The 111,106-nt window shown below is 63.6% G+C and carries 108 protein-coding genes, 3 tRNA genes and 2 pseudogenes; 70 read left to right on the top strand and 43 right to left on the bottom strand.

Going from position 1 to position 111,106, the window contains the following annotated elements; all coding sequences use genetic code 11:
- Positions 1-303: 303 nt before the first annotated feature.
- From B4M43_RS03210 to B4M43_RS03200, 3 genes are all read left to right on the top strand, one after another.
- Positions 304-966, top strand: coding sequence for a response regulator (locus tag B4M43_RS03210; protein ID WP_296264127.1), 663 nt, complete (start codon positions 304-306; stop codon positions 964-966).
- On the top strand, positions 963-2,285 hold the full coding sequence (locus B4M43_RS03205) for an ATP-binding protein (protein ID WP_296264125.1): 1,323 nt from the start codon (positions 963-965) through the stop codon (positions 2,283-2,285). The genes B4M43_RS03210 and B4M43_RS03205 overlap by 4 nt, the downstream gene beginning before the upstream one ends.
- Before the next feature lie 134 nt (positions 2,286-2,419).
- Positions 2,420-3,817, top strand: a complete 1,398-nt coding sequence (locus tag B4M43_RS03200; RefSeq protein WP_296264122.1) for an aspartate aminotransferase family protein — start codon at positions 2,420-2,422, stop codon at positions 3,815-3,817.
- An 81-nt stretch (positions 3,818-3,898) separates the two neighbouring features.
- On the opposite strand, the gene B4M43_RS03195 is transcribed toward B4M43_RS03200, so the two are convergent.
- The 5 genes from B4M43_RS03195 to pvdM form a co-directional block, all read right to left on the bottom strand.
- Entirely contained in the window at positions 3,899-4,816 is a 918-nt protein-coding gene (locus tag B4M43_RS03195) for a siderophore-interacting protein (protein WP_296264120.1), read from the bottom strand.
- A 134-nt stretch (positions 4,817-4,950) separates the two neighbouring features.
- Positions 4,951-5,904, bottom strand: a complete 954-nt coding sequence (locus B4M43_RS03190) for an alpha/beta hydrolase (RefSeq protein WP_296264118.1) — start codon at positions 5,902-5,904, stop codon at positions 4,951-4,953.
- Between the two features lie 68 nt (positions 5,905-5,972).
- Positions 5,973-7,622 carry a cyclic peptide export ABC transporter gene (locus tag B4M43_RS03185; protein ID WP_296264116.1) on the bottom strand — a complete coding sequence of 550 codons (1,650 nt, stop codon included), beginning with the start codon at positions 7,620-7,622 and terminating at the stop codon, positions 5,973-5,975.
- A 198-nt stretch (positions 7,623-7,820) separates the two neighbouring features.
- Entirely contained in the window at positions 7,821-9,122 is a 1,302-nt protein-coding gene (locus B4M43_RS03180) for an aminotransferase class V-fold PLP-dependent enzyme (RefSeq protein ID WP_296264113.1), read from the bottom strand.
- 8 nt (positions 9,123-9,130) lie between these two features.
- Complete coding sequence (gene pvdM, locus B4M43_RS03175) at positions 9,131-10,480, bottom strand: pyoverdine-tailoring dipeptidase-like protein PvdM (RefSeq protein ID WP_296264111.1); 1,350 nt, start codon at positions 10,478-10,480, stop codon at positions 9,131-9,133.
- A gap of 170 nt (positions 10,481-10,650) precedes the next feature.
- Here pvdM and B4M43_RS03170 point away from each other — a divergent pair, with 170 nt between their 5' ends.
- The gene (locus B4M43_RS03170) at positions 10,651-12,276 is read left to right on the top strand and encodes a PvdJ/PvdD/PvdP-like protein (protein WP_296264109.1); all 1,626 of its coding nucleotides are present in this window, start codon (positions 10,651-10,653) and stop codon (positions 12,274-12,276) included.
- Positions 12,277-12,399: 123 nt separating this feature from the next.
- Here B4M43_RS03170 and B4M43_RS03165 read toward each other — a convergent pair whose 3' ends face one another.
- From B4M43_RS03165 to B4M43_RS03155, 3 genes are all read right to left on the bottom strand, one after another.
- The gene (locus B4M43_RS03165; RefSeq protein ID WP_296264107.1) at positions 12,400-13,854 is read right to left on the bottom strand and encodes an efflux transporter outer membrane subunit; all 1,455 of its coding nucleotides are present in this window, start codon (positions 13,852-13,854) and stop codon (positions 12,400-12,402) included.
- 141 nt (positions 13,855-13,995) lie between these two features.
- Positions 13,996-15,972, bottom strand: a complete 1,977-nt coding sequence (locus B4M43_RS03160; protein ID WP_296264105.1) for a MacB family efflux pump subunit — start codon at positions 15,970-15,972, stop codon at positions 13,996-13,998.
- Positions 15,973-17,145 carry an efflux RND transporter periplasmic adaptor subunit gene (locus B4M43_RS03155; RefSeq protein WP_296264104.1) on the bottom strand — a complete coding sequence of 391 codons (1,173 nt, stop codon included), beginning with the start codon at positions 17,143-17,145 and terminating at the stop codon, positions 15,973-15,975. It abuts the gene before it with no gap.
- Positions 17,146-17,510: 365 nt separating this feature from the next.
- Here B4M43_RS03155 and B4M43_RS03150 point away from each other — a divergent pair, with 365 nt between their 5' ends.
- Complete coding sequence (locus tag B4M43_RS03150) at positions 17,511-18,821, top strand: MFS transporter (RefSeq protein ID WP_296264102.1); 1,311 nt, start codon at positions 17,511-17,513, stop codon at positions 18,819-18,821.
- A 67-nt stretch (positions 18,822-18,888) separates the two neighbouring features.
- Here B4M43_RS03150 and B4M43_RS03145 read toward each other — a convergent pair whose 3' ends face one another.
- Positions 18,889-20,553 (bottom strand): electron transfer flavoprotein-ubiquinone oxidoreductase, encoded by a 1,665-nt coding sequence (locus tag B4M43_RS03145; protein WP_296264100.1) that lies wholly within the window; start codon positions 20,551-20,553, stop codon positions 18,889-18,891.
- Positions 20,554-21,093: 540 nt separating this feature from the next.
- Here B4M43_RS03145 and B4M43_RS03140 point away from each other — a divergent pair.
- The 5 genes from B4M43_RS03140 (at position 21,094) to B4M43_RS03120 (ending at position 24,846) form a co-directional block, all read left to right on the top strand.
- Positions 21,094-21,843, top strand: a complete 750-nt coding sequence (locus B4M43_RS03140; RefSeq protein WP_296264098.1) for an electron transfer flavoprotein subunit beta/FixA family protein — start codon at positions 21,094-21,096, stop codon at positions 21,841-21,843.
- Positions 21,843-22,772, top strand: coding sequence for an electron transfer flavoprotein subunit alpha/FixB family protein (locus B4M43_RS03135; protein WP_296264096.1), 930 nt, complete (start codon positions 21,843-21,845; stop codon positions 22,770-22,772). The genes B4M43_RS03140 and B4M43_RS03135 overlap by 1 nt, the downstream gene beginning before the upstream one ends.
- A gap of 85 nt (positions 22,773-22,857) precedes the next feature.
- Positions 22,858-23,679 (top strand): substrate-binding periplasmic protein, encoded by an 822-nt coding sequence (locus tag B4M43_RS03130; protein WP_296264094.1) that lies wholly within the window; start codon positions 22,858-22,860, stop codon positions 23,677-23,679.
- A gap of 10 nt (positions 23,680-23,689) precedes the next feature.
- Complete coding sequence (locus B4M43_RS03125) at positions 23,690-24,043, top strand: DUF4398 domain-containing protein (protein ID WP_296264092.1); 354 nt, start codon at positions 23,690-23,692, stop codon at positions 24,041-24,043.
- On the top strand, positions 24,040-24,846 hold the full coding sequence (locus B4M43_RS03120; RefSeq protein WP_296264090.1) for an OmpA family protein: 807 nt from the start codon (positions 24,040-24,042) through the stop codon (positions 24,844-24,846). Before B4M43_RS03125 ends, B4M43_RS03120 begins: the two co-directional genes overlap by 4 nt.
- 63 nt (positions 24,847-24,909) lie before the next feature.
- Here B4M43_RS03120 and B4M43_RS03115 read toward each other — a convergent pair whose 3' ends face one another.
- The 4 genes from B4M43_RS03115 to folD all read right to left on the bottom strand — a co-directional run bounded on the left by B4M43_RS03115 (position 24,910) and on the right by folD (position 28,824).
- Positions 24,910-25,599: a GntR family transcriptional regulator gene (locus B4M43_RS03115; RefSeq protein ID WP_296264088.1), complete on the bottom strand. Its 690-nt coding sequence runs from the start codon at positions 25,597-25,599 to the stop codon at positions 24,910-24,912.
- 15 nt (positions 25,600-25,614) lie between these two features.
- Positions 25,615-26,319, bottom strand: a complete 705-nt coding sequence (locus tag B4M43_RS03110; RefSeq protein ID WP_296264086.1) for a FadR/GntR family transcriptional regulator — start codon at positions 26,317-26,319, stop codon at positions 25,615-25,617.
- A 76-nt stretch (positions 26,320-26,395) separates the two neighbouring features.
- Positions 26,396-27,697, bottom strand: coding sequence for a C4-dicarboxylate transporter DctA (locus tag B4M43_RS03105; protein WP_296264084.1), 1,302 nt, complete (start codon positions 27,695-27,697; stop codon positions 26,396-26,398).
- Positions 27,698-27,969: 272 nt separating this feature from the next.
- On the bottom strand, positions 27,970-28,824 hold the full coding sequence (gene folD, locus B4M43_RS03100; RefSeq protein WP_296264082.1) for a bifunctional methylenetetrahydrofolate dehydrogenase/methenyltetrahydrofolate cyclohydrolase FolD: 855 nt from the start codon (positions 28,822-28,824) through the stop codon (positions 27,970-27,972).
- Positions 28,825-29,111: 287 nt separating this feature from the next.
- On the opposite strand from folD, the gene B4M43_RS03095 reads away from it, so the two are divergent.
- The 11 genes from B4M43_RS03095 (at position 29,112) to B4M43_RS03045 (ending at position 39,618) form a co-directional block, all read left to right on the top strand.
- Positions 29,112-29,188 (top strand) — tRNA-Arg (locus B4M43_RS03095).
- A 67-nt stretch (positions 29,189-29,255) separates the two neighbouring features.
- Positions 29,256-29,331: transfer RNA gene (locus B4M43_RS03090), tRNA-His, on the top strand.
- A 57-nt stretch (positions 29,332-29,388) separates the two neighbouring features.
- Positions 29,389-29,473: transfer RNA gene (locus B4M43_RS03085), tRNA-Leu, on the top strand.
- 397 nt (positions 29,474-29,870) lie between these two features.
- Complete coding sequence (locus B4M43_RS03080) at positions 29,871-30,365, top strand: hypothetical protein (protein WP_296264080.1); 495 nt, start codon at positions 29,871-29,873, stop codon at positions 30,363-30,365.
- A gap of 234 nt (positions 30,366-30,599) precedes the next feature.
- Positions 30,600-30,905 (top strand): DUF6388 family protein, encoded by a 306-nt coding sequence (locus tag B4M43_RS03075; RefSeq protein ID WP_296264079.1) that lies wholly within the window; start codon positions 30,600-30,602, stop codon positions 30,903-30,905.
- A 241-nt stretch (positions 30,906-31,146) separates the two neighbouring features.
- Positions 31,147-32,457, top strand: a complete 1,311-nt coding sequence (gene tig, locus B4M43_RS03070) for a trigger factor (protein WP_296264077.1) — start codon at positions 31,147-31,149, stop codon at positions 32,455-32,457.
- 91 nt (positions 32,458-32,548) lie between these two features.
- Positions 32,549-33,190 carry an ATP-dependent Clp endopeptidase proteolytic subunit ClpP gene (gene clpP / locus B4M43_RS03065; protein WP_296264076.1) on the top strand — a complete coding sequence of 214 codons (642 nt, stop codon included), beginning with the start codon at positions 32,549-32,551 and terminating at the stop codon, positions 33,188-33,190.
- 108 nt (positions 33,191-33,298) lie between these two features.
- The gene (clpX, locus tag B4M43_RS03060; RefSeq protein WP_296264074.1) at positions 33,299-34,582 is read left to right on the top strand and encodes an ATP-dependent Clp protease ATP-binding subunit ClpX; all 1,284 of its coding nucleotides are present in this window, start codon (positions 33,299-33,301) and stop codon (positions 34,580-34,582) included.
- Positions 34,583-34,739: 157 nt separating this feature from the next.
- Entirely contained in the window at positions 34,740-37,136 is a 2,397-nt protein-coding gene (gene lon / locus B4M43_RS03055; protein WP_296264072.1) for an endopeptidase La, read from the top strand.
- Between the two features lie 154 nt (positions 37,137-37,290).
- Positions 37,291-37,563 carry a nucleoid-associated protein HU-beta gene (gene hupB, locus B4M43_RS03050; protein ID WP_296264070.1) on the top strand — a complete coding sequence of 91 codons (273 nt, stop codon included), beginning with the start codon at positions 37,291-37,293 and terminating at the stop codon, positions 37,561-37,563.
- 183 nt (positions 37,564-37,746) lie between these two features.
- Positions 37,747-39,618: a SurA N-terminal domain-containing protein gene (locus tag B4M43_RS03045; RefSeq protein ID WP_296264069.1), complete on the top strand. Its 1,872-nt coding sequence runs from the start codon at positions 37,747-37,749 to the stop codon at positions 39,616-39,618.
- Between the two features lie 61 nt (positions 39,619-39,679).
- Here the strand turns inward: B4M43_RS03045 and B4M43_RS03040 are convergent, their stop codons facing one another.
- Entirely contained in the window at positions 39,680-40,717 is a 1,038-nt protein-coding gene (locus B4M43_RS03040; protein ID WP_296264478.1) for a patatin-like phospholipase family protein, read from the bottom strand.
- 151 nt (positions 40,718-40,868) lie between these two features.
- Here B4M43_RS03040 and B4M43_RS03035 point away from each other — a divergent pair, with 151 nt between their 5' ends.
- Both B4M43_RS03035 and B4M43_RS03030 read left to right on the top strand, forming a co-directional pair.
- Positions 40,869-41,147: a hypothetical protein gene (locus B4M43_RS03035; RefSeq protein WP_296264067.1), complete on the top strand. Its 279-nt coding sequence runs from the start codon at positions 40,869-40,871 to the stop codon at positions 41,145-41,147.
- Positions 41,148-41,162: 15 nt separating this feature from the next.
- A complete protein-coding gene (locus B4M43_RS03030) occupies positions 41,163-41,936 on the top strand; it encodes a CHAD domain-containing protein (RefSeq protein WP_296264066.1) in 774 nt (257 codons plus the stop codon).
- A 2-nt stretch (positions 41,937-41,938) separates the two neighbouring features.
- Here the strand turns inward: B4M43_RS03030 and B4M43_RS03025 are convergent, their stop codons facing one another.
- The 4 genes and pseudogenes from B4M43_RS03025 to B4M43_RS03015 all read right to left on the bottom strand — a co-directional run bounded on the left by B4M43_RS03025 (position 41,939) and on the right by B4M43_RS03015 (position 44,620).
- On the bottom strand, positions 41,939-42,172 hold the full coding sequence (locus B4M43_RS03025; protein ID WP_296264065.1) for a hypothetical protein: 234 nt from the start codon (positions 42,170-42,172) through the stop codon (positions 41,939-41,941).
- Between the two features lie 75 nt (positions 42,173-42,247).
- Positions 42,248-43,003 (bottom strand): methyl-accepting chemotaxis protein, encoded by a 756-nt coding sequence (locus B4M43_RS21080; protein ID WP_414707810.1) that lies wholly within the window; start codon positions 43,001-43,003, stop codon positions 42,248-42,250.
- Between the two features lie 111 nt (positions 43,004-43,114).
- A pseudogene (locus tag B4M43_RS21075) lies at positions 43,115-43,270 on the bottom strand (HAMP domain-containing protein); the annotation flags it as partial.
- Between the two features lie 543 nt (positions 43,271-43,813).
- Positions 43,814-44,620 carry a TatD family hydrolase gene (locus B4M43_RS03015; RefSeq protein ID WP_296264061.1) on the bottom strand — a complete coding sequence of 269 codons (807 nt, stop codon included), beginning with the start codon at positions 44,618-44,620 and terminating at the stop codon, positions 43,814-43,816.
- 149 nt (positions 44,621-44,769) lie between these two features.
- Between B4M43_RS03015 and B4M43_RS03010 the strand changes: the two genes are divergently transcribed.
- The 3 genes from B4M43_RS03010 to greB all read left to right on the top strand — a co-directional run bounded on the left by B4M43_RS03010 (position 44,770) and on the right by greB (position 47,254).
- Entirely contained in the window at positions 44,770-46,179 is a 1,410-nt protein-coding gene (locus B4M43_RS03010; protein WP_296264059.1) for a transglycosylase SLT domain-containing protein, read from the top strand.
- A 201-nt stretch (positions 46,180-46,380) separates the two neighbouring features.
- Positions 46,381-46,695, top strand: coding sequence for a hypothetical protein (locus B4M43_RS03005; protein WP_296264058.1), 315 nt, complete (start codon positions 46,381-46,383; stop codon positions 46,693-46,695).
- A 76-nt stretch (positions 46,696-46,771) separates the two neighbouring features.
- Positions 46,772-47,254, top strand: coding sequence for a transcription elongation factor GreB (greB, locus tag B4M43_RS03000; RefSeq protein WP_296264056.1), 483 nt, complete (start codon positions 46,772-46,774; stop codon positions 47,252-47,254).
- A gap of 3 nt (positions 47,255-47,257) precedes the next feature.
- Here the strand turns inward: greB and B4M43_RS02995 are convergent, their stop codons facing one another.
- Positions 47,258-49,795 carry an ABC transporter permease gene (locus tag B4M43_RS02995; RefSeq protein ID WP_296264054.1) on the bottom strand — a complete coding sequence of 846 codons (2,538 nt, stop codon included), beginning with the start codon at positions 49,793-49,795 and terminating at the stop codon, positions 47,258-47,260.
- The gene (locus tag B4M43_RS02990) at positions 49,795-50,478 is read right to left on the bottom strand and encodes an ABC transporter ATP-binding protein (protein WP_296264052.1); all 684 of its coding nucleotides are present in this window, start codon (positions 50,476-50,478) and stop codon (positions 49,795-49,797) included. Before B4M43_RS02990 ends, B4M43_RS02995 begins: the two co-directional genes overlap by 1 nt.
- Before the next feature lie 10 nt (positions 50,479-50,488).
- Here B4M43_RS02990 and B4M43_RS02985 point away from each other — a divergent pair, with 10 nt between their 5' ends.
- From B4M43_RS02985 to B4M43_RS02975, 3 genes are all read left to right on the top strand, one after another.
- On the top strand, positions 50,489-51,094 hold the full coding sequence (locus B4M43_RS02985; RefSeq protein WP_296264050.1) for an arylesterase: 606 nt from the start codon (positions 50,489-50,491) through the stop codon (positions 51,092-51,094).
- 58 nt (positions 51,095-51,152) lie between these two features.
- Positions 51,153-51,434 (top strand): hypothetical protein, encoded by a 282-nt coding sequence (locus tag B4M43_RS02980; protein ID WP_296264049.1) that lies wholly within the window; start codon positions 51,153-51,155, stop codon positions 51,432-51,434.
- A gap of 106 nt (positions 51,435-51,540) precedes the next feature.
- Complete coding sequence (locus tag B4M43_RS02975; protein ID WP_296264048.1) at positions 51,541-52,518, top strand: L,D-transpeptidase family protein; 978 nt, start codon at positions 51,541-51,543, stop codon at positions 52,516-52,518.
- Positions 52,519-52,637: 119 nt separating this feature from the next.
- On the opposite strand, the gene B4M43_RS02970 is transcribed toward B4M43_RS02975, so the two are convergent.
- Complete coding sequence (locus B4M43_RS02970; protein WP_296264046.1) at positions 52,638-52,892, bottom strand: Lpp/OprI family alanine-zipper lipoprotein; 255 nt, start codon at positions 52,890-52,892, stop codon at positions 52,638-52,640.
- Between the two features lie 492 nt (positions 52,893-53,384).
- Here B4M43_RS02970 and B4M43_RS02965 point away from each other — a divergent pair, with 492 nt between their 5' ends.
- Positions 53,385-53,666 (top strand): GNAT family N-acetyltransferase, encoded by a 282-nt coding sequence (locus tag B4M43_RS02965; RefSeq protein WP_296264044.1) that lies wholly within the window; start codon positions 53,385-53,387, stop codon positions 53,664-53,666.
- A gap of 73 nt (positions 53,667-53,739) precedes the next feature.
- Here B4M43_RS02965 and B4M43_RS02960 read toward each other — a convergent pair whose 3' ends face one another.
- Entirely contained in the window at positions 53,740-54,816 is a 1,077-nt protein-coding gene (locus B4M43_RS02960; protein ID WP_296264042.1) for a 3-deoxy-7-phosphoheptulonate synthase, read from the bottom strand.
- 252 nt (positions 54,817-55,068) lie between these two features.
- Between B4M43_RS02960 and B4M43_RS02955 the strand changes: the two genes are divergently transcribed.
- The 3 genes from B4M43_RS02955 (at position 55,069) to cysB (ending at position 57,724) form a co-directional block, all read left to right on the top strand.
- Positions 55,069-56,019 carry a putative 2-dehydropantoate 2-reductase gene (locus tag B4M43_RS02955; protein ID WP_296264041.1) on the top strand — a complete coding sequence of 317 codons (951 nt, stop codon included), beginning with the start codon at positions 55,069-55,071 and terminating at the stop codon, positions 56,017-56,019.
- Between the two features lie 108 nt (positions 56,020-56,127).
- Positions 56,128-56,625 (top strand): universal stress protein, encoded by a 498-nt coding sequence (locus B4M43_RS02950; RefSeq protein ID WP_296264039.1) that lies wholly within the window; start codon positions 56,128-56,130, stop codon positions 56,623-56,625.
- 124 nt (positions 56,626-56,749) lie between these two features.
- Complete coding sequence (gene cysB, locus B4M43_RS02945; protein ID WP_296264036.1) at positions 56,750-57,724, top strand: HTH-type transcriptional regulator CysB; 975 nt, start codon at positions 56,750-56,752, stop codon at positions 57,722-57,724.
- A gap of 51 nt (positions 57,725-57,775) precedes the next feature.
- Here cysB and B4M43_RS02940 read toward each other — a convergent pair whose 3' ends face one another.
- The 5 genes from B4M43_RS02940 to B4M43_RS02920 all read right to left on the bottom strand — a co-directional run bounded on the left by B4M43_RS02940 (position 57,776) and on the right by B4M43_RS02920 (position 63,382).
- On the bottom strand, positions 57,776-58,510 hold the full coding sequence (locus B4M43_RS02940; RefSeq protein ID WP_296264034.1) for a phosphoadenylyl-sulfate reductase: 735 nt from the start codon (positions 58,508-58,510) through the stop codon (positions 57,776-57,778).
- Between the two features lie 154 nt (positions 58,511-58,664).
- Positions 58,665-60,008: an aminodeoxychorismate synthase component I gene (gene pabB, locus B4M43_RS02935; RefSeq protein WP_296264033.1), complete on the bottom strand. Its 1,344-nt coding sequence runs from the start codon at positions 60,006-60,008 to the stop codon at positions 58,665-58,667.
- 316 nt (positions 60,009-60,324) lie between these two features.
- A complete protein-coding gene (locus B4M43_RS02930; protein ID WP_296264031.1) occupies positions 60,325-61,305 on the bottom strand; it encodes an alpha-L-glutamate ligase-like protein in 981 nt (326 codons plus the stop codon).
- A complete protein-coding gene (locus tag B4M43_RS02925; protein ID WP_296264029.1) occupies positions 61,305-62,840 on the bottom strand; it encodes an inactive transglutaminase family protein in 1,536 nt (511 codons plus the stop codon). Before B4M43_RS02925 ends, B4M43_RS02930 begins: the two co-directional genes overlap by 1 nt.
- A 5-nt stretch (positions 62,841-62,845) precedes the next feature.
- Positions 62,846-63,382, bottom strand: a complete 537-nt coding sequence (locus B4M43_RS02920; protein WP_296264027.1) for an ATP-dependent zinc protease — start codon at positions 63,380-63,382, stop codon at positions 62,846-62,848.
- A gap of 294 nt (positions 63,383-63,676) precedes the next feature.
- On the opposite strand from B4M43_RS02920, the gene B4M43_RS02915 reads away from it, so the two are divergent.
- The 5 genes from B4M43_RS02915 (at position 63,677) to prpF (ending at position 70,469) form a co-directional block, all read left to right on the top strand.
- Positions 63,677-64,393 carry a GntR family transcriptional regulator gene (locus B4M43_RS02915; RefSeq protein WP_296264025.1) on the top strand — a complete coding sequence of 239 codons (717 nt, stop codon included), beginning with the start codon at positions 63,677-63,679 and terminating at the stop codon, positions 64,391-64,393.
- Positions 64,390-65,280, top strand: a complete 891-nt coding sequence (gene prpB / locus B4M43_RS02910; RefSeq protein WP_296264023.1) for a methylisocitrate lyase — start codon at positions 64,390-64,392, stop codon at positions 65,278-65,280. Before B4M43_RS02915 ends, prpB begins: the two co-directional genes overlap by 4 nt.
- A 60-nt stretch (positions 65,281-65,340) precedes the next feature.
- The gene (gene prpC / locus B4M43_RS02905; protein ID WP_296264022.1) at positions 65,341-66,468 is read left to right on the top strand and encodes a bifunctional 2-methylcitrate synthase/citrate synthase; all 1,128 of its coding nucleotides are present in this window, start codon (positions 65,341-65,343) and stop codon (positions 66,466-66,468) included.
- 75 nt (positions 66,469-66,543) lie between these two features.
- Positions 66,544-69,132, top strand: a complete 2,589-nt coding sequence (gene acnD, locus B4M43_RS02900; protein ID WP_296264020.1) for a Fe/S-dependent 2-methylisocitrate dehydratase AcnD — start codon at positions 66,544-66,546, stop codon at positions 69,130-69,132.
- 152 nt (positions 69,133-69,284) lie between these two features.
- On the top strand, positions 69,285-70,469 hold the full coding sequence (gene prpF / locus B4M43_RS02895) for a 2-methylaconitate cis-trans isomerase PrpF (protein WP_296264018.1): 1,185 nt from the start codon (positions 69,285-69,287) through the stop codon (positions 70,467-70,469).
- Here prpF and B4M43_RS02890 read toward each other — a convergent pair.
- Both B4M43_RS02890 and B4M43_RS02885 read right to left on the bottom strand, forming a co-directional pair.
- Positions 70,435-71,817 carry a heavy metal sensor histidine kinase gene (locus B4M43_RS02890; RefSeq protein ID WP_296264016.1) on the bottom strand — a complete coding sequence of 461 codons (1,383 nt, stop codon included), beginning with the start codon at positions 71,815-71,817 and terminating at the stop codon, positions 70,435-70,437. The genes prpF and B4M43_RS02890 overlap by 35 nt on opposite strands.
- Positions 71,814-72,494, bottom strand: a complete 681-nt coding sequence (locus B4M43_RS02885; RefSeq protein ID WP_296264014.1) for a heavy metal response regulator transcription factor — start codon at positions 72,492-72,494, stop codon at positions 71,814-71,816. Before B4M43_RS02885 ends, B4M43_RS02890 begins: the two co-directional genes overlap by 4 nt.
- Positions 72,495-72,650: 156 nt before the next feature.
- Between B4M43_RS02885 and B4M43_RS02880 the strand changes: the two genes are divergently transcribed.
- Positions 72,651-73,148 (top strand): cupredoxin domain-containing protein, encoded by a 498-nt coding sequence (locus B4M43_RS02880; protein ID WP_296264012.1) that lies wholly within the window; start codon positions 72,651-72,653, stop codon positions 73,146-73,148.
- Between the two features lie 241 nt (positions 73,149-73,389).
- Positions 73,390-74,220, top strand: a complete 831-nt coding sequence (gene queF, locus B4M43_RS02875; RefSeq protein WP_296264011.1) for an NADPH-dependent 7-cyano-7-deazaguanine reductase QueF — start codon at positions 73,390-73,392, stop codon at positions 74,218-74,220.
- A gap of 103 nt (positions 74,221-74,323) precedes the next feature.
- Here queF and B4M43_RS02870 read toward each other — a convergent pair whose 3' ends face one another.
- Positions 74,324-74,587 carry a DUF4404 family protein gene (locus B4M43_RS02870; protein WP_296264009.1) on the bottom strand — a complete coding sequence of 88 codons (264 nt, stop codon included), beginning with the start codon at positions 74,585-74,587 and terminating at the stop codon, positions 74,324-74,326.
- Positions 74,588-74,811: 224 nt separating this feature from the next.
- Between B4M43_RS02870 and B4M43_RS02865 the strand changes: the two genes are divergently transcribed.
- Positions 74,812-75,513: an MlaA family lipoprotein gene (locus B4M43_RS02865; RefSeq protein ID WP_296264007.1), complete on the top strand. Its 702-nt coding sequence runs from the start codon at positions 74,812-74,814 to the stop codon at positions 75,511-75,513.
- Positions 75,514-75,550: 37 nt separating this feature from the next.
- Here the strand turns inward: B4M43_RS02865 and B4M43_RS02860 are convergent, their stop codons facing one another.
- The gene (locus B4M43_RS02860) at positions 75,551-75,850 is read right to left on the bottom strand and encodes a PilZ domain-containing protein (RefSeq protein WP_296264005.1); all 300 of its coding nucleotides are present in this window, start codon (positions 75,848-75,850) and stop codon (positions 75,551-75,553) included.
- A gap of 268 nt (positions 75,851-76,118) precedes the next feature.
- On the opposite strand from B4M43_RS02860, the gene rssB reads away from it, so the two are divergent.
- From rssB to B4M43_RS02845, 3 genes are all read left to right on the top strand, one after another.
- Entirely contained in the window at positions 76,119-77,303 is a 1,185-nt protein-coding gene (rssB, locus tag B4M43_RS02855) for a two-component system response regulator RssB (protein WP_296264003.1), read from the top strand.
- Complete coding sequence (gene rssC / locus B4M43_RS02850) at positions 77,300-77,782, top strand: anti-sigma factor antagonist RssC (protein WP_296264001.1); 483 nt, start codon at positions 77,300-77,302, stop codon at positions 77,780-77,782. The genes rssB and rssC overlap by 4 nt, the downstream gene beginning before the upstream one ends.
- Before the next feature lie 403 nt (positions 77,783-78,185).
- On the top strand, positions 78,186-79,823 hold the full coding sequence (locus B4M43_RS02845) for an AMP-binding protein (protein WP_296264000.1): 1,638 nt from the start codon (positions 78,186-78,188) through the stop codon (positions 79,821-79,823).
- A 96-nt stretch (positions 79,824-79,919) separates the two neighbouring features.
- Here B4M43_RS02845 and B4M43_RS02840 read toward each other — a convergent pair whose 3' ends face one another.
- The 3 genes from B4M43_RS02840 to dusA all read right to left on the bottom strand — a co-directional run bounded on the left by B4M43_RS02840 (position 79,920) and on the right by dusA (position 83,943).
- On the bottom strand, positions 79,920-81,794 hold the full coding sequence (locus tag B4M43_RS02840; protein ID WP_296263998.1) for an alkaline phosphatase D family protein: 1,875 nt from the start codon (positions 81,792-81,794) through the stop codon (positions 79,920-79,922).
- 97 nt (positions 81,795-81,891) lie between these two features.
- Positions 81,892-82,812: a transaldolase gene (gene tal / locus B4M43_RS02835; protein ID WP_296263997.1), complete on the bottom strand. Its 921-nt coding sequence runs from the start codon at positions 82,810-82,812 to the stop codon at positions 81,892-81,894.
- 120 nt (positions 82,813-82,932) lie between these two features.
- Complete coding sequence (gene dusA, locus B4M43_RS02830) at positions 82,933-83,943, bottom strand: tRNA dihydrouridine(20/20a) synthase DusA (protein ID WP_296263995.1); 1,011 nt, start codon at positions 83,941-83,943, stop codon at positions 82,933-82,935.
- Between the two features lie 104 nt (positions 83,944-84,047).
- Between dusA and B4M43_RS02825 the strand changes: the two genes are divergently transcribed.
- Positions 84,048-85,169 carry a site-specific integrase gene (locus B4M43_RS02825; protein WP_296263993.1) on the top strand — a complete coding sequence of 374 codons (1,122 nt, stop codon included), beginning with the start codon at positions 84,048-84,050 and terminating at the stop codon, positions 85,167-85,169.
- Between the two features lie 318 nt (positions 85,170-85,487).
- Here B4M43_RS02825 and B4M43_RS02820 read toward each other — a convergent pair whose 3' ends face one another.
- On the bottom strand, positions 85,488-86,678 hold the full coding sequence (locus B4M43_RS02820) for a serine hydrolase domain-containing protein (protein WP_296263991.1): 1,191 nt from the start codon (positions 86,676-86,678) through the stop codon (positions 85,488-85,490).
- Between the two features lie 165 nt (positions 86,679-86,843).
- On the opposite strand from B4M43_RS02820, the gene B4M43_RS02815 reads away from it, so the two are divergent.
- Positions 86,844-87,389, top strand: a complete 546-nt coding sequence (locus tag B4M43_RS02815) for a TetR/AcrR family transcriptional regulator (protein ID WP_296263989.1) — start codon at positions 86,844-86,846, stop codon at positions 87,387-87,389.
- 438 nt (positions 87,390-87,827) lie between these two features.
- On the opposite strand, the gene B4M43_RS02810 is transcribed toward B4M43_RS02815, so the two are convergent.
- From B4M43_RS02810 to B4M43_RS02780, 7 genes are all read right to left on the bottom strand, one after another.
- A complete protein-coding gene (locus B4M43_RS02810) occupies positions 87,828-88,103 on the bottom strand; it encodes a pyocin activator PrtN family protein (RefSeq protein WP_296263988.1) in 276 nt (91 codons plus the stop codon).
- Positions 88,100-88,387: a hypothetical protein gene (locus B4M43_RS02805; protein ID WP_296263986.1), complete on the bottom strand. Its 288-nt coding sequence runs from the start codon at positions 88,385-88,387 to the stop codon at positions 88,100-88,102. Before B4M43_RS02805 ends, B4M43_RS02810 begins: the two co-directional genes overlap by 4 nt.
- Positions 88,384-89,307: a hypothetical protein gene (locus B4M43_RS02800; RefSeq protein WP_296263984.1), complete on the bottom strand. Its 924-nt coding sequence runs from the start codon at positions 89,305-89,307 to the stop codon at positions 88,384-88,386. Before B4M43_RS02800 ends, B4M43_RS02805 begins: the two co-directional genes overlap by 4 nt.
- A 57-nt stretch (positions 89,308-89,364) precedes the next feature.
- On the bottom strand, positions 89,365-89,679 hold the full coding sequence (locus B4M43_RS02795) for a pyocin activator PrtN family protein (RefSeq protein WP_296263982.1): 315 nt from the start codon (positions 89,677-89,679) through the stop codon (positions 89,365-89,367).
- Between the two features lie 158 nt (positions 89,680-89,837).
- Complete coding sequence (locus tag B4M43_RS02790) at positions 89,838-90,122, bottom strand: phage antirepressor KilAC domain-containing protein (RefSeq protein WP_296263980.1); 285 nt, start codon at positions 90,120-90,122, stop codon at positions 89,838-89,840.
- A gap of 8 nt (positions 90,123-90,130) precedes the next feature.
- Complete coding sequence (locus B4M43_RS02785) at positions 90,131-90,442, bottom strand: hypothetical protein (protein ID WP_296263978.1); 312 nt, start codon at positions 90,440-90,442, stop codon at positions 90,131-90,133.
- A 270-nt stretch (positions 90,443-90,712) separates the two neighbouring features.
- Positions 90,713-91,450 (bottom strand): LexA family protein, encoded by a 738-nt coding sequence (locus B4M43_RS02780; protein ID WP_296263975.1) that lies wholly within the window; start codon positions 91,448-91,450, stop codon positions 90,713-90,715.
- Positions 91,451-91,530: 80 nt separating this feature from the next.
- Here B4M43_RS02780 and B4M43_RS02775 point away from each other — a divergent pair, with 80 nt between their 5' ends.
- The 6 genes from B4M43_RS02775 (at position 91,531) to B4M43_RS02750 (ending at position 96,532) form a co-directional block, all read left to right on the top strand.
- On the top strand, positions 91,531-91,794 hold the full coding sequence (locus tag B4M43_RS02775; protein ID WP_296263974.1) for a hypothetical protein: 264 nt from the start codon (positions 91,531-91,533) through the stop codon (positions 91,792-91,794).
- A gap of 583 nt (positions 91,795-92,377) precedes the next feature.
- Complete coding sequence (locus tag B4M43_RS02770; RefSeq protein ID WP_296263971.1) at positions 92,378-92,896, top strand: phage regulatory CII family protein; 519 nt, start codon at positions 92,378-92,380, stop codon at positions 92,894-92,896.
- A complete protein-coding gene (locus B4M43_RS02765) occupies positions 92,889-93,107 on the top strand; it encodes a TraR/DksA C4-type zinc finger protein (protein WP_296263969.1) in 219 nt (72 codons plus the stop codon). Before B4M43_RS02770 ends, B4M43_RS02765 begins: the two co-directional genes overlap by 8 nt.
- Positions 93,097-95,313 carry a VapE domain-containing protein gene (locus B4M43_RS02760; protein WP_296263967.1) on the top strand — a complete coding sequence of 739 codons (2,217 nt, stop codon included), beginning with the start codon at positions 93,097-93,099 and terminating at the stop codon, positions 95,311-95,313. The genes B4M43_RS02765 and B4M43_RS02760 overlap by 11 nt, the downstream gene beginning before the upstream one ends.
- Positions 95,310-95,675 carry a hypothetical protein gene (locus B4M43_RS02755; RefSeq protein ID WP_296263964.1) on the top strand — a complete coding sequence of 122 codons (366 nt, stop codon included), beginning with the start codon at positions 95,310-95,312 and terminating at the stop codon, positions 95,673-95,675. The genes B4M43_RS02760 and B4M43_RS02755 overlap by 4 nt, the downstream gene beginning before the upstream one ends.
- A 509-nt stretch (positions 95,676-96,184) precedes the next feature.
- Positions 96,185-96,532 carry a phage holin family protein gene (locus tag B4M43_RS02750; RefSeq protein WP_296263963.1) on the top strand — a complete coding sequence of 116 codons (348 nt, stop codon included), beginning with the start codon at positions 96,185-96,187 and terminating at the stop codon, positions 96,530-96,532.
- A gap of 142 nt (positions 96,533-96,674) precedes the next feature.
- Here B4M43_RS02750 and B4M43_RS02745 read toward each other — a convergent pair whose 3' ends face one another.
- Positions 96,675-97,118 (bottom strand): hypothetical protein, encoded by a 444-nt coding sequence (locus B4M43_RS02745; protein WP_296263961.1) that lies wholly within the window; start codon positions 97,116-97,118, stop codon positions 96,675-96,677.
- Between B4M43_RS02745 and B4M43_RS02740 the strand changes: the two genes are divergently transcribed.
- The 18 genes and pseudogenes from B4M43_RS02740 to B4M43_RS02655 all read left to right on the top strand — a co-directional run.
- Positions 97,117-97,347: a hypothetical protein gene (locus B4M43_RS02740; protein WP_296263960.1), complete on the top strand. Its 231-nt coding sequence runs from the start codon at positions 97,117-97,119 to the stop codon at positions 97,345-97,347. The genes B4M43_RS02745 and B4M43_RS02740 overlap by 2 nt on opposite strands.
- Positions 97,348-97,553: 206 nt before the next feature.
- Positions 97,554-98,075, top strand: coding sequence for a terminase small subunit (locus B4M43_RS02735; RefSeq protein WP_028694351.1), 522 nt, complete (start codon positions 97,554-97,556; stop codon positions 98,073-98,075).
- Between the two features lie 43 nt (positions 98,076-98,118).
- Positions 98,119-100,005, top strand: a complete 1,887-nt coding sequence (locus B4M43_RS02730; protein WP_296263957.1) for a phage terminase large subunit family protein — start codon at positions 98,119-98,121, stop codon at positions 100,003-100,005.
- Positions 100,006-100,017: 12 nt separating this feature from the next.
- Positions 100,018-100,233: a hypothetical protein gene (locus tag B4M43_RS02725; RefSeq protein WP_296263956.1), complete on the top strand. Its 216-nt coding sequence runs from the start codon at positions 100,018-100,020 to the stop codon at positions 100,231-100,233.
- 2 nt (positions 100,234-100,235) lie between these two features.
- Positions 100,236-101,843 carry a phage portal protein gene (locus tag B4M43_RS02720; protein ID WP_296263954.1) on the top strand — a complete coding sequence of 536 codons (1,608 nt, stop codon included), beginning with the start codon at positions 100,236-100,238 and terminating at the stop codon, positions 101,841-101,843.
- A 2-nt stretch (positions 101,844-101,845) separates the two neighbouring features.
- A complete protein-coding gene (locus B4M43_RS02715; RefSeq protein ID WP_296263952.1) occupies positions 101,846-103,066 on the top strand; it encodes a S49 family peptidase in 1,221 nt (406 codons plus the stop codon).
- A 12-nt stretch (positions 103,067-103,078) separates the two neighbouring features.
- A complete protein-coding gene (locus B4M43_RS02710; protein WP_296263950.1) occupies positions 103,079-103,429 on the top strand; it encodes a head decoration protein in 351 nt (116 codons plus the stop codon).
- 10 nt (positions 103,430-103,439) lie between these two features.
- Positions 103,440-104,471: a major capsid protein gene (locus tag B4M43_RS02705; RefSeq protein ID WP_296263948.1), complete on the top strand. Its 1,032-nt coding sequence runs from the start codon at positions 103,440-103,442 to the stop codon at positions 104,469-104,471.
- Between the two features lies 1 nt (position 104,472).
- Positions 104,473-104,658, top strand: coding sequence for a hypothetical protein (locus tag B4M43_RS02700; protein ID WP_060482043.1), 186 nt, complete (start codon positions 104,473-104,475; stop codon positions 104,656-104,658).
- A gap of 2 nt (positions 104,659-104,660) precedes the next feature.
- Complete coding sequence (locus B4M43_RS02695) at positions 104,661-104,981, top strand: head-tail joining protein (protein ID WP_296263944.1); 321 nt, start codon at positions 104,661-104,663, stop codon at positions 104,979-104,981.
- Complete coding sequence (locus tag B4M43_RS02690; protein ID WP_296263943.1) at positions 104,978-105,637, top strand: hypothetical protein; 660 nt, start codon at positions 104,978-104,980, stop codon at positions 105,635-105,637. Before B4M43_RS02695 ends, B4M43_RS02690 begins: the two co-directional genes overlap by 4 nt.
- Positions 105,630-106,160, top strand: a complete 531-nt coding sequence (locus B4M43_RS02685) for a hypothetical protein (protein ID WP_296263941.1) — start codon at positions 105,630-105,632, stop codon at positions 106,158-106,160. The genes B4M43_RS02690 and B4M43_RS02685 overlap by 8 nt, the downstream gene beginning before the upstream one ends.
- Positions 106,157-106,717 carry a phage baseplate assembly protein V gene (locus tag B4M43_RS02680; RefSeq protein WP_296263939.1) on the top strand — a complete coding sequence of 187 codons (561 nt, stop codon included), beginning with the start codon at positions 106,157-106,159 and terminating at the stop codon, positions 106,715-106,717. The genes B4M43_RS02685 and B4M43_RS02680 overlap by 4 nt, the downstream gene beginning before the upstream one ends.
- Positions 106,718-106,757: 40 nt before the next feature.
- Complete coding sequence (locus B4M43_RS02675; protein WP_296263937.1) at positions 106,758-106,967, top strand: hypothetical protein; 210 nt, start codon at positions 106,758-106,760, stop codon at positions 106,965-106,967.
- Between the two features lie 3 nt (positions 106,968-106,970).
- Positions 106,971-107,297, top strand: a complete 327-nt coding sequence (locus B4M43_RS02670) for a GPW/gp25 family protein (RefSeq protein WP_296263936.1) — start codon at positions 106,971-106,973, stop codon at positions 107,295-107,297.
- Entirely contained in the window at positions 107,294-108,181 is an 888-nt protein-coding gene (locus B4M43_RS02665) for a baseplate assembly protein (protein WP_296263934.1), read from the top strand. The genes B4M43_RS02670 and B4M43_RS02665 overlap by 4 nt, the downstream gene beginning before the upstream one ends.
- Positions 108,181-108,789, top strand: a complete 609-nt coding sequence (locus B4M43_RS02660; RefSeq protein WP_296263933.1) for a phage tail protein I — start codon at positions 108,181-108,183, stop codon at positions 108,787-108,789. Before B4M43_RS02665 ends, B4M43_RS02660 begins: the two co-directional genes overlap by 1 nt.
- Positions 108,782-109,606: pseudogene (locus B4M43_RS02655) on the top strand (phage tail protein); the annotation flags it as partial. The gene B4M43_RS02660 and the pseudogene B4M43_RS02655, both read left to right, overlap by 8 nt.
- Positions 109,607-111,106 lie beyond the last annotated feature (1,500 nt).

Below are 111,106 nucleotides of genomic sequence, written 5' to 3'. Positions count from 1 at the left end.
GATACTTGGTCATGCTGCGTTGAAAACAGACTCAGAATGCTCACGTACTACAGTACGCTCCGCTTCCTCGCCTGTTTTCGCCTTGCCTGCCCGGCGTCTCAAGACTTTTCATACAGACCCTAGCACCGGCGCCGTCGTTCTTCGTAGGTACTTGCCCGCGCACACTGCGGGCTTTTTTATGCCTGCCGTACGGGCCGCCGACCAGGCGCTTCCGAGGAGGCACACAAGCGCCACGGCACAGGCCATAATTCCCCCTTAATCCAGCCCCTGTGCAATGCCACCCCTTTTACCGGAATACCCACCATGCACGTACTGCTCTGCGAGGACGACGACCTGATCGCCAGCGGCATCTGCGCCGGCCTCACCGCGCAGGGTCTGACCGTCGACCGTGTCGCCACCGCCGCCGCTGCGCAGCACATGCTGCACACCGCCCGGTTCGACGTGATGATCCTCGACCTGGGCCTGCCCGACGAAGACGGCCTCGCCCTGCTACGGCGCCTGCGCCAGCAGGGCGAGGCCCTGCCGGTGCTGGTGCTGACCGCCCGCGACGCCGTCACCGACCGCGTCGATGGCCTGCACGCCGGCGCCGACGACTACCTGCTCAAACCCTTCGACCTGCGCGAGCTGGCTGCGCGCCTGCACACCTTGCTGCGCCGCGCCGCCGGCCGTGCGGTGAACGTCATCGAACACGGCGCGCTGCGCTACGACCCGAGCAGTTGCGAGGCCTTCCTGCACGGCGCGCCGGTCGATCTGTCGCGCCGCGAGCAGGCCCTGCTGCAAGCACTGCTGCACAACCCCGGGCGGGTATTGTCGAGCGAACACCTCAAGGATTGCGTCTACGGTTTCAACGACGAGGTCGAGAGCAACGCCCTGAACGTGCACATCCACCACCTGCGGCGCAAGCTCGGCAGCGGCATCGTCGAAACCGTGCGCGGGCTGGGTTACCGTCTGGGGCCGGCCGCATGAGCCTGCGTTTAAGGCTGTCCCTGGGGCTGGGCAGCGTCTTCGTGCTGATCTGGGCGCTGGCTGCGGCCTGGATGCTGTGCGACCTGCGCCAGCAGATGATGTTCTCCCTCGACCAGCGCCTGGTGGCCTCGGCGCGCATGGTCGCCGGGCTGATCGACCAGTTGCCGCAGCCGCTCGGCGTCAAGGGCGAGGCGGCGCACATCGCCGCCGACCAGCTCAGCGTGCCCGACGGCATGGCCTGCCAGGTCACCTCGCTGCGCGGCGAGATCCTGGCCAGCAACCACCAGCACGACACCAGCCTCGACGAGCGCGGCACCGGCTTCCACGACCAGACCATCGACGGCGCCGCCTGGCGCAGCTTCACCTACAGCCATGGCGACGTGCGCATCACCACCGCCGACCGTCACCAGGAGCGCGAGGCGCTGAACCGCTCGGTGCTGCTGGTCGCTTCGGCGCCCGTGCTGATGGCGCTGCTGGGCAGCCTGGGGCTGTTGTGGATCGGCCTGGGCAAGGGGCTGGCGCCGCTCAACCGCATGCGCGACGCCTTGCGCCAGCGCCGCGCCGACAGCGTCGAGCCGTTGCAGGTCGAGGGCTTGCCCAGCGAGCTGCAACCGCTGCTCGACACGCAGAACCAGCTGTTCCGCCGCATCGCCCAGACCCTGGAGCGCGAGCGGCGCCTGACCGACGATGCCGCCCATGAACTGCGCAGCCCGCTGACCGTGGTCAAGACCCACCTGCAAGTGGCGCGCATGACCGACGGCGCGGTGCGCGAACAGGCCCTGGAGCACGCCGAGCAAGGCGCCGACCGCCTGCACCGGACGCTGGAGCAACTGCTGATGTTGGCGCGCGTGGAGGGCAGCCTGTCGTTCGACGACGGCGTGCAGTGCAGCGCCGAGCAGGTGGCCCGTCAGGCCATGCATGACGTTGGCCCGGACCATCAGCAACGCATCCACCTGCGCCTGCCCGACGAGGCGGCGCGCACCTACCTGGGCCTGCCCGCGCCCCTGGCCGTTACCGCGCTGCGCAACCTGCTCGACAACGCGTTGCGCCATGGTGGCGCGCAGGCGCCGATCGAGCTGGACGTGCGCATGATCGACGACCAGGTCGGCTTCGTGGTCCGCGACCATGGCCCGGGCATCGCCGCCGCCGACCTGCAGCGCCTGACCGAACGCTTCTGGCGGCACAGCCACAGCAGCGGCTGCGGTCTGGGCCTGGCCATCGTCGAGGCGATCGTCCAGCGCTGCGCCGGGCGTTTGCGCTTCGACAGCCGCGAAGACGGTTTGCGCGTCTCGTTGCAGTTGCCCGCGCGCAGCCTCTGAGCGGGTGGCGGCTGCGAAAACCCCTCACAGGCGCTAAATCCACCCGGCGCCTAAGCGTTCTCCAAGCATTGCCCCGCACAGATCCGGTTACTGGGCTGGGCGGGAATCAAACGCACGCTTGTGAGGGCCTTGCCATGTCCACCGCTTCGAGCCTTGCCCACGTCCTGCCGGCCAGTGCGCCCCAGGCGTTGTACGAATTCACCGACTCGCCGCTGCTGCTGCGCCAGCAACAGCAGGAGTCCAACGCCCGCAGTTATCCGCGGCGCATTCCGCTGGCGCTCAAGCGTGCCCGGGGCATCCATGTCGAGGACGTCGAAGGCCGCCAGTTCATCGACTGCCTGGCCGGCGCCGGCACCTTGGCCTTGGGCCACAACCACCCGGTGGTGATCGAAGCGATCCAGCGGGTGCTGAGCGACGAGCTGCCGCTGCACACCCTCGACCTCACCACGCCGGTCAAGGACCGCTTCGTCCAGGACCTGTTCGCCCTGTTGCCCGAAGGCCTGCGCCGCGAAGCGAAGATCCAGTTCTGCGGCCCAACCGGCACCGACGCGGTCGAGGCCGCGCTGAAACTGGTGCGCATCGCCACCGGCCGTAGCACCGTGCTGGCCTTCCAGGGCGCCTACCACGGCATGTCGCAAGGCGCTTTGAGCCTGATGGGCAGCCTGGGTCCGAAAAAAGCGCTGGGCGCGCTGCTCAACAACAACGTGCAGTTCCTGCCATACCCCTACGACTACCGCTGCCCGTTCGGCTTGGGCGGCGAGGCCGGCGTGCGCGCCAACCTGCATTATCTGGAAACCCTGTTCAGCGACCCCGAGGCCGGCGTGCAACTGCCGGCGGCGGTGATCGTCGAGGTGGTGCAGGGCGAAGGCGGCATGATCCCGGCCGACGTCGAGTGGCTGCGGGGCCTGCGCCGCATCACCGCGCAGCATGGCGTGGCGCTGATCGTCGACGAGATCCAGAGCGGCTTCGCGCGCACCGGCAAGATGTTCGCCTTCGAACACGCCGGCATTGTGCCCGACGTGGTGACTCTGTCCAAAGCCATCGGCGGCAGCCTGCCGCTGGCGGTGGTGGTGTACCGCGACTGGCTCGACCAGTGGGGGCCGGGTGCCCATGCCGGTACCTTCCGTGGCAATCAGATGGCCATGGCGGCAGGGTCCGCGGTGATGAACTACCTGGTCGAGCACGATCTGGCCGCCCATGCCGAGGCCATGGGCCAGCGCCTCTGTGGCCACCTGCGCCAGTTGCAGCGTGACTGCCCGCAGTTGGGCGACATTCGCGGTCGCGGTCTGATGCTCGGTGTGGAACTGGTCGACCCGCGGGGCACGCCCGACGCCCAGGGCCATCCGCCGGTGTGCCGTCTGCTGGCGCCGAAGGTACAGCGCGAATGCTTGCGCCGCGGCCTGATCGTCGAGCTGGGTGGGCGCCATGGTGCGGTGGTGCGTTTCCTGCCGCCGCTGATCATCACCGCTGAGCAGGTCGACGAGGTGGCCGAGCGCTTCGCCCAGGCCGTGCACGCCGCGCTGGCGGGCTGAGGCCCTTGATGAGGTCGGCCGCCAGGTCGGCCTCATCGCGCTACAGGCTGGGTCCGCAGCCGATTGTGCTGGTGCGGCCCGTCAATCCAGTACTCGTCCTGCACGCCAATAGCCCATCAAACTCAGGCATCCACGGTCCAAACCCCGTTCCTTGATCAGAAAACGGCGAATGTCCATCACCGTCGCCGACTCCCCGGCCACCCAGGCATGGAAGGCGCCGTCGTTGGCGCTGGCCTGTTCCCAAAGCATCTCGCGATCGACATCGACGTCGTCCAGCTCGCCCTCGGCACTCCACTGCATTGCTGGCAGCCAGGCCCGCTCGCGTACCGCCTGGCGCATGGCCTGGCCCTGTGCGCAGCGCAGCGTATCGCGCGCTAGCCAATGCAAGCGTGCCCCGCTCGGCAGCCGCAGTGGCAGGCAATCTTCGGCCAACGGCACTTCGACGAACGCCTCGATCTGAGCCGTGCTGGTCTGGTCGGCCAGTTGTTCGAGAATGCCCGCGATGGCCGGCAGCGCGGTTTCGTCGCCTACCAGCAGGAGACGTCGCAGACCCTGGGGCGGCTTCCACTCATAACCGCCCGGATCGCCGACGAAAGCCAGGTTCGGCGCGATCATCTGCAGGCGGTTCCCCGGTCGTGCCTGGGTCGCCCAAGCCGAGGCCGGACCGTTGACGCCGTGCAGGACGAAATCCACCGACACTTCCAGGACTCTGCGATCCAACGAGCGGATGGTGTAGGTGCGCATCGGCGGTCGCTGCGCAGGGGGCAAGCGGCGCCGGGCTTCGCTCCAGTGCAGGCTCGGGTCCAGGGCCGGCAGCGAACCGTCGGCAGCCGGAAACAGCAGCTTGACCCGCTGATCGGGGGCGAGGGTGCTCATCTGCGCGACGTCGGCGCCGGTGAACACCAGGCGCAACAGGGAAGGGCTGAGGGCGATGCGGCGCTTGAGGGTCAGGTCGAAGGTGCGGTAGCCGCTGGGCGGCTGTACGGGTGTCGTGGACATGACAGAGCTCCTGTGTGGCGAGTAGGCGTGGGCATGGCCGGCCGGCATTGCGTTTCAGCCAAACGCACCACAGCCGCTCAGCCAGGCGACGCGAGACGCAGCGCGGCGTATGACCATCGCGCCGCGCACCGCATCTACAGCGTGTCCAGCCAATCGGCGAGGTGGCTGTAGACGCCGTCGATCTGCCCGGTGATGCCGGACATGCGCAGGAAATCGTGGGTCAGGCCGTGTTGGGTGAGAAGCGTCACCGGCGTGCCGCTGGCCCGAAGATGCTCGGCATAGGCCAAGCCTTCGTCGTACAGCGGGTCGTACTCGGCCAGGCTCAGGTAGGCCGGTGCCAGCGCGGGCAGGGCGTGGGCCAGCAGCGGCGAGGCGCGCCAGTCGCGGCGCTGCTCGGGGTGGGGGAAATAGTGCTGGTAGAACCATTCCAGGGTGTCGCTTTCCAGCAGGTAACCTTCACCGAAGCGCGCATGTGAAGGACGGGTTCGTGAGGCATCCGTCACCGGGTAGAACAGCAGTTGCGCCCGTGGCGCGAAGCCTGCCGCGAGCGCGCCTCGCGCCGCGCCGATGGCCAGCACCGTGGCCAGAGTGGCGCCGGCACTGTCGCCGGCCACGATCACGCGGTCGCCGTCCAGGCCCAACGTCGGCGCATGCCGGACCAGCCACGCGGCGCTGTCTTCGGCGTCCTGCGCGGCTATCGGGAACACATGCTCCGGCGCCAGACGGTAGGCGGGCGCCAGCACGGCGTGCCCGCACACGGCGGCCAGGCGTCGACAGATCGAGTCGTGCGAATCGAGGCTGCCCACCACATACCCGCCACCATGGAAATACAGCACGCACGGCAGCGCGTGCGGGCTGCCGGCAGGCCGATACAGGCGGGCTTCGAGGCGCGCGCCGTCGCGGGTGTCGATCCAGTGCTGACTGACCGCCACAGCGGCCGGTGGCGCAGGGTCGAGCACTTGCGAACTCGACTCGAAGGTCGCACGGGCCTCTGTCACGCCCAGCGCGTGCAGCGGCTTGTGCTTGCCGCTCAGGCGGCCCAGCTCGGCGAGTTCGAGAAAACCTTCCAGGTCGGGGTCCAGCGGCATTGCGGTGTCCTCTTTGTAATCGGATGGCCAATAGGGGGCCCGTGTGGCCCCGGCAGAAAAAACGTCGATCAGGCCAAGGCCGGCTCACGCAGCACTTGCCCGGCCTGCAGGCGCACCACATGGTCGGCGACGTCGAAGTAGCGGTCGTCGTGGGAAATCACGATCAGGGTCTTGCCCAGGCGTTTGAGCTCGGGCAACAGCTCGGTGTAGAAGATGCGGCGGAAAGCCGGGTCCTGGTCGGCGGCCCATTCGTCGAACACCAGCACCGGGCGCTGGTCCAGCCAGGCGTTGACCAGGGCCAGGCGCTTGCGCTGGCCGGTCGACAGGTCGGTGGTGGTGAAGGCGCCGTCGCGCACGCTGACCTTGTGCGCGATCTCCAGGCGCTCCAGGTAGCGCGTGGCATCCTGCGGCACGCGCTGGTCGGGCTGCATCAGGTCGTCGAACAGGAAGTAGTCGGCGAAGATGGTGGTGAACAACTGCCGGTAGTCGTCCAGCCCGGCCGCCTCGACCGGCACGCCGTTGACCAGCACCTGGCCCTTGCTTGGCACGTACAGGCCCAGCAGCAGCTTGATCAGCGAGGTCTTGCCCGAACCGTTGTCGCCGACGATGAAGACGATCTCGCCGGCCGCGATGTCCAGGTTCACCGGCCCCACGCGGAAGGCGGCGCTGCCTTCGACCGTCGGGTAGGCGTATTCCACGCCGCGCAGTTCCAGGCGTTCCAGGGTTACGGCCGGCGGGCGTACGTCATCGAGCAGCAGGTGCGGCTCGGGCGAGGAAAAGCGCTCCGACAGGTCGGCGATGCGGCGGAAGGCGATCTGCGCACGGCTGACGATGGGCAGGTTGCCGATCAGGTTTTCCAGCGGGCCCTTCATGTACAGCAGCACCAGCACGAAGCCGCTGATCACCGCTGGGTCGCTGCTCGGCCACAGCGACTGCATCGCCAGGGCCAGGCCGATGACCACGAAGAACAGCATCGAACCCAGGCTCTTGGCGATCACGAAGATGTTGATCGAGCGGATGTGCGTGTCACAGATGTGGTCGGCGGTGCCCTGGATGTTGCGGGTGAACATCGCATGGCGGCGCGGGCGGTGGATGCGCAGTTCCTTGGCGCCTTCGGCGATGGCCGAATAGTGTTTCTGCAAGTGGTCTTCGGCGTCGCGCGCTTCGTTGAAGCCGCGTTCGCCCTTGTTGCGGGCCATGAACTGGATGGCCGAGCCGATGCCGATGGCCACTACGGTCATGGCGAAGATCGGTAGCGACAACGTGGCCAGGTAGCCCAGGCAGCCCAGTACTACGGTGCACGACACCGCAAGTGGCGCGAAGGAAAAGGCGAAGTCGCTGATGGTGTCGACGTCGTGGGTCAGCACCGGGATCAGGCGGTGGGTGCGGTAGCGCTCGATCTGCTCGATGGGCGCGGCCAGGACCTTGGCCCCCAGGTCCTTGCGCAGGCGCGCGATGACCTTCTGCCCCACCAGGTTGGTGCCGATGTCGGCGGCGATGCCGCTGAGCAACGCCACCAGGCACAAACCGGCGAACGCCAGGATCACGCCGCCGCTCAGGCCGTCGGCGTTGTGCAGGCCGCGGTTGACCGTGGCCAGCAGCGCCGTGATGCTCACGCCGCCGAGGACGCCCAGCACGATGGAACCGGTCACGATCCAGCGGTAGGGCCGCAGCAGGGTCATCAGTTCTTGAAGGGCGCTGCGCGGTGGTGCGGACATGGAACTACCTCGGTCGCAAGCTGGCGATTGCCAGGGGCGGGTGGGGGCCGGGCGGCCTGGTAGTAGATGAACGTTTGATCCGCAGGTGGATTTAACGCACCGCGAGTGCAGCGCTGGCGGCCCCGCCCGGTGTTGCCTGCCGGTGCCGCCCGGCCCGAGCGACGACGCAATGGGCCCGCCGCCATGCCGGGGCAAGTCTCAGGCCAGCGCCCGCTCCAGCTCGACCATCAACCGGTCGATCTGCGCTTCGTCGTTGAGCAGCCCCGGCGAGGTGCGGATCACCGGCCCCACGTCGCGGCTCACCGCATCGATGTTGACCTTGCGTGCGATCAGCGCCGCTGCCACCTGGTCGCACCCGCGACCCTTGACCGTGAAGAAAGTGAAGCCCGACGACAGCGCCGGGCTGCGCGGCGTCACCAGGTGCACCCGCGCATCCGCCGCCAGACGCTCGCGCAGGTAGCCGTTGAGCTGGTGGATGCGCGCCTGCACGTCGGCCTTGCCCAGTTGCAGGTGCAGTTTGAAGGCTTCGTCCAGCGCCCAGCGGTGCTCGAACGCATGGTAGCCGCCAGGGGTCATGCGCGTGGCGAAGTTAGTGTCCTCGGAAAAGGTCGGGATCGAGGGCGTGAGGTGTTCCAGCACTTCGCTGCGGGCGCAGATGATGCCGGTGCCGCGCGGGCCGAACATCCATTTGTGGGTGCCGGCGATGAAGAAGTCGCAGTTCATCCGCGCGAAGCTCAGGTCTTCGACGCCGAAGCCATGTACGCCGTCGATCACATAGAGGATGCGCTGGTCCTCGGCGCGGCCACGGTTATGCCGCGCCACCAGCTCGCCAATCTCCACCACCGGCAGCTTCACGCCGCTGCTCGAATGCACCCAGGTCATGCCCAGCACGCGGGTGTTGGGGCGGATGGCGCGGTCGATGTTGGCGAGGATTTCTTCCTGGGTGACCTGCGCCGGGTCTTCGAACAGGCGGATCTTGCGTACCTGGGTGCCCTCGCGCTCGCTGCGGAAGGCCAGGCTGTAGTAGGTCGAATAGTGCTCGTGCGCGGTGGTGAGGATTTCCTGGTCAGGGCGCACGTGGATGCCGCCGTAGACCATCGCCAGGCCTTCGGTGGTGCTGCCGGTCAGAGCGATCTGCCCGGGCTTGGCGCCCAGGTAGCGTCCGGCCCACTCGCGCACCTGGGCTTCATGGCGCCAGGTTTCCTCGCGGTCCCAGTCCATGGCCAGGCTGGGGTTGCGGTCCAGCCAGGCGCGATGGCGCTCGATGGCTTCGCGTACAGGCTTGGGGTGGGCGGTGAGCAGGAAGTTGGCGAAGTGCAGGTAGTCCGGGTCGAGGCTGAACAGGCTTTGCAAGTGGCGCCACTTGTCAGGGTCGGGCGCCTGCTCCCCCGGCGTCTGCGGCGTCTGCGGCTGTGCGGCACAGGCCGCCAGGCCGCTGCCCAGAGGTAACGCCATGGCCAGCACGCTGGCGTGTTTGAGGAAAGTACGGCGGTCGGTCATGGCATCGGTCACGGCTGTGAGGGCGGAGTAGGTTGGGCGGCGCGCTGCACCTGCGCCCAGACGCGCAGGAAGTTGCCGCCCCAGAGCTTGGCGATGTCCGCTTCGGAGTAGCCGCGTTGGATCAGCTCGGCGGTGACGTTGCGCGATTCGCCGACATCGTTCCAACCTTCGATGCCGCCACCTTCATTGAAGTCCGAAGCGATGCCGACGTGGTCGATGCCGATCTTGCGCACGGCATAGTCGATGGCGTCGCCGAATTCCTTGAGCGTGGCCTTGGGTTCTTCGTCGAGAATGGCGTACAGCTGGCTGGCGTAGCTGCCGAACTGCTGCTCGCTCCAGGCGGCGATCACCGGGTCGCCCGGCATCAGCGCCATGGCCTGGTTGGGCAGCGGCGGCAGGCCGAACGTGTGCCGCAGGGCGTTGAGCTTGTCCTGGGTCTTGGCCGTCAAGGGTTTGAGGTAGGCGGAGAACGCCACGATCTGCACCACGCCGCCGCTGTCGCGGATCAGGCGCATTTCCTTGTCGCTGAGGTTGCGCGGAATGTCGACGAAGGCCCGCGGTACCGAGTGCGAGGCCACGATCGGCGCACGGCTGAGCGCCGCCACCTGCTCCAGGGCCGGGGTGGACATGTGCGACACGTCGATGATCACGCCCAGGTCGTTGAGCCGTCGCACGGCCTGCCTGCCCAGGTCCGACAGGCCGCCCAGCGCGTCGGGCGAGTCGTTGAGAAACGGCAGCGGGCGCGACGAATCCGACCAGTCGTTGTTGCCGATGTAGTTGAAGCCGAACATGCGCATGCCGCGTGCGGCCCAGGTGTCGAGCGAACCGAGGTCGTGGCCCAGCGGGTAGGCGTTGAGCATGCTGATGAAAATGGCGAACTTGCCCTCGCCGTGCAGGCGCCGCAGATCGTCGGGGGTGTAGGCGATGCCGACCTGGTTGGGGAAGTCGCGGATCATGCCGGTGATGGCCTTGTAACGTACTTCCTGCTGGTTGCGCGCTTCCTCCACGAAACCGGCGGTAGGGCGGTGCGGGGCGTTGGGGCCGTTCCAGATTTCCGGCCAGCCGAAGACCGTCAGCGCCGCGCCCGACAGTCGGCCCTTGGCCGCCTTGGCCAGGTCGAACTGGCCGAAACCGTCCCGGTCGGCCTCGTTGCCCTGCACGCCGAAACTCATCGGTAAGGTGATGTGGCTGTCGAACGAGACGATGCGCGCTTGCAGTTCGTTGGCTTGCTCGACCACCTGGTGCGGGTAGGCCGCTGCCGGGTCCAACCAACGCCAGGCGAAGTAGCCGCCCGCGCCGATCAGCGCGGCCAGGGGCAGGCCGAGGTAGAGGATCTTCTTCCAGCGTGGTCGTGTCATTGCTGTCTCGCTGCGGGTGGCGAATGCCGGGCTTGGGCTACCAGGGAGGGACGAAGCGTCGGCATGGAAAATTAGCCCGGCGGTGGGGCGCCCAACCGCTAAATTTGCCCGTGCCGCATACGTTCTTGCTGGGATGACGCACGCTCGAAGGCGCGAACGCAGGTGGCTGGATGACGATTTCTCGACGAGGGTTCATGGCTGTGGCCGCACTGGTAGGCGCTGCCGTGCCCGCCGGTTACTACGGCCATCGCGAACTGGCCCGCCCCGACGAGCCGCCGGAAACCCCGGGCGAGGCCACGGTAGACCTCACCGACGTCGCCGGGCAGCAGTTGGCCAACCGTCTGCGCGGCATCTGGCGCCTGCGCCTGTACGGCGCTGAAGCCGGTCTGCCGGGCCTGCCCGAGCAGGACCTGGAGCTGTTTCTCGACATCGCCGCCCGCGGACGTGGCGTGCGCGGTTGCCTGGACGGCGCTGAGCGCCTGCGCAGCGCCGCAAGCCCGCGCTACCAAGTGATCGGCGATCTGCGCCAGGACGACGGCGGCCGCCTGTACTGGCGCCTGGTGCCCGAAGGGCAGTCCGCGCCACGCTATGAGATGACCGTGCTGGTCGACGAGGTCTGGGCCGCCTTCGGCAATGCCGGCAGCGACACCTTCACCGGGCAGTTGATCGACCTGACCCGCCCCTTGGCCCTGCCCGAGCAGGACAACCGCTTCGTCGCCACCAAGCAGCGCCTCCCCGAAGCGCGCCAGCGCATCGCCCTGGCCGCGCCGCTGCTGGACTGGCTAACGGCCCCCGAACACCGTCTGTTCCACCAGCTGTGGCACGCCAGCCGCGACAAATGGCACAAACTGCCCGAGCAGCGCCGCGAAAGCCTGCGCGGCCTGGGCTGGCAGCCCGGCCCGCGCGAACGCGAACGCGACGCTCGCGGGCGGCACAAGGACCGCAACGGCTCGGGCGTAGACTTCTTCTTCATGCACCGCAACATGCTCGCCCACGCACGCGCCTTGCAGCCGCTGCCGTCGTGGACGCATTTTCCGCTGCCGCAACCGGCGCTGGAGCGTGATCGCCAGGGTTTCGCCGCCTACTTCGACAACCTCGACGGTTGTTCGGTACCGCCCACCTGGGTGGCCGAAGACGACGAGGAATTCAGCGAATGGGTCAGCGGCATCAAGCGCGAGGAGACCTTCCAGGCCAACTTCGCGCTGTGGGAGTCGCAGTACCGCGACCCACGCTACCTGGCCAAGCTGACCCTCGGCCAGTTCGGCTCGGAAATGGAGCTGGGCCTGCACGACTGGCTGCACATGCGCTGGGCGGCGGTGCCACGCGATCCGTCCAACGGCGTGCCGGTGCCCTACGGCCGCACCCAGGACGACTTCGCGCCGCGCTGGTTCGCCGCCGAAAACGACTTTCTCGGCGATCCGTTCTCTTCCCACGTCCACCCGGTGTTCTGGCGTTTCCACGGCTGGATCGACGACCGTATCGAAGACTGGTTCGCCGCCCACGAGCGCTTCCACCCAGGCGAGGTGCGCAGGCTCGAGGTCAACGGCGTGCCCTGGTTCGCGCCGGGGCGTTGGGTCGAAGTGGACGATCCCTGGCTCGGCCCCGACACCCACGGTTGCAGCAGCGTGCCCGGCGTACGGCCCGGCAAGTCGGTGGAGATGGACGTCGAGACCATGAAGCTGGCCTTGCGCATCATCTTCGCCGAAGAGGAGCAGCGCATCGACGGGCTGCTCGAACGCGTGCCGAAACGGCCGTGGTATGCGCGGCACCTGTCGGTGGCGGGGATGGATTTCTAGGTTTTTTCTGAAAGGCCCTGAGGCTCGCCCATGCCCAGGCGTACACCGGGGTGATTCGGATCGCCAGCTTGCGCCTGACGCCTGCACCGGTTTTCGCCTTGCCTGACCTCGTCCGCGCGCCTTTCAAAGGGCGCCTGGCACATCGGGCGCGCCGGCCTGGCCCTTCGTGCCTTCGCGTTGACCCACCTGCCAGCCACCGCCCAGCGCCTTGTACAACGCCACGCTACCTTGCAGACGCTCCAGGCGCAGGTGCGCCTGCTGTTCTTGGGCGGCGAACAGCGTGCGCTGGGTTTCCAGGACCACCAGCAGGGTTTCGGCGCCGGCGCGGTAGCGCTGTTGGGCGAGGTCGAAGGCCAATTCCGCCTGTTGCACTTCCTGGTCCTGCCACTGCTGCTGGCGCTCGATTCCGGCCACGGCGTTCAGAGCTTTTTCCACGTCGCCGAAGCCGGCCACGATCCGCGCCCGGTAGTCTTCCAGCAGTTCGGCCTGGCGCGCTTGGGCGACGTCGCGCCCGGCGCGCAGGCGGCCGTTGTCGAAGATTGGCGCCGCCAGCCCCGCCGTCAGGGTATAGAACGGGCTGCGCAAGAGGTCGGCGGCGGTGCGGGCGCCGCTGCCCAGGTCGATGCCCAACTGCAAGGCCGGCAGCATCGCCGCCCGCGCGACGCGCACATCGGCGTTGGCGGCGGCCAGGCGCGCTTCGGCGGCGGCGATGTCCGGGCGGCGCGTGAGCAGTTCGCTGGGCATGCCGCCTGCGAGCGGCGGCCAAGCCAGCGCCGTGATCCGCTCGTCACTAGTGGGCAGTGCCTGCACCGGCTCGCCGAGCAGGAGGGCCAGGGTCACGCGGTTGTCCTGGCGTTGCTGTTCGAGCAACTGCACCTGGCGCCGTTGCGCCGCCAGCAGGCCTGACTGCTGGGCCAGCTCCAACCGGCTGGCTGCGCCGGCCTGCTGGCGGCTCTGCACCACACGCAGCACGTCGCTGGCGTTGTCCAGGTTGAGGCGGGCGATGCGTAGTTGCTCGGCCAGGGTGAGGTCGCGCAGGTAAGCGTCGGCGACCGCGCCGATCAGGGTCAGCTCGACGGTCTGGCGGTCGAAGCGGCTGGCCTCCAAGGCACGCAGGGCGCTGTCGCGCTTGCCGCGCACGCCGCCCCAGAAGTCCACCTCGTAACGGGTGCTGAGCACCGCGTCGAAGCTGCTGCTGGTGCGGTAGTCCTCGCTGACGTCGAGGCCGTCGTAGCCCGCGCCGCGCAGCAGGTGCTGGCGATTGGCGTCCAGTGCCAGTTGCACCTCGGGCAGCAAGGGCGCGCCGGCGACCACGGCATTGGCCTGGGCCTGGCGCACCCGCGCGGTGGCGGCGGCCAGGTCATGGCTGTTGCGCCGGGCGCGTTCGACCAGGCTGTCCAGCGTGGGGCTGGCGAAGGCTTGCCACCATTGCCGGTCGGGCCAGGCCTGGCGCGCATCGGGCGACGCGCTTTGCCAGCGCGCCGGCGCCTCGATGCCAGCCTCGGGCGCAGAGGGCGTGGAGCAGGCGGCGAGGCACAGGCTCAAGGTCAACAGGCAGATACGGCTGGGCAGGGTCATAGGCTCTTCGCTGGACGAGGCTGTTGGCGGGTCGAAAGGGTGTAAGGGGCGAGGCTGAGTCATGGACCAGAACGGTGTGGCGCGTCGAGGCTGGGTCATGGGCCAAAACGGTGTGGCGCACCGGGACGCTGTGGACCACGCTCATTCGCTGGTCAAGGCTTTGACCGGGTCCAGGCGCGCAGCCTGGCGCGCCGGCATGAAGCCGAACACCACGCCGGTGACCACCGCGCAGGCAAAGGCGCCGAGGATGGCGGACAGGGCGAAGGCCACGGCCACATCGGCCAGCACCAGGCCGGCCCCGATGAGCAGCGCCAGCGCGATGCCGCTCAAGCCACCGACCATCGACAGCATCACCGCTTCGCTGAGGAACTGGCGCAGGATGTCGCGCTGGCGCGCGCCGGTGGCCATGCGGATGCCGATCTCGCGGGTGCGCTCGCGCACGGTCATGAGCATGATGTTCATCACGCCGATACCGCCGACCAGCAGCGAGATGGCGGCGATGGCGCCGAGCATCAGCGACAGGCTGTTCTGCGTGCGCGCTTCGGCTTGGATCAGCGCGGCGTTGTTGGTCAGGTCGAAATCGCGCTTGCCCAGATGCCGCTGCACCAGCAAGCGGTCGATGGCCGCCTCGGTGTCCGACACCCGCGTGGAGTCGGCGGCGGCGATGATCACGTATTCGGGATCGTGCTTGGCGAACAGGCGGATGGCTGCGGCGGAGTAGGGCACCACGATGCGCTCGTCGCTGTCCTGGTCGCCGGAAATCGCGCCTTTGCCGGCCAGCACGCCCACCACCTGGAACGGCACGTTGCCCAACAGCAGGTATTGGCCGATGGGATCGCTGCCGGGCGGCAGCAGCTTGTCCCGCACTTTCTGACCGATCACCGCCACAGCGGCGCCGGCACGTTCGTCGGCCTCGGTGAAGAACGTGCCTTGCACCACCGGCCAATTGAGCATCTGTGGGAAGTGCGTGTTGTTTCCGCCCACATAGAACGGTTGGTTGTTATTGCCATAGCGCACGTCCACCTCCCCGCCGATCACGGGCATGGCACGTCGTACCTGGGGCAGTTGGCCGATGGCCTCGACATCGTCCAAGGTGACGATGCCGGCCGCTTCGCGCAGAGTCGCGTGCCTGCCGTTGAGGTAGAGGATGTTCGAGCCGAACGCTGCCATCTGTGCCATCACCTGGCGCTTGCTGCCTTCGCCGATAGCCAGCATCACCACCACCGAGGCCACGCCGATGACGATGCCGAGCAGGGTCAGCGCGGTGCGGAAGCGGTTGATCCACATCGTTCGCCAGGCCGCGCGCAGCGATTCGAGCAGCTCGCCTCTCCACGCGGCGCGCTGGGTCGCGCCGCGGTCCAGGCGTTGGCGCAGGTCGTCGGCCTGCAGGTGTTCGGTCGCCGCAGGGGGCTCGCTGGGCAAGGCGAGCTTGCGGCCCGAATCGCTGACCACTTGGCCATCGCGCACCTCGACGATGCGCTGCGCGCGCGCCGCCACTTCGCGGTCGTGGGTGATGAGGACGATCACGTGGCCTTGGCCGGCCAGCTCGTCGAGCAGGGCCATCACCTCCCCGCCGCTGTGGCTGTCGAGCGCGCCGGTGGGTTCGTCGGCCAGGATGATGTGGCCGCCGTTCATCAGGGCCCGGGCGATCGACACCCGCTGTTGCTGGCCGCCCGACAGTTGGTGCGGGCGGTTGCCGGTGCGGCTGGCCAGGCCCAGGCGTTCCAGTAGCGCGGCGGCGCGGGCGTGCCGCGCGTCGGCGGCCAGGCCGGCATAGATCGCCGGCATCTCGACGTTTTCCTGGGCCGAGCCGGAGGGGATCAGGTGGTAGCCCTGGAACACGAAGCCGAAGGCTTCGCGGCGCAGCCAGGCCAACTCGTCGACGTCCAGCTCGGCCACGTCCTTGCCGGCGAAGTGGTAGCTGCCCGAGGTGGGCCGGTCGAGGCAGCCGAGCACGTTCATCAGGGTCGACTTGCCCGAGCCCGAGCTGCCGACGATGGCGACGAATTCGCCGGGGTGGATGCTCAGGCTGACGCCTCGCAATACTTCGACTTCGGGGGCGTCGACGCCGCCGTAGACCTTGCGGATGTCGCGCAGCTCGATCAGGGGCAGGCTCATTCAACCCCCATTGACGGTGCTGCCGATCACAAGGCGCTCGCCCTCGCGCAGGCCGTCGAGCACCTGGGTACGCAGCCGATCGCTCAGGCCCACACGCACTTCGCGCCGCTCCAGCGTGCCGTCGTCGCGCAGTACCTGGGCCAGGCGCAGGTGCTCGTCGTCGGTGCTGTCCAGTGCGGCGGACGGCGCGGTCAGCACCTGCCGGGCCTGGCCGGCGACGAAGAACACCTGGGTGGTCATCTCGGCCATCAGCGCGCCGTCGGGGTTGTCGACGTCGAGCAGCACTGTGTACTGCACCACCTGGCTGCCGGTGGTACCGGAGCCGATGCTGGCCGGGCTGCCGCCGCCCTGGCTGGTCTGTTCGAGCGGGCGCGGCGGAATCGGCAGGATCTGCCGCACGGTGCTGGTCCAACGGCGCTTGCCGCCGGCCAGGGTGGTGAAGTAGGCGCTCATGCCAGCCTTGACCTGGCCGATGTCGGCTTCGGACACCTGCGCCCACACGGTCATCGGCGACAGCCGGGCGATGCGCAGGATCAGCGGGGTTTGCTGCTGCGCATTGAGGGTCTGGCCCAGGCGCGCATCGAGGGCGACCACGGTGCCGTCCATGGGTGCGTAGATGCGCGTGTAGCCAAGCTCTGCCTGGTCGCTGCGCAGGCTGGCCTCGGCCTGGCGGATCTGCGCCTGGAACTTGTCGATCCGCGCCTGGGTGACCTTGAGCTGGGCCTGGGCCGCCTGCACGTCTTCGGCGCGGGTGGCGCCGGTGCGGGCCAGGTCCTGCTGGCGCCGGTACTGCTGCTGCGCGAGTTCGAACTGGGCGCGCTGTTCGGCCAGCTCGGCCTTGAGGTTGTCGATGGAAAAGCGTCCGGCATCGACCCGCGCCTGTTGCGTGGAGGGGTCGAGTTCGACCAGCAATTGGCCCTTGTGCACCACATCGCCGACTTCCACCGCCAGCGTGCGGATCTGCCCAGAGGCCTGGGCGCCGACGTCCACGTAGCGCCGTGGCTGCAAGGTGCCGAGCGCGGTCACGCTGCTTTCGATGTCGCCTCGGGTCACCGCCACGGTGCTGGGAGCGGGCTGGCCCAGCGGCAGTTTGGCCCAGGCGGCGAGGCAGGCCAGTGCCACCAGGGCGGTGACGACCATAAGTGCGCAGCGTAGGGTGGATGTACGTTTCATGCGGGGGGTTCCGGCCGGAAGGCGAAGACGCGCGCCATGCTATGGCGTGCGTAAGTCCCCATTGGACGAAGCAGCCGGAAGACGATTTAGCGGTCATGGCAAGCCATGGGTAGCGCGGGAGTGAGCGTCGAGAAGCGAGGCGATCATAGGATTTGAAAATAGGCGGTACAAGAGCGTAGTCGTACGGCATTTGTGAGAAGGTATGACCTGGCGATCGAGGGCATGACCTTGCAACGCTATGCATCGGGCCCTGCTGGCCGGTGGCGTGAAGTCTTCGCTACGACGTTCGAGCACATCACCGACGACCCTGTCGGGCGATGCTTTTGCTATCCTGCTGCGCTTTGTCGAACCGCGGAATCCGGCCCATGTCTGCCACTGCTCCCGCCCGTGCGGCGTTTTTGAACCGCGGCGATCACCGCACTTTAGGCCTGGCTGCCCTGGGTGGCGCGCTGGAGATCTACGACTTCATCATCTTCGTGTTCTTCGCCCTGACCCTCAGCCAGCTGTTCTTCCCGCCGGACATGCCCGAATGGCTGCGCCTGCTGCAAAGCTTCGGCATCTTCGTCACCGGCTACCTGGCACGGCCCCTGGGCGGCATCCTGATGGCGCATTTCGCCGATCATCTCGGGCGCAAGCGCATGTTCAACCTGAGCATCCTGCTGATGGCCCTGCCGTGCCTGCTGATCGGGCTGCTGCCGACCTACGCCGACATCGGCTACGCCGCGCCGCTGCTGCTGCTCGCCCTGCGCGTGCTGCAAGGCGCCGCCGTGGGCGGCGAGGTGCCCAGCGCCTGGACCTTCGTCGCCGAGCATGCCCCAGCGCGGCGGCGCGGCTATGCCTTGGGCTTCCTCCAGGCCGGGCTGACCTTCGGCTACCTGCTGGGGGCGCTGGTGGCCACGCTGCTGGCCAGGCTCTACAGCCCGGAGCAGATTCTCGACCATGCCTGGCGCTATCCCTTCCTGCTCGGCGGGCTGTTCGGCGTGCTGGGGTTGTGGCTGCGCCGCTGGCTGAGCGAGACGCCGGTGTTTCTCGCCCTGCGCGCGCGCAACGCCGCTCCGGTAGCCTTTCCGCTGCGCCAGGTGTTGAGCGAGCACCGCCGGGCGTTGATTCCCGCCGCGCTGCTGACCTGCGTGCTGACCTCTGCGGTGGTCGTGCTGGTGGTGGTCACGCCCACGGTGATGCAGAAGAGCTTCGCCATCGGCGCGGGCGAGACCTTCGCCTTGAGCAGCGTCGGCATCGTTTTCCTGAACCTCGGCTGCGTGCTGGCCGGCCTGCTGGTGGACCGCATCGGTGCCTGGCGCGCGCTGGCGATCTACAGCCTGTTGTTGCCGTTGGGTATCGGCGGCCTGTATGCGAGCCTGGTGGGGCAGTGGGGGCCGCTATGGCTGGGCTATGCGCTGGCGGGCCTGTCGTGCGGGGTGGTGGGGGTGGTGCCGTCGGTGATGGTCGGCCTGTTTCCGACCGCGATCCGCGTGTCCGGCATCTCCTTCACCTACAACCTCAGCTACGCGCTGTGGGCCAGCACCACGCCCCTGGCGTTGATCGCCCTGATGCCGTGGAGCCCGTGGGTCGGTGTGGGGTTCTGTGCGGTGATGGGGGCGGTAGGGGTGGCGACGGCGCTGTATTTCGCCGACCGTCAGCCACTGCGCTTCGCCACGGACTGCGCCTCGGCCTGAGCGGGTCAGGCGGCCGATACGAAAAACCCCCGACCGAAAGGCGGGGGTTTTTCAATTGCGGGGTGGGTTACATGTTCGGGTAGGTCGGCCCACCGGCCCCTTCGGGCGTCACCCAGGTGATGTTCTGCGCCGGGTCCTTGATGTCGCAGGTTTTGCAGTGTACGCAGTTCTGCGCGTTGATCTGGAAGCGCTTGCTGCCGTCTTCCTGGGTCACCACCTCGTACACCCCGGCCGGGCAGTAGCGCTGCGCGGGTTCGTCGTACAGCGGCAGGTTGCTGGCGATGGGGATGTTCGGGTCGGTCAGCTTGAGGTGGCAGGGTTGCTCTTCCTCGTGGTTGGTGCCAGAAATGAACACCGAGCTGAGCTTGTCGAAGCTGAGCTTGCCGTCGGGCTTGGGGTAGTCGATCTTCGTCGATTCGGCGGCGAGCTTCAGGCAGGCATAGTCCGGCTTGGTGTCGCGCAGGGTGAAGGGCAGCTTGCCGGCGAACCAGTTCTGCTCGACGTAGTTGAAGGCCGCGCCGAACAATGGGCCGAACTTGTGCATGGCCGGGCCGAAGTTGCGGCTGGCGTACAGCTCGTCGTACAGCCAGCTGGCCTTGAACGCCTCGACGTAACCGGTGAGCGCATCGCCGCCTTCACCGCCGGCGAGCAGCGCTTGGGCCACCGCGTCGGCGGCGAGCATGCCCGATTTCATCGCCGTGTGGCTGCCCTTGATCTTGGCCACGTTCATGGTGCCCAGGTCGCAGCCGATCAGCGCGCCACCGGCGAAGACCATCTTGGGCAGCGAGTTCAGACCGCCCTTGGCCAGCGCACGTGCGCCGTAGCTGATGCGCTTGCCGCCTTCGAGGTACTGGCTGATGACCGGGTGGTGCTTGAGCCGCTGGAACTCGTCGAACGGCGAGAGGTAGGGGTTGGCATAGGACAGGTCGACGATCAGGCCGACCACTACCTGGTTGTTTTCCAGGTGGTAGAGGAACGAGCCACCGGTGTTGTCGTTGGCCACTACGTTCAGCGGCCAACCGGCGGTGTGCACCACCAGGCCTTGCTGGTGCTTGCTCGGGTCGATCTCCCAGATTTCCTTGAGACCGATGCCGTAGTGTTGCACGTCGGATTCGTTAGCCAGATCGAAGCGCTTGATCAGCTGCTTGCCGATGTGTCCGCGGCAGCCTTCGGCGAACAACGTGTACTTGGCGCGCAGTTCCATGCCGGGGGTATAGAGGCCGTCCTTGGGTTGACCTTCGCGGTCGACGCCCAGGTCGCCGGTGACGATGCCGCGCACCACGCCGCTGTCGTCGATCAGCGCTTCCTGGGCGGCGAAGCCGGGGTAGATCTCCACGCCCAGGTTCTCGGCCTGCTGCGCCAGCCAGCGGCACAGGTTGCCCAGGGAAATGATGTAGTTGCCCTGGTTGTGCATGGTCTTGGGCACGAACAGGTCAGGCACCTTGATGGCGTTTTCAGCGTCTTTGAGCACGTAGATGTCATCGCGCTTGACGGCGGTGTTGAGTGGCGCGCCCAGGGCCTGCCAGTCGGGGAACAGCTCTTCGAGCGCCCGCGGTTCGAAGACCGCGCCGGAGAGAATGTGGGCACCGACCTCGGAGCCTTTCTCGACCACGCAGACGCTGATTTCGCTACCGGTTTCGGCGGCCTTCTGCTTCAGGCGGCAGGCGGCGGACAGCCCCGCCGGGCCAGCGCCGACGATGACGACGTCGAATTCCATGTATTCGCGTTCCACTGGTTCTCTCCTACTCATCAAGGCATTTCGCGGGGCTTGTCGGGTGTCGATGCAATCGACCGCAGCTATCTTGGCTGTAGCTTCTGGAATGACTGACTACATCGTTTTGTCGTGGCCGGCATTATATCTACACCACCTCGGTGGTCCAATACAAACGTTTGTTTGAATTTGCCGCAGCCCTGTAAATACATAGGGGCAGGGCTGGAAACTGGCCGATTTGGCGTATTGACCGAAGGGGGTGTTGCAGTCAAGATACGAGCGCTTTTACGCTCGCTGCGGGCTGTCCGTCAGGCGCAGGAGCACCTCTAAAAACCCGGCGCCAGGCAGGGTTTTCCGGCCATCGAGCGTGTTGTAGTGAAGTCTACACGCCACCACCGAAAATGACCCGCGGGTTTTGTCCTGCCGTTGCACGCACGCTGACCGCGTCACGCTTGATTTCGCTGGCGCCGAAACGTTTTTCAGAGGTGCCCTTGTACCCACGCGCATTCGCCGGGCCGGTCCCGAGCGACATTCTTTTCACCGGAGAGTAACGAGGAATCCATGAAGGTTCTTGTAGCTGTCAAACGAGTGGTCGACTACAACGTCAAGGTTCGCGTCAAGGCGGACAACTCCGGCGTCGACCTTGCAAACGTCAAGATGTCCATGAACCCCTTCTGCGAAATCGCCGTGGAAGAAGCCGTGCGTCTGAAAGAGAAGGGCGTGGTCACCGAGATCGTCGCCGTCGCCGTCGGCCCGACCGCGGCCCAGGAGCAATTGCGTACCGCGTTGGCGCTGGGCGCCGACCGCGCCATCCTGGTCGAAGTGGCCGACGAGCTGAACTCGCTGGCCGTGGCCAAGACGCTCAAGGCCATCGTCGACAAGGAACAGCCGCAGCTGGTGATCCTCGGCAAGCAGGCCATCGACAGCGACAACAACCAGACCGGTCAGATGCTGGCTGCGCTCACCGGATTCGCCCAGGGCACCTTCGCCTCCAAGGTGGAAGTGCAAGGCGACAAGCTCAACGTCATCCGCGAGATCGACGGCGGCCTGCAGACCGTTTCCCTGAACCTGCCCGCCGTGGTCACCACCGACCTGCGCCTGAACGAGCCGCGCTATGCGTCGCTGCCCAACATCATGAAGGCCAAGAAGAAGCCGCTGGAAACCGTCACTCCGGATGCGCTGGGCGTCGCCATCACCTCCACCACCAAGACCGTCAAGGTCGAGGCGCCGGCGGCCCGTGGCGCCGGCATCATGGTCAAGTCGGTGGCCGAACTGGTCGAGAAACTGAAGAACGAGGCGAAGGTAATCTAATGACTATCCTGGTTATCGCTGAACATGAAGCCGGCGTCATCGCCCCGGCGACCCTGAACACCCTCGCCGCAGCCGGCAAGATCGGCGGCGACGTGCACCTGCTGGTGGCCGGCGAAAACGTCGGCACCCTCGCCGAAGCGGCCGCCAAGATTGCCGGCGTCGGCAAGGTGCTGGTGGCCGACAACACCGCCTATGCCCACTTCCTGCCGGAAAACGTCGCGCCGCTGATCGTCGAACTGGCGGCCAACTACAGCCACGTGCTGGCCCCGGCCACCACCAACGGCAAGAACATCCTGCCGCGGGTCGCCGCATTGCTAGACGTCGACCAGATCTCCGAGATCATCGCAGTGGAGTCGGCCGATACCTTCAAGCGTCCGATCTATGCCGGCAACGCCATCGCCACCGTGCAGTCCACGGCGTCGGTCAAGGTCATCACCGTGCGCACCACCGGTTTCGACCCGGTCGCCAGCGAAGGCGGTTCGGCGGGCGTCGAGGCCGTCTCGGCGGCGCACGATGCCGGCAAGTCGTCGTTCGTCAGCGAAGAGCTGGCCAAGTCCGACCGCCCCGAGCTGACGGCTGCCAAGATCGTCATTTCCGGCGGCCGTGGCCTGCAGAACGGTGACAACTTCAAGCACCTGTACAGCCTGGCCGACAAGCTCGGCGCAGCGGTCGGCGCTTCGCGCGCGGCCGTCGATGCGGGTTATGTGCCCAACGACATGCAGGTCGGCCAGACCGGCAAGATCGTCGCGCCACAGCTGTACATCGCCGTAGGCATCTCCGGTGCCATCCAGCACCTGGCCGGCATGAAGGACTCCAAGGTGATCGTCGCGATCAACAAGGACGAAGAAGCGCCGATCTTCCAGGTCGCCGACTACGGTTTGGCTGCCGACCTGTTCGAAGCGCTGCCCGAGTTGGAAAAGCTGGTCTGATCCAGCCGCTTCCCTTATAAAGAAGCCCGGCCCTCACTTTGAGGGCCGGGCTTTTTTTGGGCTTTTTTCGGGTCAGGAGCGGTGCATGGCGGTAAGGAGCAGGGTGAAAGGCAGCCTTCTGGCGTTGGTGGTGTGCGCGCCTGTGGCGCTGGCTGCCGGCAAGTGCGAACGCCTGGTCGCGACCGGCAGCCCCGACGCGCCGCCTTACGCCTGGCAAGACCCGGCTGACCCGCAGCATCTTATCGGCGCCAATGTCGACCTGCTGCGCCAAGCGGCCAAGGAGCTCGGCATCAGCGTGCAGGTGCTGCATGCGGGCCGGCGCGAACAAGCCCTGGAAGAAGTGCGCAGCGGCCGCATGGACCTGCTGCTCGACGCGCCGCTGCACGTCGAACAGCTCACCGCCCTGGACTATGTGCATCCGCCCCTGCAACTGAACGAGTACCGGGTCTGGACCCGTACCGATGCCGACTTTGTGTACGAAGGCGTGGCCGACCTGGCCCCTTATCAGGGCAGCGTCTCGGCCAAGGCGCGCCTGACGCCGGCCTTCGAGGCATTCGCCAAGGCCAATTTGAAGCTGACGCCTTCGCAAAACCTTACCCAGGCTTTCCAGAAGCTGGTGCTGGGCCAGGTCGATTATGTGCTGGCCGGCCACTACGCCGGCATGGCCATGGCCCAGAGCCTGGGCGTGGGTAACGATATCGAGGCCCGTGGATTGCCGGTGGACCGGCCAGGGCTTTACTTGGCGCTGTCACACAATTCGGCCTGTAACGAGCCGTGGTTGCGCGGACAACTGGCGAAAAAACTGACAGAATTGCCCATTTCTGGCGCTTCCGAAACCGTGCTGCAGCGCAATGTCGAGCGTTGGAAGACGCAGATGCAGCCCGTGCCGAATGCCCCCAAACCGTAGGAACCGTCGTTTGAGAATTTCCACTTTGACCTTCGCCGTGGCCGTGCTTGGCCTGGCCGGTTGCGCCAGCGATCCGGCACCCATCGAACAGCTGCGCTTGTCCGAACAAGCGCTGGAACAGGCCAAAGCGGTCGGCGCCAGCGACGAAATCGCCGAGTTCACCCTCGCCCAGGACAAACTCGAACGGGCCCGCGGCGACATGCTGGCGCAAGAGTTTCGCGACGCGCGCCTGCGCGCCGAGCAGGCCGAGCTCGATGCACGCCTGGCCGAGGCGCGGGTGCTGACGCAAAAGAGCGAAGCGCAACTGGCCACCGTGCAGACCCGCGTCGACCGACTGCGCAAGCAATTGGCGGTGCAACCATGAGCCGCGCACAGGCGATGTTGCTGGCGGTAGTGGCCGCCGCGGGCTTGCAGGGTTGCGCCAGCCAGCGCAGCGAACAGGCCTTGGGCGAAGCTTCGGCCACCTTCCAGGCGGTCAAGGACGATGCCGACGTGCTGCGCAGCGCACCGCGCGACGTGATCCGCGCCGGAGAGTCCCTGGGCCGTGCCGAGCGCTTGTCGAGCTATATCGGCACTGGCAGCGACGTGCGCCATTACGCCTACCTTAGCCAGCGCTACAGTGAAATCGCCCGCGAGCACAGCCGTCTGGCGCTTAACCAGGAACGCCTCGCCAAGCTCGACCTGGAACGTCAGCGGCTACAATTGGCGCTGCGCGAAGCCAAGCTCGACAGCGTGCAGCAGCAGGGCAAATGGCTGGAAACGCAGATCGCCGCCATGGCCTCCGAGCAAGATGGCCGTGGCCTGGTCATGACCTTGAGCGACGTGCTGTTCGACACCGGCCGTGCGGAGCTGAAGAACTCCGCCAGCCGCACCGTGCTCAAGCTGGTGCAGTTCCTGCAGCTCAACCCGCGCCGTGTGGTGCGCATCGAGGGCTATACCGACAGCACCGGCCCGAGCGAAGACAACCTGACGCTGTCGCGCGATCGCGCCCAAGCGGTGGCCGACATGCTGGTCGACCTCGGGGTCGACGAGCGACGCATCGAAGTGCAGGGTTACGGCGACCAGTACCCGGTCGAGGCCAATGCCTCCGAGCGCGGTCGTGCACAGAACCGGCGGGTGGAAATCGTCTTTTCCGACGCCAAGGGCAACCTCGCTCCGGCGCGTTGAGCGTCGATGTCCTTTACCGCTGTCGCCACCGCAGGCTTGCCGTGCGGTGGCGACAGCGGCAGCTCAATGTCGCCGTTCGAGGTCGAGCTTGTTTTGCAGGCGATCCAGATGCTCATGCATCAGCCCCAGCGCAGCGTCGGCATCGCCACGCTCGATGGCGTCGATGAGTGCGGCATGTTCTTCCCAGGCGCAGTGGTCGCAGCACGGTGATTCGTAGCGGGCGATGATCAATGAGGTCATCGGCACCAGGCCGTTGAGAAAGCGCGCCAGAGGCGCGTTGTCGGCCATCTGCGCCAACTTCAGGTGAAATTCGCCGCCCAGGCGGATGGCCGCGCAGCGTTCGCCGCGCTCGTGGTGTTGACGCTCGCGCTCCACCAACTGGCGCAGTTGGCGGATCTGCGCAGGCTGGGCCCGTTGGGTGGCCAGGCCGATCAGCGTGGTTTCGGCCAGCCGCCGAGCGCTGAGCACCTGCTGGGCCTGCTGCGGATCGGGCGCGGCCAGGAGCGCGGTGTGACTGGGGCGCTGCACGATCACCTGCTGGTCGGACAGCCGACCCAGCACACGGCGGATCACCGTACGGCTGACACCGAAGGCATTGCTCAGGGCCTGCTCGGGTAGCAGGCTGCCCGGTGGCAGGCGTTGTTCGAGAATGGCATCGAACAGCCGCGGGTAGATCTGCTCGGCAGACAGCCGTTTCTCATTGCCCAGCAGCAGGGTGGGCAGGCTGGGGGCGGCGTGGGCACAGGCGGGCATGGTCGCTCTCCAAGGTCAGGGGGACGGGGTGTCGTCCGGTATGTTCAGCTCGATGCCCATGCGCTGGCCTTCCTGAAGGATGTGTCGACGCATCTGGGCGCTGGCCTGGGCGCTGTTCTTCTCGCGGATGGCGCGCACCACCGCTTCGTTCTCGGTCAGCCGCGCGGCCAGGTGCTCGGGCGACTTGCGCAGCATGTCGGCGCTCTGCTTGAGGGCATTGCTGGTCTGCTGCACCACGCTCTGGAAGATCGGGTTGGTGGTCAGCGCGAACAGTTCCTGGTGAAACGCGATATAGGCCGAAACGCAGGCTTCGCTGTCTTGGGCGTCCAGCGCTTCGCGCATGTCCATCAGGGTCAGGCGCAACTGGCCGATGTCCTGGCTGTTGGCCGATTGCGCCACCAGCCCGACGATGAACGGCTCGAGGGTGTAGCGCAGTTGCAGCACATCGGCCAGGCTCGCCGCGGCGACGTGTTCGCCTGCCTGGCTGAGCACGCCGGCATCGACGTCCAGCACCAGTACGCCTTTTCCCGGCATCGAGCGCAACAGGCCCAGGGTTTCGAGCACCGTCACCGCTTCGCGCAGGCTCGGTCGGCTGATCCCCAGTTGTTCTGCCAGTTCGCGCTGGCCGGGCAGCATTTCGCCACGGCGCCATTGGCCATGGGCCAGGGCCTGACGCAGTTTTTCCACTACAGCGTTGACCACGGTCGATGAGCTGATCACAGGTGACTCTCCGGGTGTGGGTGCATCTTGGCTCCTCGCACGCCGGCGCTTGGCGCCGGCGGCTTTGTCGGTCGTGCTATTGATGGGCGGTGCCTGGCTTGCGGGCCGCCAGCGCGAACCCGGGTTTGCCGGCGAGCACGTTGTTGGCGCGCTCCAGGTCGATGTCTTTCTCCCAGCGGGCGATGGCGACGGTGGCCACACAGTTGCCGATCAGGTTGGTCAGTGCGCGGCCGATGCCCATGAACCAGTCCACCGCCAATACCAGCACCAGGCCCACTACGGGAATCGCCGGGACCGCGGTGAGGGTGGCGGCGAGAATCACCAGCGCCGAGCCTGGGATGCCGTGGGCGCCTTTGGAGGTCACCAACGATACCAGCAGGATGGTCAGCAGGTCGGCCATGGCCAGCGGCGTCCCGGTGGCGTTGGCGATGAACACGATCGCCAGGGTCAGGTAGATCGAGAAACCATCGAGGTTGAACGAGTAGCCGGTGGGGATGACCAGGCCTACGGTGGAGCTGCCGATGCCCAGGTGCTCGAGTTTACGCATGATCTGTGGCAGCACGGCATCGGACGAGGCGGTGCCGAGCACGATGGTCAGCTCTTCGCGCAGGTACTTGATCAGCGGAATCAGCTTGAGCCCCGACACGCGCATCACCGTGCCCAGCACGATCAGCACGAAGCCCGCGCAGGTCAGGTAGAACAGCGCCACCAGACCGCCCAGGTGCTGCAGCGATTCCAGACCGTATTTGCTGGTGGTGAAGGCGATGGCGCCGAACACGCCGATCGGCGCCAGGCGCACGATCATGCCCATGATGCGGAACACCACATGGCTGAGTTCGTTGATCAGGCGGGAAATGCCCGAGGCCGGCTCGCCGACCAGGTTCAAGGCGCTGCCGAACAGCACCGAGAACAGCAGCACCTGAAGGATGTTGTTGTCGGCGAAGGCGCCCACCACCGATGTGGGGATCAGGTCCATGAGGAAGGCGGCTGTGCCATGGATGTGTTGGCCGCGCTCGGCTAGGCCGTTGGCGTCGGCACTGGACAGCTGGTCCAGGTGAATGTTGGCGCCGGTGCCGATGCCGCTGGTGAAGGCGAACACCAGGCCGATGATCAGCGCCAGGGTGGTCAGCACTTCGAAGTAGATCACCGACTTCAGGCCGATGCGGCCGACCTTCTTCAGGTCGCCCGCGCCGGAAATGCCGCTGACCACCACGCAGAAGACGATGATGCCGATCAGCATCTTGATCAGCTTGATGAAGCCATCGCCCAGGGGTTTGAGTTGCAGGGAAACTTCGGGGAAGCTGAGGCCGCAGATCACGCCGAGGGCGAGGCCTAGCACGACTTGCAGGAAGATCGAGCGCGAGCACCATTTGAGCATGGGGGAAGTCTCTTGGTCGGTGTCCTTGCTCCAGGGTCGTGAAGGGCCAGTGAGCGCGGACTTAATTATTGTGGTCTTACCGGTTTGTCCAGTGCGCGCCCACTCTACGCCCGAATTTTTCAGCATTGCAAGGTGTTTCAGTATTACCGGTCTGACCAGTTGCGAGACCTTTTTCGGCCGACGGCTCTAGCAAAAGGGATCGAGCGCTTTTGCCAGGGCGAAAAAAACGGCAGGCCCGAGGGCGCTGCCGTTCTTCAGGGCGTTGCTACCGGTTACTTGTGCAGCTCTTCGGCGGCGAACAGCGTGTTTTCCAGCAGGCAGGCGCGGGTCATCGGGCCTACGCCACCCGGTACCGGGGTGATCCAGCCGGCGCGGGGCAGGGCGGTTTCATACACCACATCGCCCACCAGGCGGCCGTCTTCCTGCCGGTTGATACCGACGTCGATGACGATGGCGCCAGGTTTGATCCATTCGCCCTTGACCAGGCCCGCTTTGCCTGCGGCCACGACCAGCAAGTCGGCGCGGCCGACATGGCCCGGCAGGTCCTGGGTGAAACGGTGGCAGACGGTGATGGTGCAACCGGCCAACAACAATTCCATGGCCATGGGGCGGCCAACGATGTTGGACGCGCCGACGATTACGGCATTCATGCCATAGAGGTTCTGACCGGTGCTTTCCAGCAGGGTCATGATGCCTTTGGGGGTGCACGGACGCAGCAGAGGAATGCGTTGCGCCAAGCGGCCGACATTGTAGGGGTGGAAGCCGTCGACGTCTTTGTCCGGACGGATGCGTTCGAGCAGTACCGAGGCATCCAGATGGGCCGGCAGCGGCAGCTGCAGCAGGATGCCGTCGATGCTGGCGTCATCGTTGAGGCGGTCGATCAGCGCAGTGAGGTCTTGCTGGTTTGTGCTGCCCGGCAGGTCGAACGCCTGGGAGATGAAGCCAACCTCTTCGCAGTCCTTGCGCTTGTGCGAGACATAGACTTGGGAGGCGGGGTCGGAGCCGACCAGGATCACCGCCAGGCCTGGCGTGCGCAGGCCCTGCTGGCGGCGCTCAACGACACGTTGGGCGATCTGCTTGCGCAAGTTGGCGGCGATCGCCTTGCCATCGATAAGGTGTGCAGTCATAGACGCGTGTTTAACCATCAAAGGAGAACATATGAGGGGCGGCATTCTCGCACGACACAAGGCAGCGGCAAAAGGCGCGTGGTCGGGCAAATGCCCTAAGCCCTTAAATAGGCTAATTTTTTTTGAAAAAACAGTTGACGACTTTCGGGTGCGTCTATAACATTCGTCGCACTTGTCGGGCAGAGCCTAGCACTGGTTAGCAAGGTCAGGCAGAATAAGCGGATTTGTTGGCTTGTTCGGTACGGCTAAAGTTGATTTGCAATCCTATCAGAAAGCAGATTGAATATGCGCCCGTAGCTCAGCTGGATAGAGCATCCGCCTTCTAAGCGGATGGTCGCAGGTTCGAGTCCTGCCGGGTGCGCCACTAAGGCAGCTTTGGCAAGCAAGTGAAGTTTTAGAGCGTTAAAGTTTCAACGTAACACCGCAATATGGTGGGCGTAGCTCAGTTGGTAGAGCGCCGGATTGTGATTCCGGTTGTCGTGGGTTCGATTCCCATCGTCCACCCCATATTCTTCGAAGGCGCCTCGATTGCATAATCCGGCGCCTTTGTTATACCTGTTGCATGCGGACGTGGTGGAATTGGTAGACACACTGGATTTAGGTTCCAGCGGCGCAAGCTGTAAGAGTTCGAGTCTCTTCGTCCGCACCATCTTCTAAATCAAGGGGTTATGAGTCGCCTTAACGGCGCTCCTCCTTGGTTTTCTGCGTTATTTTGCAAGCAAACGTGACACTGGGTGTTACGGGTCTGCTTTGCCTCTTTAGTACGCGTCCTCTAGCTTTCCATCCTTAGTGCATCCATCGTGCCGTTATGGTCACGATCGAGTAATCGCGCAAGCGCCTGGCTTTATTTCCTCGAAAAGCGCAATCCAGGTACTGCTCGCGTGCAGCTCGCCTGTGCCATAAGGCGTGCATCGTAAAGTCTTCGATTTCGGCTTTGTCATATGCTCAGTTGAGTGCTGCCCGATCTGTAGCGAGCGGCCTGAGCGCCGGCTCGCTTGCGATGAGGCATCAGGGTTGGTCGTTAGGGCCTAAATAAGGAGCTTGTCTTGAGAAAAGCATTGCTGGTCGTCGCGTCGCTCTTCGTTGCCTCCTCGGCATGCGCTGAAATCCTGACCCCGGAACCCTCGAGGGCGTGCGTGCTGCTAGAGGACGTAGGCTTGAAGGCTGGCGAGTGGAGGGATGAGAACGGCGATGGCTCGTCGGGCTGTGCCAGCGCATACCAAGACATCGGCAATGCTGCGGCGGGCATGGCGAATCAACTGGCGTACTATGCTGCCGGCCCAGGCGACGCTGTGATCGAGGTATGGCTGGCCATGGATTACAACCAACCCACGGATGCATCATCCGGCACGGCGGCACTTGTGGCGGCTGCACAAAAGCTGGCGCAGCGTGCGCTTGGCGCCAGCCTTTCGGGCGCCGCTGCGGCGTTGATCGAAGGCGGGCAGCCTGGGATCGAGCGCGTAGGGAAGGGCTCGGTAGAGGTGGTTCGCGAAGATTGGCCGAATGACCAGGGCTATCAAGTGAACGTCGTGATGCGTTAGACGGGCCGTGGCCAGTGGGCAGTCTGCCGTAAAAGATTGTGGCGTCGACTGCTGGTCGTGCATACCTTACAGGCTGTTTCATCGCATCCTTCTTTCTATATAGAAAGCGCGGCTCGTCAGCCCTTGAATTCCCGCAAATCCACCCCAATCTTCGTCGGCTAACAAGCTGCGCTCGTTCCTTTATCGATGAGCTCGACGCACAGCGCGCCCATCTCACTGGCAGAGGAACGCTCCATGATTGCCAAGGAAGACCGTCAGACCGTAGCGCTGCAGCGCTTCGCCGAAGCCAATCCGCAATTGCTCGAAGAGATCGCTGCCCTGGATGCGCGTGAGCAGGCCCAGCAAATTCAGTGGGCGTTCGAGGATGAAGCCCAGGCCCAGGGCCTGCAAGCCTGGGAGTTGGCGTTGCAATTGGTCGCCGATTCGCCCGAAGCATTGGCCAGCATGCGCCTGGAAACCCATCGGGAAGTGGCTGAGGCGCTAGGCCTGGAGTGGGAAGAGTACTGCCATTTCAACGAGCTCGATCCCACCGCGCCCTGAGGGTTGGGAGCGTTGGCAAGGTATGTCTACGCAATGTACGGGTGTGGGGCTGCAATGCGCCGCATGCTGAGGTTCAGGTGGGCCTGACGCTGGGGTGTCAGGCCTTTGTCGAGAAAACATTCGGCGCTTGTTTCCGTCGTCTGGAGTGGGGTGACTTCTAGCGCATGAGTCACTAGAATGTTCGCCCTTGATTCTGGAGTCGGGCTATCGCCGGCTAACGTCTGTGCAACGAGGAATATCCATGCAAGTTTCTGTTGAAAACACTTCTGCTCTCGAGCGCCGCATGACCATCGCCGTTCCGGCCGAGCGCGTCGAGAACGAAGTCAACAAGCGTCTGCAGCAGACTGCCAAGCGCGCCAAGGTCCCAGGCTTCCGCCCTGGCAAAGTGCCAATGAGCGTCATCCGTCAACGCTACGAGGGTTCCGCTCGTGAAGAGGCTTTCGGTCAGCTGGTCCAGTCGGCCTTCTACGAAGCCCTCACCGAGCAGAAGCTGAACCCTGCTGGCGCGCCTTCGGTAGAGCCGAAGTCGTTCGAGAAGGGTGGTGACCTCGAGTTCGTCGCCACGTTCGAAGTCTACCCGGAGTTCACCGTGGCCGGTCTGGAGTCGATCAACGTCGAGCGCCTGAGCGCCGAAGTGGCCGACGCCGATCTGGACAACATGCTGGAAGTGCTGCGCAAGCAGAATGTGCGTTTCGAAGCGGTCGAGCGCGAAGCGCAGAACGACGATCAGGTCACCATCGACTTCGTCGGCAAGATCGACGGTGAAGAATTCCAAGGCGGTTCGGCCAAGGGCACCCAGCTGGTGCTGGGCTCGGGCCGTATGATCCCAGGCTTCGAAGATGGCCTGGTAGGCGCCAAAGCCGGTGAAGAGCGCGTCGTCAACGTGACCTTCCCAGAGGACTACCAGAACCTCGACCTGGCCAACAAGGCTGCCGAGTTCACCATCACCGTCAACGCCGTGGCCGCTCCGCAGCTGCCTGAGCTGAACGAAGCGTTCTTCGCCCAGTTCGGCATCAAGGAATCGTCGTTGGAAGGTTTCCGCACCGAAGTTCGCAAGAACATGGAGCGTGAACTGCGTCAGGCGATCAAGGCCAAGGTCAAGACCCAGGTCATGGACGGCCTGCTGGCTGCCAACCCGATCGATGTACCCAAAGCGCTGCTGGAAGACGAAGTCAACCGTCTGCGTGTGCAAGCGGTTCAGCAGTTCGGTGGCAACATCAAGCCAGACCAACTGCCGGCCGAGCTGTTCGAAGAGCAAGCCAAGCGCCGCGTGGCACTGGGCTTGATCATCGCCGAAGTGGTCAAGCAGTTCGACCTCAAGCCGGACGCCGCCAAAGTCAGCGAAATGATCGAAGAGATGGCCTCGGCCTACCAGGAGCCTGAGCAAGTCATCGCTTGGTACAACAAGAACGAGCAGCAGATGAACGAAGTGCGCTCGGTTGTGCTGGAAGAGCAAGTTGTAGATACTGTCCTGCAGAAAGCGACTGTGACCGACAAGTCGGTCTCGTACGAAGAAGCGGTAAAACCAGCGCAGGCACCTGCCGCTGAGTAATACGGCCCGTTCGTAAGAAACCCCCACAAGCCAGCCTTCGCGCTGGCTTGTGCGTATTCAAGCCATGACTATTTGGGAGTGAGTGCAGGACATGTCCCGCAATTCTTATATTCAGCAGAGCTCTGACATCCAAGCCGCCGGTGGCTTGGTCCCGATGGTTATCGAGCAGTCCGCCCGTGGCGAGCGTGCCTATGACATCTACTCGCGCCTTTTGAAGGAGCGGGTGATCTTCCTGGTGGGTCCCGTCGAGGACTACATGGCCAATCTGGTCGTGGCGCAAATGCTGTTCCTCGAAGCGGAAAACCCTGACAAGGATATCCATCTCTACATCAACTCGCCGGGCGGTTCGGTGACGGCAGGCATGTCGATCTACGACACGATGCAGTTCGTCAAGCCCGACGTTTCCACCATCTGCATGGGCCAGGCCTGCAGCATGGGCGCTTTCCTGTTGGCCGCTGGTGCCAAGGGCAAGCGTCACTGCCTGCCGAACTCGCGTGTCATGATTCACCAGCCACTGGGCGGTTTCCAGGGTCAGGCGACCGACATCGAGATCCATGCTCAGGAAATCCTCAGCATCAAGGCGCGTTTGAACGAGTTGCTGGCCTACCACACAGGTCAGGATCTCGAAACCATCAAGCGCGATACCGAGCGTGACAACTTCATGAGCGCCACGCGCGCTGCCGAGTACGGTCTGGTCGACTCGGTGTACGACAAGCGGCAACTGGTTTCCTGATCGGGGGGCCAGAGCAGGCAGGCGCTCCATGCGCCTGCCTGTGGACTTGAAAAAGACCGCAATTGCCTTCATCTTGTGTTGCAAGCCTACCCGGATTGGATCGATCGAATGACTGACACCCGTAACGGCGAGGACAGCGGCAAATTGCTCTATTGCTCCTTCTGCGGCAAAAGCCAGCACGAAGTGCGCAAATTGATTGCCGGGCCCTCGGTATTTATCTGCGACGAGTGCGTCGACCTGTGCAACGACATCATCCGCGAGGAGGTGCAAGAAGCCCAGGCCGAGAGCAGCGCGCACAAACTGCCTTCGCCGAAAGAAATCAGCGGCATCCTTGACCAGTACGTCATCGGTCAGGAACGTGCCAAGAAGGTGCTTGCCGTAGCGGTGTACAACCACTACAAGCGCCTGAACCAGCGCGACAAGAAGGGCGACGAAGTCGAACTCGGCAAGAGCAACATCCTGCTGATCGGGCCTACCGGCTCCGGCAAGACCCTGCTCGCCGAAACGCTCGCACGCCTGTTGAACGTGCCGTTCACCATTGCCGACGCCACCACCCTGACCGAAGCCGGTTATGTGGGCGAGGACGTCGAGAACATCATCCAGAAGTTGTTGCAGAAGTGCGATTACGATGTCGAGAAAGCCCAGATGGGCATTGTCTACATCGATGAGATCGACAAGATTTCGCGCAAGTCCGACAACCCCTCCATCACCCGCGACGTATCGGGTGAGGGTGTGCAGCAGGCGCTGCTCAAGTTGATCGAAGGCACTGTGGCTTCGGTGCCGCCGCAAGGTGGCCGCAAGCACCCGCAGCAGGAATTCCTGCAGGTCGACACGCGCAACATCCTGTTCATCTGCGGTGGTGCGTTCTCTGGCCTGGAAAAAGTCATCCAGAACCGTTCGACCAAAGGCGGCATCGGCTTCGGTGCTCAGGTGCGCAGCAAGGAAGAAGGCAAGAAGGTCGGCGAATCCCTACGTGAAGTCGAACCGGACGATCTCGTCAAGTTCGGCCTGATCCCGGAATTCGTAGGCCGTCTGCCCGTGCTGGCTACCCTCGACGAGCTCGACGAGGCGGCGCTGGTGCAGATTCTCACCGAGCCGAAGAATGCCTTGACCAAGCAGTACGCCAAGTTGTTCGAGATGGAAAGCGTAGACCTCGAGTTCCGCAGCGACGCACTCAAGGCGGTGGCACACAAAGCACTGGAACGCAAGACCGGTGCGCGTGGCCTGCGCTCGATCCTTGAAGGGATCTTGCTCGACACCATGTACGATATTCCTTCGCAGAAGGACGTCAGCAAGGTGGTCATCGACGAAAGCGTCATCGAAGGCAGCTCCAAGCCGTTGTTGATCTACGAGAACAACGAGCCGCAAGCCAAGGCTGCACCCGACGCTTGAGTCGGTAGCGAGTCGAATGCGACACCGGAAGGGGCCTTAGGGCCCCTTTCTGCATTTACTGGCGCGAACGCTTGTAATTTTGCGGACCTACCCCCACATTAGCTCCAAGCACTATTTCCACGGTTTCCGGCCACTGGGCCGCTGTAGAGGCGAAATCATGAAGACCACCCTCGACTTGCCTCTTTTGCCATTGCGCGATGTCGTCGTATACCCGCACATGGTCATCCCGCTGTTTGTGGGGCGCGAAAAGTCCATCGAAGCCCTCGAGGCGGCGATGGCGGGCGAAAAGCAGATCCTCCTGCTAGCCCAGAAAAATCCTGCTGACGACGATCCTGACGAAGACGCGCTGTACCGCGTCGGCACCGTCGCCACCGTATTGCAATTGCTCAAGTTGCCCGACGGTACCGTCAAGGTGTTGGTCGAAGGCGAGCAGCGCGGTGCGGTCGAGCGTTTCGCCGAAATCGACGGGCACATTCGCGCCGAAGTTACCCTGATCGATGAAGTCGACGCCGCCGAGCGCGAATCGGAAGTGTTCGTGCGCACGCTGTTGTCGCAGTTTGAACAATACGTGCAGTTGGGCAAGAAGGTACCGGCCGAGGTGTTGTCGTCGCTCAACAGCATCGATGAGCCAGGTCGTCTGGTCGATACCATGGCCGCCCACATGGCGCTGAAGATCGAGCAGAAACAGGAAATTCTCGAAATCATCGACCTGCCCGAGCGCGTCGAGCATGTGTTGGCGCTGCTCGACGGGGAGATCGATTTGTTGCAGGTCGAAAAGCGCATTCGCGGTCGCGTCAAAAAGCAGATGGAGCGCAGCCAGCGCGAGTACTACCTGAACGAGCAGATGAAGGCCATTCAGAAAGAACTCGGCGATGGCGACGAAGGGCACAACGAAGTCGAAGAGCTGAAAAAGCGCATCGAAGCGGCAGGCTTGCCCAAAGATGCCTTGACCAAAGCCCAGGCCGAGTTGAACAAACTCAAGCAGATGTCGCCGATGTCGGCCGAGGCTACCGTGGTGCGCTCGTACCTCGACTGGCTGGTGCAGGTGCCTTGGCAAGCCCAGAGCAAAGTACGTCTGGACCTGAGCAAGGCCGAGGAAATCCTCGATGCCGACCACTACGGCCTTGAAGAGGTCAAGGAACGCATCCTCGAATACCTCGCCGTGCAAAAGCGCGTGAAGAAGATCCGCGGTCCCGTGCTGTGCCTGGTCGGGCCGCCCGGCGTGGGCAAGACGTCCCTGGCCGAGTCCATCGCCGCTGCGACCAATCGCAAGTTCGTGCGCATGGCGCTGGGCGGCGTGCGCGACGAGGCCGAGATCCGTGGCCATCGCCGTACCTACATCGGCTCGATGCCGGGCCGCCTGATCCAGAAAATGACCAAAGTGGGCGTACGCAACCCGCTGTTCCTGCTCGACGAAATCGACAAGATGGGCAGCGACATGCGTGGCGATCCGGCTTCGGCGTTGCTCGAAGTGCTCGACCCCGAGCAGAATCACAACTTCAACGACCATTACCTGGAAGTCGATTACGACTTGTCCGACGTGATGTTCCTCTGCACGTCCAACTCGATGAACATCCCGCCAGCGCTGCTGGACCGGATGGAGATCATCCGTCTGCCGGGCTACACCGAAGACGAAAAGATCAACATCGCGGTCAAGTACCTGACGGTCAAGCAGATCAAGGCCAACGGCCTCAAAAAGACCGAGCTGGAAATCGACGTCAGCGCCATCCGCGACATCATCCGCTACTACACTCGCGAAGCCGGTGTACGTGGGCTGGAGCGGCAAATCGCCAAGGTCTGCCGCAAGGTGGTCAAGGAGCATGCCGGGCAGAAGCAGTTCCACGTCAAGGTCACGGGCGAGCAGCTTGAGCACCTCTTGGGCGTGCGCAAATTCCGTTACGGCCTGGCCGAGCAGCAAGACCAGATCGGTCAGGTGACGGGCCTGGCCTGGACCCAGGTCGGAGGCGAGCTGCTGACCATCGAGTCGGTGGTGATTCCGGGCAAAGGGCAGTTGATCAAGACGGGTTCGCTGGGCGATGTCATGGTCGAATCGATCACCGCCGCACAGACCGTGGTACGTAGCAGGGCGCGCAGCCTGGGCATCCCCGCCGACTTCCATGAAAAGCACGACGTGCACATCCACATGCCTGAAGGCGCCACGCCCAAGGACGGTCCAAGTGCCGGTATCGGCATGTGCACCGCTCTAGTGTCGGCCCTGACGCAGATTCCGGTGCGTGCCGACGTGGCCATGACGGGTGAAATCACCCTGCGCGGTCAGGTGCTCGCCATCGGTGGTTTGAAGGAGAAACTACTGGCTGCGCACCGTGGCGGGATCAAGACCGTCATCATTCCCGAGGAAAATGTCCGCGATTTGAAAGAGATTCCTGAAAATATCAAACAGGATCTGCACATCAAACCGGTCAAATGGATTGACGAAGTGCTGCAAATTGCGCTGCAATACGCGCCCGAGCCCTTGCCAGACGTGGCTCCGGAGGCTGTCGCCAAAGACGAAAAGCGCGACAGCGATGCCAAGGAAAGAATTAGCACGCACTAGTACGTATTTCCCTGGGTGGCCTTTCTTGACAATTTTTTCGAGGCCTTGCTATAAAGCGCCTCGCGAGTGTCACCAGGCCACCCAGTGCTCGTTTATGTAAGCTTTGTTACATACTTAGAAACAAACTCAATTAGAGAAATTAAGGGGACTTACAGTGAACAAGTCGGAACTGATTGACGCTATCGCCGCTTCTGCTGACATTTCGAAAGCTACCGCTGGCAAAGCGCTGGACGCCGTCATCGAGTCGGTCACCGGTGCCCTGAAGCAAGGTGATGACGTCGTGTTGGTCGGCTTTGGCACCTTCGGTGTCAAAGAGCGTGCCGCACGCATCGGCCGCAACCCGCAAACCGGAGCCGAGATCAAGATCGCTGCCGCCAAGGTGCCAGGCTTCAAAGCTGGCAAAGGCCTGAAAGACGCCGTCAACTAAGTCGTCTTTTTCAGCCGGCCCTGGCAGCACCGGGGCCGACCGCGTGACGGCGGGAGATACAGTTCCCACCGGGCACGCCCGCTTTGAGAAGGCGCATCCACAGGATGCGCCTTTCTTTATATCTGGACTCTACCCACGCTCCGCGGTTGTTTACGCAGTGGTACAACCGTTTCTGGGGGACGCATGCTGCAGAATATCAGGGACAATTCACAGGGTTGGATTGCCAAAACCATCATCGGGCTCATCGTGGTACTGATGGCATTGACCGGCTTCGAGGCCATCTTCCAAGCGGCCAGCCACAGCCAGGATGCTGCCAAGGTCAACGGCGAGACCATCAGCCAGAACGAGCTGAGCCAGGCCGTGGACATGCAGCGCCGTCAGTTGATGCAACAGCTGGGCAAGGATTTCGATCCCGCGCGCCTGGACGAAAAAATGCTGCGCGAAGAGGCCCTCAAAGGCCTGATCGAACGCAAGCTGCTGCTCGATGGCGCCAAAGACGCCAAGTTCGCCTTCTCCGAGGCGGCGCTGGACCAAGTGATCCTGCAAACACCCGAGTTCCAGGTCGATGGCAAGTTCAGCGCCGAGCGCTTCGATCAGGTCATTCGCCAACTGGGCTACGGTCGTCTGCAATTCCGTGAAATGCTGGGTCAGGAAATGCTCATCGGGCAACTGCGCACCGGCCTTGCCGGCAGCAGTTTCGTGACCGACAAGCAGGTGGAAGCCTTCGCCCGCTTGGAGAAGCAGACCCGCGACTTCGCATCGCTCACCTTCAAGGCAGACCCATCCGCCGTCAAGGTCAGCGATGAGGAAATCAAGGCGCACTATGACCAGCATGGCAAAGAGTTCATGACCCCGGACCAGGTCGTCATCAACTACATCGAACTGAACAAGTCGGATTTCTTCGCTCAGGTCGACGTCAGCGACGACGCGCTGCAAGCGCAGTACGAAAAGGAAACGGCCAACCTGGCCGAGCAGCGGCACGCCGCACACATCCTCATCGAAGTCGACGACAAGACTACCGATGCCCAAGCCAAGGCCCGCATCGAGGAAATCCAGCAACGCCTGAGCAAGGGTGAAGACTTCGCCGCACTGGCCAAGGAATTCTCCCAGGATCCAGGTTCGGCCGCCGCCGGTGGCGACCTCGGTTTCGCGGCGCCCGGCGTCTACGATCCGAGCTTCGAAGACGCGCTGTACAAGCTGAATCAGGACCAGGTGTCGGCACCGGTACGTACCGAGTTCGGTTACCACCTGATCAAGCTGCTGGGTGTGCAGGCGCCTGAGGTGCCGAGCTTCGCCAGCCTCAAGCCCAAGCTGACCCGCGACTTGAAGACCCAGCAAGTCGAGCAGCGCTTCGTCGAAGCGACCAAGCAGCTCGAAGACGCGGCATTCGAATCTTCCGATCTGGCGCAGCCTGCGCAAGACCTGAAGCTGAAAGTGCAGACCTCGGCACCGTTCGGCCGCGAAGGCGGCGAGGGCATCACGGCCAACCGCGCCGTCGTGCAGGCAGCCTTCAGCGAAGAAGTGCTGGAAGAGGGTGCCAATAGCACCGCACTCGAACTCGATCCTGAAACCATCGTCGTGCTGCGCGTCAAGGAGCATCGCAAGCCTGAGCAATTGCCGCTCGAGTCCGTGGCGCAGAGCATCCGTCAGCACCTGGCCAAAGACAAGGCGACCGCCGAGCTCAAGGCCAAGGCCGACAAGCTGGTAGCCGACCTGGAGAATGGTTCGGTTGCAGCCGATACCGGCTACGAAGGCCAAGCCTGGAAAGTGCAGGAAGCCGTGACCCGCAGCCAGGAAGGGATCGACCCTGTCGAGCTGCAAGCGGTATTCCGCATGGCCAAGCCCCAGGCCAAAGGCAAGCCGGTCTACGGCAGTGTGGTGCTCAAGGATGGCAGCTTGGTCGTGGTCAAGCTCAAGGGCGTCAACGAAGGCGCCGCAGCCACCGAGGAAGAGAAGCAGCAGATCGCCCGCTACCTCGCTTCACGTGCAGGCCAACAGGACTTCGCCGCTTATCGCAAGCAATTGGAAGCCAATGCCGACGTGACGCGCTACTAAGCGTTACCCGGTGAAACGAAACAGGCCGCGCAATGCGGCCTGTTTCGTTTCTGCCGGAAACTCAACGATGCTCGTGCTCGTAGCTGTCCAGGGTATCGCGGGCGATTTCCCGACCCAGGGCGATCAGCTCCGGTGCCTTGTAGAACTCGAAGAAGCGACAGACCCGCTTGGGCACGTTGACCAGCACGTCGGGCGGATAGCCGGCGATCTTGTACTGTGCCAACGAGGTCTGCATCACTTCGAAGCTCTGGTTGATCAGATCGAGCAAGGAGGCCGGCCCCACGTTGTCGATGATGAAAGACCCTGCGGCCGACTTGGGCGCACCGCTAGCCTGGGGCGCTGCAGCCGGCTGTTGACCCTCCGGATCGGCTTCGCTGAGCCAAGGGTTGGCTTTGGCGGCGCGCTGGGCCGCGACCTTCTGATCGATGCGCAGCAGTTTTTCTGCGGGCGTACGACGAAACGGCAAATGCGAGCCTAGCGAATCGATCAGGGCATCGAAGCGCATCTTGAAGGCAGGCGGACGCTCGATCACGGGCAACTGGTAATGGTTCTGGTTGGTAGCATTGAGGTTGACCGCGACGATCAGGTCGCAGTGGCTGGAGACCACCGGCACGATGGGCAACGGATTGAGAATACCGCCGTCGACCAGTACGCGATTGCCTTGCTGTACCGGCGTGAACAGGCTGGGGATGGCCGCCGAAGCGCGCATGGCCTGGTGCAGGCAGCCTTCCTGGAACCAGATTTCCTGCTGGTGGGTGAGGTCGGTCGCTACGGCGGTATAGGGGATGCGCAGTTGCTCGATGTCGATCTCGCCGACGATCTTGCGGATATGCCCGAACACTTTGTCGCCACGAATCGCGCCCAACCGGAAGCTGACATCGACCAGTCGCAATACGTCCAGGTAGTCCAGGCTTTCGATCCATCGGCGGTAGTCGTCGAGTTTTCCCGCCGCATAGATGCCGCCGATCACGGCGCCCATCGAGCAGCCGGCGACGCAGGCGATCTCGTAGCCGCGTCGCTCGATCTCCTCGATCACGCCAATGTGCGCATATCCACGCGCGCCGCCCGAACCCAGTACCAGTGCCACCCGTTTACGCATGAGCATCCCTCGCTTGGTGTCCATGCGCGCCACAATGAACCACTGCGCGAGGGGATTCAATTGCGGCGCCGGCTACCGGCCGCGGGCACGGCACTTTCACCGCCCGTTGCCGTCGAACAGGCACTGCGTCCCCACCTAAGAGGTTCACCTGATGAAAGCCTGGATCTGCCTTCCTCTGATCGCCATGGCCCTGGCCGGCTGCGCGGGCAAGACCGCCTACCGTGAAAGTTGTGGCACCCAGCTCGATGCCGCCTGGAAAGAGCTGGACTTGGCCAAGGCAGAAGGCTTTGCCGGCACCATCAGCTATTCCAAGGCGCTGTCGCTGCTGACCGGTGCCAAGACCCAGCAACAGTTCGAGCGCTTCGAAGGTTGTTCGAACAAGGCCGAAAAGGCGCGTTTCTACATTCGCGAATCCCGCGCCGGCCGCTGACCGAGGAAACTGCCCATGTCCGCCATGCTCGATCATCTGGTGACCCAACTGTTTTCCCTGCACGTGCGCTTGATGGCCTGTCGAGAACGGCTGGCGGCCAACACCGACAGCGAGGCCTTGCACGATCTGCGCACCAGCACCAGACGGCTGCGCAGCTTGATTCGGCCTGTGCGCGAAGTGCCGGCGATCGCGCAATTGGAGGACGCCGCGCGCGCCTTGGGGCGTCTGACCACGCCGCTGCGCGACCGCGAAGTGCTGGCTGCGCATTTGCTCGAGCAAGGGCACTCGCTAGCCGGTCAGCCGTCACTGGCCGAGCAGGAGCACACCTTCGCCAAGGTGGCCGATAGCGCTGAACTGGCACGACTGTTGACCGTACTCGATGCGGCGCCGGCGCTGCTGCGCGTGGCGCGGCGCGACAAGTTGTTGCCCAAACCGGGCGAGCAGGTGGAAAAGCGTCTGCGTAAGCAATGGCGCAAACTACGTGAGGCCCTCGAAGACCCGGCCCACGATCGCCATCGCCTGCGCCTGTTGATCAAGCGAGTGCGCTATGGCGACGAGGCCTTCCCGCAGCTCGACCATGCGGGTAAGAAGCTGCGTGCGCTGCTCAAGCGCGCACAAAGCGACCTAGGCGATTGGCATGACCGGTTGCAATGGTTGTTGCAGGCCGAACGCGAGCAGGCCTTGGCGCCGTTCGCCGAGCGTTGGCAGCGCGAGCTGCACCGTTTCGAAGGCAAGGCCGATGCGACCTTGGAGCAACTTGGCGTCGCTTTGGCGCGGCGCCGGCACTGAAGTCAGGCATGGCTTGCGGCGCGGCGGCTCAACAAGCGCCCGCCCGCAACCATCACCAGAACGCCGATGGCCAACTGGCTGACATCGAACGCGAACGCACCCGACAGCACGAGCAGCGCGCCCGGTACCAGCAGCAACATTGCCAGCAGTTGCAGCATATGTTCAGGGGTAGGGTGGGCCAGGTGCGACGAGGTTCGCCGCGTCTGGTCGAGCAAAACGTTCAGGCATCTGTTCATGGGGCATTCCTCTCGGCTACCCCATGAGCCTAGTGGTCTCCTGCCAAGACAGCCAATCGAGGCTGGCTATAGTGGTCATAGGGCCAGCTGGCCTATCGCCTGATTCAGTTGCCCAGCCAGGGTCGCCAAGTCACGGCTGGTGGTGGCCGAGCCGAGGGTCCGCTGCACGGTGTCTTCGGTCACGTCGCGAATGCTGACGATCGCCCGGTTCATCTCTTCTGCCACCTGGCTCTGCTGCGCGGCCGCCACGGCGATCTGCGTATTGCTTTCGCGCATCTGCGCCACGGCCGTGGTGATCTCGGCCAGGGCCTCGCCGGCCTCTCGGGCCTGGCGCACGCAATCGTCGGCCTTGAGCGAGCTTTCGTGCATGAAGTCGACGGCATCGCGGGTGCCGCTATGCAGGGTGGAGACCATGCCGGTGATCTCGTCGGTCGAGCTTTGTACGCGCTTGGCCAGGTTGCGTACCTCGTCGGCCACCACGGCGAAGCCTCGCCCTAGGTCGCCCGCCCGTGCCGCTTCGATGGCGGCGTTCAAGGCCAGCAGGTTGGTCTGCTCGGCGATGCTGTGGATGACGCCGACCACGCCCGTAATCTTCTGACTGTCGTCGGCCAGTTGGCGGATCATTTCCGCGGTCTGCTGCACGCCACTGGACAGGCCGGCGATGGACAGCTGCACACGGTTGACCACCTGCTGCCCACTGCCCGCCAGGGTATCGGCGGTCTGCGACAGGTCGCGGGTAGCGCCGGCGTGCTGGGCGATGTGGTGCACCGTGGCGGTCATTTCGTTGATCGCGGTAGCCGCTTGGTCGGTCTCGCTCTGCTGGCCGAGCATGCCGTTGCGGACCTCGTTCATGCTGGCGGCCAACTGCGCGGCGCCGGCGTCGAGCTGCGCCGCCGATTGCGCTACGGTGCCGACCACGCGGTGGTAAGTCGCCTGCATGGCATTGAACGCGGCCGCCATCTGACCGACTTCGTCCCCGCTGGCAAGGGGCACCCGGGCCGACAAATCGCCGGTTTTCTCCACTTGCAGCATGACGTTCTTGAGCGTGTTGAGCTGACGCAGCAGAAAGCGGATCAGCAGTTGCGAAGCGCCTAGCATAAGCAGCATCAGCACCAGCACGCACACGGCGTAGTGGCCGAAACGGTCGAAGAACACTTGGTTGAAGCCAGGCGAAGAAGCAAGGACGGCCACCTGGGTGTCGCCCAAGCGGATCACCTGGGCGCCGTGGACCGGCATGTCGTCCAGGCGCAGGCCCGCAGGCAGATCGACCCAGCCCTGGGCATCGCGCAGGCTCGGCAGCTCGTTGCCTTCGAGGCGGGGCGTCTGCCCCACTGGCCATGCCAGGAAATGCGACGAGGTGGGCAGTGTTTGGCCTGCGGGCCAATGGGCCAGTAGTGCAGCCTGCATCTGGGCCTGGGCGTGGCTGGTGTCGCGCCTGGCCTGCTGTTCCAGGCTCAGGGCGTAGAGCACCAGCAGCAGGGTCGTGAAAAAGGCCACCGCGTTGACGGCCCAGAATTTGTACTTGAGTGAAACGTTGCTAAGCCAGGCACCCATGTGAGGTTTTCTCTGAAATATGCGGAAACAGCATTGGCAAGGTGCCAGCATTCTGTACGCGCGCGTCAGAGCATTCGTTGATGCCTGTCAAGGAATCTGGGGTAAACCGAAAAAGGTCCGCGCACAGGCGGTGGTGTGCGCTGCGGTGTCCTCGGGGCGTTCGCCTCGATGGCGCGCCACTTCCTCGAGCACGCTTGGCAAGTAGGCGGGTTCGTTGCGTCCGCTTTTAGGTTTCGGCCGCAAAGTACGCGGCAGGAGGTAGGGCGCATCGCTTTCCAGCATCAGACGGCCTCGGGGAATGTTGCCCACCAGTTCGTGCAGATGAGTGCCGCGCCGTTCGTCGCAAATCCAGCCGGTAATGCCGATGTGCAGGTCGAGGTCGAGGTAGCTGAACAAGGCCTCGCGCTCGCCCGTGAAGCAATGCACGACGGCCGCGCTCAACTGGTCGCGGAAAGTCTTGAGAATGGCCAGCAGTCGCGGGTTGGCGTCACGCTCGTGAAGGAATACCGGCAGGCCGCTTTCCACGGCCAGCGCCAACTGCGCTTCCAGGGCTTTTTCCTGCTGCGGGCGGGGCGAAAAGTCGCGGTTGAAATCCAGCCCGCATTCGCCTACGGCGCGCACTCTGGGCTGGGCCAGCAACGCGCGCAACCGCTGCTCGCTTGAAGCCTGCCAGCTGCTGGCGTCGTGGGGATGCACCCCCGCTGTGGAGAACAGCGCCTGGCCCTGTTCGTCAAGGGTTTCGCACAGTTCCAGGGCCTGTTCGCTGCCCTCGAGACTGGTGCCAGTCAGCACCATTTGTACCACTCCAGCCTCGCGCGCACGCTCGACGACGGCGGCCTGTTGGCCTTGGAAGCTGCTGTTGGTCAGGTTGACGCCGATGTCGATCAGTTGCATGGTGTTGCCTCGTATCAAGGGCAGGCCAGCATAGCAAAGCCGATCGCAGAGGAAATATTCCTAGAACCTCAATGGCTTGCGAAGGTCTGTTGATGTCAGTTGTCAACCAGGTACCTCGCTAGAGCGTGCCGTTCAATTGGACATACCACGTGACTGCACGCACCTTGTTCACGGTTCTGCTACTGGCTGGACTCGCTTGCGCGGGCCCGGCCGATGCGCGTCTGGCCGGCCCTGCGCAGGCGGGCCATACCCATCCGGCCAAGGACTTGGCTGACATCCGCAAGACCAAGGTGCTGCGCGTGCTGGTCAATCAAAGCCGCAACAGCTCGGGTACCGTGAAGGGCGAACCGGTCGGCGTCGAATATCATCGCCTGCGGGCGCTCGAGCACTTCCTCAATACGCAGAAGGGCGTCACCCAGCAGGTGCACGTCAAGCTGATTCCCAAAGCCAAGGGCCAATTGCCCGGTGCGTTACTGCGCGGCGAGGGCGATATCGCCGCGCCTGGGGAATTGTTCGAGGCACAGGCCGTTCGACAGCTGGCGTCCAGTGCGCCCGTGGTCGACCGGGTGGCGCTGGTGCTGGTCGGGCGCAAAGGCGCGCGCAGTGTGGCCAGGGCCGAGCAGTTGTCGGGGCGCACCGTGGCGCTGGTCAATGCCAGCGCCGCCGGTGCGGCGATCGAGGCGCTCAACCAGCAGTTGGCTCTGCGCAAGCGAGCGCCGGTCAAGGTCGAGTGGGTCGATCCGACCCTGGCCGTCGAAGACGTGCTGGAAATGGTCCAGGCCGGTGTCTACCCGCTGACCGTGGTCGAACGGCCCATCGCTGAGCGTTGGGCGCGGGTACTGCCCAAGCTGCGGCTCGATACCCGTGTGCAGTTGGGCAAGCCCCAGGCGGTACGCTGGTACGTCCGGCGCGATACGCCGGCGTTGCAGGACGCCGTCAATCGCTTCCTGGCCGGCTACCGGGCGCCGGCCAACCAGAATGCCGTGTTCGAGCGTATCTATCGCAGCCAGTACCGTATGCACAACCCGCTGGCCAACCGGCCGCGCCAGCGCCTGGAGGCGGTGCGCACGGTCTTGCAGCGCCATGGCGCCAATCAGCAGATCGACTGGTTGAACCTCGCGGCCTTGGCCTACAAGGAATCGACCCTCGACCCCAAAGCGCGTGGTGGCGGCGGCGCCCATGGCCTGATGCAGATCACCCCGTCGGCCGCGCAACGCGTCGGTGTCAGCAACATCCAGACGGTCGATGGCAACGTGCAGGCCGGGGCACGTTATCTGGCGCTGATCCGCCGCAAATTCTTCTCCAGCCCCGCACTCAACGACCGTGAACGCATGGCTTTCGTGCTGGCCGCCTACAACCTCGGCCCCGAACGGGTACAGGCCATGCGTGCCGAGGCGCGGCGGCGCGGCCTGAACCCCAATCAATGGTTCTTCCAGACCGAGCGGGTGGCGATGGAGCAGGTGGGGATGGGGCCGGTGAACTTCGTCAACAGTGTGAACAAGTACTTCCTGGCGTTCGACCGTGAACGACTGGCGCTGGAAGGTACCCGCAGACGCTAGCGCCGTTGGCGCACCTCATACGTGACGCAGCGCTTGTATCTTCCTGCCCAAGCCCCTAGCATGGCCCTTGCGCCGATTTAAACAGCTACTTGCGGGGCGCGCGACGGCCCTCTGCGAGGCCGCCGAAATACCGCTAAAGCGCTGGTTCGGTGACGCCTCCCACCGCTGCCCAGCGGGATTCGCGAGGCGGAGATCTACCCCATGAGTTGTCCACGTACCAGTGTCTGCCTGAGCCCCTTGGCCGTCGAGCCTGCAGCGCGCACTCCCCGTATTCTGCTGGGCGGTTCCCATCAGCCTACGTTGCTGCGCCACCTGGAAGGCTTATCGCGACGCAGGGGTCAGGCACGGGCCTTCCTCATCCAGTTCGCCGACATCCACGAGCAAGCCGACCTGGCCCGCTATGGCAACGATCGTTTCGATCTGGCCGTGATCCAGGCGCCGACGGCGGCCATGGCCGAGCAAGTCATCGCCCAGCTCACCCGCATCGCCCGGCAAGGGCTGATCACCCGCCGCTGAGGCGCTTCCATTCCATCCAGCTTGCAACCACCGAGTGCGCCTGCGCGGCCGCTCGCGTGGCGTGAGGAGAGGGCTGTTGAGCACCAACATCATCACCACCGAAGGGCATCAGGCGCTCAAGCAGGAGCTCGACCACCTGTGGCGCGTGTACCGTCCGGAGATCACCCAAAAAGTGGCGTGGGCCGCTTCGCTCGGCGATCGCAGCGAAAATGCCGACTACCAATACAACAAGAAGCTGTTGCGTGAAATCGACCGCCGCGTGCGCTACCTGCGCAAGCGCTTGGAAGACGTACGGGTCGTGGCTTACGCTCCCGAACAGGAGGGCAAGGTGTTTTTCGGCGCCTGGGTGGAAGTGGAAAACGACGAAGGCGAACTCATGACGTTTCGCGTCGTTGGCTATGACGAGATCTACGGCCGCAACGACTACATCTCCATCGACTCGCCCATGGCCCGTGCCCTGCTGAAGAAACAGGTGGGCGATGAGGCGGTGGTGCAGACGCCGACCGGCGAGGCGTCCTGGTACGTCAACAGGATCTGGTACCTGCCGGTCGGCCAATGAGCCTCAACCCTCGCGCAACACCGCCAACGGGCTGGCGTTCAGCGCGCGGCGCGTGCCCAGCATGCCGGCACCGCCCACCAGCATTGCCCCTACGACCGGCAGCACCAGCAACCAGGGGTGCGGGCTCCAGGTGAGGGCGAAGGCGTAGCGGTACAGCACCCAGGTCACCAGTTCGCAGCCCAGCGCCGCCAGCACACCGCTGGCGGCGCCAAGCAAACCGAATTCGATGCGTCGAGTGCGCACCAGCAGCGATCTGGACGCGCCCAGGGCGCGCAGCAGGGCGCCTTGGCGAATGCGTTCGTCCAGCGTGGCTTGCAGCCCGGCGAAAAGCACCGCCAAGCCCGCCGCGAGCACGAATAGCAGCACGTATTCGACCGCCAGTGTCACTTGCGCGAGGATGCTGCGCAGTTGGCTGAGCAACGCATCGACTTGCAGAATGGTGGCGGCGGGGAATGCCCGCGACAGCGCCACCACGTCTTTGTCATGCCCGGCCGGCAGGTAGAAGCTGGTCAGGTAGGTGGTGGGCAGGCCTTGCAGGGTGCCCGGTTGGAAGATCATGTAGAAGTTCGGCTGGAAGCTGTCCCAGTGCACGGTACGCAAGCTGCTGACCTTGGCCGAGTGCTGCTGGTCGCCGATGTCGAAGGTCAGTTCGTCGCCGAGCTTGAGGCCCAGGCTGGCGGCGAGCTCGGCTTCGACCGAGACGTCGGGCGTTGAAGCGTCGGGTGTCGCTACGTCAGGCGTACCCTTCAGCGACTGCGCTCCTTGCCACCACTGGCCTTCGCTGAGCGCATTGCCAGAGGGCAGCTCGGCGGCCCAGGTCAGGCTCAGGTCGCGCTGCACGGCGCGTTCACCCGTGGAGTCCTTGCTCACCACCTGGTTGACCGGCTGGCCGTTGATCGCGATCAGGCGACCAGGCGTGACCGGATACAGCGGCGCCGAGCGTGCGCCGATGGCTTGCAGCTGCTGGGCGAAGGGCTCTCGCTGGTCGGGCAGGATGTTCAAGGCGAAATGGTTCGGCGCGTCGGCGGGCAATTGCGCCTGCCAGGTGTCGAGCAGCTCGCCGCGCAACAACGCTACCAAGCCCATGGCCAGCAGGATCAAACCGAACGCCAAGGCCTGCCCAGCCGCAGCCAGCGGATAGCGCAGCAGTTGCCCCAGGCCCAGGCGCCAGGTCAGTGGCGCACCGGCCAAGGCGCGGCGCAAGCTGCGCAGGCCCAGCAGCAACAGGCCACCAAGCACTGCGGCGGCGATCAGCCCACCGCCCAGCAAGGCGAAGGTCAAGAGCAGGTCGAGGCTCAACCGCCACATGATCAAGCCAAGTGCCAGCAACGCAGCCCCATAAACCAGCCAGCTACTGGGCGGTACGGGCAGCAGATCACGGCGCAGCACGCGAAGCGGCGGCACCCGGCCCAGAGCGGCGAGCGGCGGCAGGGCAAAGCCGGCCAGTGCCACCACGCCCGTGGCGATACCTGCCAGTGCCGGCGCGATACCGCCAGGTGGCAGGGTGCTCGGCAATAAGCCCTCGAGCAGTTGGAACAGCCCCAATTGTGCCAGCCAACCGAGCCCGGCGCCGAACAGCGCAGCGACCAATCCCAGCATCGCCAGTTGCAGGCAGTACAGCCCCAGGGCCTGGCGCCGCGACAACCCCAAGCAGCGCAGCAGGGCGCTGGCATCCAGTCGCCGCGCGGCATAGCGGCTGGCCGACAAGGCTACGGCGACACCTGCCAGGAGCACCGCCACCAGGCTGGCCATGTTCAGGTAACGCTCGGCCTTGCCCAGGGCGCCGCCGATCTGTCGGTTGCCATCACGGGTGTCGAGCAGGCGCTGGTTGGCGGCCAGGTGTTGTTCGACGCCTTTACGGTAGGCCGCCAATGCTTGTGGCTCGCCACGCCAGAGATCGCGATAGCTGACCCGGCTGCCGGGCTGGATGACGCCGGTGGACGCCAGGTCCGCAAGGTTCATCAACACCCGCGGCGTAAGGCTGTAGAAGTTGTTGGCACGGTCGGGCTCATAGGTGAGCACCCGCGATAGGCGCAAGGTCTTCTGGCCGACATCGATGTTGTCGCCGATCTGCATGCCCAGCGCGACCAACAGGCGCGGCTCGACCCAGGCTTCACCCGGTCCGGGGCCGCCACCGGGCGACTCGGCCCCATAAGGGGCGGGCGCGCTGCGAATTTCGCCGCGCAATGGGTATCGCGTATCGGCGGCCTTGACGCTGGACAGCTGAATGCCCTGATCGCCACCCACCACACTGGTGAATTCGACCACCCGCGCATGGGTAAGGCCCAGCGCCGCGCCGTCTTCGATCTGCTCGGCGCGGGCAGGGGAGCTGCCTTGCAGCACCAGGTCCGCACCCAGAAACTCCGTAGCCCGCAATTGCATGGCGCCGTTCAGGCGCGCCCCGAAATAACCGATGGCGGTACTGGCAGCCACCGCCACCAGCACCGAGAAAAACAGCACGCGCACTTCGCTGGCCCGTGCGTCGCGGCGCAGCTGGCGACCGGCAAGGGCCAGCAGGGCGGAAAAATTGAGTCGGCTCATCAAGGCTCCAGCGGCGCGACCAGGCGGCCGGCATCCAGGCGGATCGAATGCCGGCAGCGTCTGGCCAGGCGGTCGTCGTGGGTGACCAGCACCAGAGTGGTGCCGCGTTCCTGGTTGAGCTCGAACAGCAGGTCACTGATGCGCTCGCCGGTCAGGCTGTCGAGGTTGCCTGTGGGTTCGTCGGCGAACAGCACCGACGGTTGCGCGGCGAAGGCGCGGGCGATGGCTACCCGCTGCTGTTCACCGCCCGAAAGCTGGCGTGGCGTGTGGGTCAGGCGTTGGCCCAGGCCGACCCGCGCAAGCAGCTCGCTGGCCACGTCCCGCGCATCGCGCCGGCCTTCGAGTTCGAGCGGCAACATGACATTTTCCAGGGCATTCAAGCTGTCAAGCAACTGGAAGGACTGGAAGACGAAGCCTACGTGCTCGGCACGCACTTGGGCGCGCTGATCTTCGTCGAGCGGGGTGAGGTCCTTGCCGGCGAGGATGACGGTGCCCGCGCTGGGACGGTCGAGCCCGGCCAGCAGACCGAGCAGGGTGGACTTGCCCGACCCCGAGGCGCCGACGATGGCCAGGCTGTCGCCAGCGGCGAGGCTCAAGGTCAGCGAGTGGAGAATGGTCAGGTCGCCTTCCGCGCTGGGGACCACTTTGCTAAGGTTCTGCGCAACGAGAATGCTGGGGCCCATGGAGAATCCAATGCGAATGTGGTGGTTGAGTGCCGGTCTGGCCCTGTGTTGTCTGGCCCAGACCGCGGTAGCGGGAACGGTGCTGGTGGTAGGCGATAGTATCAGTGCCGGTTTTGGCCTGAATACCGGCCAGGGCTGGGTGAATTTGTTGCAAAAACGCCTCGAGCAAGAGGGAAATACTACCCAAGTGGTCAACGCATCGATCAGTGGCGACACCAGTGCAGGCGGCCTCGCGCGCCTGCCGGCGCTGCTCAAGGCCCATAAGCCGGAGCTGGTGGTGGTGGAGTTGGGCGGCAATGACGGCTTGCGCGGCCAAGCACCGGATCAATTGCAACAAAATCTTGCCTCGATGATCGACCAGGCCCGCGACAGCGGCGCCAAGGTCGCGCTATTAGGCATGCGCCTGCCGCCCAACTATGGCGTGCGCTACACGACGGCCTTCGCCAACGTCTATACCGACCTGGCAAAAGCCAAAGACGTTCCACTGGTGCCGTTCTTCCTCGAAGGCGTCGGCGGCGTGCCACAACTGATGCAGGCCGACGGCATCCATCCTGCGCAGGGCGCGCAACAACGGTTGCTGGAAAACGCCTGGCCGGTGATCGAACCCTTGCTCTGACGCTTTAATCGGGGGCGGCTTTCGGCTAATGTTGCGCCCCCCGTTTCGAGTGCCACCAATGCCACGCCCCGCCTGGTCCCTGTACGCCTATCAACTGATCGAACCCGACGAGCAACTCGATCTGTTCGCCTGCCAGGAAGTGCGTGTCCACCTCGTCACCCGTCAACTGGAGCTCGGCGCGCCTGCCGACCGCACCCTGTGTGGCGGACTGTTGCCGGCACAGCCGCGCTGGTCGACGGTCGAGCCGGGCGTCTACCGCGATACCCGCCTGTGTCAATTGTGCCGGGCCATTCTCGATGCCCAGCGCCGTGGCACCCGGCCGGTCTGGCCGGAACTCTAAAGGCCTTTGGTCATCTACCACAGGTGCCGGCGGCGCGCGCCTCCCGCTTGTAAGGACGCGCGTGTACAATCGGCGGACTTGAACCCGTTCGTTAAGGATTCACCGGATGTCGCCGCGTTTGCCTCGCGTTACCCGTTGCCTGTCTCTGGCTGCCCTGTTGCTCGCAGGCCCGGCCGTTGCGCTGGAACTGCCGTTGCCGTCACCGGGTGAGGACGTCGTCGGGCAGGTGCGCACCGTCACCGCCAAGTACGAAGACACCTTCGCCGACATCGCCACGGCCAACGATCTGGGCTATCTGGAAATGGTCGCCGCCAACCCTGGCGTCGACCCCTGGCTGCCCGGTGCCGGCACCGAAATCGTCCTGCCCACCCGTTACGTGCTGCCGCCAGGGCCCCGCGAAGGCGTGGTGATCAACCTGGCCGAGTACCGTTTGTACTACTACCCGAAGAACGAACCGGTGGTATACACCTTCCCACTGGGCATCGGCCGGGAAGGGTGGGGCTCTCCCATCGCCAATACCAAGATCACCGCCAAGACGCCGAACCCAACCTGGACCCCGCCAGCGTCCATCCGCGCCGAACATGCCGCTGACGGCGACATCCTGCCGGCCGTAGTGCCCGCCGGGCCGGACAACCCGTTGGGGCCTTTCAAGTTCACCTTGGGTGTGCCGGGTTACTTGATCCATGGCTCGAACAAGAAATTCGGCATCGGCATGCGCACCAGCCACGGTTGTTTCCGCATGCTCAACAACAATGTGCTGCAACTGTCGGAACTGGTGCCGGTGGGCACTTCGGTGCGGATCATCAACGAGCCCTACAAATTCGGCCTCAGTGGTGGCAAGGTCTACCTCGAAGCGCATACGCCTCTGGACGAAAGCGGCAACCCCTCGGTGGTCGACAAGCACACGGCCGTGATCAATGCCTTGCTCAAGCGTGAAGATCTGGCCAACAACCTGCGCATGAACTGGGACATGGTGCGCGATGTAGTGGCCGCTGAAGACGGCATGCCTGTGGAAATCGCAGTGCCCAACGCCACTGCCGGTACGGCGCCGGTGGTATCGGGCTTGCCGCCCGAGTTGCAGTGAGCGTCCTATAGTTGAAAGTACCCGCCTTGTGCGGGTTTTTTCATGCCCAAACGCTATGTCGCAGGCAACAAAAAGCCGATCCTGGATGGGATCGGCTTAGTAATAATCCGTGAAGATTATTATTTGCGGCTGGCTTTGTCCAGCATACGCAGAGCGCGCTCGTTGGCTTCGTCAGCGGTCTGCTGAGCCTTCTGAGCGGCGGCCATTGCGTCGTCAGCCTTACGGTAGGCTTCGTCGGCACGGGCTTGGGCGCGAGCTGCTGCGTCTTCGGTAGCGGTCAGACGAGCTTCGGTTTCTTTGGTGACGCTGCTGCTGCAACCGGTAGCCAGGATTGCGGCCAGGGCCAGACCAGAGAGTTTCAGAACGTTGTTCATCGTGTTCCCCTTCAAGGACTTTATATCTATTAAGTAGCCATCTCTCGAATGAGAAACTGGCCGGCGTACATAGTACTCATTACTTGTAGTAAGTAAACTGACTGAACGCAAGAAGCTCGAAAAAATCCGTGCGCCGGCGTTTGACTTAGTGGGGGTGAGCCCATTGTCACGTCCACCCTGTGACAACACCGATCGCACACTAGTGCAATAACTTTTTCGTGGAACTAAGAGCGGCTTTATGTGTCTTCGTGCGTCCATGTTCGTTGAACATTCGCACGCTGCCGTGGGAATGTTCACCTGACATCGAACTGTCTTTTTAGTGTGCGCCGCTTGAGTAACCCGACACGCAGCGCCTACTATCGACAAGTTGCACGGTGTAGAACGATGACACGCAGCCCAAGGTCGTACGCATAACCGCCCGGCCAGACGATCGTTCTGCAGCTACCACCCCGATAAGGCGAGGGTCTGCCTCAAGACCTGCAAGGAGTTGTGATGAGCGAAGCGTTGACCATCCACCATGACCAAGCTGGTCATCAATTCGAGACCAATGTGGACGGTCACCGTGCCTACCTGACGTATATGGACCTGGGTAAGCAAACGCTGGACATTTACCGCACCTTCGTTCCCAACGCCCTGCGCGGGCGGGGTATCGCCGCCGCCCTGACCCAGCAGGCATTGGCCTATGCCGAGCAGATGGGCTACACCGTCATTCCGTCGTGCTCTTATGTCGAGCGTTATATGGAGCGGCAACAGCGTCATGCCAACAAGGTCTGAAACGACTGCGGGCTGAATCGCCACTATCGAAAACGCCGGGCATTGCCCGGCGTTTTCGTACACGCAATCCGTGTCAGCCACGCTGGCGTTTAGGCAGCACGTCCTTGAGCTTGGCATGCATGCTGCGCAAGGCTTTCTCGGTGGTTTCCCAGTCGATGCAGGCGTCAGTCACCGACACGCCGTATTGCAGGTCTTCGAGGTTTTTCGGGATGGACTGCGCACCCCAGTTCAGATGGCTTTCCACCATCAGGCCGATGATCGACTGGTTGCCTTCCAGAATCTGGTTGGCCACGTTGTCCATCACCAGAGGTTGCAATGCCGGGTCCTTGTTGGAGTTGGCATGGCTGCAATCGACCATGATGTTCGGCTTGATCTTGGCCTTGGCCAGGTCCTGCTCGCACAGTGCGACGCTGACCGAGTCGTAGTTGGGCTTGCCGTTGCCGCCGCGCAGCACCACATGCCCATAGGCGTTGCCCTTGGTGGTGACGATCGACACGCCGCCTTGCTGGTTGATGCCCAGGAAGCGGTGGGGTTTGGACACCGACTGCAAGGCATTGATGGCGACGGTGAGCCCGCCGTCGGTGCCGTTCTTGAAGCCGACCGCCGAGGACAGGCCCGAGGCCATTTCCCGGTGGGTCTGGGATTCGGTGGTGCGCGCGCCGATGGCCGACCAGCTGATCAGGTCTTGCAGGTACTGCGGGGAGATCGGGTCGAGCGCTTCGGTGGCGGTGGGCAGGCCTTGCTCGGCGAGGTCCAGCAGCAGTTGGCGACCGATGTGCAGACCATCCTGGATCTTGAACGAGTCGTCCAGGTACGGGTCGTTGATCAGGCCTTTCCAGCCTACGGTGGTGCGCGGCTTCTCGAAATACACCCGCATGACCAGGTACAGCGTGTCGGACACTTCCTCGGCCAGCACCTTCAGGCGTTCGGCGTAGGCGTGCGCGGCCTTGAGGTCATGGATGGAGCAGGGGCCGACGACGACGAACAGGCGATGGTCCTTGCCGTCGAGAATGTTGCGAACCACTTCGCGACCTTTGGTCACGGTGTCCAGGGCCTTGCGGCTGAGGGGAATCTCTTTTTTCAACTGATCGGGGGTGATCAGGGTGTCGTTGGAGGCGACGTTCAAGTCATCGATCGGTAAATCAGCCATCGTGTTACTCGTCAGGTCACGGGTGCTGGCCGCCAGCGACCCCGTGCGGCCCAGCAGCAGATTGTTCGCAGCGGGGAAGGGCAGAACCTTAGCGCGTTAAAGGGGCCTGCGACAATGGGCAAACCCCGAGGCTACTGGGGTTTTTGCCCACCGGTCCGCAGCGCTGCCGGCGTCTGGCATGGGCGGACCTCGAAACTCGGCGACCGTGTGTGGCAAGATCGGTGGCCCGACCCAAGCCTTCTGGAGCGCCGCATGACCTCTAACCCCGTACGCGTCGGCATCATCGGCAGCGGTGCCATCGGCGGCTTTTATGGCCTGATGCTGGCGCGTGCCGGCTTCGATGTGCATTTTTTGCTGCGCAGCGACTATGCCCACGTACGTGACCAAGGCATGACCCTCGACAGCGCCCTGCATGGCACCTTCACCCTGAAGGTGCGCGCCTACGAGGATGCCGCCGACCTACCGCCCTGCGACTGGTTGCTGGTCGGCGCCAAGGCCACCAGCAACGCCGAACTGGCCCCGCTGATCGCCCGAGCGGCTGCGCCGGGTGCCAAGGTGATCCTGCTGCAGAACGGCCTGGGCGTCGAAGAGCAACTGCGCCCGATGCTACGCGACGACATGCACCTGCTCGGCGGGTTGTGTTTCGTCTGCGTCAGCCGCCAGGCGCCTGGATTCGTCCGCCATCAGGCGCTGGGCGCGGTGAACGTGGGCTATCACAGCGGCCCGGCCAGCGGCGACCAGGCCATGGATGTGGTCGAAGCCGCCGCCCAACTGTTCCACGCGGCCGGCTTGGACTCCCAGGCGATGGAAGACCTGGGCCTGGCGCGCTGGCAAAAGCTGGTGTGGAACGTGCCCTACAACGGCTTGTCGGTCCTGCTGCGTGCCAGCACCACGCCGCTGATGGCCGACCCCGACAGCCGCGCCTTGATCCAGGCATTGATGCGTGAGGTGGTACAGGGTGCGCAGGCTTGCGGCCACGATCTGGACGACAGCTTCGCCGCGCATCTGCTGCGGGTCACCGAACAGATGCCCGACTATTGGCCAAGCATGTACCACGACCACGCCCAGCAGCGCCCCCTCGAGTTGCAGGCCATCTATGGCGAGCCGCTCGCCCGCGCCCGCGAAGCCGGTTGCTCGTTGCCGCGCATGGAAGCCTTGTACCAGTCCCTGGCGTTCATCGATCGCAGCAATCGCGCAGGCTGAGCCGGCGCCAGGCACTGCCGGCAGCGGGGTGCTGCACGAAGCGCTGCGGCCGCGCAAGGCGCTGCTAAGCTCAACCTTGCGCTGCCGCCCGGCAGCCGAGGAGGTCGGATGATCCGTTCCCTGCTGTACGCCAGCGACCTTGGCGTGTACGCGCCATTCGTCATGCAACACGCGCTGGCCCTGGCGCGTACGTTCGATGCCAATCTGTATGTAGTCCATGCCGTCGAGCCCATGGGCCAGTTCGCCGAATCCTTGCTGCAGAGCTACCTGGACGCTCGCACCCTCGACCAGCTGCACAGCCAGGGTGTCAACGCGGTGCTGGCCAACATCGAACGACGGGTGCTGGAAAACTTTCGCGAGGAGCTGGGCGAGGCGGCGGATTTGGCGGTCATCAAGGCCGTGCGCGTGCGCCAGGGCGATCCGGCGCAGGTGGTCCTTGACCAGGTCGAATGCCTGCAAGCCGACCTGCTGGTGTTCGGCAGCCACAGTCACGGTGCGGGCGTGGATGTGCCGATTGGCCGCACGGCCGTGCGTTTGCTGCAATTGGCCCAGGTGCCGGTCTATATGGTTCCGCTTTCACCTCACCTAGGACGTAGGAAAGTTTGATCGATGCCAGTCAGAAATTTCCCTACCGCTAGGGCGAAAAAGTTCTAGATTTATTTCCTTGACCACTCATATAGTTATAACCCGTGCCGTTCGCCGCTGACTTACGCCGATTCGAGGTATACCTATGAAGCTCCAACAACTGCGCTACATCTGGGAAGTGGCGCACCACGACCTCAACGTCTCGGCCACGGCGCAAAGCCTGTATACCTCGCAGCCCGGCATCAGCAAGCAGATCCGCCTGCTCGAAGACGAACTGGGCGTCGAAGTCTTCGCCCGTAGCGGCAAGCATCTGACGCGCGTCACCCCGGCGGGCGAGCGCATCATCACCACCGCCGGCGAAATCCTGCGCAAGGTCGAAAGCATCAAGCAGATCGCCCAGGAATTCTCCAACGAGAAAAAGGGCACGTTGTCCATCGCCACCACCCACACCCAGGCGCGTTATGCCCTGCCTCCGGTGATCAGCAACTTCATCAAGCAGTACCCTGAAGTGGCCCTGCACATGCACCAGGGTTCGCCCATGCAGATCGCCGAAATGGCCGCAGACGGCACCGTCGACTTCGCCATCGCCACCGAGGCGCTGGAGCTGTTCAACGACCTGATCATGATGCCGTGCTACAAATGGAACCGCTGCGTGGTGGTGCCCCAGGGCCACGCCCTGACCAAGCTGCCCAAGCTCACGCTCGAAGCCTTGGCCGAATACCCTATCGTCACCTATGTGTTCGGCTTCACCGGCCGCTCGAAACTCGACGAAGCGTTCAATCACCGTGGCCTGATTCCTAAGGTGGTGTTCACCGCCGCCGATGCCGACGTCATCAAGACGTACGTGCGCCTGGGCTTGGGCGTGGGGATCGTGGCCGGCATGGCGGTCGATGCCAAGCTCGACAACGACCTGGTGGCGCTCGACGCCAGCGAGCTGTTCGAGCCGAGCATCACCAAGATCGGCTTCCGCCGCGGCACCTTCCTGCGCGGCTTCATGTGCGACTTCATCGAGAAGTTCGCCCCGCACCTGACCCGCGAAGTGATGGCCAAAGCCATTCAGTGCCACAACAAGCAAGAGCTCGAGGCGCTGTTCGAAGGCGTGGAACTGCCGGTGCATTGAGCCGGTCCGGAGCGCCGGCCAGGCGCTCCGGCAATCACAGGACCCTAAAGATCAAACCTTGGTAATGAGGTTGCCGGCGTGCAGCCCGCATTCCTTCTGCGTGGACTCCTCCCACCACCAGCGCCCTTCGCGCTCGTGCTGGCGTGGCAATACCGGGCGAGTGCAGGGTTCGCAGCCGATGCTGATGAAGCCGCGCTCGTGCAGGCTGTTGTAGGGCAGCTCGAGCATGCGGATGTAACCCCAGACTTCTTCGCTGGTCATCTGCGCCAAAGGGTTGAACTTGTACAGCGGCCGCTCGGGCGTGGAGAAGGCACCGTCGATTTCCAGCACCGGCACCTGGCTGCGCGTCCCTGGGCTCTGGTCGCGGCGCTGGCCGGTGGCCCAGGCACGCACGGTCGACAGTTTGCGCCGCAGCGGTTCGATCTTGCGGATGCCGCAGCACTCGCCATGGCCGTCGCGGTAGAAGCTGAACAGGCCCTTTTCCTTGACGAAGGCGTCGAGCCGGTCACGGTCGGGGCTGAGCAGTTCGATGGGCAAGCCGTATTGCTCGCGCACCTGCTCGATGAAACGGTAGGTCTCCGGGTGCAGGCGCCCGGTGTCGAGGCTGAACACCTTGACCTGCTTGTTGAGTTTCCAGGCCATGTCCACCAGCACCACGTCCTCGGCACCGCTGAAGGAAATCCACAGGTCGTCGCCGAAGTGTTCGAAGGCGAGCTTGAGGATGTCTTGCGGAGACTTGCTGGCATAGGCCGCGGCCAGGGCGGCGACGTCGAAAGGTTGGCTCATCAGGCGGTTTCCATCGTGAAAGTGGCGCTGGGCGCTCGTAGTGGGCCGATGGTAACAAAAAACGGCAGACCGGCGAGGCGAGCGGATGCCTGGCCACGTATAGCGAAGCCTTCACCCAAGCGGTAACGAGGCGACCCTTGGCGACCTTCGGCCGCTACAAGTCCTGCAAGGTTTCCATCAGCACCCGCACCTTGGCGATCGATTCCTCGAACTCCGCCTGCCAGTCCGAATCGGCCACCACCGCGCCGCCGCCCCAACAACAGACCTGGCCGTCCTTGACCAACACGCTGCGGATGGCGATGGAGCTGTCCATCTCGCCGCGTACGTCCAGGTACAGCAGGGAGCCGCAATACAACGCCCGGCGATGGGGCTCGAGCTCGTCGATGATCTGCATGGCGCGGATCTTCGGTGCGCCGGTGATCGAGCCGCCGGGAAAGCTGCCCGCGATCAGGTCCAGGGCGTCATTGCCCGGCGCCAGGCGGCCGGTGACGCTGCTCACCAGATGATGGACGTTGGGGTAGCTCTCCAGGCTGAACAGCTCCGGCACCCGCACCGAGCCGATCTCGCAACTGCGACCCAGATCGTTGCGCAGCAGGTCGACGATCATCAGGTTTTCCGAGCGGTCCTTGGCGCTCGCGAGCAGCTCGCGGGCGTTGGCGGCGTCTTGCTCCGGGGCGCTGGCGCGCGGGCGGGTGCCCTTGATCGGCCGGGTTTCCACCTGTTTGCCACGCACCTGGATGAAGCGCTCGGGAGAAAAGCTCAACAGCGCCGTGCCATCGGCCAGTTGCATGAAGCCCGAGAACGGCGTGGGGCACGCGCCGCGCAACGCCTGGTAGGCGTGCCAGGGATCGCCCGCGCAGGGTGCGCGGAAGCGTTGCGTGAGGTTGATCTGGTAGCAGTCGCCGGCCTGGATGTAGGCCTGCACACGGTCGAAGGCCTGGCGGTACTGCTGGCGGTCGAGGTCGCCGCGCATTGGTTCCAAGAGGCGGAAACCAGTGCGTTGCGGCGCTGCGTCGGTGTCGAACAAGCGCACCAGGCGGGCGCGCTCGTGCGCTTCCACCCGGGGGTGGAAGACCAGCTGGGTGGTGCGCAAACGGTGGTCGCTGATCAGCGACCAGCCATACAGGCCCAAGTGCGCGTCGGGCAGGCCGAGGTCGTCCACCGCGCAGGCCGGCGACGGCTCCAGGCGGCGGCCGAAATCGTAGCTCAGGTATCCGATCAGTCCACCTGCGAAGGGCAGCTCGCAGCCTTCCGGCAGTGCCGCCTCGCCCAACCCGTGCAAGGCCCCGCGCAGGCGCCGCAGGTACGCCGTACCGGTTTCGTCGACGTGCGCTTGCAGCTGTTGCAGCGGCCAGGCGCTGAGCAGGTCGAAGCGGCCGCGCTCGGCGCCAGGCCGGGCGCTGTCGAGCAGTACGGCGCCAGGTGCCTCGCGCACGTAGGCGAAATACACGGCGGGGTCGGGCTGATAGGGCAGGGGGTGGAGCGTACAGGTCGGCATCAGTCAGGGCAGTGATGGCAAAGCGAGGAGGGCGATTGTAGTCCGGTGTGGGAAGGGCGCCTAGGCTCTGTATGAAAAGCCTTGAGGCGACGGTCGGGCAGGGGCAATGCCGACTGGCGCCTGGTGGGGCGTTCAGGCTCGGCGGGTGATTCGGGCGGGACGTCCCCTATCGGACGTCACCCGCCTTCGACGCACGCCTATCGAGACGTGTGCCGTGCACCAAGGCGCTGGACATGCTCTCGGCGCGCCAGCGCCGTGCGCCCAAGGTGCGCTCCCCTTCGAGAGTGCGGCCAGTGCCGGGCGAACCCGGCCATGGTCAATACGCCGGCACGTGCCCGAACAAACCCTGGGCGACCTTCACACGCTGCTCGGCATCTTCGCTCAGCCCGTCCTTGGCCAGGGCTTCGAGGTGGGCCTCGATGGCGTGGGTGCGCTGGGTCAGGCCGCAGTCGTTGGCGATCTGGATGTTCAGGCCCGGGCGGGCGTTGAGCTCCAGGATCAACGGGCCTTTGTCCTGGTCCAGCACCATGTCCACCCCGATGTAGCCCAGGCCGCACAGTTCATAGCAACTGGCGGCCAGCTTCATGAAGCCGTCCCAGGTCGGCAGTTGCACGCCGTCGACCGAGTTGGTGGTGTCGGGGTGCTTGCTGATGATGCGGTTCAGCCAAGTGCCGCGCAGGGTGACGCCGGTGGCCAGGTCCACGCCCACACCGATGGCGCCTTGGTGCAGGTTGGCCTTGCCGCCGGACTGCCGGGTCGGCAGGCGCAGCATGGCCATCACCGGGTAGCCCATCAGCACGATGATGCGGATGTCGGGCACGCCTTCGTAGCTGATGCTCTTGAAGATCTGGTCGGGGGTGACGCGGTACTCGATCAGCGCGCGGTCGCGATGCCCACCCAGCGAGTACAGGCCAGTGAGGATGCTCGACACCTGGTGCTCGATCTCCTCGTGGCTGATGATCTTGCCCGACACCGTGCGGTAGCGGTCCTCGAAGCGGTCGGCGACCACCAGGATGCCGTCGCCACCGGCGCCCTGCGCCGGCTTGATGACGAAATCGCTGCGCCCGCCGATGATCTCGTGCAGCGTGTCGATCTGCTTCTCGGTCTCGATGATGCCGTACATCTCCGGCACATGGATGCCGGCGGCCAGGGCCCGTTCCTTGGTGATGATCTTGTCGTCCACCACCGGGTACAGGCTGCGCTTGTTGTACTTGAGCACGTAGTCGGCGTTACGCCGGTTGATGCCCATGATGCCCCGCGCCTCCAGGGCTCGCCAGGTCTTGATCAGTCCGAACATCAGCCGTCAGCCTTTTTCAGGAACGCCTTAAAGCGCACGAGCTCGGTCAGGCGGTAGCCGCGGTAGCGACCCATCGCCAGCATGAAGCCCACCAGGATCAACAGCACGGCCGGGAAGGTGAAGACGAAGTACACCAGCTCCGGCACCATCATCAGCAGGTGCGCCAGGGAGGCAGCGAACAGCGTGCCGATGGCGACCTTCATGGCATGGCCGCCACCACGCTCTTCCCAGGTGATCGACAGCCGCTCGATGGTCATGGTCAGGATCACCATCGGGAACAGCGCTACCGACAGCCCGCGCTCAAGGCCCAACTTGTGGCTGAACAGGCTGATGGCGGCGATCAGCACCACGACGAAGGTCAGCACCACCGACAGGCGCGGCAGCATCTGCAGCTTGAGGTGCTCCAGGTACGAGCGCAGCGACAGGCCCAGTGCGGTGATCACCGTGAACAGCGCGATGCCGAAACCCAGTTGCGTTTCGCGGAAGGCCAGGGCGATCAGCACCGGGGTGAAGGTGCCCAGGGTCTGGATGCCGATCAGGTTGCGCAGCACCAGGATGACCAGCACGCCGATGGGGATCATGACCATGATCATGAAGGTCTGCTGGGTTTGCAGCGGCAGGCTGTACAGCGAGTATTCGAGGAAGTCGGCGTCGGTGTTCTCGTCGGTCAGCTTGGCCAGGCGGATGGCGTTCATCTCGCTGTTGTTCAGGCTGAAGGTGACGTTGGCGCGCTTGCCGCCATCGACGGTGACCAGGTTGTCGTCGCCGCTCCACCACATCAGACGGTCGCTGGGCAGGCCCTGTTCGCCGGTGTCGGGGTTGAAGTACAGCCAGTCGCTGCCGTTGAAGCTGCGCAGCCACAGTTCAGGGGTTTGCGGGGTGTCGGCCACCAGGCGGATGGTGTGCACCTTTTCCATCGGCACGTGGGCGATGGACAGCAGCAGGTCGATGACCTTGGCCTTGTTCAATGCCGAGGTGTCGCCGGCCAGCAGCAGTTTGACGTTGTCGTCGTTGAGGTTGTTGACCCGCTTGATGGTCTCGCCGACGAAGGTTTCGACGTCGGCAGAATGCTGGCGGATCGGCGCCATCAAGGCTTCGGCGGCGACCTTTTCCGGGCCTTCGACGGCCAGGCTGTCGCGGAAGGTCGGGCCTTTGATCTTGGCCTTTTCGGTGCTGTAGCGCTTGGTCAGCACCAGACGGTAATAGAGGGTCTGGTTGCCGCTGGCGCGGCGCGCCGACCAGGTCACCTTGCGGTTGCCGTCGGCGCGGTTGACGCTCACGCCGTAGTTGTTGGAGATGAAGCTCTCGTTGAGGCTGACGTAATCGCGATTGAGCGGCGGCACGAACATCTGCACCTTGACCGGGTCCTTGGTGCTGGCCACGAACTCGACCTTGGCGTCGATGTTCCACAAGTCGTCGGTCTCGTCTTCGGTCACCGGAATGCCGAGGAAGAAGATCTGATAGGCCGTGACCATGATGCCCAGCAGCACCAGGACGGTGATGAGGACTTTCAGGTGAAGGGTAAGAGAACGCATCGGAATTACTCTGCGGTAGGAGCTTCGGGGGCACAGGCAGGTTTGCCGGCCGCGTATTTGAGGCTTGGATCGACCACGGCGCTGAAGTGCTTGAGCGCTTCGGAGCCGATCAACAGGGGAAACTGGAACGCGCTGCGGTCGGTGAGGTTGACCTCGATGGTGCGCTGCGTGCGGCCCATGCAGATCTCGAGTTCGATGACCGGGCGGGCGGTGTAGGCCTTGCCCGATTCGCCGTCATAGTCGCCGGCACGGCGCTTGATTTTGCTGACTCTGGCCAAGGGGCGTTCGATGGGGTGTTTGTGCGCGCTGTCGATGCCCAGGTAGAAGCGTACCCAACTTTCCCCGTCGCGCTTGAAGCGCTTGATGTCGCGGGCGCTGAGCGAGGCGGTCTTGGCGCCGGTGTCGAGCTTGGCGGCCACTTCCAGATCGAGGCCGCCCAGACGGGCGTACTCGTTCAGACCGTAGACGGTCTTGTCCGCCGCCTGGGCGAAGGCGGGCAGCAGAAGCAGGCAGAGCAGCGATAGAGCGGGTGTGGGTTTCATAATCCTGGCGCAGTACGGTGCGAAGTTGAGGCGGACGGCGGGCAGCGGCTGCCTGCGCATCCTCGTTCAGCTGCCATCGCGCTTGAGTCGCGGCAGGCAGGCTGGGCCTGCACCGCCAAGCGGCGCGGCAGTCTACCACGCCGAGGTACGGACGCCAGCGGGCGGCGTTCAGACAGCGAAGCGGGAAAGGAGTTTCTCTTGAGCGCGATTGTCGACAATCCCGGTGTTTGGCATTGACCGTTGGCCAGTTAATGGCTAGATTTGCCGTTAACAGCTTTCAAGGTGTCGACAATAATGCAAGCAACCGCCGTATCCGCGCAGACAACCGTCGACGAAGGCGAAACCCTCTCCGAGCACGTGTTCCGGCGTATCCAGGCCGCAATCATCCAGGGCGACATCGCCCCCGGTAGCAAGATTTCCGAACCCGAACTGGCCCGCACCTACGGCATCAGCCGCGGCCCCTTGCGCGAGGCCATCCACCGCCTCGAAGGCCAGCGTCTGGTCGTGCGCGTGCCGCATGTCGGTGCCCGCGTGGTGTCGCTGAGCACCCAGGAGCTGATCGAGCTGTACCAGATTCGCGAGTCCCTGGAAGGTATGGCCTGTCGTCTGGCCGCCGAGCACATGAGCGCCGAGCAGATCCAGGCCCTGCGCCAGGTGCTCGACACCCACGAGCAGGACGCCGCGTTCCAGGCAGGGCTGGGCTACTACCAGCAGGAAGGCGACTACGATTTCCATTACCGGATCATTCACGGCAGCGGCAACCAGACCCTGGTGCAGATGCTCTGCGGCGAGCTGTACCAACTGGTGCGCATGTACCGCATCCAGTTCTCCACCACGCCCAACCGCCCGCACCAGGCCTTCGCCGAGCACCACCGCATCCTCGACGCCATCGAAGCCGGCGACGGCGAACTGGCCGAGCTTTTGATGCGCCGGCACATCGGCGCGTCGCGCCGCAACATCGAGCGCCATGCCCTGGCCGCCGATTCTTCCAGCACCCGAGGTGATCAATGAGCAGCACGCGTACCCCCGGCCAACGCTTTCGCGACGCAGTCGCCGCCGAGCATCCCCTGCAAGTGGTCGGCACCATCAACGCCAACCATGCACTACTGGCCAAGCGCGCCGGCTTCAAGGCCATCTACCTGTCCGGCGGCGGCGTGGCGGCCGGCTCGCTGGGTTTGCCGGACCTGGGCATCAGCGGCCTGGACGATGTGCTGACCGACGTGCGGCGCATCACCGATGTCTGCGACCTGCCGCTGCTGGTGGACATCGACACCGGCTTCGGCGCCTCGGCCTTCAACGTGGCACGCACCGTACGCTCGATGGAGAAGTTCGGCGCCGCTGCGGTGCACATCGAGGACCAAGTGGGCGCCAAGCGCTGCGGCCATCGGCCGAACAAGGCCATCGTCACGCAGCAGGAAATGGTCGACCGCATCAAGGCCGCCGTGGACGCGCGTCTGGACGACAGCTTCGTGATCATGGCGCGTACCGACGCACTGGCCGTCGAAGGCCTGGACGCCGCGCTGGACCGTGCCGCCGCCTGTGTCGAAGCCGGCGCCGACATGATCTTCCCCGAGGCCATCACCGAACTGCCCATGTACCGGACCTTCGTCGACCGCGTCGGCGTGCCGGTGCTGGCCAACATCACCGAATTCGGCGCTACGCCGCTGTTCACCACCGAGCAGCTGGCCTCGGTCGACGTGTCGTTGGTGCTGTACCCGCTGTCGGCCTTCCGCGCCATGAACAAGGCCGCCGAAAACGTCTACGCCGCGCTGCGCCGCGACGGCACCCAACAGCAGGTGCTGGGCACCATGCAGACGCGCATGGAGCTGTACGACGCCATCGGCTACCACGCCTTCGAGCAACATCTGGACGCGCTTTTTTCCCAGGGGAAGAGCTGACACCCGCTACACCTCATAAGCCGATGACTCCCTGACAATTTCAATAAAAGGAGCAACACCATGGCCGAAGCAAAAGTATTGAGTGGCGCAGGCCTGCGTGGCCAGGTCGCCGGGCAGACCGCGCTGTCCACCGTGGGCCAGGCCGGCGCCGGGCTGACCTACCGCGGCTACGACGTGCGCGATCTCGCCGCCCATGCCGAATTCGAAGAAGTGGCCTACCTGCTGCTCTATGGCGAACTGCCCAGCGCCGCCCAGCTGGACGAATACAAGACCACGCTCAAGGGCCTGCGCAATTTGCCTCAGGCGCTCAAGGACGTACTCGAACGCATTCCCCGCGACACCCACCCCATGGATGTGATGCGCACCGGCTGCTCGATGCTCGGCACCCTCGAGCCGGAACTGACCTTCGGCGCCCAGCACGACCGCACCGACCGCCTGCTGGCGCTGTTCCCGGCTATCGTCTGCTACTGGTACCGCTTCAGCCACCACGGGGTGCGCATCGACTGCGACAGCGACCAGAGCACCCTCGGCGGCCACTTCCTGGCGCTGTTGCACGGCAAGCCGCCCAGCGCGCTGCACGTCAAGGTGATGAACGTCTCGCTGATCCTCTACGCCGAACACGAATTCAACGCCTCCACCTTCACCGCGCGGGTCTGCGCCTCGACCTTGTCGGACCTGTATTCGTGCATCACCGCCGCCATCGGCTCGCTGCGCGGGCCGCTGCACGGCGGCGCCAACGAGGCGGCCATGGAGCTGATCGAACGCTTCGCCAGCCCGCAGGAGGCCACCGCCGAGCTGCTGGCCATGCTCGAGCGCAAGGACAAGATCATGGGCTTCGGCCATGCCATCTACAAAGAGTCCGACCCGCGCAACGAGGTCATCAAAGGCTGGGCCGCCCAGCTCGCCGAAGAGGCGGGCGACCGCGTGCTGTATCCGGTGTCCGAAGCGATCGACAAGACCATGTGGGAGCAGAAGCGCCTGTTCCCCAACGCCGACTTCTACCATGCCTCGGCGTACCACTTCATGGGCATTCCGACCAAGCTGTTCACGCCCATCTTCGTCTGCTCGCGCCTGACCGGCTGGGCCGCGCACGTGTTCGAGCAACGCGAGAACAACCGCATCATCCGCCCCAGCGCCGAATACACCGGGGTAGCGCAGCGCCCGTACGTGCCGCTCGAGCAGCGTTAAATGCCGCACCGGGGGCCTGAGCGTCCCCGGTGGCCGCAGGTGGCACCCGATGACCGTGATAGAGCCCATAACGATATGAACACAGCCTACCGAACCCCTTTGCCCGGCACCGAGCTGGATTATTTCGACGCCCGCGCGGCCGTCGAGGCCTTGCGGCCGGGCGCCTATGCCGGCTTGCCCTACACCTCGCGGGTGCTGGCGGAAAACCTGGTGCGCCGTTGCGACCCGGCCACGCTCGACGCCTGCCTCGGGCAACTGATCGAACGCAAGCGCGACCTCGACTTCCCCTGGTACCCGGCCCGCGTGGTGTGCCATGACATCCTCGGCCAGACCGCGCTGGTGGACCTGGCCGGCCTGCGCGACGCCATCGCCGACAAGGGCGGCGACCCGGCCCAGGTCAACCCGGTGGTGCCGGTGCAACTGATCGTCGACCATTCGCTGGCGGTGGAATGCGGCGGCTACGACCCGCAGGCCTTCGAGAAGAACCGCGCCATCGAAGACCGCCGCAACGAAGACCGCTTCCACTTCATCGACTGGACCAAGCAGGCGTTCAAGAACGTCGAAGTGATTCCGCCCGGCAACGGCATCATGCACCAGATCAACCTGGAGAAAATGTCGCCGGTGATCCACAGCGAGGGGGGCGTGGCCTACCCCGACACGTGCGTGGGCACCGACAGCCACACCCCGCACGTCGACGCCTTGGGCGTGATCGCCATCGGCGTGGGCGGCCTGGAGGCGGAGAACGTCATGCTCGGCCGCGCCTCGTGGATGCGTCTGCCGGAAATCGTCGGGGTGGAGCTGCGTGGTCGCCTGGCGCCCAACATTACCGCCACCGACCTGGTCCTGGCCCTGACCGAGTTCCTGCGCCAGCAGAAGGTGGTCGGCGCTTACCTGGAATTCTACGGCGAGGGCGCCCGCGCGCTGACCCTGGGCGACCGCGCGACCCTCTCCAACATGGCCCCCGAATACGGCGCCACTGCCGCCATGTTCGCCATCGACGAGCAGACCCTCGACTACCTGCGCCTGACCGGCCGCGAGACGCAGCAAGTGCAGCTCGTGGAGACCTACGCCAAGGTCGCCGGCCTGTGGGCGGACGATCTGGCAGACGCCCACTACGAGCGCGTGCTCGGCTTCGACCTGGGCAGTGTGGTGCGCAACCTGGCCGGCCCTTCCAACCCCCATGCCCGCGTCGCCACCCGCGACCTCGCCGCGCGCGGCATCGCCGGCGCCTGGGACGACGTGCCGGGGCAGATGCCCGATGGCGCGGTGATCATCGCCGCCATCACCAGCTGCACCAACACCAGCAACCCGCGCAACGTCATCGCCGCCGGCCTGCTGGCGCGCAACGCCAACCGCCTGGGGCTGACCCGTAAGCCGTGGGTCAAGTCGTCGCTGGCGCCCGGTTCGCGTGCGGTGCAGCTGTACTTGCAGGAAGCGGGGCTGGAGCGGGAGCTGGAGCAGTTGGGCTTCGGCATCGTCGCCTTCGCCTGCACCACCTGCAACGGCATGTCCGGCGCCCTCGACCCGCAGATCCAGCAGGAAATCATCGACCGCGACCTGTACGCCACGGCGGTGCTGTCGGGCAACCGCAACTTCGACGGGCGCATCCACCCCTACGCCAAACAGGCGTTCCTCGCCTCGCCGCCGCTGGTGGTGGCCTATGCCCTGGCCGGCACCATCCGTTTCGACATCGAGAAAGACGTGCTGGGCGTGGTCGATGGCCGCGAGATTCGCCTGATGGACCTGTGGCCGAGCGACGCCGAGGTCGATGCCATGGTCAAGGCGGCGGTCAAGCCCGAGCAGTTCCGCCAGGTGTACATCCCCATGTTCGCCCTCGAGGCGGACAGCGGGCCGAAGGTGCCGCCGCTGTACGACTGGCGCCCCACGAGCACCTATATTCGTCGCCCGCCGTATTGGGAAGGCGCGCTGGCCGGTGCCCGCAGCCTGACCGGCATGCGCCCGCTGGCGGTGCTGCCGGACAACATCACCACCGACCACCTGTCGCCGTCCAACGCGATCATGCGCGACAGCGCCGCCGGCGAGTACCTGGCGCTGATGGGCGTGCCGGAAGAAGACTTCAACTCCTACGCCACCCACCGCGGCGACCACCTGACCGCGCAGCGCGCCACCTTCGCCAACCCCAAGCTGTTCAACGAGATGGTCCGCGATGCCGACGGCAAGGTGCGCCAGGGCTCGTTGGCGCGCCTGGAACCGGAAGGGCAGGTGGTGCGCATGTGGGAGGCCATCGAAACCTACATGGCGCGCAAGCAGCCGCTGATCATCGTCGCCGGTGGCGACTACGGCCAGGGCTCGTCCCGCGACTGGGCGGCCAAGGGCGTGCGCCTGGCGGGGGTGGAAGCCATCGTCGCCGAGGGTTTCGAGCGTATCCACCGCACCAACCTGGTGGGCATGGGCGTGCTGCCGCTGGAGTTCCACCCCGGCACCACCCGCCACACCCTGGCGCTCGACGGCAGCGAAACCTACGACGTGGTCGGCCCGCGCACGCCGCGCGCCACCCTGACGTTGGTGATCACCCGGCGCGACGGCAAGCGCGTGGAAGTGCCGGTGACCTGCCGGCTGGACACGGGAGAAGAAGTGTCCATCTACGAAGCCGGTGGCGTACTGCAGCGCTTTGCCCAGGATTTTCTGGAAGCGGCTGTTTGATTCGACGGGCCGGCTCTGCCGTTTCGGTGGCGCGATCGGTCAACACGCATCGATACGGTGTCGCTGGCGCTTAGCCGGAGGATGTCGGCAGCCACCGCACGACCCAACCCACCAGCGCCCGCCACGGCAGCGCTGGCCTACAGGAACGCACCATGGCACATGCAGCGCAATTGAAGATCCCCGCCACCTACATGCGTGGCGGCACCAGCAAGGGCGTGTTCTTCCGCCTGGCCGACCTGCCCGAACCCGCACAGGTCCCTGGCCCTGCGCGCGACGCCTTGCTGTTGCGCGTCATCGGCAGCCCCGACCCCTACGGCAAGCAGATCGACGGCATGGGCGGCGCCACCTCCAGCACCAGCAAGGCGGTGATCCTGTCGCCCAGCCAGCGCGACGGCCACGATGTCGACTACCTGTTCGGCCAGGTAGCCATCGACCGTGCCTTCGTCGACTGGAGCGGCAACTGCGGGAATCTGTCGGCGGCGGTCGGCGCCTTCGCCATCGCCAGCGGTTTCGTCGAGGCAGCGCGCCTTCCCCAGGACGGCGTGGCCACCGTGCGCATCTGGCAGGCCAACATCGGCAAGACCATCGTCGCCCATGTGCCGATCAGCGCGGGCGAGGTGCAGGAAACCGGCGACTTCGAACTCGACGGCGTGACCTTCCCGGCGGCCGAGGTGCAGTTGGAGTTTCTCGACCCGGCGGCCGACGAAGAAGGCGAGGGCGGGGCGATGTTCCCGACCGGCAATCTGGTCGACACCCTGGAGGTGCCGGGTATCGGCAGCGTGAAGGCGACCCTCATCGATGCCGGCATTCCGACCATCTTCGTCAACGCCGTCGACCTCGGCTACACCGGCAGCGAACTGCAAGACGCGATCAATGGCGACCCTGCCGCGCTGGCGCGTTTCGAAACCCTGCGCGCCCACGGCGCCTTGCGCATGGGCCTGATCGGCCAGCTGGAGGAGGCTGCGAACCGCCAGCACACGCCCAAGGTGGCCTTCGTGGCACCCCCTGCAAGCTATACGGCCTCCAGCGGTAAAGTGGTGCAGGCCGAAGACATCGACCTGCTGGTGCGGGCCTTGTCCATGGGCAAACTGCACCACGCCATGATGGGCACCGCAGCGGTGGCCATCGGCACGGCCGCGGCGATTCCCGGCACGCTGGTCAATCGGGCGGCGGGGGGTGGGGCGCGCAGCGCGGTACGTTTCGGGCATCCGTCCGGCAGCCTGCGAGTGGGCGCCGAAGCGCGGCAGGTGGACGGACAGTGGACGGTGACCAAGGCGCTGATGAGCCGCAGCGCGCGGGTGCTCATGGAAGGCTGGGTGCGGGTGCCGAGCGTATAGAGACGACAGGCAGCTCGATGTTCACGCGGGTCCAACCTGCCTCGCTCTCCATCCAGATCCGCCCGCCGTGGGCCTGCACGATCGACCGGGTGATGGCCAGCCCCAGCCCGGCATGTTCGCGCCCACCGTCGCTGCGCGCGGCATCGGCGCGGTAGAAGCGGTCGAACAGGCGTGGCAGCACCTCAGGCTCGACGCCTGGCCCGGTATTGGCCACGCACAGGCGCACGCCGGGCGCCAGGGTCACACGGATTTCGCCACCTGCGGGGGTGAAGCGCAGCGCATTGTCGAGCAGGTTGGACAACGCTCGGCGCAGCATCTGGCGGTCCCCGTGCAGCGCTGCCTGGCCCTCGCGGCCCAGGCGCACGTCGGCGTCCTCGGCCAGCACCGCGTAGTACTCCAGCAGGGCATCGACCTCGTCTTCCAGTCGCAACGGCTGCTGCCCCGGCACCAGCAGGCCATGGTCGGCCTTGGCCAGGAACAGCATGTCGTTGACCATCTGCGCCATGCGCTGCAATTCGTCGAGGTTGCCGTGCAACGTTTCGCGGTACTGCTCCAGGCTGCGCGGGCGGGTGAGGGTGACCTGGGTGTGGGTGAGCAGATTCGACAGGGGCGTGCGCAGCTCGTGGGCGATGTCGGCGGAGAACGCCGACAGGCGCTGGAAGGCGTCGTCCAGACGCTGCAGCATGGCGTTGACCGCCGTGGCCAGCTCCGCCAGTTCGTCCGGCAGTTCCTGGGCCGGCAATCGTGTGGTCAGGGAGCGCGCCGACACGCTGGCGGCCACCTTGCCCATCTGCCGCAGTGGGCGCAGGCCGCGGCGCACTGCCCAGGCGCCGAGCAGCGCAGTGGCCAGGGCCGAGAGGCCGACGGTCAGCCAGATCAACTGCTGCATGCGTTGCAGGAAATGTTGATGGTGGGTGATGTCCAGGTACAGCGTCAGGCGCGGCGATTGGGGGTCGTCGCTGCGCAGCGGCGCTTCCAGGCTGCGGTAGTCGACCCCGCGCGCATGCTGGGTGCCCAGGCCCGGACGTGCAGGCGCCGGCGGCAGGTCGGTGCGGCTGACGAACCAAGTGTCACCCTGCACGCTGCGGATGCGCAGCGCCAAGTCGGCCTGATGGCCCAGCTCGGCACGCAGCTCGGTCAAGTGCGCGGGCAGGTCGCCGGCCGTTTGCAGACCCGACAGTTGCTGGCGCCACTGCGACAATCGCCCCGTCAACAACTGCTGATCGAGTTCGATGAAATGGCCGGCGCTGGCCTGGCTGAACGACAGCCCGGCAATCAACGACACCGTGGCGGTACAGGCGGCGAACAGCAACCCAAGGCGCGTGCCGAGCGACAGGCGCAGCTTCATTGCAAGCGTTCCTCGAGCACGTAGCCCATGCCGCGCACGGTGTGGATCAGCTTGGTGGCGTGGGCGTCGTCGATCTTCAGGCGCAGGCGGCGGATCGCCACCTCGATGACGTTGGTGTCGCTGTCGAAGTTCATGTCCCACACCTGCGAGGCGATCAGCGACTTGGGCAGCACCTCGCCCTGGCGGCGCAGGAGCAGTTCGAGCAGGGCGAATTCCTTGGCAGTGAGGTCAAGGCGGCGGTCGGCGCGTTCGACCCGGCGGCGGATCAGGTCCAGGCGCAGGTCGGCGACGCTGAGGGAAGTCTCCTGGGTGGCGCTGCCGCCACGGCGCAGCAGGCTGCGCACCCGTGCCAAAAGCTCGGCGAAGGCGAATGGCTTGACCAGGTAATCGTCGGCGCCCAGCTCCAGACCCCGCACGCGGTCCTGCACGGTGTCGCGGGCGGTGAGGAACAGCACCGGCGTGTCGAGGCCGGCCTCGCGTACGCGCTGCACGATCTGCCAGCCGTCGCGTCCCGGCAGCATCACATCGAGCAGCAACAGGTCGTAGTCGCCGGTCAGCGCCAGGTGTAGGCCAGTGTCGCCGTCGCCGGTAAGCTCGGTGGCGAAACCCGCTTCGCGCAGGCCCTGGCACAGGTACTGGCCGGTCTTGGTCTGGTCTTCGACGATCAGCAACTTCATGGTGGAGGGTTTCCCTGGGCATTCGCGGCGGGGCAAGGATACGTCAGGCGGGCGCGGCGCGGCCAAGCTGACAGCTTTGTAATCTGCGTGTCAGGTGTTCGCCAGCGACGGGTGGGTAGGGTGGCTGCATCGCGTTCCACCGCCATTGGAGTATCCATGAAACCGCTGTTGCTCACCGCTGCCTTGTCGTTGTTCAGCCTCCCGGCCCTGGCCGATACTTTCGCCTTCGGCCAACCGGCGCCGGCCGCCCAGGCCGACCGCACCGTCGAGGTGCTGCTCAAGGACATCGCTTTCGAGCCTTCCAGCCTGCAGGTCAAGGCAGGCGAGACCGTGCGCTTCGTGCTGATCAACCAAGGCAAACTGCCCCACGAATTCAACCTGGGCGACAAGGCCATGCACGTCGAACACCAGAAAGAGATGCTGGCGATGCAAGGGCAGACGTTCGCCGGTGCCGTTCAGCAAGGCAGCGGACACGACGCCATGCAGCATGGCCACGGCGCCCATGCGCATGGTGCGGGCAATACCGTGCTGGTGCAGCCGGGCCAACGTGCGGAGTTGACCTGGACCTTCAGCGCCTCGGCACCCATCGAGTTCGCCTGCAACGTGCCAGGGCATTATCAGGCGGGAATGGTGGGACCGCTGACCATCAAGTGAGACGCAAAGTGGGCAGTGCTTCGAACCAGATACAGACCTGCGTTGCCCGCAACGATATCGGGCGCAAATGCTGGAGCCGTCTACCGTCTGATAAGTCGCAGGGTAGAAGGGCAGCGTTGCGAGCAGCAGTAACCTGCGGTGTCGCGCAAAGCTACCTCAGCCACGGCCGGTCGGGCCAGCTGCCGGGCGGGGTGAAACCCGGTAGAATCGCCCGCATTTGACTCTGCAGGCAGCTTCCCCCATGCATCCTTCCGCCGAACACTCGCCGCTGGGCAAGTCCAGCGAATACATCGCCACCTACACCCCGTCGCTGCTGTTCCCTATCCCGCGCCTGGCCAAGTGGACCGAGCTGGGCGTCAGCGCCCAGGCCTTGCCGTGGCAGGGTGTGGACTACTGGAACTGCTTCGAGCTGTCGTGGCTGCTGCCGTCGGGCAAGCCCGTGGTGGCCATCGGCGAGTTCGCCATTCCTGCCGATTCGCCGAACATCATCGAGTCCAAGTCGTTCAAGCTCTACCTCAATTCCCTGAACCAGACCGCGTTCACCACCAGCGACGAACTGCGCGCCTGCCTGGTGAACGACCTTTCCGCCGCCGCTGGTAAACCGGTCGCCGTGCGGGTGCGCACCCTGGCCGAAGTGGAAGAGGAGGGTACTACCGCTTTGCCGGGCCAGTGCATCGACGGGTTGGACGTGACCATCGACAGCTACGACCACCCGCAACCCGAACTGCTGCGCTGCGACTCCGAGCGCATCGTGCAAGAGACGCTGCACAGCCACCTGCTCAAATCCAACTGCCCGGTCACCAGCCAGCCGGACTGGGGCAGCGTGGTGGTGGACTACCACGGCTCGGCCCTGGACCACGCCAGCCTGCTGACGTACCTGGTGAGTTTCCGCCAGCACTCGGACTTCCACGAGCAGTGTGTGGAGCGCATCTATCTGGACTTGAAGAAACTGCTGAACCCGCAGCGCCTGACCGTCTACGCGCGCTATGTGCGCCGCGGCGGTTTGGACATCAATCCGTACCGCAGCAGCGAGGCCATCGCGCCGCACAACCTGCGATTGGTGCGTCAGTAACCCTTAGCCAAGGACTGGCTGCATAGGCGACAGGGCCTGGGTGTGGCGCCTGCGCCATTTCACCCTGGCCTTACCGTTGGCGGACGCTGGAGCGGCCGCTGCCTCAGATGCCCATGCTATGCAACGAGTTGGCGATGCTACGCAATGTGGCGGTGAGGTCTGGATGTTCGGCTTCGAAACGTTCGATGGCCAGGTTCACACCGTCGACCACGTTGTTGTCGGCCGTCGCTTCTTCGAGTTTGAGCTGCGCTTCGACCTCGCGCGCTTCTGCGTGCAGGTTGGCGACTTCCTGCTCGGACAGCGGCACGTTGCGATCCAGCTGTTCGCGCAGGCTGTTCAGACGCGCTTGCAGTTCGGGGGCGGACATGGGGGCACTCCTTCAATGACGTAAGGCATGGACCTACGCAATCGGCCAAAGGTTTCTGACCTACGGGCAAGCGTAATCCACCCGTCGCCACTTTGCCTGCCCACAGCGCTGGTTTCCACTTGATAGCAAAGCTGTTCATCGGCAGCGGAGGTCTTATACTGGCGCCTTGTCAGGCACCCGCGTTCCAGCGCGTGCCGCCGTGAACCCCTCGATGGAGAAGCATTATGCGTAGGACCGGCGTGATTGATCGCGTCACCCAGGCCTGTATCTGTGCCAGCTTGCTGCTGGCGCCGATCACGGCGACCCAGGCCGCCACCGAGGACGATCCCTGGGAAGCCGTCAACCGGCCGATCTTCAAGTTCAACGACGTGCTGGACACCTATGCCCTCAAGCCCTTGGCCAAAGGCTACCAGGCCATCACCCCACAGTTCGTGGAAGACGGTATCCATAACGTGTTCAGCAACCTGGGCGATGTCACCAACCTGGCCAACGACGTGCTGCAGCTCAAGTACCACGCCGCCGGTGTGGACACGGCGCGCCTGATCGTCAACACCACCTTCGGTCTGGGCGGCCTGATCGACGTCGGCACCCACATGGGCCTGACCCGCAACGACGAAGATTTCGGCCAGACCCTGGGCTATTGGGGCGTGCCGAGCGGCCCGTACGTGGTCATCCCGCTGCTGGGGCCGAGCACCGTGCGCGACGGCCTGGCGCGCTATCCGGACACCTACACCAAGCCGTATCGCTACATCGACCACGTCCCGACCCGCAACACCGTCTTCGCGGCCGACGTGATCGACACTCGTGCGCAGCTGTTGTCGGCAGAAAAACTGATCAGCGGCGACAAGTACGTCTTCATCCGCAACGCCTACCTGCAGAACCGCGAGTTCCGCGTCAAGGACGGCGAAGTCGAAGACGACTTCTGATACGCCCGCGCAACGAGCCGCCGACCTACCGTGCGGCTCAGCGCATTTCCAGGATGCGCAGCCCCAGCTTCTGCTCCCCATCGGGCTGGTCGGCGATCCACACCACTTCCGTGCTCGCTTGCAGGCCCTTGAGCGCGGCATGTTCCGACTCGATGCGCACTTCGATGCGGTCACCTACCTGAAAATGCTGCGGGGCTTGCACCTGCATGCCGCTGCTCGACAGGTCGAGGCACACGGCAGCGACCACTTCGCCGGCATGCAACAGGCTGGCGGCCGTATCGACCCGCATACGGATGAAATCGCGTTTCTCGCTGTAGTTCGGGGGCGTCTGTGACATGGGGCAACCTTCCATCCGGTAGGGCTTGGGAACTTTCTTATAACTCCCGGCGATTTCGCCTGTAAAGTGCGGGAACGTCGCGCCTGCCGCGCTTGAAACGCCTGGCGGATGGGAGTACCGTCTGCGCCTTACAGGGCACTTCTACCCTGGGCAGCCCGCGAGCCCCTCGCACCCTTGTCCAGCATGAGTGGCCAGAGAGAATTCCAGTAGTCGACTGCCAGCCACCTTGCAGCGCTACGCCAACCTATTTCTGGCGCCGTTCGCCCACATGCAGAAAACCAGTGCAACGCTGCTGATCATCGATGACGACGACGTAGTGCGCGAGAGCCTCGCCGCCTATCTCGAAGACAGCGGCTTCCGCGTGCTCCAGGCCAACAATGGCCAGCTCGGCCTGCAAACCTTCGAACAGCAGACCCCGGATCTCGTCATCTGCGACCTGCGCATGCCGCACATGGGCGGGCTGGAGCTGATCCGCACGCTCAACGCGCGCGCGCCGCAGTTGCCGGTCATCGTGGTCTCCGGTGCGGGTGTGATGAGCGATGCCGTCGAGGCCCTGCGCCTGGGCGCGGCCGACTACCTGATCAAGCCGCTGGAAGACCTCGCCGTCCTCGAACACTCGGTGCACCGCGCCCTGGAACGCGCGCGCCTGCAGTATGAGAACCAGCGCTATCGGGACAAACTGGAAGCGACCAACCGCGAGCTGCAAGCCAGTCTCAGCCTGTTGCAGGAAGACCAGACCGCCGGCCGCCAGGTGCAGATGAACATGCTCCCGCACAGCCCGTGGAGCGCGTCGGACTTCGCCTTCGAGCACCAGATCATTCCGTCGCTCTACCTGTCGGGCGATTTCGTCGACTACTTCCGTGTCGACGAAAAGCGCATCGCCTTCTACCTGGCCGACGTGTCCGGGCATGGCGCTTCGTCGGCCTTCGTCACCGTCCTGCTGAAGTTCATGACCACGCGGCTGCTGTTCGAATTCAAGCGCAACAGCGCCTTGCGCGACTTCAAGCCGTCCGACGTGCTGGGCCACATCAACCGTGGCCTGATCAACTGCAAACTGGGCAAGCACGTGACCATGGTCGGTGGTGTGATCGACGAAGACACGGGCCTGCTGACCTACGCCGTCGGCGGCCACCTGCCGCTGCCGGTGCTGTACACCCCCGACCAGGCGCGCTATCTGGAAGGGCGTGGGCTGCCGGTGGGCCTGTTCGAAGAGGCGACCTACCAAAACCACGTCGTGGAGCTGCCGCCGCAGTTCAGCCTGACCCTGCTGTCGGACGGCATCCTGGACCTGTTGCCAGGAAGTACCCTGAAAGAGAAAGAAGCTGGCTTGCCCGAGGTGGTCAAGGCAGCGGGCGGCAGCCTGGATGGCCTACGCCGACGATTCGGATTGTCTACGCTTGGGGAGATGCCGGATGATATCGCCCTCTTGGTGCTGAGCAGGAACCTGCAATGAGTACTGGAAGAATCCAGTTTGCCGAAGAAACCGGCACTTTCGTGCTGAAGTTCGTCGGTGAAGTGCGTCTGACCTTGTGCACGGCCCTGGACGCCACCATCGAGAAGATCTTCAGTTCGTTGAGTTTCTCCAACATCGTCATCGACCTGACCGAAACCGAAAGCATGGACAGCACTACCCTGGGGTTGCTGGCCAAGCTGTCGATCCTTTCGCGCCAGAAGGTCGGTCTGCTGCCGACCGTGGTCACCACGCACCCCGATATTTCGCGGCTGTTGCAGTCGATGGGCTTCGACCAGGTGTTCAACATCGTCGATCACCCGCTGCCCTGCCCGGAATGCCTGGACGAGCTGCCACCGCAGGACCAGAGCGAAGATCTGGTGCGCGCCAAGGTGCTCGAAGCGCACCGCATCCTGATGGGCTTGAACGACTCCAACCGCGAGGCGTTCCGCGACTTGGTCAATGCGCTGGAGCGTAGCTGACCGGCACCTGGCGCTTGGTTTCCACTCCTTCCCACACCTGCGCCCATCTGGCCAGATACTACCCGCCTGCACTGGTGTGGGTCCCCGCACCCTCTAGAATTCCGTAGCCGGCGTTGCCGATGACGAGCGCCAGCAACAGGCTCTGGCGTTGGGTTCACCTTGCCCCCGTCTGACTCGAATTCGTCATAGCACCTGGCTGCGTACGCTCGGTCGCAAGTCTTCGGTATGGCCTGGCGCCTGGGCATTCGAGGCGACAGCGCCCGCTGCCCAAGAAGGCGCGGGCTACGAGTGGCACGCTGGAAAAACCACTCACACAGGTTGAATGATTTTGCCATTGCTTCGCTGCGGGGCTACGGCCGATCCTCTTGGGCGATACGCCCAACAACAATAAACAGGTGCCGTGATGCGTGACTATCAATCCGCAGTGCTGGACTTCGACTATCGGAACGCCGCCGAGGCTGACTTGCAGGGCACGCTCGACGCGCTCAATGCCTGCGTCGAATGTTGCGATCGCCATGCCGAGCACAACGCCATCGCGCTGTACTACGAAGCCCAAGACGGCAGTGCGGCGCAGTACACCTATGCCGAGCTCGAGGAACAGGCCGCCCGCTTCGGCAACCTGCTGCGCGAGCAGGGGGTGAAGCCGGGCGACCGGGTGGCGGGCCTGCTGCCGCGCACGGTCGAGCTGCTAGTGGTGGTGCTCGGCACCTGGCGGGTCGGCGCGGTCTATCAACCGCTGTTCACCGCGTTCGGGCCCAAGGCGATCGAACAGCGCCTGGCCTGCTCGGGCGCGCGCTGGATCGTCACCGACCTGCACAACCGCCCCAAGCTCGATGAAATCGCCGCCTTGCCTACGATATTGCTGGTGGGCGGCACGGATACCGATACGGGCCTGGATTTCTGGGGCAGCCTCGCGCGGCAGAGCGCCGTGTGTAGCCCCCTGTTGCAGCCAGCCACGGCGCCGTTCCTGCTGATGTGCACCTCGGGCACTACGGGGCCGGCCAAGCCGCTGGAAGTGCCGTTGAGCGCCATCCTGTCCTTCAAACGCTACATGCGCGATGCCATTGGCCTTGAGCCCGGCGAGCCGTTCTGGAACCTGGCCGATCCCGGCTGGGCGTATGGTCTGTACTACGCCGTCATCGGGCCATTGGCCTGTGGCCACGCCACGCTGTTTTACAACGGCCCGTTCTCGGTCGAAAGCACCTGCCGGGTGATCGACAAGTACGCCATCGGCAACCTGGCCGGCTCGCCCACGGCCTATCGCCTGCTGATCGCGGCACAATCACAGTTCGCCGACGGCGTTCGCGGGCGCCTGCGGCGGGTCAGCAGCGCGGGCGAACCGCTCAATCCTCAGGTGATCCGCTGGTTCGCCGAACAACTGGGGGTCGTCATCCATGACCATTACGGGCAAACCGAACTCGGCATGGTGCTGTGCAACCACCACGGTCTGGACCATCCGGTGCGCGAGGGCTCGGCCGGCTACGCCTCGCCGGGCTACCGCGTGGTGGTGCTGGACGACGCCCAGCGCGAGCTGCCCGCTGGCCAGCCGGGCACGCTAGCCATCGACCGCGAACGCTCGCCGGCGTGCTGGTTTCGCGGCTACTTCGGCATGGCCACCAAGGCCTTCGTCGGGCGTTATTACCTCAGCGGTGACGTGGTCGAGCTCAACGACGACGGCAGTATCAGTTTCGTCGGGCGCGACGACGACGTCATCACCACCTCCGGTTACCGGGTGGGCCCGTTCGATGTCGAGAGCGCGCTCATCGAACACCCCGCGGTGGTCGAAGCGGCCGTCGTCGGCAAGCCCGATCCGCAGCGCACCGAAGTCATCAAGGCCTTCGTGGTCCTCGCTCCACAGCACCTGCCCAGCCCCGAGCTGGCCGAAGCGCTGCGCCTGCATGTGCGGCATCGTCTCGCCGCCCATGCCTATCCACGGGAGATCGAGTTCACCGAGCAGTTGCCCAAGACGCCCAGCGGCAAAGTGCAGCGCTTCATCCTGCGCAACCAGGAAATCGCCAAGCAGCGCGCTGTCGACGCCTGAGGGGCGCGCATGGAGGTGAGATGGGGTTCAGGAGGCTATTGGGCCTTGCCGGGGGGCTGAGCCTGCATGTTCAGCCAGCAGTGCCGGTGCTGTGCCTCAAACGCCGCTCTTGCCTACGAACTCCGTCTTCGCCGTGCCATCCGCATTCAGCTGGTACACCCGCGCCGGCCGCCCATTCTCGTCGAAGAGCACCTGCCCCAATCCTGCGCTGTTCCACAGCCTTTCCCCCGCCTGACAATTGCTCGGCGTGCGCGGCTCGACCTGCATCTTGCGCCGTTTGGTGAAGCCGTTCAGCGGCGAATGCGGCGCGTACAGCCAACGGTTCAACCGGTCCAGCACGTCCAGCAAACGCTTGGGAAACTGGTTCTTGATGCCGCTGCTGGTCACCTGCCACAAATGCGGGCTGCGCTGGCGATCGCGAATCAGCACTTCATAGACGAACGAGTAATGCACGTCGCCCGACAAAATCACGTAATGCCCCGGCGTGCGCGAGTGGCGAAAGATATTGAGGATGGTCTGCGCGCCCTCGCGGTGCGCCATCCAGTTCTCCGCATCGACCAGTAATGGATACCCCAGCCAGCTGAACACCCGCTGCACCGTCTCGATCAGCTTCACCCCGAAGATCGGTGCGGGCGAGACGATCACCGCCGACGGGTGGTCCAGCAGCGCCTGCTGCAACTCGCACAAGCCCTCCCAGTCCAGCAGCCCCGAGGGTTTGTGCGGGTGGTCCTCGTTGCGCCAGCGCCGCGTGCGGGTATCGAGCACCAGCAGCGGCGGGTCGCTGGCGATCTGGTAGTGCCAGCCCTGGAAGTGCAGCAGGCGTTCGATCAGCGCGTCCTGCCGCGCAGCGTCGAGGGTCGAGCCACTGTGCAGCAACTCGTTGGCGCCTTCGACCAACGGCCCGCAACGCTGCGGATCGTTGCCCCAACCTTGGCACAGCAGATAGCCCAGCAGCGCATTGCCGATGATCCGCCGCGAGAACGGGTGGCCGTAAGCGGTCTGCTCCCACAGCGCCGACAGGTTCCAGTCGTCGGTGATGTCGTGGTCGTCGAAGATCATCAGGCAGCTCAGGTGCGCCATGACCCGCGCCACCCGATCCAGCCCGCGGCTGAAGGCGTGCACGTGCGGCAGCTCGTCGCTGTAGCGCTGTTGGTGTTCTTCGCTGAGGCCTGCCGGCATGCGCAATTCGATCAACGACCACGGCACCGGCGACCACACCAGCACATACATCGCCATCACCTCGGCGAAGCTGACCAAGTGGTTGTCGGCGTTGCTCGACGAAAAGATCGGCTTGCGCTTGCCGCCGAAGAAGCGTCGCTTCAGGCCCTCGTTGCCAGGGTTGCTCGGCAGCAGCTCCGCACGCCGGTAGTAGCTGGAAACATCACCATGCAGCGCCTGGCTGTGCTCGATCCGCGCACCTTCCAGCACCTCGTTGAACAGCCCCAGGCGCTCGATCAGCTGATGGACGGCCTGCAACATCGGCCCGGCCACATCGTCCACGTACACCTGATCCCCGGTCATCAACAGCGCCGCCGGCCGTTGCTGCGGCTCAGTGCAGGCCTGCAGCAGGTCGTCGGCGCACAGTAGGCCGTCGTTGGCCGGGTGGTGTGGCTTGCGACAGGAACCGTGCAGCAACTGGTCGAAACGCCCGCGCAGCACCAGGTTCGGCATCGACTGGCCGGGGTAGAGCAGGTGCGCCGCCCAGTCCCGCACGCCCCCCAGGCCCGGCACCTGCACGTCGTAGGCGAGCAGGGTGTCGACCGGTAGTGGCGTGTCGAAGGCGACCTCCAGCAAATGCACGAACGCGTGCTGCCCGATCGGCACCAAAGTGCAGGTGGTCTCGCAGGGGTGTCCCGGCAGGTGGACGACAGGCGCCAGCGCACGGGTCGCCACCAGCCAGATCGCCAGGCGCCGAGGTTCGAGCCGCCGCAGCACGGGGCCGGCGAGGATGCACGGGAGGGGAGAAGTCATTGCGCTATCGACTGCGGGGAGAGAGAAGAAGGGCGCTTACGCGCTGAAGGCCAAAGGTGCGCCGACGCCGCATGAGGGCATCGGCGCACCCTAACCATCACTGCGCCATCAGCGCTTCGAGTTTTTCCTGGTCGCGGGCGAACTGACGAATGCCTTCGGCGAGCTTCTCGGTGCTCATCGCGTCTTCGTTCAACGCCCAGCGGAACTGGCTTTCAGTCAGTTGCTGCTTGGCTTCGCCGGCATTGCCCGGCTTCAGCACACGCGGCAGTTCGCCTTCGTCTTCGCTGAGCTTTTGCAGCAGTTCCGGGCTGATGGTCAGGCGATCGCAGCCGGCCAGTTGCTCGATCTGGTTGATGTTGCGGAAGCTTGCGCCCATGACCACGGTTTTATAGCCATTGGTCTTGTAGTAGTCGTAGATGCGCGCCACCGACTGCACGCCCGGGTCGTCGGCGCCGGTGTATTCCTTGCCGGTGCTCTTCTTGTACCAGTCGTAGATACGGCCCACGAACGGCGAGATCAGAAACACCCCGGCATCGGCACAGGCTTGCGCCTGGGCGAAGGAGAACAGCAGGGTGAGGTTGGTCTGGATGCCTTCCTTCTCCAGCTTCTCGGCGGCGCGGATGCCTTCCCAGGTGGAGGCCAGCTTGATCAGCACGCGGTCGCGGCCCACGCCGGCCTTGTCGTACAGCTCGATCAGGTGGTGCGCCTTCTTCAACAATGCCGGCTCGTCGAACGACAGGCGGGCATCCACTTCGGTGGAAATGCGCCCTGGGATCTCTTTCAGCAGCCCGCTGCCCACGCTGACCGAGAACTGGTCGCAGGCCGCTTGGACATTGCCTTTCGCGTCGCTTTTGACCTTCCCCAGCATCTCCGCATAGCCTTCCAGGCCGGAGGCCTTGAGCAGCAGGGAAGGGTTGGTGGTGGCGTCTTCCGGCTTGAGCCGGATGATGGCTTCCAGGTCGCCGGTGTCGGCGACCACGGTGGTGAACTGTTTGAGTTGTTCCAGCTTGGAGGTCATGGCGTGCTCTTTCCTTTGCGAGTTCTCGACAGTACCCGACGGTCAGGCTCCGCTCAAGGCGGGTAGGACAAGTCGGATGAGACTGTAGGCTTCGAGTCGGCGCCTCCCGGCTGGTTCACTTCACCGCCCCTGCAACAGCTCAGCGGCCTGGTCCAGCACCGCCAACGGCTCGGGATGCTTGTGGATGTCCGACGACAGCAACTGACGGAAGCGCCGCGCCCCCGGGAAACCCTGGCCCAGCCCAAGGATGTGCCGCGTCACGTGATGCATGGCACCGCCGCTCTCCAGATGCGCGACGATGTACGGCCGCAACTGCGCCAGCGCCTCGGCCCGGCTGATCACCGGCGTGGTGCTGCCGAACAACTGCTGGTCGACCTCGGCCAGCAGGTACGGGTTGTGGTACGCCTCGCGACCCAGCATCACCCCGTCGAAGGTCTGCAAATGCGCCTGGCATTCTTCCAGCGTCTTGATCCCGCCGTTGAGCACGATCTCCAGGTCCGGGAAGTCGGCCTTGAGCTGCGCGGCGATGTCGTAGCGCAGCGGCGGCACCTCACGGTTCTCCTTGGGCGACAGACCTTCGAGGATGGCGATGCGCGCATGCACGGTGAAGCTGCGGCAACCGGCATCGCGCACCTGGCCGACGAAGTCGCAGAGTTCGGCGTAGCTGTCGCGGCCGTTGATGCCGATGCGGTGCTTGACGGTGATCGGTGTGGAAACGGCGTCGCGCATGGCCTTGACGCAGTCGGCCACCAGGGCCGGATGGGCCATGAGGCAGGCGCCGATCATGTTGTTCTGCACGCGGTCGCTGGGGCAGCCGACGTTGAGGTTGACCTCGTCGTAGTGGGCGGCTTGGGCGAGCTTGGCGCAGGCGGCGAGGTCGGACGGGACGCTGCCGCCGAGTTGGAGGGCCAGGGGGTGTTCGGCGGAGTCGTGGCGCAGGAAACGGTGCGGGTCGCTGTGGAGCAGGGCGCCGGTGGTGACCATTTCGGTGTAGAGGAGGGTGTGTTTGGAGAGGATGCGCAGGAAGAAGCGGCAGTGGCGGTCGGTCCAGTCCATCATGGGGGCCACGGAGAAACGGCGGCAGGGCTCAGGGCGCGTGGTTTCTGGCTTTGATGCTGTATTTATAGGCATTATTGGTTACGCGTTTATGTACCATTTTCCGGGGTTTTAGGGCATTTTCGGTGTGACGGTGGTACGCTGTACCACCGTAAATTACGCTTGTACCACCGGAAATCATGGCAACGATTAGAGCAAGGAAAAAGGCCGATGGGACGGTTAGCTATACCGTCCAGATCCGCCTCAAGAAAAAGGGTGTCATAGTCTACCAAGAAGCCCAGACATTCGCCCGGAAGCAGGCTGCTCAAGCGTGGGCCAAGCGGCGTGAAACTGAGCTGTCGGAGCCTGGCGCCGTTGATCGAGCCAAGCGTCAGGGGTTAACGGTCAGGCACATGATCGAGCGCTATCTGTTGGAGGCTGAAAGGGCTCGGCCTCTCGGAGAGAGCAAGCGGCGCACGCTTGGCGCCATTCAGCGCAGTCCACTGGGCGACGTGATTGACTCTGACATTTCGCAAAAGGTGCTGGTCGACTACGCGCTGTGGCGCATGGGTCCCGAGGGTGGCGACGTGAAGCCGCAGACCGCTGGTAATGACCTGGCGCACCTCGGCTCGGTACTGTCGCTCGCTCGCGCCGCCTGGGGGTATGAGGTGAACCCCCTTGCTATGAAAGATGCCCGTCTTGTGCTCAAACAGTTCGGCTACAACATGCGCAGCCGCGAGCGAGATCGCCGGCCAACCTTGGCTGAGCTTGATCGGGTGCTTGAGCATTTCTTCGAGATGCTGCAGCGCCGGCCGACAGTGATACACATGCCCAAGGTGATGGCGTTTGCAATCTACTCGACAAGACGCATGGATGAGATCGCCCGGATTCGCTGGGAAGATCTTGACGAGCATCGACAGGCAGTGAAGGTGCGGGATATGAAAAACCCTGGCCAGAAGATTGGCAACGACGTGTGGTGTCACTTGCCCGATGAGGCGTGGCAGATCGTGCAGAGCATGCCCAGAGAGTGCCAGGAAATCTTTCCCTACAACACTGACTCAATCGGTACCGCCTGGGCCAGAGCATGCAGGTTTATGGGTATTGAAGACCTCCACTTCCATGATCTGCGCCATGAGGGAGTGAGTCGGTTGTTTGAGATGGACTGGGATATACCGAGGGTGGCGAGCGTGTCGGGACATCGAGACTGGAACTCGATGCGGCGTTATACGCATTTACGCGGGCGCGGGGATCGGTACAAGAATTGGATATGGTTAGAGCAGATTATTCAGGCCCAAGTCAATCTAGGCGGACGCGTTGCATAGCTGGCTATTCAGGCGTGCGCGATTATTGTTGGCAGCTTTTGGCCCAAAGCTGCCCTTCACTGAAGCAGCAATCAGCGAAAAGCGCTAACTTTAGCGAGGTTGTCACCAGCTATGCGCGACCACGAGAAGGTGTCTATTATCATGGGTAAAGCTCCTCGTGATCAAAGCGGATTAGGCACGGCGCTATCCCATCGTAGCTAGACTTGACGCCCTTGCAACATGGTAATTTTTACTCCATGGAAAGACATCAAGTTAAACCATGCCTCATCGGAGGGCCAGCCAGTGCGGTAGTCACTACTTGCTCACCGATGTAAGTGCTCAAGAGCTGGCTGGCTCCAGGCAAGCGGCTACAGCGAGATCGTTGATTAGGCTTACCCGCTGAGAGTGAGCCAGCCCTTCGATGAATCCCGCGCTCAGGAACACCACGGTCAGTTCTCGATCGGGGTCCACCATCCACATGGTCGATCCGCCTCCCACTGCGCAGTAAGCTTTGGGCGAAGCGAGTTGGCCGGTTGGGACCATATGGTGCCCCTCTCCGCGAGAATAGCCGCCGAGCAGGGAAAAATTCGCTCGGAGTTGCGGTAGGTCATGTTCGATGCAATAACTGATCCAAGCATCATTAGTTAAATCGCCGCAGTGATTACGGCTTGCATACTCGACCATTGCATGTGACATCAAGCGATAGCTGTCATTGCTTCCACCGCGGCGAAGCGTCTCTGCAAAGCGGAAGGTATCGATCGCAGTAGTATACGCGCCACCGGCAGGCATCTCTGCGCCTTCACTCGCCAACTGATTTAAGAACTGCGCTGTAGCGGCACTATTAGGTGTTGTCATCTTCTCAGTGAATGAAACATCTACTCTACGAAGGTCGCTTTCAGCAGAGCCGTAGCGCGTATCGATCATGGCTAACGGCCGGAAGAGCTCATCAGCAGCGATTTGAGCAAAGCTGCGCTTCTTCGAGTCCAGGGTTGTCAAGATTTTCGCGCACACAGCGTGACCGGCAAACGGTGCATAACATACCCGTTCTCCTGGTACGTATTCGACTGGCTGAGATGCAACTGCCTGATACATCTTCTCGAGGTTAATGATGTCGGTCGCTTTATAAGGGGCAGGCGGAACCAGCTTGCTATAAATACCGGCTTGATGGCACAATAATTGGAAAATAGTGATATTTTTCTTACCACCGGTAGAGAATTCCGGCAAGATCTTTCCCACCTTTGTATCTAGTGTAAATTTTCCTTGATCTATTGCTCTGAGCGTTAGTGCTGCTGTGAAAGACTTCGCTAGGGACATTGACAGATATAAATCATCATTTTTTGCGTTACGACCTGGCGCCACCGTCCCGATACTTTGGTGAAGAGCAATTTTTCCATGCCTTGCTACGAGAACAGTAGCTCCAAATATTAAACCTTGTGAAATGTCGCCTTCAATGGAGGTGATAATTCTTTGCAAGGCCTGTGCATCCATACCGGCAGATTCTGCATCGTTTGGGTAGGTGGAAATGGGCATAAAGGTCTCCTGATGACTGTAGTGACCGATAAATCCTAACGGCCGCGCAGCATCCCGTCGACCAATGAAAATTGCTATGCCCGTGGGTTTATGCATACGCAACTTGCCTTTGTGTATGCTTAAGTTTACATTAGACTTTCACGCGATTTGATCTCGGTACACATCATGAGCACCGATCTGCGGGTTGTAAAAACCCATCGAAATATTCGTAATGGACTAGTGGAGCTCTTACGCACAAAAGATTTTAATGAGCTCACAGTGCAAGAGCTTCTTAAGGTTGTAATGATAAATCGGGCAACGTTCTATAAGTATTACCGGGGTCTAGATGACTTGGCTGGCCAGATGATAAAAGACTTCAAGGCTATGTTCGCTGAAGCCTTGCGGCACAGATTTGACTTGGTTGATAGAGAGCGATTTTTGGGAGAGATCTCTCCTGATCTTTTCAGTAAGAAAGATCTAGTCATGGCATTGTGGAAAATCAAGACAGCGCGACATAACCTTTACAACGACATGATGCACATGATCAAGAATGCGTATTCTTCGTATGCTGATGATCGCGACGTGCTCTCAGAAAATGTAGATTACCAGGCAACGATCTTTGCAACACTTGCGCTTACTACTATCCAGTACTATCTGGAAAGGAATCAACCCATTCCTGTGAAGAAAGTATATGAGCAATGGAGTGAGATCATATTGCTGACCAAGCTTTAAGCTTACTAGCGCATTAGGTAAACCTCCGTTTGACCGCGCCGCAGACCGACAGTTTGTGACGCTCTAACCTTGCGCCTTTGGCTACATCGACGTTCTCAACCTAGGCGATGAGCGCCATATTGCTGATGTGGCGGTTACCGGCACTCTAAATATGAGCTCTGCGATTTTCAATCCTGGTACAGGCCTAGAGGGTTTCTTTTAGTTGGTGACCACCATCAGAGGGCGCTGCGATCAGACGAAAGGCCAAGCGTAATGATTGGCGCGCTGGCTTTCTTGCTCTCAGAATCCAAGCCCGCGCAGATGCCTATCATAGGTCGATAGCCGCTCTTCATGGGGCGGCTATCAGCGATGGTGGGCTTATTAATACAACGGCCGGCTCAAGCGGGTGAAAGTGTAGAGCCTGTGAAGCCTAAAGACGTAAATAAACAAGATTTCCGATTAGCCTGCGCCTAGAATTCTATTCAACTGCGCATACTCTTTCCGTGCGGCATCTCGCTGCTGATCCAGATACTGAGCCAAGTCCGATATATGGATTCCTCTGGCGCTCTTCTGACTTGGTTCGAGTCGAGTGATTGGCAGTTTGATCTTTCCGGTCAGCACCTTACGTTGAAACATATCGGGCGTGAGGTGAGTGAAATAGTCACCGCAGACACGCTCTAGTGAGATGATCGCTTGGCCGTTGTACTGAGCCATAAGCACGAAAGCGGTATTCATCGCGGTACCCTCCTGGCAATTACAGCGGGCGCGACCTGCTGCTCGCCATTCCTTACAGCTTCGAGCTTGCTTGAGTAGACGCCCGAACGACTTAGCCAAACCGTTGAGGAAGAGCGATCCACTGCTTGACCGATAACCTGGGCAAGCTGCTGGAAAACTTCTTCTGCAATTAACTCTGGTGCAAATTCCCCATAGCCACTCACTGTTCCAATTGCGCAGGCTAATGACTCCGCAGTGAATGTTACGGATTCGATGTAGGATAATTGCGCGTTGGAATGGCTCATGCGGCTTCTCCTGTTTCGGTAGTAGCGATTCCATTCCTGATTTCGCTCTGCACTCGAAGCGCGAGTCCGCGCAAGTCAGTGGCCTGCTGCTCTGCACGCCTGACCCAGGCTTCCGCCCCTTTCATCTGCGACCAAGTTCGCAAAGCTAACTTAAGCGTCTCGCATGCGCTAACCAGTGTGTCGAAGTCCGCTCGCGCCACCGCCAGACCGGTGTAGGACATGATGCGTTTCTCAAGCTCAGTGATGGTGCGCTTGAGGTTGGCGACAGTGTGATGCTCGGGCTGTTCGGCCTCGAGGTTGACTAGCGATTCGTCCAGCTGGGCATGCATAACCTGCCAAGACTCGTCGATTGGGCTCAGGAATCCGGCTTGCTGCAGGGCGGCTTCAATCACCTGTGCCATATGCTCTGAGGCGGCATAGGTACCGGCTTGCTCAACAAGTCTCGCTTCCATTACAGCGACGATGCGGCTGACGGCGGACGGGTTCGTATACCCCTCGACAGGCTGCGCGTGCGGGCGATTTTCAGCGATCAGCGTTCCTTTAGCAGGCGCTGCCTCGCGCAGCTTTTCGTGGGGTATCAGTGCCTCGGCAGAGTTGCTGGAGGGGTGAATAATGCCTGCTGCTTGGCAGCAGAAGCTCTTTGTTTTTTGTGCGTCGACATGACAGGCTTCACGGAGCGAAGCGGGAGTGGCCTCAATGTCGTCCTGTGCTGTCGCGTGCCCGCTTCCCTCCGGGGTCAAGTCTTGTGGTGGTATCCCCAAGGTGGTACGGCGTTTGGCATCGCTCGATTGGATATCGAAATGCAAGCCGCGTTGGTGGGGGTGTCGGCCTGTTTTTCTGCCTACAAAATAGGTGTAGGCACACAGCCCGACTGTGAAGATGCTGATGACAATGAGGACGATGACCTGTTGTGTGGTCATGGGTATTACTCCTTGTGGTATGCGGGCCGGTGGTGGCGGCCCTTGCTGGGGCTGTTACTACTTTTCTTGCTCGAGCTGCCGAGATTGCTTTTCATCCGCTAGGTAAGCCCTGCTATCGATGAGTGCAGCGACATGCCGGATGTGGGCGAACTTCGGCGCTTTTTGACTACTGTCCAATGTGGTGACTGGCAGGCTGATTCGGCCGACCTTCAACTGCTCAGCGAAGGTGTCCTCGTTGAGGTTTCGGAAGTACTGCACGCGCACTTTGTCGAGCGGGATAAGCACGTCGCCGAAGGTTCGGTACAGCAATTCCACGGTGCTTGCATCGGGCGCATGCGGGAGTCGCAGCGCCAGTTGGTCAAGGTTGCTCATTAGGTTGATGGCTCTGCCTGAGCTTGTTGCGTGACGGGTGGTTCCAGCTGATTTCGCAGTGCTTGCGCACCAGATCCCGCCAGGCCTCAGGAACGTTCTGGAGCGCTGCATTACGCTCCGCCCGGCTCCTGACTTGCAGAATCTGAGCTGCGTATTGCCTAGGCTGCATACCGAGGATCTTCTGGGGGAGTCGGAAGCTGGAGCTGCAGGCGTTCAGCAAGCCAGATGATCCCGGCCTGCTTTACACGCGTTGATTCGCTGTACTGCATGCCTGCCTTTGGGTGGTACCAGCTGCCTTCCTTGACTCGCAGATATTCGCGGTCGCGGGTCCGATAACGCGGGAGGTTTGTATCGTCCAGTAGGCCTTGCTCGCGCATCTTGCGGATCAGGGTGTTCCGAGAGATGCCAAACACTTTTGCAGTCTGCGCCAACGTCCTCTCCATGCATCCTCCTAGGCCGCTCGAGTGAGCAGCAGATCTGCATGTGAGAGTTCAGCGGTATCGAGCTGGCCGTTGGCAATAGCTTCGAGATGACGCGCGAGGGTCGCTGCGGTGCTGGTCGTGTTGGCACGCAGCGTCAGGCGATTCACGGTAAAGCCTATGCGGATCTCTATACAGACTTGCTCGTCGAAAAGCTCGGTCTGAAGCAACGCGGTGACGGTTTCACCAGTGATCCGGTTGCGCAGGGTGTGGGTGAACGTGCCGTTCAGGTTCGACTGGGCCTTCAGGCGGATCAAAGCGGCTGGGCTGGCTGCAAAGCTCATGCTGCGAACCCTCCGTTACCAGGCGTGGTAGGGGAGGGCGCCACCGAGAAACGCGCGCGATTCGAGCGCGCGAAAACGCAGCCATGATCCTTGGCCAGTCGACGGATTTTGAAGATTAGTTCAGGTGATGCAGCGGCCGGATGGACGTGCAGAGAAGCAGTGGTGTGCATAGTGAAGCCTCACTCTGTGGTGGAAGAGTGAGGCAAATATCAACCGCTGGTTGTTTTGTGTCAACCGTATTTTGATATTGGTTGTGGAATCTGGTTGAGATTACTCAGGTATGAACGACCCTACGATCTTGCCGCAGATGTGCGTTTCCTCAGTGATGTCAATGATCGGATACTGAGGATTGATGGGCTTGAGGAATTGGCGTCCAGCATCGGCAACCAGGACCTTGAATGTGACCTCGTTGGTGCGTGGCACGCGTGCCACTACCCGATCACCAGTGTTCGCTTCGACTTCTGGATCTACAAAGATGATGCAGCCAGCGGGATAGCTGCGGCCTGGGCCTGGATTAGTCATGGAGTCGCCAAGAACCTTCAGTGCATAGCCAGCTTCGCTGATTGGTACGGGACATGACAGCCAATGGTCTGCTTGGTATGCCTCAAAGTTGGAAAATGCCTCGCACCATGCCCCGGCTTGGACCCACGATATGAGTGGCACCTTTCCATACCGCTCAGAGATCTGTTGGACGTTCGAGTCATCAACTGTTGATTCAGAGTTGGACGAAGCTTCACCAGTCGCGGCCCTAGCTTTGGGAAGCACTCCATACTCCAGCCACTCGCGCCGGATTCCAAGCCAATTGCACAGCGCTGCCATGCTGTCAGCTTCCGCGATAGCCTCGGCATTCAGCCATTTGCTGATCGCCTGAGTGGTTTTGTTGACGCCTGCCGCTCTGAGGTGCTTTTGAACATCGACACCACGGCCTCGACCTCTGACACCGGCCCCATCAAGCGCTTCGTGTAGACGTGCACTAAATGCGGCACGCAGCTTAATTCTATCAACCATGAGTTGATGGTTGCACGAAGCTTGCGCAATAGTCAGTTGATCTATAATATCAACTCCGGGTTGATAAAAGGAGGTTGATTATGATGCGGCCCGAAGACTTTCCAAGCGCAATCGCGTTCGCTTTTGAAGCGGTAGGCGGTATCGGCGCTGCTGCAAAGGTTTGCGGCAGAAGCTACCAGGCGCTGAACAAGTGGCGGCTAGCTCAATCGCTGCCGCGAACCGACTACACCGGCGAGACAGCTTATGCCGAGAGGCTTGCAAGCGCTGCCGTAACCAAGGGCAATCCATTTGAGGCATCTTGGCTAAGAGAATCAGCTTCCCCAATCAAGCAACGTACCGCCTAGAAAAAAGGCGACCCGAAGGTCGCCCAGTTTCCCCCGGCATTACCACCACAGTGCAACCGGGACGCGTCCAGAGGAGATGGGCACACCACTGCAACCATCTACCCCGACCGCGTGATCCCTGACACGGATGTCAGAGGCCGCTTTCTCCACCACAGAGTGAGCGGCGACAGCGGAGCGGCTTTTGGCTGCTCCTGAGTGACTCTCTCAAGCCACGCGGCGAGTTTATCACTGGCACCTTGAGCAGGCACTGGCAGGATTTGTGACCTAATGCCACCAGCCAGTGCGGATGTTGTTGATCGTCATAAAGAGTCGGCACCACCACACGCCGTTGAGCGGCCGCAGGATCGGAAAGACGGCTGAGGCTTTACTAACGGCCTGCTTTGCTCGCACCGCCCAGGCACGGAGCCTGGGTCAATCTCCCTCACCACGGGAGACGACCGTTATACCGGGGACAATCGCAGGAGCGATTTCCTTGGTTAGAAGCCGTATCAGCTATCGCTGCCCGGCAACCAACTCTCTCAACGCTATGCGGCGCGACCACCACTGCACGCCGCAGGCACTGGCTACCTGAAAGGACACCGCCATGAGCCGAATCGCCATGAGCTGCACTGACCGCGCAAAGCGGGAGGTGCTATCACTTGAACTCGCGCTGTATCACGCTGTGCGGGAGTATCCAGGCGGTGCCGCCGCCATTGCCGCTACCACCGGCCGCAATCCCACCACGTTGCAGCACAAGCTTTCACCCACCCATCCCTCTCATGCCGTAAACATTCAAGAGTTCGGGGAGATCCTCGAACTCACGCGTGATCCTCGCATTCTTGATTCAGTTCATGCCCTGGTGGGTGACACCATCTGGCAAAGGCTTTCTGACGCCTACACCGGTGATGTACCTGAGACTCTGACGATGGGCTTGGCTCAGTTTTTCCGTCAGGTCGCCACACTGGCCGAAACATGGGCCCATAGCATCGGCGATGGCAAGGTTTGCGACCGCGAACTTGCTGAAATGCAGGAGCAGGTGTTCCGTGGCATTCAAGGTTTGCTAGGCATGTACCGCCGCGCTGAATACGTCCACCAGACAACGCGGGGTGTGACTCATGGCTGATATCGCTGATCTTGCAAACGACCGTGCCCAATGGCACCTCGATCTCGCGCTAGCAGCCAGAGCGCCGGTCCCTGTCCGCGAGTCGCTCAGTGAGTGCCTCGACTGTGACGATGCTATCCCCGAGCCGCGGCGGCTCGCCGTGAAAGGTTGCGTTCGCTGTGCCGAGTGCCAATGTTTCTTCGAGAAGTCAGGGGCTCGACATGCTGGATAAGGTTCTCGATCAGTTGCATGAGTATGGACTGCAGCCCCATCAGCCCCTGGTTTTCGGCAAACTGACACGTTGTCGGACTGAGCAGGACAAGGGCAAGGAAAAGAATGGCTGGTATGTACTGCACGAGCATCTGACCGAAAAGGGGCAGACGCTCGTTTTTGGTAGCTTCGGTGACTGGCGCCTTGGCGAGACGCAGAAGATCAAAACCGACGGCAAGGGACTGACTGCTGAAGAGCGCGAGGTCATGCGCGCCCGCCAGGCCGATGCCAAGCGCCGAGCGGCAGAGATCGCAGCGAACGCAGCGCGTCGAGCGTCCAGCCGCGCCAGCGGGATGTTCAAGCGCATGCCAGACAAAGGGCGCAGTTTGTACTTGGATCGTAAGCAGGTAGTCGGTTTCGGCGTCCGATATGCCCCGAAGTCTGGTGCCGTGCTGATTCCGATGCAGAACGCACAGGATGCCGTCGTCGGCTTGCAGGTGATTTTTCCAGCCGTGCAGGAAGACACTGGCAGGGACAAATCCTACTGGCCACATGGCATGGCGAAGGATGGTGCATTCCACATGATAGGGGGGCATCCCGAGCCTGGAGAGCCCGTGCTGGTATGTGAGGGCTACGCGACTGGCGCAAGCCTGCACATGGCGACCTCTCAAGCGGTCGCGGTTGCCTTCGACGCCGGCAACCTTATGACCGTCTCCAAGCACATGCGCGAGAGGTTCCCTGGTCGGCCAATCATCATCTGCAGAGACGACGACTGGAAAACTACAAGGCCGACCGGCGAGCCCTGGAACCCAGGTGAAGAGAAGGCCAATAACGCAGCGGTGGTGGTGGGCGGTCAGGTGGTCGCCCCGATCTTCTCGGTCGAGCGTGAAGCGAAGTGGACTGACTTCAACGACCTGCATTGCGCCGAGGGGCTGGAAGCTGTCCGCCGGCAAGTAATGGCGGTCATCAAGCCACCGGCAACTGGCGGCTGGAAGGACATGCTGGCCCGGACTGAAAATGGCGCTCTCATCGCACACATGCAGAACGTCGAACTCATTCTCAGTAATGACGAACGCTGGACCGGCGTGATCGGCTACAGCGCTTTCAGCTCTAAGATCGTCAAGTTACGCGCGGCTCCTTACGGAGGTGAGCCAGGCGAGTGGAGCGATATCGATGATACACGCGTGATGAAGTGGTTGGCCCAGCAGTACAACCTTCGTGTCAAAGCGTCGAACGTGGTCGAGGCTGTCAGCGTCGTTGCCCATGACAACGCCTTCCATCCAGTCCGCGAGTACCTGGCAAAGCTCGAATGGGACCGCACGCCTAGGCTTGAGATATGGCTGCACAAGGTGCTGGGTGTCACCAAGAATGACTACAGCGCCAAGGTGGGCAAGCGCTGGATGATCTCTGCCGTGGCGCGCGTGATGAAGCCCGGATGCAAGGCTGACAACGTGCTGATCCTTGAAGGCGCCCAAGGGGCGGGCAAGTCCACGGCCATGAGCGTGCTGGGCGGCCAGTGGTTCATGGACACGCCGTTCACCTTGGGTGACAAGGACGCATTCCAGGCGATCAGGGGCAAATGGATTGTTGAGCTAGGCGAGCTGGACAGCTTCAACAAGGCGGAAAGTACCAAAGCCAAGCAGTTTTTCTCTGCGTCCGTCGACACATATCGCGAGAGCTATGGGCGGAGGACAAGCGACGTGCCACGCCAGTGTGTTTTCGTGGGTACCACCAACCAGGACGAGTATCTCAAGGACGCAACGGGCAACCGTCGTTATTGGCCGGTGGCTTGTACTCGAGTGGATCTGGAGGCTTTGCGCAGAGTCCGTGACCAGCTATGGGCCGAGGCAGTGTTCTGTTACTTGGCCGGGGATATCTGGTGGGTCGCACGCGAGGAGGAAGACCTCTTCACGCGCGAGCAGGAAGAGCGGTTCGTGGTCGACGAGTGGGAGGGGCCGATTCTTGATTGGCTGGAGTCCTCACAGATCGGTGAGACAGTCACTGGAAGCGAACTGTTAAAGGATGCGCTCAGTTTGGACTTTGGGCACTGGGGCAAGCCTGAACAGATGCGGGTCGGTGCAATCATGCACAGACTTGGCTGGCGCAGGCGGCGTATGCCAGCATTGCAAAAAAGTGGTGTCAGGCCCTGGGCATATCAGAAGCCATCGGGATGGGGCACGCCCAGTCCGCTGGAGCAGTCTATCCCTGCCAGGGAGGAATGCTTTTGATCAAGCATATCGATGAAATGCTGAAGCTTTGGGCGCAGGAGCTGCACAGCCCTGAGCCAGTCGGTAGCGGCAGTGGCGGTGGGTGCATGCTCGGGCTTTTGATGGACTGTCGGGGAGACCTGATTCGAGGGACGAGAGGCAGTCGGGTACTGCTGGACGAGTCAGCAGACATTGAGCTCATCGTGAACAAACACCTCGAACCTCAGCTGTACGTCATTATCAGGGAGCACTATTGCAACCATGAAAGTCTGCTCGCGCAGAAGATGGCTTATTGCGGGTGCAGTCGAAAAACGTACTATGACCGACTTCATCAGGCGCATGTTTCAATTGCCGGGCTATTGAAGGGGAAGAGGGCCGCATGATCCGTACAAAGTTGTCCCACTGTCCCGGCGCTGTCCTGCTGCAAATTGCTAAGGCGAGTCAAGCCGAGACCCCGCGCCATGGGCCTTGTCCCGCTGTCCCACCTGTCAGCCTTGGGCGCACATGTGGGGCGCAAGCAGTGCAGTACGCGCGTATTACGCGCAGCGTGTAATCAATCCTTCTTTATACGGGGAGATTGGGTTTAAAAAGTAGGACAGTGGGACAGCCCTTGATTTCAGAGGCCTGCAAGTGTCCCGCCATCTGTATTCCCCATGGGACCAATGGGACGCAGGGTCAGCAACAGATAGCCGGGCAGGTGCATTGCTCTGACATTCGCCAGACATTCCCCGGGCGTTGATCCCTTATTGGCCGGTGGCATTAAAACTCGCTTGCTGCCAGTAAACTCGACCTGTAAAAAGTACCCATCTTCGAGACGTGCGGGCGCACAAAGCAGCCCGCCACACACAGCAAACCCGGCCATCGCGCCGGGTTTTTTGCATTTGGGGGCGGGATGACGAACGAACAACAAGCGCTGGCTGAGATGCCGATCTGGATGGTGATCATCCTGTCCCTGGTCGGCGGAGTGTCCGGCGAGATGTGGCGAGCAGATCGAGCAGGGGCGAGCGGGTGGAACCTGGTCCGCCGGATCGTGCTGCGCTCCGGCGCCTGCGTGGTCTGCGGGGTTGCAACCATCATGCTGCTTTACTCCATGGGCGCTTCGATTTGGGCGGCTGCGGCGTTCGGTTGCCTGACGGCCACGGCCGGCGCCGACGTTGCCATCGGCCTTTACGAACGCTGGGCCGCCAAGCGGCTGGGCGTCTGCGAGGCGCCGCCCCCGCCGGGCGGGCCAGCCCAGTGAGCCGGCTAGGTTTCTGCCGGGGGCCGGGGACCCTGGGGGGTTGGACGGGGTACGGGACGGGAAACCCGCGTTGCTTTGCCGGCGGGAGGATTGCCAGCTTACTGAAATCCAGTCTGCTGAACTTCATTGGCTCGTTACGACGTCAGCCAGGTAGTCCAAAGTGTGCGGTCACAAGGCGGGAGCCAACCGAAAGTACCTCGCCTGCCAAGCCACCCAAGACGCTCTTTGTACCGCTTTTGGTGGCATTAACGAGTTGGTCGCCCAATGAAAGTCCTGCAGATAGGCTTGAGGGTACAGCCTTCAGAGCTTCCAGACCCATTGCGGTCAACACTGCACTTATGAAGCCGCTGCCGTGCGATTGATCTCCGAAGGTGAGGTAGCCCGCTTCGGCTAGCCATTCGATACAGGCTATGAAGAACTCGCCCCGCTCGTTAGGGGTGTCCGCTGCCATGTGTTCATCGAAAGTGAACCCGCCCTCAACAAACTGTTTGATCAATAGATGGCGTGGGACCGGAAAGCTTTCGTACAGCGCGCCGAGCACCTGGCCGGTGATTTCATCAAATTGTTGGATGTTGGAGATGGTCATGTCCTTGACTCCTGAGCAAGAGAAAAAAAGCCCCCAAACCAGGGAGCAGGTAATGCGTTACATCGATATGCAGGTGCATCGAGCTTGCGACCTTATGCGTGCGCGACATTACTGGCAGAAGACGCTGGAGGAAACCCCTAAAGAAGTCCTTGTAGAAGCTTTGAGTCTGGCGCTGGCCACGGGACGTTACCAAGAAAAGCCGCGTAAGCGGTGTTGCCAGTGCGGTTGATACCCCGTGGCCGCAGCCGGTCAGGGAGCCGAGAGATATAGCCGAGGTACGGGGCTGGGAATCCGCATGGGCGAATCATCCGGTAGGGGCGGTGCCCCTGATTTTGGGTCCTCCCCCGGCCCCGGCCCCTACACGGGTGCGCAGACTCGCGGTTTCTCTGCAGCTGAGATCCTGGCAGGGATGTCCGTCTTTTCAAGGACTTAGCGATGGGCAAGACAGTTACCAAACTCGAATTGAGCGAGATCGTCGGCCGTGACGAACGCACCCTCAGCCGCTGGCAAAAAGACGGCATGCCGGTGATCGAGTTTGGCGTAGGACGCGGCAACGAAAACCAGTACGACACGCAGCTGGTGATCGACTGGCTGATGCGCCAAGCCGCCCTCAACGGCAAGAAGGAATCCACCCGCGACCGCCTTGACCGAATCCGAGGCGACCGCGAAGAGCTGGCGCTGGCCAAAGACCTGGGCGAGGTCGTAATCGAAGCCGATCTAGTGCAACGCTTCGAGGCGGTAATCACCGCCGCCAAAATCGAGCTGCTCAACACGTTGCCCGACGAACTGGCCGAGACGTTGTCCGCGCAGTACGGCGTGCAGATCGACGACCAGCTGATTCGCCAACCCATCGAATCGATACTTAGGAGACTGTCCGCGTATGACGAGGACGACGATCTCGCTGGGGATTCTGACGAGCCGGACGATGCGGAGGGCTCTGAAGAAGACGGCGAGTAAGGCAATGGGGCGGGTGTGCCGCAAGTGGGCACCGCCGCCGCGCATGACCATCATCGAGTGGGCCGATAAATACCGCTGGCTGGCTCCCGAAGAATCCGCCACTCCCGGCAAATACCGTTTCGACAAAACGCCGCACCTGATCTGGCCTGGTGGCCCACTGGAGGCGCTGGACGACCCGAATGTCGGTGAGATCGTTGGCCGCAAGTCGGCCCAGGTGGCCTGGACATCCGGCGTGCTGGGCAACGCACTGGGCAAGTGGATCGACCTCGACCCCTCACCGATCCTGATCCTGTTCCCCAAGGCCGAGGCCGCCAAGCAATACGTGGCGGAAAAGCTGGAGCCAATGATCGAGGCGACCAGACGGCTGGGCAAGAAGGTCGACCTGCGCAGCCGCAAGCTGCAGCAACGCCAGGACTTCAAGCGCTTTCCCGGCGGCTTCCTGAAAATGGTCGGCTCCAACAGCCCGGCCAGTGTGAAGTCCACGCCGGTACCGCGCGTGGCCATCGAAGAGCCCGACGACTGCAACCTCAACCTGCGCGGACAGGGCGACAGCATCAAGCTGGCCAAGGAGCGTCTGAAAACCTTCCGGCGCTCGAAGATCATCATCGGAGGGACGCCGACCATCAAAGGGCTGTCAGCCATCGACGCAGAGCTCGAACTGTCGGACAAGCGCGTGGGCCTGGTGCCGTGCCATGGCTGCGGTCAATCGCACGCCTTGAGCTTCGACCATCTGCACTGCGACGAAGACCTGCACTATAACCATGAGGTTTACCGCAAGCGTCGCCCGGAGACGGCCTATTACGCTTGCCCGCACTGTGGCGAGATATGGGACGACCACCAGAAAAACGCCAACCTCCGGCACGGCCGCTGGGAGGCCACCGCCGAGTTTCGCGGGATCGCCGGCTACATCCTCAACGAGCTGTATGCCACGTTCCACGGCTCGCGGTTCGAAGTGCTGATGGAGAAGAAGCTGCAGGCCGAGCATGCCGCTTCGATGGGCAACATCGGGCCGATGATCGCCTTCACCAACAGTTCGATGGGCGAAAGCTACGAGTACAAGAGCAACGCACCCAAGACCGACGAGCTGGAGAAGCGCGCCGAACCCTACGCCGAGCTGACGGCGCCGAAAGGCGTCTTGCTGGTTACGGTAGGGGTGGACGTACAGGGCGACCGCCTGGCGCTGGTGATCATCGGCTGGGGCAGGGGAGAAGAGTCGTGGCGGTTGTACTGGGGCGAGCTGCCCGGCAACCCCATCGATCCGAACGACGCCGTGTGGGACGAGCTGGATCGCATCATCGCCACGCCCATCCCGACCGAGGGCGGCGCACAGATCGCGGTATCGGCCGTCAGCATCGACAGCTCGGACGGCAATACCAGCGATGCGGTGTACACCTACGTGCGCGACCGCCAGCGCTTCAACATCATGGCGATCAAGGGCGCGTCGATCGACAGCCGCGACCGGGAGATCTTCACCAAACCGGCGCAGTCGACCGATACCAGCCAGGACAACACCAAAGCGGCCAAGTACGGCCTGCGCGTGTTCATCGTCGGTACGCACAAGGCTAAGACGCTGATCGATGGCCGCATGCGGCTCAAGGGCAGCGGGCCTGGGCGCATGCACTGGTACAGCGAGATCCGCGCGGACTACTACGAGCAACTGACCAACGAAGTGCTGGCCCCGCATCCGCGCATCCCCAGCCGCATGGTCTGGCAGAAGAAGGCCGGCCGGCGCAACGAGGCGCTCGACTGTGAGGTGTACGCGCTGCACGCCGCGCGTAGCCTGAAAACACACCTGCTGCGCGACCACGAATGGGACCAGCTGGAGCAGCAACAGCTGCAGCCTACCCTTTTCAATACCGAACAGGCGGTGGCGCCGGTTCCACGTCGCGCGGTCGCTCGCGGTCGTGGCACGCGGAGCCGCGTCGGCTAATCGAGGTTCACCATGACAGAAGCAGAACAACGCCTGGCGGAAGTCAGGGCGGCGATCTCGGCCGTTCTGAAGAACGGTCAGCGGCTACGCCGTGCCGACCGGGAGATCCAGTTGGCCGAACTCAATAGCCTGCGGCTGCTGGAAAAGCAGTACGCCGATCAGGTCGCGCTGGAGCAGGCCGGGCGTGCGCGCCGTGGGCGCAACCGCATCTCGTATGTGGGGCTTTGAGCATGTGGCCATTTCGTAAACGAGAATCCGCAGCCGAGCAACTGATGGGAGAGGCGATCCGGGTGGCCAGGGCTTCGGCCGAAGGCCAGCAGATCGTCGCCCAAGGCGGCGGTGGCGGTGTAGAAACTCGCTGGCGTGGTGCCTCGCGGGTGCTGCGCAGCGTGGCCAGTTGGATACCTGGCCTGGGCAGCCCACGGCGCGACTTCAACCAAAGCGAGCGGCGCATGCTGGTCGCGCGGTCACGCGATGCGATGCGCAATCACCTGGTGGCTCGCGCTGCGATCACCCGGCTGCGTACCAACGTGGTGGGCACCGGCCTAGTCTGCCGTGCTCAGGTCGACCATGAGGCATTGGGCATCACCGAGGAACGGGCCGAACAGCTCAACGGCCAACTCGACCGGCTCTGGTCGCTGTATGCCGACGACCCGCGCGAGTGCGATGCCGAAGCCACGCTCAACCATTACCAACTGCAGGCGCTGGTGCTGGTGTCCTCGATGGTGGCTGGCGATGTGTTCGTGGCCAGCCCCGATCAAGAACGCGCTGGCTGCCTGTTCAGCACGCGCTTGCAACTGATCGAGTCGGATCGGGTGGGCAACCCCAACAGCGGAATGGACCGGCCGGATCTAGTCGAAGGGGTCGAGTTCGACGGCCTGGGCGCGCCAGTGGCCTACCACGTCTGCACCGGCTATGCCGGTGAGCATCTGGCAGGTAATCCCCTGCGCTGGGAGCGTCTGCAAGTGTTCGGTGAAGCGACAGGCCGGCGGCGAGTGCTGCACGTCATGTCGGACAAAGAGCGGCCCGGCCAGAAGCGCGGCGCACCCTACCTGTCGCCTGTGCTGGAGCCGTTGCAGAAGCTGGAGCGCTACAGCAGCGCCGAGCTGATGGCCGCTGTGATTTCGGCGATGTTTACCGTATTCATCAAGAAGGGTGACAACTTCCAGTCGGGCAACCTGCCGATGTCGGCGCTGGCAGAAGAACAGCCCGGCGGCGACGACACGTCGGACGGCGAGCTGGCACTGGGCGAGGGTGCCATCGTGGATCTCGGCGTGGGCGAAGAGCCGATGGTGGCCAACCCCAGCCGGCCGAATGCGCAGTTCGATCCATTCTTCACCGCCGTTGTGAAGGAGATCGGCGCAGCGCTGGAGCTGCCGATGGAGGAGCTGCTGTTGCACTACAGCAGCAGCTACAGCGCCGCGCGTGCCGCCATGCTGCAAGCGTGGCGTTTCTACAGCCTGCGCCGTTGGTGGCTGGCGTGCGACTTCTGCCAGCCGAGCCGCGAGCTGATCATCGACGAAGCTGTGGCCCGTGGCCTGATCAACTTGCCCGGCTATAGCGACACCGCTAAGCGCAAAGCCTATTGCCAGGCCATCTGGATCGGCCCGGCACGCGGTGCCATCGATGAACTCAAGGAAGCCAACGCAGCCGGCAAGCGCATCGAGATCGGCGTTAGCAACGAGACGCTGGAGACGGCTGCCATGACCGGTGAGCCTTGGCAGCAGGTGATCCGGCAACGCACCCGCGAAGTCGGCTACCGGCGCGAGCACAACATCCAGGCCTTGCCCAAAGGCGGACTGGAAGACCCGCCAGAACCCGAACCCAAAGAGAACTGATCATGCCAAGAGCACTGGAGCTGGCTGCCTCGCAGCCCTGGCTGATGCTGCCTGACGCCCTGGATAACCTGCTGACCATCTCGGATCGCATGGGTGACCCGCTGGCGCTGGCCACCAAGCGCGGCGAGCAACTGGAAGAGACCCGCCGCGTCACGCTGCGGGGCAACGTCGCCCTGGTGCCCGTCATCGGCCCCATCTTCCGCTACGCCAACCTGTTCACCGAGATCAGCGGCGCAACCAGCACCCAGGTGCTGGGCAGCGATATCCAGCGTGCGCTGGACGACCCTAAGGTCAAGTCCATCGTGCTCAACATCGACAGCCCAGGCGGTGTTGCATCGGGCATCAACGAGCTGGCCGAGCTGATCTATCAGGGTCGGTCGCGCAAACGCATCGTCGCCTACATCGGCGGCATCGGCGCGAGCGCGGCCTACTGGATCGCCTCGGCGGCCCACGAAATCGTCATCGACGAAGCGAGTCTCGCCGGCAGCATCGGCGTGGTCGTGGAGGCTGTCGTCGACGACGAGAAAGCCAGTGGCCGCACTCGGTACCAGATCGTCAGCCGCAACGCGCCCAACAAGCGGCCGGATCTCGGCACCGAAGAGGGCCGCGCCAAGCTCGGCGAAACCATCGATGCCTTGGGCGATGTCTTCGTTGGCAAAGTGGCCCGCAACCTCGATGTGGCGGCGGAGCAAGTTCCCGAAATGGGCGACCACGGCGGTATCCGCGTCGGCGCCGATGCCGTCAAGCACGGCCTGGCCCACCGGGTGGGCTCGCTGGAATCGCTGATCACCGAACTGGCCAGACCGGCCTTCAACTCAACAAGGACCAACACCATGACCACTGTTAAGACTACGGCAGATCTGCGCACGGCGCTCGCAGCAGGCACCGATCCAACCACCATTGAAATCGCCCAGGCGGAGCAGCCAGACCTCTCGGCAATCCGTACCGAGGCCACAACCGCCGAGCGTGAGCGCATCAAGGGCATCAACGCGTTGGCCAGCAAAGGCTTCGAAAAGGAAGTCGAGGCGGCTATCGAAGACGGCAGCAGCGTCGAGGCCACCGCCATGGTGATGTTCAAAGCGGCTCAGGATCGCGGCATTTCCCTCTCCGGCATCAAGGCCGATGCCCAGGGCGTGAGCAGCACCACCCCACCCGCCGGCGGCAAGGAAGGCGAGCGCAAAGCCGCCGTCAGCGCAATCGTTGCAGGCGCCTCGCGCCGTTGATAGGAACCCGACATGTCCAACCCTGAACGCAAGACCTTTATACCAAGCCAGCTTTCGGCAGGGGATTTCCCCATCGTCATCGACTCCGGCGTGGTCGCGGCCGGGCAGGTGCTCAAGCGCGGCGCCGTCCTAGGACAGGTCACCGACAGCCGTGAATACGTGCTGTGCAAGACCGCCGCGTCAGACGGCTCGAAAACCCCGACCGCCATCCTCGATCAGGACGTCGACACCACCGATGGCGCCAAGGCCGCGCCGATCCGGCTCACCGGCCAGGTGCTCGGCAACCGGCTCACGCTTGGCGAGGGCCTGACGCTGGCCGCCGCCAAGGCTGCGCTGCGACCTCTCTGCCTCTTCATTCGTTAACGGAGCCCCCATGACCGATATTTTCGACACCCTGACCATGCTGGAAGCTGTCGAGCAGATGAGCCCGCCGCGCCGCTTCCTGCTCAATACCTTCTTCAATGGCGGCATGCCTGAGACGTTTGGCACCGAGGCGGTGACCATCGACATCATCAAAGGCCAGCGCAAGATGGCGCCGTTCGTCCATCCGACGCTGCCCGGTAGCGTCTCGCAGCGCACGGGCTTCACGTCCTCGACCTACAAGCCGCCTTACATCCAGCCCAAGCGTTCCACACGCGCCGAGCTGATTCTGAAACGCTCGGCCGGTGACAACCCGTTTTCCACGCGTACCGCGCTCGAACGTGCGGGTGAGCGGCTTGGCCGCGACCTGCTGGAGCTGGATGAAGAGATCATCCGCCGCGAAGAGTGGATGTGTGCCCAGGCGTTGACCACCGGCAAGATCCGCGTGGTGGGCGATGGCGTGGATGACACCATCGACTTTCTGATGGAGGAGACCCACAAGGTCACGTTGGCCAACGGTCGCTGGGACACCGACGCATCGGACCCTATCGGCAACCTGCGTCAGTGGCGGCGTCTGATTGCCAAGGATTCGGGGCGCTCGGCCAACGTCGCCGTGCTAAGCAGCGGCGCGCAGGATGCCTTCCAGAGCAACAACAAAGTGCTGGAGCAACTCAACAGCCGCCGCGTCGACATGGGACTGATCAAACCCGAGGAGCTGCCTGATGGCGTGACTTACATCGGCTACTTGAACGATCCCGGTGTGGACCTCTACGCCTATGACGAGTGGTACGCGGACGATGATGGCAAGGATCAGCCAGTGATTCCCGAAGGCGGTTTGATCCTCGGTTCCACCTCGACCCGCAACGCGATGCTGTACGCGGCCATTCAGGACATGGAAGCCATCGAGAGCGGCCTGGTCGAAGCAGCCCGCTTCCCGAAGAGCTGGGTAACCCAAGAGCCAAGCATGCGCTGGTTGAAGCTGCAGTCGGCGCCGTTGGCGGGTCTGCTCGAGCCGAACGCTTTCCTCTTCGCGAAGGTGGTGTGACATGGCTGGCAAAGTCGAATACGTCGTGGTCGATGGCTGCATTCAGGACGGCAAGCAGATCATCAAGAAGGGTGAGGTCTACACGCCATCGAGCAAAGAGCTGACCCAGTTGCTGCTTCAGGAAGGCAAGATCGCCGGCCGTGGCCAGCTGCCCGTAGCGGCGGCCGGCGATGACGACGAGACCTGACCATGGCCTTCCGCGAGAACGTGGCGTCCATGGACTCCGCGCTTCTGGACGTGCTGGGCGATGAAGCCGAGATCGACGGATTAGCCGAGCCGGTGCCTGGATTTTTCTCGGCACCTTGGCTGCAACCCAAGCTCGGCCAGATCAACACCGGCCTGCGCGAACCTACGTTTGCCGTGCGGATCATGCATGCGAACGGCATCAAGGAAGGCATGCACCTGGTGATCAAGCTTGCGCCGGAGGATGGCGGCGGACGGTATGTCATCGCTGCTCGCAAGCCTGACGGCACCGGTTGGATCAACCTGACCCTACGGGAGGTTCGATGAGCGTAGGTTCTTTCTACAAGACCTCGGCCGACGCCGGCCTGCTGACGCTGCAGCTCGATCCGAAGAGCCTCAGTGGCTATGAAGAGTTTGCCAAGCAGGTACCCAAGGCCATCGCGGCCGCTCAGCGCCGAGCCATCAACAAGACCCTGCGCTGGCTGCGCACGCACATCGCGCGCGATGTGGGCAGCCAAGAGCGCATTGCGGTCACAGCTGTGCGGCAGCGGCTCAAGGCATACCTGTCGGGCAACAACGGCCAAGGAAAGCTCTGGTTCGGCATCCGTCCGCTCGAAGCCAGTCGAGCTGGCCGCGCGCGGCAGAGCCGTACCGGCGTATCGGTGGCCGGCCGGCGCTATCAGGGCGCGTTCTTCAAGACCGTTTATGGCGGTCGCCCCGATATCTGGATACGCACGGCCAGCAATCACTTCGACGCCAGCCAGTTCCCCGACGTCGAGGCCGCGCGCGGTGGCCATCGCTCCGGCTGGGTCGCGGAAAACGGTAACCGTTTCCCGCTGGCCAAAGCCAAGATCTCGCTGGACGACGTACGCCCGCACTTCGAGGCCTGGACCCGCAAAGCGCATGAGCGTCTGCAGGTGGTCATGGAGCAGGAGCTGAACTACGAACTGCTCAAATACTTGAGGAAAACGGGCAATGGATGAGGATGCGATTCCGCTGGCCGGCGTGTACGCGGCCATCGAGCGGCACATCAGCGAAGCGATTCCGGGCCTGGCGTATGTCGGGACGATGCCAGAGGGATTGGAGGTCGTGCCGCCGCCTGCAGTGGTGCTGGAACTGACCGGTTTTGAAGCGGCAGAGAATGACCCCGGTACCGGCGAAACGGCGGTCGAGGCTCGCTTCGAGGCGCGGGTGATCGTGCCGGTCGAGGAGGCCAACTGCCTGCACATCGCGGCCTTCGTCGCGGCGCAACTCGCGGTGCTGCTGCGGATGCAGTCGTGGGGACTGCCGTGCGGGCTCGCTGAGTTCATCCGCGCGGAGCGTGATTGGAGCCGCCCAGAGTTGGACAGCTTTGCCGTCTGGGTCGTGGAGTGGAGCCAGGTGCTGTACCTCGGCACGGAAGAATGGCCTTGGCCCCGAGAGCCCGGCCCGCTAGTTGTTGCCTTCGATCCCGACACTGGGCCAGGCAACGAACACCACTACGTCGCGCCGGAGGACTTGGGTTGACGTACGCAACCGCACAGCACGACCGCATGTTGTCGTGCCTGGTGATCCCCTGCCGAGTGGTGGCCGTCGACCTGGCGGCCGCCATGGTGCGCGTTTCCGATGGCAGCAGTTGGACCAGCGCCTGGGTGCGCTGGCATGCGCTGGCCGCTGGCAAGGCCCGTCACTGGCGCGCGCCGAGCCTGGGTGAGCAGGGCGCACTTATCAGCCCCAGCGGGGAACCTGCCCAAGGCACGTTCGTTCCGGGGCTCTACGGCAATGCCGGCGCGCAGCCGGACAACCGGGACCATGTCGAGGCGTGGCGCTTCGACGATGGGGGCTCGCTGGTCTACGACTGGAAGGCCACGAGCTACACCATCATGCTTCCCAGCGGCACCGCCACGGTGAAGGTAGGAGGCACCGAAGTGGTGGTAACCGACAACGCTATCACCGCTAAGTCGGGCACCATCACCCTAACCGGTGAAGTGGAGATCAACGGAGCGTTACGCGTAACGGGCGATATCTTCGGCGGCGCCAGGATCATCGACACCGCCGGCAATACGCCAAACCACAAACACTGACAGCCCGCATTCGCGGGCTTTTTCTTGCCCGGAGTTTTCCATGGCGACGAAGAAAGATACCGCCGCGCCGAGTGCGCCGGCGGAGCTGATCTATTGCGACAAAGCCTATGCGCAGCGCTCGCTGTTCATGCCCAGCGGCCGCGAGCTGGTAGTGCTGCGTGGCCGGCTGGTAGTGCCGGCCGGCGACGAAGAAGCGCGCCAGTATCTCGACGCGCGCAGCGACTTCGAGGCCCTGGGCCGGGAGAGGTGACCCATGATCGGGATGGACCGCCGAACGGGTAAGCCGCTGTCGGGCCTGGCCCATCTGCGGCAGTCCATTGAGGACATTCTGACCACGCCGCTCGGCTCGCGGCGCATGCGGCCGGAGTACGGCAGCACCCTACGGCGCTACGTCGACCTGCCGGTCAACGAGGGCTGGAAAAGTGCGGTGCAGGCCGAGGTGGCCCGCGCCCTGGGGCGGTGGGAACCGCGTCTGCAAATGGAGCGGGTCAAGGTGGTGTCGGTGGTCGACGGGAAAATCACTTTCCAGCTGTCCGGCAAGTACCTGGGCGATGACGTGGTACTGGAGGCAAGCGCATGACCATTGACCTAACCGCGCTGCCGGCACCGGCGGTGCTGGAAACGTTGGACTTCGAAGAGACGTATCAAGCGGAGCTGGCCACCTTCCAGCAGCTGATGGAGCAGGACGGGCAGGAGTGGTCGGCGCCGCTGGAAAGCGACCCGGTCACCAAGCTGATCGAGCTGGGCAGCTACCGGCGCTTGCTCAACCGGGCGCGTGTCAACGATGCCGGCAAGGCGCTGCTGCTGGCCTATGCCAAAGGCACCGACCTTGACCAGCTGGCTGCCAACGTCAGCCTGCAGCGCCTGGTCGTTCAGGCCGAGGATTTGACCGCGGTGCCACCGGTGCCGGCGGTGATGGAAGAAGACGACGCGTTGCGCGAGCGGGTGCAGCTGGTCTATGAGGGCCTGACCACGGCCGGGCCGCGTAACAGTTACATCCTGCACGCGCGTAACGCCTCGGGCCTGGTGGCCGATGCCACGGCCGAAAGCCCATCGCCGGCGGTGGTGATGATTACAGTCCTGTCGCTGGAGGGAACTGGGGCTGCGCCGGCGGCCCTGCTCGATACCGTCGCGGCCCAGTTGAACGACGATGACGTACGGCCGGTAGCGGATCGGCTCACTGTGCAGAGCGCGCAGATTCTGCCGTACAAGGTCAGCGCCAAGGTCTACATGGTCAGTAACGGCCCCGAAAACGAGGCGATCTTGGCCACCTGCCGCACGCGCTTGCAGGCCTGGGTCAACCCCCGGCGCCGGCTGGGTGTCGAGGTGGCCAGGTCCGGGGTCGATGCCCAGTTGCATATCGACGGGGTTTCACGGGTGGAGCTGACCGGGTGGACGGATATCAAGCCGACCAAGGCGCAGGCGGCCTGGTGCACTGATATCAGCGTAGTGCGGGGGACGTGATGAGCAGCCTACTCCCCAACAACCGCACGCTGCTGGAGCGCGCTGTGGAGGGTGCCGAGGCTGAGACGACCACTATCACGCTGCGCACCCTCTACAACCCCGACACCTGCCCGGCGCACCTGCTGTATCAGCTGGCCTGGGCCTGGTCGGTCGACCGCTGGGACGACAATTGGTCCGAGGCGGTCAAGCGCTCGGTGATCAAGTCGTCGTTCTACATCCACAAGCACAAGGGAACCATCGGCGCGCTGCGCCGCGTGGTCGAGCCGTTTGGCTACCTGATCGAGGTGGTCGAGTGGTGGAACATGGCCCCCATGGGTGTGCCTGGCACCTTCGCGCTCAAGGTGGGGGTGTCGGACTCGGGTATCAGCGATGACACCTACCGCGAGCTGACGGCACTGCTCGATGACGCCCGGCCTGTGAGCCGGCACATGGTCGGCCTGGAAATCAGCCTGGAAGCCAAAGGCCGCTGCTACATCGGCGCGAGCCTGAGCGAGGGCGACATTCTGAGCGTGTACCCGCCGATCCAGCGCACCATTGAAGTCGTTGGCGTGATCGGACGCGGTGGGCGTGAAACCACAATCGACACATTGGAAATTGGACATGGTTGATAAGAACACCCAGTTCTACGCGATCCTGACGAACATCGGCGCGGCCAAGCAGGCCAACGCCGACGCCTTGGGCATCGCGTGGAAAATCACGCAGATGGGCGTAGGGGATGCCAACGGCGCCGACCCCACCCCGAACGCGACGCAAAAGGCGCTGATCAACGAGTGGCGCCGGGCGCCGCTCAATCAACTCAAGGTCGACGACAACGATCCGTCGATCATCGTTGCCGAACAGGTAATCCCAGCCGATATCGGCGGTATGTGGATTCGTGAAATCGGCCTGTACGACGAAGCCGGCGATCTGGTGGCCGTGGCCAACTGTGCACCGACCTACAAGCCTGTGCTGTCGCAGGGCTCGGGCCGTACTCAGGTGCTGCGCATGAGCTTGGTGGTCAGCAGCGCAGCGAACGTACAGCTCAAGATTGATCCCAGCGTCGTGCTGGCTACCCGCGAATGGGTGGCCGAAGAACTGGCCCGCCAGGACTTCAAGCATTCGGTACTCGCGGCCACCACGGGAAACGTCACCCTTAGCGGTCTGCAAACGGTGGACGGCATCGCGCTGCCTGCAGGCGCTCGGGTGCTGGTCAAGGATCAGAGCGCAGCCAAAGACAACGGCCTGTACCTGGCCGCGACCGGTGCCTGGCCGCGTTGCGCAGATGCGAACACCAGCGTGAAGGTCACGCCCAATCTGCTGGTCTTGGTCGAGCGCGGCACGGTCAACGGCGACAGCGCTTGGCAGCTGGTCACTGACGGTACGATCAGCGTGGGCGTTACCGCTTTGGCCTTCGAAATGGTCTTCGGTCGCACCGGGGTGGCGCCTGGCACCTATCGCAGCGTGCAGGTGGACAAGTACGGCCGTGTGGTTGCAGGGACGAATCCGACCACCGCCGCTGGCTACGGCCTGACGGATGTCTACACCAAGACCCAGGTCGACGACGCGTTAAGCAAGAAAGCCAATTTGTCCTCGCCCAAGTTTACGGACGTGCCGGAGGCGCCGACCGCTGAGGTGGGAACCAGCTCCAACCAGCTTGCCACCATGAAGGCTCTGATGCAGGGGCTGAGTGCGTATGGATTGGCGGACAAGTCCAGCCGTCCGGCCGACCTCGATGCGCTGCGCGGCACGCGCTTTTTCGGGTTCACGCACTGGACCATTGGTGCGCCGGTCGAATCAGGGGCTTACGATGCGGTCGGCCTGCAGATCGAGTCTTATGGGCAGCGCACGCAGTTTGCGGTTTCGGGCGGCGCCAAGTTGCAGATCCGCACTGACGACAGCGAGGACTACACCGGCTTTTCCGCCTGGGGCGAGTTGGCGACCGTGGACGCGCTAAGCGCGTTGTCGAACGCAATGGACATCCAGCTGAGTCAGAAGGCTCCGCTGGCCTCGCCCAAGCTCACCGGCAAGCCCGAGGCGCCTACGGCAGGCAAGGGGACCAACAGCGATCAGCTGGCCACCACCGCGTTTGTGCAGGCGGCTATTGCCGCGCTGGTTGACTCCGCACCGGGTGCGCTGGATTCGTTGCGCGAGTTGGCAGCGGCATTGGGCAATGACCCGAACTTTGCCAGCACCATCCTCAACGAGCTGGCCAAGAAAGCCAATTTGGCCTCACCCAAGTTCACGGGGATACCCGAAGCGCCGACCGCAGCCGTGGGCACCAACACCGACCAAGTCGCCACCATGAAAGCCTTGCTGCAAGGTATGGCGTCTTTGGGGCTGACGTCTGGACGATCCACTTTTGTCGAAGACCTGAACGCGCTACGCGGCACCTGCTTTTTCGGCTTCGGCGAAAAGTCTGTCGGGGCGATTGAATTGGGCGGCGGATACGACGCCATTGGCTTGCAGATTGAGTCGATAGGTCAGCGCACGCAATTTGCGGTACCGGGCGGAACCAGACTGTTCGTGCGCACGGACGACAGTAACGATGCCAGCGGCTTTGAAGGTTGGGTCGAGCTGGCGACAGTCAATGCGCTGGCCGCCTTGGAAGCGCTGGTAGCCCTGAAAGCGCCCCTGGCCTCGCCCAAGCTCACAGGCTTGCCCGAGGCGCCTACGGCGGGAAAGGGGGCCAATACCAGCCAGGTGGCGAATACGGCCTTTGTTCAGACGGCGGTCGGTGCTGTGGTCGACTCGGCGCCAAGCGCCTTGGACACCTTGAAGAAGATCGCCACGGCGCTGGGAAATGACGCGAACTTTGCCGACACGGTGACAAGCCTGCTGGGTCTGAAAGCACCGCTGACCTCGCCCAAGCTCACGGGCACGCCCGAGGCGCCGACAGCCAGCAAGGGCACCAATACGGCCCAGCTAGCCACCACCGCGTTCGTGCAG

The sequence above is a fragment of the Pseudomonas sp. UBA6562 genome (genome assembly GCF_002434265.1).
Taxonomy (GTDB): Bacteria; Pseudomonadota; Gammaproteobacteria; order Pseudomonadales; family Pseudomonadaceae; genus Aquipseudomonas.
This window is presented reverse-complemented; position numbering and strand designations above follow the sequence as displayed.

Excerpts from the sequence above, each read along its gene's own strand:
- B4M43_RS03210 (WP_296264127.1), top strand. The coding sequence starts at position 304 with ATGCACGTACTGCTCTGCGAGGACGACGACCTGATCGCCAGCGGCATC.
- B4M43_RS03205 (WP_296264125.1), top strand. The coding sequence starts at position 963 with ATGAGCCTGCGTTTAAGGCTGTCCCTGGGGCTGGGCAGCGTCTTCGTG.
- B4M43_RS03200 (WP_296264122.1), top strand. The coding sequence starts at position 2,420 with ATGTCCACCGCTTCGAGCCTTGCCCACGTCCTGCCGGCCAGTGCGCCC.
- B4M43_RS03195 (WP_296264120.1), bottom strand. The coding sequence starts at position 4,816 with ATGTCCACGACACCCGTACAGCCGCCCAGCGGCTACCGCACCTTCGAC.
- B4M43_RS03190 (WP_296264118.1), bottom strand. The coding sequence starts at position 5,904 with ATGCCGCTGGACCCCGACCTGGAAGGTTTTCTCGAACTCGCCGAGCTG.
- B4M43_RS03185 (WP_296264116.1), bottom strand. The coding sequence starts at position 7,622 with ATGTCCGCACCACCGCGCAGCGCCCTTCAAGAACTGATGACCCTGCTG.
- B4M43_RS03180 (WP_296264113.1), bottom strand. The coding sequence starts at position 9,122 with ATGACCGACCGCCGTACTTTCCTCAAACACGCCAGCGTGCTGGCCATG.
- pvdM (WP_296264111.1), bottom strand. The coding sequence starts at position 10,480 with ATGACACGACCACGCTGGAAGAAGATCCTCTACCTCGGCCTGCCCCTG.
- B4M43_RS03170 (WP_296264109.1), top strand. The coding sequence starts at position 10,651 with ATGACGATTTCTCGACGAGGGTTCATGGCTGTGGCCGCACTGGTAGGC.
- B4M43_RS03165 (WP_296264107.1), bottom strand. The coding sequence starts at position 13,854 with ATGACCCTGCCCAGCCGTATCTGCCTGTTGACCTTGAGCCTGTGCCTC.
- B4M43_RS03160 (WP_296264105.1), bottom strand. The coding sequence starts at position 15,972 with ATGAGCCTGCCCCTGATCGAGCTGCGCGACATCCGCAAGGTCTACGGC.
- B4M43_RS03155 (WP_296264104.1), bottom strand. The coding sequence starts at position 17,145 with ATGAAACGTACATCCACCCTACGCTGCGCACTTATGGTCGTCACCGCC.
- B4M43_RS03150 (WP_296264102.1), top strand. The coding sequence starts at position 17,511 with ATGTCTGCCACTGCTCCCGCCCGTGCGGCGTTTTTGAACCGCGGCGAT.
- B4M43_RS03140 (WP_296264098.1), top strand. The coding sequence starts at position 21,094 with ATGAAGGTTCTTGTAGCTGTCAAACGAGTGGTCGACTACAACGTCAAG.
- B4M43_RS03135 (WP_296264096.1), top strand. The coding sequence starts at position 21,843 with ATGACTATCCTGGTTATCGCTGAACATGAAGCCGGCGTCATCGCCCCG.
- B4M43_RS03130 (WP_296264094.1), top strand. The coding sequence starts at position 22,858 with ATGGCGGTAAGGAGCAGGGTGAAAGGCAGCCTTCTGGCGTTGGTGGTG.
- B4M43_RS03120 (WP_296264090.1), top strand. The coding sequence starts at position 24,040 with ATGAGCCGCGCACAGGCGATGTTGCTGGCGGTAGTGGCCGCCGCGGGC.
- B4M43_RS03115 (WP_296264088.1), bottom strand. The coding sequence starts at position 25,599 with ATGCCCGCCTGTGCCCACGCCGCCCCCAGCCTGCCCACCCTGCTGCTG.
- B4M43_RS03105 (WP_296264084.1), bottom strand. The coding sequence starts at position 27,697 with ATGCTCAAATGGTGCTCGCGCTCGATCTTCCTGCAAGTCGTGCTAGGC.
- folD (WP_296264082.1), bottom strand. The coding sequence starts at position 28,824 with ATGACTGCACACCTTATCGATGGCAAGGCGATCGCCGCCAACTTGCGC.
- B4M43_RS03075 (WP_296264079.1), top strand. The coding sequence starts at position 30,600 with ATGATTGCCAAGGAAGACCGTCAGACCGTAGCGCTGCAGCGCTTCGCC.
- tig (WP_296264077.1), top strand. The coding sequence starts at position 31,147 with ATGCAAGTTTCTGTTGAAAACACTTCTGCTCTCGAGCGCCGCATGACC.
- clpP (WP_296264076.1), top strand. The coding sequence starts at position 32,549 with ATGTCCCGCAATTCTTATATTCAGCAGAGCTCTGACATCCAAGCCGCC.
- clpX (WP_296264074.1), top strand. The coding sequence starts at position 33,299 with ATGACTGACACCCGTAACGGCGAGGACAGCGGCAAATTGCTCTATTGC.
- lon (WP_296264072.1), top strand. The coding sequence starts at position 34,740 with ATGAAGACCACCCTCGACTTGCCTCTTTTGCCATTGCGCGATGTCGTC.
- B4M43_RS03045 (WP_296264069.1), top strand. The coding sequence starts at position 37,747 with ATGCTGCAGAATATCAGGGACAATTCACAGGGTTGGATTGCCAAAACC.
- B4M43_RS03040 (WP_296264478.1), bottom strand. The coding sequence starts at position 40,717 with ATGCGTAAACGGGTGGCACTGGTACTGGGTTCGGGCGGCGCGCGTGGA.
- B4M43_RS03035 (WP_296264067.1), top strand. The coding sequence starts at position 40,869 with ATGAAAGCCTGGATCTGCCTTCCTCTGATCGCCATGGCCCTGGCCGGC.
- B4M43_RS03030 (WP_296264066.1), top strand. The coding sequence starts at position 41,163 with ATGTCCGCCATGCTCGATCATCTGGTGACCCAACTGTTTTCCCTGCAC.
- B4M43_RS03025 (WP_296264065.1), bottom strand. The coding sequence starts at position 42,172 with ATGAACAGATGCCTGAACGTTTTGCTCGACCAGACGCGGCGAACCTCG.
- B4M43_RS21080 (WP_414707810.1), bottom strand. The coding sequence starts at position 43,003 with ATGCTCGGCCAGCAGAGCGAGACCGACCAAGCGGCTACCGCGATCAAC.
- B4M43_RS03015 (WP_296264061.1), bottom strand. The coding sequence starts at position 44,620 with ATGCAACTGATCGACATCGGCGTCAACCTGACCAACAGCAGCTTCCAA.
- B4M43_RS03005 (WP_296264058.1), top strand. The coding sequence starts at position 46,381 with ATGAGTTGTCCACGTACCAGTGTCTGCCTGAGCCCCTTGGCCGTCGAG.
- B4M43_RS02995 (WP_296264054.1), bottom strand. The coding sequence starts at position 49,795 with ATGAGCCGACTCAATTTTTCCGCCCTGCTGGCCCTTGCCGGTCGCCAG.
- B4M43_RS02990 (WP_296264052.1), bottom strand. The coding sequence starts at position 50,478 with ATGGGCCCCAGCATTCTCGTTGCGCAGAACCTTAGCAAAGTGGTCCCC.
- B4M43_RS02985 (WP_296264050.1), top strand. The coding sequence starts at position 50,489 with ATGCGAATGTGGTGGTTGAGTGCCGGTCTGGCCCTGTGTTGTCTGGCC.
- B4M43_RS02980 (WP_296264049.1), top strand. The coding sequence starts at position 51,153 with ATGCCACGCCCCGCCTGGTCCCTGTACGCCTATCAACTGATCGAACCC.
- B4M43_RS02975 (WP_296264048.1), top strand. The coding sequence starts at position 51,541 with ATGTCGCCGCGTTTGCCTCGCGTTACCCGTTGCCTGTCTCTGGCTGCC.
- B4M43_RS02970 (WP_296264046.1), bottom strand. The coding sequence starts at position 52,892 with ATGAACAACGTTCTGAAACTCTCTGGTCTGGCCCTGGCCGCAATCCTG.
- B4M43_RS02965 (WP_296264044.1), top strand. The coding sequence starts at position 53,385 with ATGAGCGAAGCGTTGACCATCCACCATGACCAAGCTGGTCATCAATTC.
- B4M43_RS02960 (WP_296264042.1), bottom strand. The coding sequence starts at position 54,816 with ATGGCTGATTTACCGATCGATGACTTGAACGTCGCCTCCAACGACACC.
- B4M43_RS02955 (WP_296264041.1), top strand. The coding sequence starts at position 55,069 with ATGACCTCTAACCCCGTACGCGTCGGCATCATCGGCAGCGGTGCCATC.
- B4M43_RS02950 (WP_296264039.1), top strand. The coding sequence starts at position 56,128 with ATGATCCGTTCCCTGCTGTACGCCAGCGACCTTGGCGTGTACGCGCCA.
- cysB (WP_296264036.1), top strand. The coding sequence starts at position 56,750 with ATGAAGCTCCAACAACTGCGCTACATCTGGGAAGTGGCGCACCACGAC.
- B4M43_RS02940 (WP_296264034.1), bottom strand. The coding sequence starts at position 58,510 with ATGAGCCAACCTTTCGACGTCGCCGCCCTGGCCGCGGCCTATGCCAGC.
- pabB (WP_296264033.1), bottom strand. The coding sequence starts at position 60,008 with ATGCCGACCTGTACGCTCCACCCCCTGCCCTATCAGCCCGACCCCGCC.
- B4M43_RS02930 (WP_296264031.1), bottom strand. The coding sequence starts at position 61,305 with ATGTTCGGACTGATCAAGACCTGGCGAGCCCTGGAGGCGCGGGGCATC.
- B4M43_RS02925 (WP_296264029.1), bottom strand. The coding sequence starts at position 62,840 with ATGCGTTCTCTTACCCTTCACCTGAAAGTCCTCATCACCGTCCTGGTG.
- B4M43_RS02920 (WP_296264027.1), bottom strand. The coding sequence starts at position 63,382 with ATGAAACCCACACCCGCTCTATCGCTGCTCTGCCTGCTTCTGCTGCCC.
- B4M43_RS02915 (WP_296264025.1), top strand. The coding sequence starts at position 63,677 with ATGCAAGCAACCGCCGTATCCGCGCAGACAACCGTCGACGAAGGCGAA.
- prpB (WP_296264023.1), top strand. The coding sequence starts at position 64,390 with ATGAGCAGCACGCGTACCCCCGGCCAACGCTTTCGCGACGCAGTCGCC.
- prpC (WP_296264022.1), top strand. The coding sequence starts at position 65,341 with ATGGCCGAAGCAAAAGTATTGAGTGGCGCAGGCCTGCGTGGCCAGGTC.
- acnD (WP_296264020.1), top strand. The coding sequence starts at position 66,544 with ATGAACACAGCCTACCGAACCCCTTTGCCCGGCACCGAGCTGGATTAT.
- prpF (WP_296264018.1), top strand. The coding sequence starts at position 69,285 with ATGGCACATGCAGCGCAATTGAAGATCCCCGCCACCTACATGCGTGGC.
- B4M43_RS02890 (WP_296264016.1), bottom strand. The coding sequence starts at position 71,817 with ATGAAGCTGCGCCTGTCGCTCGGCACGCGCCTTGGGTTGCTGTTCGCC.
- B4M43_RS02885 (WP_296264014.1), bottom strand. The coding sequence starts at position 72,494 with ATGAAGTTGCTGATCGTCGAAGACCAGACCAAGACCGGCCAGTACCTG.
- B4M43_RS02880 (WP_296264012.1), top strand. The coding sequence starts at position 72,651 with ATGAAACCGCTGTTGCTCACCGCTGCCTTGTCGTTGTTCAGCCTCCCG.
- queF (WP_296264011.1), top strand. The coding sequence starts at position 73,390 with ATGCATCCTTCCGCCGAACACTCGCCGCTGGGCAAGTCCAGCGAATAC.
- B4M43_RS02870 (WP_296264009.1), bottom strand. The coding sequence starts at position 74,587 with ATGTCCGCCCCCGAACTGCAAGCGCGTCTGAACAGCCTGCGCGAACAG.
- B4M43_RS02865 (WP_296264007.1), top strand. The coding sequence starts at position 74,812 with ATGCGTAGGACCGGCGTGATTGATCGCGTCACCCAGGCCTGTATCTGT.
- B4M43_RS02860 (WP_296264005.1), bottom strand. The coding sequence starts at position 75,850 with ATGTCACAGACGCCCCCGAACTACAGCGAGAAACGCGATTTCATCCGT.
- rssB (WP_296264003.1), top strand. The coding sequence starts at position 76,119 with ATGCAGAAAACCAGTGCAACGCTGCTGATCATCGATGACGACGACGTA.
- rssC (WP_296264001.1), top strand. The coding sequence starts at position 77,300 with ATGAGTACTGGAAGAATCCAGTTTGCCGAAGAAACCGGCACTTTCGTG.
- B4M43_RS02845 (WP_296264000.1), top strand. The coding sequence starts at position 78,186 with ATGCGTGACTATCAATCCGCAGTGCTGGACTTCGACTATCGGAACGCC.
- B4M43_RS02840 (WP_296263998.1), bottom strand. The coding sequence starts at position 81,794 with ATGACTTCTCCCCTCCCGTGCATCCTCGCCGGCCCCGTGCTGCGGCGG.
- tal (WP_296263997.1), bottom strand. The coding sequence starts at position 82,812 with ATGACCTCCAAGCTGGAACAACTCAAACAGTTCACCACCGTGGTCGCC.
- dusA (WP_296263995.1), bottom strand. The coding sequence starts at position 83,943 with ATGCCTATAAATACAGCATCAAAGCCAGAAACCACGCGCCCTGAGCCC.
- B4M43_RS02825 (WP_296263993.1), top strand. The coding sequence starts at position 84,048 with ATGGCAACGATTAGAGCAAGGAAAAAGGCCGATGGGACGGTTAGCTAT.
- B4M43_RS02820 (WP_296263991.1), bottom strand. The coding sequence starts at position 86,678 with ATGCCCATTTCCACCTACCCAAACGATGCAGAATCTGCCGGTATGGAT.
- B4M43_RS02815 (WP_296263989.1), top strand. The coding sequence starts at position 86,844 with ATGAGCACCGATCTGCGGGTTGTAAAAACCCATCGAAATATTCGTAAT.
- B4M43_RS02810 (WP_296263988.1), bottom strand. The coding sequence starts at position 88,103 with ATGAATACCGCTTTCGTGCTTATGGCTCAGTACAACGGCCAAGCGATC.
- B4M43_RS02805 (WP_296263986.1), bottom strand. The coding sequence starts at position 88,387 with ATGAGCCATTCCAACGCGCAATTATCCTACATCGAATCCGTAACATTC.
- B4M43_RS02800 (WP_296263984.1), bottom strand. The coding sequence starts at position 89,307 with ATGACCACACAACAGGTCATCGTCCTCATTGTCATCAGCATCTTCACA.
- B4M43_RS02795 (WP_296263982.1), bottom strand. The coding sequence starts at position 89,679 with ATGAGCAACCTTGACCAACTGGCGCTGCGACTCCCGCATGCGCCCGAT.
- B4M43_RS02790 (WP_296263980.1), bottom strand. The coding sequence starts at position 90,122 with ATGGAGAGGACGTTGGCGCAGACTGCAAAAGTGTTTGGCATCTCTCGG.
- B4M43_RS02785 (WP_296263978.1), bottom strand. The coding sequence starts at position 90,442 with ATGAGCTTTGCAGCCAGCCCAGCCGCTTTGATCCGCCTGAAGGCCCAG.
- B4M43_RS02780 (WP_296263975.1), bottom strand. The coding sequence starts at position 91,450 with ATGGTTGATAGAATTAAGCTGCGTGCCGCATTTAGTGCACGTCTACAC.
- B4M43_RS02775 (WP_296263974.1), top strand. The coding sequence starts at position 91,531 with ATGATGCGGCCCGAAGACTTTCCAAGCGCAATCGCGTTCGCTTTTGAA.
- B4M43_RS02770 (WP_296263971.1), top strand. The coding sequence starts at position 92,378 with ATGAGCCGAATCGCCATGAGCTGCACTGACCGCGCAAAGCGGGAGGTG.
- B4M43_RS02765 (WP_296263969.1), top strand. The coding sequence starts at position 92,889 with ATGGCTGATATCGCTGATCTTGCAAACGACCGTGCCCAATGGCACCTC.
- B4M43_RS02760 (WP_296263967.1), top strand. The coding sequence starts at position 93,097 with ATGCTGGATAAGGTTCTCGATCAGTTGCATGAGTATGGACTGCAGCCC.
- B4M43_RS02750 (WP_296263963.1), top strand. The coding sequence starts at position 96,185 with ATGACGAACGAACAACAAGCGCTGGCTGAGATGCCGATCTGGATGGTG.
- B4M43_RS02740 (WP_296263960.1), top strand. The coding sequence starts at position 97,117 with ATGTCCTTGACTCCTGAGCAAGAGAAAAAAAGCCCCCAAACCAGGGAG.
- B4M43_RS02745 (WP_296263961.1), bottom strand. The coding sequence starts at position 97,118 with ATGACCATCTCCAACATCCAACAATTTGATGAAATCACCGGCCAGGTG.
- B4M43_RS02735 (WP_028694351.1), top strand. The coding sequence starts at position 97,554 with ATGGGCAAGACAGTTACCAAACTCGAATTGAGCGAGATCGTCGGCCGT.
- B4M43_RS02730 (WP_296263957.1), top strand. The coding sequence starts at position 98,119 with ATGACCATCATCGAGTGGGCCGATAAATACCGCTGGCTGGCTCCCGAA.
- B4M43_RS02725 (WP_296263956.1), top strand. The coding sequence starts at position 100,018 with ATGACAGAAGCAGAACAACGCCTGGCGGAAGTCAGGGCGGCGATCTCG.
- B4M43_RS02720 (WP_296263954.1), top strand. The coding sequence starts at position 100,236 with ATGTGGCCATTTCGTAAACGAGAATCCGCAGCCGAGCAACTGATGGGA.
- B4M43_RS02715 (WP_296263952.1), top strand. The coding sequence starts at position 101,846 with ATGCCAAGAGCACTGGAGCTGGCTGCCTCGCAGCCCTGGCTGATGCTG.
- B4M43_RS02710 (WP_296263950.1), top strand. The coding sequence starts at position 103,079 with ATGTCCAACCCTGAACGCAAGACCTTTATACCAAGCCAGCTTTCGGCA.
- B4M43_RS02705 (WP_296263948.1), top strand. The coding sequence starts at position 103,440 with ATGACCGATATTTTCGACACCCTGACCATGCTGGAAGCTGTCGAGCAG.
- B4M43_RS02700 (WP_060482043.1), top strand. The coding sequence starts at position 104,473 with ATGGCTGGCAAAGTCGAATACGTCGTGGTCGATGGCTGCATTCAGGAC.
- B4M43_RS02695 (WP_296263944.1), top strand. The coding sequence starts at position 104,661 with ATGGCCTTCCGCGAGAACGTGGCGTCCATGGACTCCGCGCTTCTGGAC.
- B4M43_RS02690 (WP_296263943.1), top strand. The coding sequence starts at position 104,978 with ATGAGCGTAGGTTCTTTCTACAAGACCTCGGCCGACGCCGGCCTGCTG.
- B4M43_RS02685 (WP_296263941.1), top strand. The coding sequence starts at position 105,630 with ATGGATGAGGATGCGATTCCGCTGGCCGGCGTGTACGCGGCCATCGAG.
- B4M43_RS02675 (WP_296263937.1), top strand. The coding sequence starts at position 106,758 with ATGGCGACGAAGAAAGATACCGCCGCGCCGAGTGCGCCGGCGGAGCTG.
- B4M43_RS02670 (WP_296263936.1), top strand. The coding sequence starts at position 106,971 with ATGATCGGGATGGACCGCCGAACGGGTAAGCCGCTGTCGGGCCTGGCC.
- B4M43_RS02665 (WP_296263934.1), top strand. The coding sequence starts at position 107,294 with ATGACCATTGACCTAACCGCGCTGCCGGCACCGGCGGTGCTGGAAACG.
- B4M43_RS02660 (WP_296263933.1), top strand. The coding sequence starts at position 108,181 with ATGAGCAGCCTACTCCCCAACAACCGCACGCTGCTGGAGCGCGCTGTG.